The 113,451-nt window shown below is 71.4% G+C and carries 99 protein-coding genes, 2 tRNA genes and 2 pseudogenes (2 of these 103 running past the window's edge); 58 read left to right on the top strand and 45 right to left on the bottom strand.

The genetic code is table 11. From position 1 onward, the window contains the following. Both Aiant_RS17180 and Aiant_RS17175 read right to left on the bottom strand, forming a co-directional pair. A protein-coding gene (locus Aiant_RS17180; protein WP_189328944.1) for a DNA polymerase III subunit beta family protein crosses the window boundary here: on the bottom strand, positions 1–475 show its 5' end (the start). 584 nt of this gene lie to the left of the window's left edge; the window shows 475 of its 1,059 coding nt (coding positions 1–475); its start codon is at positions 473–475; the stop codon falls past the left edge of the window. Between the two features lie 53 nt (positions 476–528). Further along, positions 529–1,131, bottom strand: coding sequence for a LysE/ArgO family amino acid transporter (locus Aiant_RS17175; RefSeq protein ID WP_189328546.1), 603 nt, complete (start codon positions 1,129–1,131; stop codon positions 529–531). Between the two features lie 69 nt (positions 1,132–1,200). Here Aiant_RS17175 and Aiant_RS17170 point away from each other — a divergent pair, with 69 nt between their 5' ends. Continuing rightward, positions 1,201–2,022: a LysR family transcriptional regulator ArgP gene (locus Aiant_RS17170; RefSeq protein ID WP_189328945.1), complete on the top strand. Its 822-nt coding sequence runs from the start codon at positions 1,201–1,203 to the stop codon at positions 2,020–2,022. A 1-nt stretch (position 2,023) separates the two neighbouring features. Here Aiant_RS17170 and dapD read toward each other — a convergent pair whose 3' ends face one another. Further along, complete coding sequence (gene dapD / locus Aiant_RS17165) at positions 2,024–2,971, bottom strand: 2,3,4,5-tetrahydropyridine-2,6-dicarboxylate N-succinyltransferase (protein WP_189328547.1); 948 nt, start codon at positions 2,969–2,971, stop codon at positions 2,024–2,026. Between the two features lie 76 nt (positions 2,972–3,047). On the opposite strand from dapD, the gene dapE reads away from it, so the two are divergent. Then, positions 3,048–4,118: a succinyl-diaminopimelate desuccinylase gene (dapE, locus tag Aiant_RS17160; RefSeq protein WP_189328548.1), complete on the top strand. Its 1,071-nt coding sequence runs from the start codon at positions 3,048–3,050 to the stop codon at positions 4,116–4,118. 7 nt (positions 4,119–4,125) lie between these two features. Here the strand turns inward: dapE and Aiant_RS17155 are convergent, their stop codons facing one another. Continuing rightward, complete coding sequence (locus Aiant_RS17155; protein WP_189328549.1) at positions 4,126–4,332, bottom strand: hypothetical protein; 207 nt, start codon at positions 4,330–4,332, stop codon at positions 4,126–4,128. A gap of 197 nt (positions 4,333–4,529) precedes the next feature. On the opposite strand from Aiant_RS17155, the gene Aiant_RS17150 reads away from it, so the two are divergent. Genes Aiant_RS17150 through Aiant_RS17135 form a run of 4 tightly spaced genes read left to right on the top strand, consistent with a single transcriptional unit; the run spans position 4,530 to position 13,507 of the window. Beyond that, positions 4,530–5,297, top strand: coding sequence for an LOG family protein (locus tag Aiant_RS17150; RefSeq protein WP_189328550.1), 768 nt, complete (start codon positions 4,530–4,532; stop codon positions 5,295–5,297). Continuing rightward, positions 5,297–5,845 (top strand): LOG family protein, encoded by a 549-nt coding sequence (locus Aiant_RS17145; RefSeq protein ID WP_189328551.1) that lies wholly within the window; start codon positions 5,297–5,299, stop codon positions 5,843–5,845. Before Aiant_RS17150 ends, Aiant_RS17145 begins: the two co-directional genes overlap by 1 nt. Positions 5,846–5,885: 40 nt before the next feature. Next, entirely contained in the window at positions 5,886–9,884 is a 3,999-nt protein-coding gene (locus Aiant_RS17140; RefSeq protein ID WP_189328552.1) for an ATP-dependent helicase, read from the top strand. Next, positions 9,881–13,507: a UvrD-helicase domain-containing protein gene (locus tag Aiant_RS17135; RefSeq protein WP_189328553.1), complete on the top strand. Its 3,627-nt coding sequence runs from the start codon at positions 9,881–9,883 to the stop codon at positions 13,505–13,507. Before Aiant_RS17140 ends, Aiant_RS17135 begins: the two co-directional genes overlap by 4 nt. A gap of 40 nt (positions 13,508–13,547) precedes the next feature. Here Aiant_RS17135 and Aiant_RS17130 read toward each other — a convergent pair whose 3' ends face one another. Beyond that, positions 13,548–13,970, bottom strand: coding sequence for a pilus assembly protein CpaE (locus Aiant_RS17130; protein WP_229829816.1), 423 nt, complete (start codon positions 13,968–13,970; stop codon positions 13,548–13,550). 234 nt (positions 13,971–14,204) lie between these two features. Between Aiant_RS17130 and cspE the strand changes: the two genes are divergently transcribed. Next, complete coding sequence (cspE, locus tag Aiant_RS17125; protein WP_014447450.1) at positions 14,205–14,408, top strand: transcription antiterminator/RNA stability regulator CspE; 204 nt, start codon at positions 14,205–14,207, stop codon at positions 14,406–14,408. 172 nt (positions 14,409–14,580) lie between these two features. Here cspE and Aiant_RS17120 read toward each other — a convergent pair whose 3' ends face one another. After that, positions 14,581–15,297 carry a lysophospholipid acyltransferase family protein gene (locus Aiant_RS17120; RefSeq protein ID WP_189328555.1) on the bottom strand — a complete coding sequence of 239 codons (717 nt, stop codon included), beginning with the start codon at positions 15,295–15,297 and terminating at the stop codon, positions 14,581–14,583. Positions 15,298–15,397: 100 nt separating this feature from the next. On the opposite strand from Aiant_RS17120, the gene Aiant_RS17115 reads away from it, so the two are divergent. Continuing rightward, positions 15,398–16,291 (top strand): hypothetical protein, encoded by an 894-nt coding sequence (locus Aiant_RS17115; protein WP_189328556.1) that lies wholly within the window; start codon positions 15,398–15,400, stop codon positions 16,289–16,291. A 70-nt stretch (positions 16,292–16,361) separates the two neighbouring features. Here the strand turns inward: Aiant_RS17115 and Aiant_RS17110 are convergent, their stop codons facing one another. The 4 genes from Aiant_RS17110 to Aiant_RS17095 are packed head-to-tail and all read right to left on the bottom strand — an operon-like array spanning position 16,362 to position 19,616. Next, positions 16,362–17,315, bottom strand: a complete 954-nt coding sequence (locus Aiant_RS17110; protein ID WP_229829817.1) for an ABC transporter permease — start codon at positions 17,313–17,315, stop codon at positions 16,362–16,364. Next, the gene (locus Aiant_RS17105; RefSeq protein WP_189328557.1) at positions 17,305–18,081 is read right to left on the bottom strand and encodes an ABC transporter ATP-binding protein; all 777 of its coding nucleotides are present in this window, start codon (positions 18,079–18,081) and stop codon (positions 17,305–17,307) included. The genes Aiant_RS17110 and Aiant_RS17105 overlap by 11 nt, the downstream gene beginning before the upstream one ends. Positions 18,082–18,108: 27 nt before the next feature. Then, a complete protein-coding gene (locus Aiant_RS17100) occupies positions 18,109–19,191 on the bottom strand; it encodes an ABC transporter substrate-binding protein (protein ID WP_189328558.1) in 1,083 nt (360 codons plus the stop codon). Between the two features lie 11 nt (positions 19,192–19,202). Next, on the bottom strand, positions 19,203–19,616 hold the full coding sequence (locus Aiant_RS17095) for an RrF2 family transcriptional regulator (RefSeq protein ID WP_122981176.1): 414 nt from the start codon (positions 19,614–19,616) through the stop codon (positions 19,203–19,205). Positions 19,617–19,781: 165 nt separating this feature from the next. On the opposite strand from Aiant_RS17095, the gene Aiant_RS17090 reads away from it, so the two are divergent. The 4 genes from Aiant_RS17090 (at position 19,782) to Aiant_RS17075 (ending at position 24,362) form a co-directional block, all read left to right on the top strand. After that, entirely contained in the window at positions 19,782–21,089 is a 1,308-nt protein-coding gene (locus tag Aiant_RS17090) for a M16 family metallopeptidase (RefSeq protein ID WP_189328559.1), read from the top strand. Next, positions 21,083–22,402 carry a M16 family metallopeptidase gene (locus Aiant_RS17085; RefSeq protein ID WP_189328947.1) on the top strand — a complete coding sequence of 440 codons (1,320 nt, stop codon included), beginning with the start codon at positions 21,083–21,085 and terminating at the stop codon, positions 22,400–22,402. Before Aiant_RS17090 ends, Aiant_RS17085 begins: the two co-directional genes overlap by 7 nt. Then, positions 22,399–23,394 carry an NAD(+) diphosphatase gene (nudC, locus tag Aiant_RS17080; RefSeq protein WP_189328560.1) on the top strand — a complete coding sequence of 332 codons (996 nt, stop codon included), beginning with the start codon at positions 22,399–22,401 and terminating at the stop codon, positions 23,392–23,394. The genes Aiant_RS17085 and nudC overlap by 4 nt, the downstream gene beginning before the upstream one ends. Positions 23,395–23,480: 86 nt before the next feature. Next, complete coding sequence (locus Aiant_RS17075; protein WP_189328561.1) at positions 23,481–24,362, top strand: phytanoyl-CoA dioxygenase family protein; 882 nt, start codon at positions 23,481–23,483, stop codon at positions 24,360–24,362. A 61-nt stretch (positions 24,363–24,423) separates the two neighbouring features. Here the strand turns inward: Aiant_RS17075 and Aiant_RS17070 are convergent, their stop codons facing one another. Then, positions 24,424–24,666: a mycoredoxin gene (locus Aiant_RS17070; protein ID WP_189328562.1), complete on the bottom strand. Its 243-nt coding sequence runs from the start codon at positions 24,664–24,666 to the stop codon at positions 24,424–24,426. 83 nt (positions 24,667–24,749) lie between these two features. On the opposite strand from Aiant_RS17070, the gene Aiant_RS17065 reads away from it, so the two are divergent. The 3 genes from Aiant_RS17065 (at position 24,750) to Aiant_RS17055 (ending at position 27,828) form a co-directional block, all read left to right on the top strand. After that, complete coding sequence (locus tag Aiant_RS17065) at positions 24,750–26,891, top strand: ATP-dependent DNA helicase UvrD2 (RefSeq protein ID WP_189328563.1); 2,142 nt, start codon at positions 24,750–24,752, stop codon at positions 26,889–26,891. Between the two features lie 119 nt (positions 26,892–27,010). Next, positions 27,011–27,319 (top strand): hypothetical protein, encoded by a 309-nt coding sequence (locus Aiant_RS17060; protein ID WP_189328564.1) that lies wholly within the window; start codon positions 27,011–27,013, stop codon positions 27,317–27,319. 146 nt (positions 27,320–27,465) lie between these two features. After that, positions 27,466–27,828 (top strand): WhiB family transcriptional regulator, encoded by a 363-nt coding sequence (locus Aiant_RS17055; RefSeq protein ID WP_189328565.1) that lies wholly within the window; start codon positions 27,466–27,468, stop codon positions 27,826–27,828. A gap of 299 nt (positions 27,829–28,127) precedes the next feature. Here the strand turns inward: Aiant_RS17055 and Aiant_RS17050 are convergent, their stop codons facing one another. From Aiant_RS17050 to Aiant_RS17040, 3 genes are all read right to left on the bottom strand, one after another. Further along, positions 28,128–29,474 carry an ABC1 kinase family protein gene (locus tag Aiant_RS17050; RefSeq protein WP_189328566.1) on the bottom strand — a complete coding sequence of 449 codons (1,347 nt, stop codon included), beginning with the start codon at positions 29,472–29,474 and terminating at the stop codon, positions 28,128–28,130. Between the two features lie 79 nt (positions 29,475–29,553). Then, positions 29,554–30,633 (bottom strand): ThiF family adenylyltransferase, encoded by a 1,080-nt coding sequence (locus tag Aiant_RS17045; RefSeq protein WP_189328567.1) that lies wholly within the window; start codon positions 30,631–30,633, stop codon positions 29,554–29,556. 204 nt (positions 30,634–30,837) lie between these two features. Then, positions 30,838–31,005, bottom strand: a complete 168-nt coding sequence (locus Aiant_RS17040; RefSeq protein WP_189328568.1) for a DUF5679 domain-containing protein — start codon at positions 31,003–31,005, stop codon at positions 30,838–30,840. Positions 31,006–31,477: 472 nt separating this feature from the next. Here Aiant_RS17040 and Aiant_RS17035 point away from each other — a divergent pair, with 472 nt between their 5' ends. Further along, a complete protein-coding gene (locus Aiant_RS17035) occupies positions 31,478–32,008 on the top strand; it encodes a M48 metallopeptidase family protein (RefSeq protein WP_189328569.1) in 531 nt (176 codons plus the stop codon). 195 nt (positions 32,009–32,203) lie between these two features. Further along, complete coding sequence (locus Aiant_RS17030) at positions 32,204–32,776, top strand: hypothetical protein (protein ID WP_425322700.1); 573 nt, start codon at positions 32,204–32,206, stop codon at positions 32,774–32,776. 54 nt (positions 32,777–32,830) lie between these two features. Here the strand turns inward: Aiant_RS17030 and Aiant_RS17025 are convergent, their stop codons facing one another. Beyond that, positions 32,831–34,084 (bottom strand): zinc-dependent metalloprotease, encoded by a 1,254-nt coding sequence (locus tag Aiant_RS17025; protein ID WP_189328571.1) that lies wholly within the window; start codon positions 34,082–34,084, stop codon positions 32,831–32,833. Between the two features lie 90 nt (positions 34,085–34,174). On the opposite strand from Aiant_RS17025, the gene Aiant_RS17020 reads away from it, so the two are divergent. From Aiant_RS17020 to Aiant_RS17010, 3 genes are all read left to right on the top strand, one after another. After that, positions 34,175–35,203, top strand: a complete 1,029-nt coding sequence (locus Aiant_RS17020; RefSeq protein ID WP_189328572.1) for a YlbL family protein — start codon at positions 34,175–34,177, stop codon at positions 35,201–35,203. A gap of 126 nt (positions 35,204–35,329) precedes the next feature. Next, positions 35,330–38,281 carry a UPF0182 family membrane protein gene (locus Aiant_RS17015; protein WP_189328573.1) on the top strand — a complete coding sequence of 984 codons (2,952 nt, stop codon included), beginning with the start codon at positions 35,330–35,332 and terminating at the stop codon, positions 38,279–38,281. A gap of 71 nt (positions 38,282–38,352) precedes the next feature. Continuing rightward, positions 38,353–38,426 (top strand) — tRNA-Met (locus tag Aiant_RS17010). 577 nt (positions 38,427–39,003) lie between these two features. On the opposite strand, the gene Aiant_RS17005 is transcribed toward Aiant_RS17010, so the two are convergent. Beyond that, positions 39,004–39,603: a helix-turn-helix domain-containing protein gene (locus Aiant_RS17005; RefSeq protein WP_189328574.1), complete on the bottom strand. Its 600-nt coding sequence runs from the start codon at positions 39,601–39,603 to the stop codon at positions 39,004–39,006. A 69-nt stretch (positions 39,604–39,672) separates the two neighbouring features. Here Aiant_RS17005 and Aiant_RS17000 point away from each other — a divergent pair, with 69 nt between their 5' ends. Then, complete coding sequence (locus Aiant_RS17000) at positions 39,673–41,064, top strand: MFS transporter (RefSeq protein ID WP_189328948.1); 1,392 nt, start codon at positions 39,673–39,675, stop codon at positions 41,062–41,064. 45 nt (positions 41,065–41,109) lie between these two features. On the opposite strand, the gene Aiant_RS16995 is transcribed toward Aiant_RS17000, so the two are convergent. Further along, a complete protein-coding gene (locus Aiant_RS16995; RefSeq protein ID WP_189328575.1) occupies positions 41,110–41,493 on the bottom strand; it encodes a MarR family winged helix-turn-helix transcriptional regulator in 384 nt (127 codons plus the stop codon). Positions 41,494–41,595: 102 nt separating this feature from the next. On the opposite strand from Aiant_RS16995, the gene Aiant_RS16990 reads away from it, so the two are divergent. The 3 genes from Aiant_RS16990 (at position 41,596) to Aiant_RS16980 (ending at position 44,745) form a co-directional block, all read left to right on the top strand. Next, positions 41,596–43,068 (top strand): MFS transporter, encoded by a 1,473-nt coding sequence (locus Aiant_RS16990; RefSeq protein WP_189328576.1) that lies wholly within the window; start codon positions 41,596–41,598, stop codon positions 43,066–43,068. Between the two features lie 126 nt (positions 43,069–43,194). Then, positions 43,195–43,268, top strand: a tRNA-Met gene (locus Aiant_RS16985). A 238-nt stretch (positions 43,269–43,506) separates the two neighbouring features. Then, complete coding sequence (locus tag Aiant_RS16980; RefSeq protein ID WP_189328577.1) at positions 43,507–44,745, top strand: acyltransferase family protein; 1,239 nt, start codon at positions 43,507–43,509, stop codon at positions 44,743–44,745. A 60-nt stretch (positions 44,746–44,805) separates the two neighbouring features. On the opposite strand, the gene Aiant_RS16975 is transcribed toward Aiant_RS16980, so the two are convergent. From Aiant_RS16975 to Aiant_RS16955, 5 genes are all read right to left on the bottom strand, one after another. Beyond that, on the bottom strand, positions 44,806–46,812 hold the full coding sequence (locus Aiant_RS16975) for a PIG-L family deacetylase (RefSeq protein ID WP_189328578.1): 2,007 nt from the start codon (positions 46,810–46,812) through the stop codon (positions 44,806–44,808). Between the two features lie 88 nt (positions 46,813–46,900). After that, positions 46,901–48,976 (bottom strand): glycosyltransferase family 4 protein, encoded by a 2,076-nt coding sequence (locus tag Aiant_RS16970; protein ID WP_189328579.1) that lies wholly within the window; start codon positions 48,974–48,976, stop codon positions 46,901–46,903. 1 nt (position 48,977) lies between these two features. Then, entirely contained in the window at positions 48,978–50,504 is a 1,527-nt protein-coding gene (locus Aiant_RS16965) for a stealth family protein (protein ID WP_189328580.1), read from the bottom strand. A 182-nt stretch (positions 50,505–50,686) separates the two neighbouring features. After that, positions 50,687–52,513, bottom strand: coding sequence for a stealth family protein (locus tag Aiant_RS16960; protein ID WP_189328581.1), 1,827 nt, complete (start codon positions 52,511–52,513; stop codon positions 50,687–50,689). A 479-nt stretch (positions 52,514–52,992) separates the two neighbouring features. Then, positions 52,993–54,369 carry an extracellular solute-binding protein gene (locus Aiant_RS16955; RefSeq protein ID WP_189328582.1) on the bottom strand — a complete coding sequence of 459 codons (1,377 nt, stop codon included), beginning with the start codon at positions 54,367–54,369 and terminating at the stop codon, positions 52,993–52,995. Between the two features lie 90 nt (positions 54,370–54,459). On the opposite strand from Aiant_RS16955, the gene Aiant_RS46535 reads away from it, so the two are divergent. Beyond that, a complete protein-coding gene (locus tag Aiant_RS46535; protein WP_280528268.1) occupies positions 54,460–55,587 on the top strand; it encodes a GGDEF domain-containing protein in 1,128 nt (375 codons plus the stop codon). Positions 55,588–55,825: 238 nt separating this feature from the next. Beyond that, positions 55,826–57,943, top strand: coding sequence for a galactose oxidase-like domain-containing protein (locus tag Aiant_RS16945; protein WP_189328584.1), 2,118 nt, complete (start codon positions 55,826–55,828; stop codon positions 57,941–57,943). Here Aiant_RS16945 and Aiant_RS16940 read toward each other — a convergent pair whose 3' ends face one another. Then, a complete protein-coding gene (locus Aiant_RS16940) occupies positions 57,944–58,732 on the bottom strand; it encodes an alpha/beta fold hydrolase (RefSeq protein ID WP_189328585.1) in 789 nt (262 codons plus the stop codon). A 138-nt stretch (positions 58,733–58,870) separates the two neighbouring features. Here Aiant_RS16940 and Aiant_RS16935 point away from each other — a divergent pair, with 138 nt between their 5' ends. Further along, positions 58,871–60,082, top strand: coding sequence for an acyltransferase family protein (locus tag Aiant_RS16935; protein ID WP_189328586.1), 1,212 nt, complete (start codon positions 58,871–58,873; stop codon positions 60,080–60,082). Between the two features lie 41 nt (positions 60,083–60,123). Here Aiant_RS16935 and Aiant_RS16930 read toward each other — a convergent pair whose 3' ends face one another. Then, complete coding sequence (locus Aiant_RS16930) at positions 60,124–61,320, bottom strand: lamin tail domain-containing protein (RefSeq protein ID WP_229829819.1); 1,197 nt, start codon at positions 61,318–61,320, stop codon at positions 60,124–60,126. An 85-nt stretch (positions 61,321–61,405) separates the two neighbouring features. Here Aiant_RS16930 and Aiant_RS16925 point away from each other — a divergent pair, with 85 nt between their 5' ends. Both Aiant_RS16925 and Aiant_RS16920 read left to right on the top strand, forming a co-directional pair. After that, entirely contained in the window at positions 61,406–62,176 is a 771-nt protein-coding gene (locus Aiant_RS16925; protein ID WP_189328587.1) for a pentapeptide repeat-containing protein, read from the top strand. 9 nt (positions 62,177–62,185) lie between these two features. Then, positions 62,186–63,166 (top strand): annotated as a pseudogene (locus Aiant_RS16920) (TerC family protein); the annotation flags it as partial. Here the strand turns inward: Aiant_RS16920 and Aiant_RS46530 are convergent. Both Aiant_RS46530 and Aiant_RS16910 read right to left on the bottom strand, forming a co-directional pair. Then, positions 63,135–64,124, bottom strand: coding sequence for a pentapeptide repeat-containing protein (locus Aiant_RS46530; protein ID WP_368857282.1), 990 nt, complete (start codon positions 64,122–64,124; stop codon positions 63,135–63,137). The pseudogene Aiant_RS16920 and the gene Aiant_RS46530 sit on opposite strands and share 32 nt — an antisense overlap. Positions 64,125–64,517: 393 nt before the next feature. Then, complete coding sequence (locus tag Aiant_RS16910) at positions 64,518–65,369, bottom strand: spermidine synthase (RefSeq protein WP_189328589.1); 852 nt, start codon at positions 65,367–65,369, stop codon at positions 64,518–64,520. 81 nt (positions 65,370–65,450) lie between these two features. Here Aiant_RS16910 and Aiant_RS16905 point away from each other — a divergent pair, with 81 nt between their 5' ends. The 3 genes from Aiant_RS16905 (at position 65,451) to Aiant_RS16895 (ending at position 68,744) form a co-directional block, all read left to right on the top strand. After that, complete coding sequence (locus Aiant_RS16905; protein WP_229829820.1) at positions 65,451–67,040, top strand: DUF1800 domain-containing protein; 1,590 nt, start codon at positions 65,451–65,453, stop codon at positions 67,038–67,040. A 20-nt stretch (positions 67,041–67,060) separates the two neighbouring features. Further along, positions 67,061–68,284: a DUF1501 domain-containing protein gene (locus Aiant_RS16900; protein ID WP_189328591.1), complete on the top strand. Its 1,224-nt coding sequence runs from the start codon at positions 67,061–67,063 to the stop codon at positions 68,282–68,284. A gap of 85 nt (positions 68,285–68,369) precedes the next feature. After that, complete coding sequence (locus tag Aiant_RS16895) at positions 68,370–68,744, top strand: hypothetical protein (RefSeq protein ID WP_189328592.1); 375 nt, start codon at positions 68,370–68,372, stop codon at positions 68,742–68,744. Between the two features lie 752 nt (positions 68,745–69,496). Here the strand turns inward: Aiant_RS16895 and Aiant_RS16890 are convergent. Then, entirely contained in the window at positions 69,497–69,676 is a 180-nt protein-coding gene (locus Aiant_RS16890; protein ID WP_189328593.1) for an antitoxin, read from the bottom strand. Further along, on the bottom strand, positions 69,673–71,574 hold the full coding sequence (gene malQ, locus Aiant_RS16885) for a 4-alpha-glucanotransferase (RefSeq protein WP_189328594.1): 1,902 nt from the start codon (positions 71,572–71,574) through the stop codon (positions 69,673–69,675). Before malQ ends, Aiant_RS16890 begins: the two co-directional genes overlap by 4 nt. Before the next feature lie 93 nt (positions 71,575–71,667). On the opposite strand from malQ, the gene Aiant_RS16880 reads away from it, so the two are divergent. Further along, positions 71,668–71,922 carry a hypothetical protein gene (locus Aiant_RS16880; protein ID WP_189328595.1) on the top strand — a complete coding sequence of 85 codons (255 nt, stop codon included), beginning with the start codon at positions 71,668–71,670 and terminating at the stop codon, positions 71,920–71,922. Between the two features lie 24 nt (positions 71,923–71,946). Continuing rightward, positions 71,947–73,197 carry a chitosanase gene (locus Aiant_RS46525; RefSeq protein WP_280528267.1) on the top strand — a complete coding sequence of 417 codons (1,251 nt, stop codon included), beginning with the start codon at positions 71,947–71,949 and terminating at the stop codon, positions 73,195–73,197. A gap of 21 nt (positions 73,198–73,218) precedes the next feature. Here Aiant_RS46525 and Aiant_RS16870 read toward each other — a convergent pair whose 3' ends face one another. From Aiant_RS16870 to aroA, 7 genes are all read right to left on the bottom strand, one after another. Next, a complete protein-coding gene (locus tag Aiant_RS16870) occupies positions 73,219–74,454 on the bottom strand; it encodes a glycoside hydrolase family 16 protein (RefSeq protein ID WP_189328596.1) in 1,236 nt (411 codons plus the stop codon). A gap of 122 nt (positions 74,455–74,576) precedes the next feature. Next, positions 74,577–75,299, bottom strand: coding sequence for a carbohydrate-binding protein (locus Aiant_RS16865; RefSeq protein WP_189328597.1), 723 nt, complete (start codon positions 75,297–75,299; stop codon positions 74,577–74,579). 95 nt (positions 75,300–75,394) lie between these two features. After that, complete coding sequence (locus Aiant_RS16860) at positions 75,395–75,952, bottom strand: DUF5709 domain-containing protein (protein WP_189328598.1); 558 nt, start codon at positions 75,950–75,952, stop codon at positions 75,395–75,397. A 43-nt stretch (positions 75,953–75,995) separates the two neighbouring features. Beyond that, entirely contained in the window at positions 75,996–76,721 is a 726-nt protein-coding gene (locus Aiant_RS16855) for an ATP-binding protein (RefSeq protein ID WP_229829821.1), read from the bottom strand. A 136-nt stretch (positions 76,722–76,857) separates the two neighbouring features. After that, entirely contained in the window at positions 76,858–77,658 is an 801-nt protein-coding gene (gene hisN, locus Aiant_RS16850; RefSeq protein WP_189328600.1) for a histidinol-phosphatase, read from the bottom strand. 34 nt (positions 77,659–77,692) lie between these two features. Beyond that, entirely contained in the window at positions 77,693–78,829 is a 1,137-nt protein-coding gene (gene rsgA, locus Aiant_RS16845) for a ribosome small subunit-dependent GTPase A (RefSeq protein ID WP_425322674.1), read from the bottom strand. Then, positions 78,766–80,058 carry a 3-phosphoshikimate 1-carboxyvinyltransferase gene (aroA, locus tag Aiant_RS16840; RefSeq protein WP_189328952.1) on the bottom strand — a complete coding sequence of 431 codons (1,293 nt, stop codon included), beginning with the start codon at positions 80,056–80,058 and terminating at the stop codon, positions 78,766–78,768. Before aroA ends, rsgA begins: the two co-directional genes overlap by 64 nt. Before the next feature lie 148 nt (positions 80,059–80,206). Between aroA and Aiant_RS16835 the strand changes: the two genes are divergently transcribed. From Aiant_RS16835 to rsrA, 5 genes are all read left to right on the top strand, one after another. Continuing rightward, positions 80,207–80,884, top strand: coding sequence for an SOS response-associated peptidase (locus Aiant_RS16835; protein WP_189328601.1), 678 nt, complete (start codon positions 80,207–80,209; stop codon positions 80,882–80,884). Positions 80,885–81,076: 192 nt separating this feature from the next. Then, a complete protein-coding gene (locus tag Aiant_RS16830; RefSeq protein WP_189328602.1) occupies positions 81,077–81,475 on the top strand; it encodes a WhiB family transcriptional regulator in 399 nt (132 codons plus the stop codon). A 13-nt stretch (positions 81,476–81,488) separates the two neighbouring features. After that, entirely contained in the window at positions 81,489–82,103 is a 615-nt protein-coding gene (locus tag Aiant_RS16825) for an alpha/beta hydrolase family protein (protein WP_189328603.1), read from the top strand. 56 nt (positions 82,104–82,159) lie between these two features. Continuing rightward, entirely contained in the window at positions 82,160–82,957 is a 798-nt protein-coding gene (locus Aiant_RS16820) for a sigma-70 family RNA polymerase sigma factor (protein ID WP_189328604.1), read from the top strand. Between the two features lie 5 nt (positions 82,958–82,962). Continuing rightward, the gene (rsrA, locus tag Aiant_RS16815; RefSeq protein WP_189328605.1) at positions 82,963–83,247 is read left to right on the top strand and encodes a mycothiol system anti-sigma-R factor; all 285 of its coding nucleotides are present in this window, start codon (positions 82,963–82,965) and stop codon (positions 83,245–83,247) included. Positions 83,248–83,295: 48 nt separating this feature from the next. On the opposite strand, the gene Aiant_RS47020 is transcribed toward rsrA, so the two are convergent. Continuing rightward, positions 83,296–83,370 carry a 50S ribosomal protein bL37 gene (locus Aiant_RS47020; protein WP_369752275.1) on the bottom strand — a complete coding sequence of 25 codons (75 nt, stop codon included), beginning with the start codon at positions 83,368–83,370 and terminating at the stop codon, positions 83,296–83,298. A 131-nt stretch (positions 83,371–83,501) separates the two neighbouring features. Here Aiant_RS47020 and Aiant_RS16810 point away from each other — a divergent pair, with 131 nt between their 5' ends. After that, complete coding sequence (locus Aiant_RS16810) at positions 83,502–83,717, top strand: biotin/lipoyl-binding carrier protein (protein ID WP_189328606.1); 216 nt, start codon at positions 83,502–83,504, stop codon at positions 83,715–83,717. A gap of 4 nt (positions 83,718–83,721) precedes the next feature. On the opposite strand, the gene Aiant_RS46520 is transcribed toward Aiant_RS16810, so the two are convergent. Next, positions 83,722–85,263 (bottom strand): tetratricopeptide repeat protein, encoded by a 1,542-nt coding sequence (locus Aiant_RS46520; protein ID WP_189328607.1) that lies wholly within the window; start codon positions 85,261–85,263, stop codon positions 83,722–83,724. A 161-nt stretch (positions 85,264–85,424) separates the two neighbouring features. Here Aiant_RS46520 and Aiant_RS16800 point away from each other — a divergent pair, with 161 nt between their 5' ends. The 6 genes from Aiant_RS16800 to Aiant_RS16780 all read left to right on the top strand — a co-directional run bounded on the left by Aiant_RS16800 (position 85,425) and on the right by Aiant_RS16780 (position 92,412). Next, positions 85,425–86,441 (top strand): SIS domain-containing protein, encoded by a 1,017-nt coding sequence (locus Aiant_RS16800; RefSeq protein WP_189328953.1) that lies wholly within the window; start codon positions 85,425–85,427, stop codon positions 86,439–86,441. Positions 86,442–86,470: 29 nt separating this feature from the next. Further along, positions 86,471–88,018 (top strand): sensor histidine kinase, encoded by a 1,548-nt coding sequence (locus Aiant_RS16795; protein ID WP_189328608.1) that lies wholly within the window; start codon positions 86,471–86,473, stop codon positions 88,016–88,018. 1,006 nt (positions 88,019–89,024) lie between these two features. Continuing rightward, the gene (locus Aiant_RS16790) at positions 89,025–90,716 is read left to right on the top strand and encodes a nitrite/sulfite reductase (protein WP_189328609.1); all 1,692 of its coding nucleotides are present in this window, start codon (positions 89,025–89,027) and stop codon (positions 90,714–90,716) included. Continuing rightward, on the top strand, positions 90,713–90,904 hold the full coding sequence (locus Aiant_RS45725; protein WP_229829823.1) for a hypothetical protein: 192 nt from the start codon (positions 90,713–90,715) through the stop codon (positions 90,902–90,904). Before Aiant_RS16790 ends, Aiant_RS45725 begins: the two co-directional genes overlap by 4 nt. Next, complete coding sequence (locus tag Aiant_RS16785; RefSeq protein ID WP_189328610.1) at positions 90,905–91,672, top strand: phosphoadenylyl-sulfate reductase; 768 nt, start codon at positions 90,905–90,907, stop codon at positions 91,670–91,672. It begins immediately after the preceding gene. Then, entirely contained in the window at positions 91,654–92,412 is a 759-nt protein-coding gene (locus Aiant_RS16780) for a sirohydrochlorin chelatase (protein WP_189328611.1), read from the top strand. The genes Aiant_RS16785 and Aiant_RS16780 overlap by 19 nt, the downstream gene beginning before the upstream one ends. A gap of 1,019 nt (positions 92,413–93,431) precedes the next feature. Here Aiant_RS16780 and Aiant_RS16775 read toward each other — a convergent pair. Both Aiant_RS16775 and Aiant_RS16770 read right to left on the bottom strand, forming a co-directional pair. Beyond that, positions 93,432–93,686, bottom strand: a complete 255-nt coding sequence (locus tag Aiant_RS16775; protein ID WP_089291486.1) for a WhiB family transcriptional regulator — start codon at positions 93,684–93,686, stop codon at positions 93,432–93,434. Between the two features lie 412 nt (positions 93,687–94,098). Next, entirely contained in the window at positions 94,099–95,049 is a 951-nt protein-coding gene (locus tag Aiant_RS16770; protein WP_189328612.1) for a diacylglycerol/lipid kinase family protein, read from the bottom strand. Positions 95,050–95,118: 69 nt separating this feature from the next. Here Aiant_RS16770 and Aiant_RS16765 point away from each other — a divergent pair, with 69 nt between their 5' ends. Together Aiant_RS16765 and Aiant_RS16760 are read left to right on the top strand one after the other, a co-directional pair. After that, a complete protein-coding gene (locus tag Aiant_RS16765) occupies positions 95,119–95,496 on the top strand; it encodes a hypothetical protein (RefSeq protein WP_189328613.1) in 378 nt (125 codons plus the stop codon). A gap of 38 nt (positions 95,497–95,534) precedes the next feature. Then, positions 95,535–96,233 (top strand): FadR/GntR family transcriptional regulator, encoded by a 699-nt coding sequence (locus Aiant_RS16760; protein ID WP_189328614.1) that lies wholly within the window; start codon positions 95,535–95,537, stop codon positions 96,231–96,233. Positions 96,234–96,240: 7 nt separating this feature from the next. Here Aiant_RS16760 and Aiant_RS16755 read toward each other — a convergent pair whose 3' ends face one another. Together Aiant_RS16755 and sodN are read right to left on the bottom strand one after the other, a co-directional pair. Continuing rightward, positions 96,241–96,648, bottom strand: coding sequence for an ATP-binding protein (locus Aiant_RS16755; RefSeq protein WP_185037707.1), 408 nt, complete (start codon positions 96,646–96,648; stop codon positions 96,241–96,243). 98 nt (positions 96,649–96,746) lie between these two features. After that, positions 96,747–97,151 (bottom strand): superoxide dismutase, Ni, encoded by a 405-nt coding sequence (gene sodN / locus Aiant_RS16750; protein ID WP_189328615.1) that lies wholly within the window; start codon positions 97,149–97,151, stop codon positions 96,747–96,749. A 133-nt stretch (positions 97,152–97,284) separates the two neighbouring features. Here sodN and Aiant_RS16745 point away from each other — a divergent pair, with 133 nt between their 5' ends. The 5 genes and pseudogenes from Aiant_RS16745 to Aiant_RS16725 all read left to right on the top strand — a co-directional run bounded on the left by Aiant_RS16745 (position 97,285) and on the right by Aiant_RS16725 (position 104,077). Further along, the gene (locus Aiant_RS16745; protein ID WP_229829860.1) at positions 97,285–97,545 is read left to right on the top strand and encodes a S26 family signal peptidase; all 261 of its coding nucleotides are present in this window, start codon (positions 97,285–97,287) and stop codon (positions 97,543–97,545) included. 214 nt (positions 97,546–97,759) lie between these two features. Continuing rightward, the gene (locus Aiant_RS16740) at positions 97,760–98,917 is read left to right on the top strand and encodes an NAD(P)-dependent malic enzyme (RefSeq protein WP_189328954.1); all 1,158 of its coding nucleotides are present in this window, start codon (positions 97,760–97,762) and stop codon (positions 98,915–98,917) included. A gap of 715 nt (positions 98,918–99,632) precedes the next feature. After that, a pseudogene (locus Aiant_RS16735) lies at positions 99,633–100,572 on the top strand (zinc-binding dehydrogenase). Between the two features lie 332 nt (positions 100,573–100,904). After that, positions 100,905–102,965, top strand: coding sequence for a phosphate acetyltransferase (gene pta / locus Aiant_RS16730; protein WP_189328618.1), 2,061 nt, complete (start codon positions 100,905–100,907; stop codon positions 102,963–102,965). Next, positions 102,962–104,077, top strand: coding sequence for an acetate/propionate family kinase (locus tag Aiant_RS16725; protein WP_189328619.1), 1,116 nt, complete (start codon positions 102,962–102,964; stop codon positions 104,075–104,077). Before pta ends, Aiant_RS16725 begins: the two co-directional genes overlap by 4 nt. A gap of 21 nt (positions 104,078–104,098) precedes the next feature. On the opposite strand, the gene Aiant_RS16720 is transcribed toward Aiant_RS16725, so the two are convergent. From Aiant_RS16720 to Aiant_RS16705, 4 genes are all read right to left on the bottom strand, one after another. Beyond that, positions 104,099–104,257, bottom strand: coding sequence for a hypothetical protein (locus Aiant_RS16720; RefSeq protein ID WP_189328620.1), 159 nt, complete (start codon positions 104,255–104,257; stop codon positions 104,099–104,101). Between the two features lie 70 nt (positions 104,258–104,327). Beyond that, the gene (locus tag Aiant_RS16715) at positions 104,328–104,504 is read right to left on the bottom strand and encodes a DUF6104 family protein (RefSeq protein ID WP_164466205.1); all 177 of its coding nucleotides are present in this window, start codon (positions 104,502–104,504) and stop codon (positions 104,328–104,330) included. A 58-nt stretch (positions 104,505–104,562) separates the two neighbouring features. After that, positions 104,563–108,294, bottom strand: a complete 3,732-nt coding sequence (locus Aiant_RS16710; protein ID WP_425322673.1) for a multifunctional oxoglutarate decarboxylase/oxoglutarate dehydrogenase thiamine pyrophosphate-binding subunit/dihydrolipoyllysine-residue succinyltransferase subunit — start codon at positions 108,292–108,294, stop codon at positions 104,563–104,565. A gap of 124 nt (positions 108,295–108,418) precedes the next feature. Continuing rightward, a complete protein-coding gene (locus Aiant_RS16705) occupies positions 108,419–109,057 on the bottom strand; it encodes a hotdog family protein (RefSeq protein ID WP_189328621.1) in 639 nt (212 codons plus the stop codon). Between the two features lie 93 nt (positions 109,058–109,150). On the opposite strand from Aiant_RS16705, the gene Aiant_RS16700 reads away from it, so the two are divergent. The 5 genes from Aiant_RS16700 to Aiant_RS16680 form a co-directional block, all read left to right on the top strand. Beyond that, entirely contained in the window at positions 109,151–109,912 is a 762-nt protein-coding gene (locus Aiant_RS16700; RefSeq protein ID WP_189328622.1) for a GNAT family N-acetyltransferase, read from the top strand. Next, the gene (locus tag Aiant_RS16695; RefSeq protein WP_189328623.1) at positions 109,909–110,673 is read left to right on the top strand and encodes a lysophospholipid acyltransferase family protein; all 765 of its coding nucleotides are present in this window, start codon (positions 109,909–109,911) and stop codon (positions 110,671–110,673) included. The genes Aiant_RS16700 and Aiant_RS16695 overlap by 4 nt, the downstream gene beginning before the upstream one ends. Before the next feature lie 103 nt (positions 110,674–110,776). Further along, complete coding sequence (locus Aiant_RS16690; protein WP_189328624.1) at positions 110,777–111,490, top strand: response regulator transcription factor; 714 nt, start codon at positions 110,777–110,779, stop codon at positions 111,488–111,490. Between the two features lie 9 nt (positions 111,491–111,499). Beyond that, positions 111,500–113,053: a sensor histidine kinase gene (locus Aiant_RS16685; protein WP_189328625.1), complete on the top strand. Its 1,554-nt coding sequence runs from the start codon at positions 111,500–111,502 to the stop codon at positions 113,051–113,053. Positions 113,054–113,092: 39 nt separating this feature from the next. After that, positions 113,093–113,451: the beginning of a S1C family serine protease gene (locus Aiant_RS16680; protein ID WP_189328626.1), read on the top strand. It continues 1,219 nt past the right edge of the window; the window shows 359 of its 1,578 coding nt (coding positions 1–359); the start codon lies at positions 113,093–113,095; its stop codon lies off the right edge, out of view.

Genomic DNA, 113,451 nt, shown 5'->3' with positions numbered 1-113,451 from the left:
GGGTCAGCGTGCCGTCGCCGGTCTCGAACAGCACGCCGCCGGGGAAGGGCGAACCGGGGATCGGGTCGGTCGTCGCGAACCGGACCGCGGCGAGCGCGGCCGTCAACTCGGCGGCGGGCAGGGTGACTCGGGTCATCGGGCTCTCCTCCAGATCGAGCAGCGTGTGCAGGCGGAGGAGCTCGCGGCGGGCATCGGCGAGGCCGGACTCCAACCGAGCCCAATGCTCATCGAGCCTTTTGCGCACGGCATGCGGCTGCCCGAGATCACGCACGGCCTCCGCGATCTCGGCGACCGGCATGCCCACCCGGCGCAGCCCGGCGATCAACCGGGCCGCCCTGATCTGGTCGGCCGAATATCGCCGATAGCCGGTCACCGGGTCGACCACGGCCGGGACCAGCACGCCGGCGCCGTCGTAATAACGCAGCGCGCTGACCGTCAGGCCACTCGCCCGAGCAGCCTCGCCGATGTTCCGCATCTCGCTCCTCACGCCCATGACCCTGGTGCCTCGACCAACTGGAGGGTCAAGTGTCAGCCGCCCAGCAGGAGTGTCGCGGCCACCACAGCCATCACCACCGCGATCAGACCGTCCAGGATCCGCCAGGCGCCGGGCCGGGCGAGCAGCGGGCCGAGCCGGCGCGCACCCAGGCCGAGCAGGGCGAACCAGGAGAGGCTGGCGGCGGCCGCCCCCAGGCCGAACAGCCAGCGGTGCGGCTGCTGCTGGGCGACCGAGCCGAGCAGCAGCACGGTGTCCAGGTAGACGTGCGGGTTGAGGTAGGTCAGCGCCAGGGTGGTGAGCAGGGTGGCGCGCAGCGTGGCGGGCGCCTTGCCGGTCGGGTCCAGGCTGCCGGTGGGGTGCAGCGCGCGGCGGGCGGCGAGCAGGGCGTACCCGATCAGGAAGGCGGCCCCGATCCAGCGGATCGTGGTGACCAGGCCGGGCTGCGCCGCGATGATCGCGCCGAGGCCGGCGATACCCGCCGAGATCAGCACCAGGTCGGAGAACGCGCAGGTCAGGACGACTGGCAGGACGTGTTCGCGGCGCAGGCCCTGGCGGAGGACGAAGGCGTTCTGAGCGCCGATGGCGATGATCAACACGGCGGAGGCGACGAAGCCGGCGACGGCGGAGGTGAGCACGTCCCGACGCTAAGGTCCACTCCACGGTGAATCCAGCTAAAGATTTTCAGGATGAATTAGCGATACTTAATCGTGGACCAGGTGCAGCTGGAGACCTTCCAGGCCGTCGTGGAGCAGGGCAGTTTCGAGGGTGCGGCCCGGGTGCTGCACGTCACCCCGTCGGCGGTCAGCCAGCGGATCAAGGCACTGGAACGGGCGATCGGGCAGGTGCTGGTCCGCCGGGCCAAGCCGTGCACCGCGACGGTGGCGGGGGAGGCGCTGATCCGGTTCGCCGGGCAGGTCGCGCTCCTGGAGAAGGAGGCGCTCGACCAGGCGCGAGGTGGCACCCGGGTCTCGATCGTGGTGAACGCGGACTCGCTGAACACCTGGTTCCTGCCGGTGCTGACGCAAGTCCCGGCGGCCACCTTCGAGATACACACCGACGACCAGGACTACACCGCCGACCTGCTGCGGTCCGGGACCGCGATGGCGGCGGTGACCGCGGAGAACGTGGCGGTCCAGGGCTGCCGGGTCGAGCGGCTCGGCGCGATGCGCTACCTGGCGATCGCCGCACCGGGCCTGTCCTTCGAGTCGGCGCCGATGATCGTCTACAACCGCAAGGACCAGTTGCAGCATCGCTTCCTGGCGATGGTCGGCCGCCGTCCGCCGGAGCGGATCCACTACGTGCCGGCGGCCGCGGCCTTCAACGAGGCGATCCGGATCGGCCTGGGGTGGGGGACGGTGCCGGAGCAGAACGCGGAACCGCTGCTGGCCTCCGGGCAGTATGTCCAGATATTCCCGGGCGAGCATCTGGACATCCCGCTCTACTGGCAGTACTGGCGGATCGAGTCCGCTCTGCTGAACGAGCTGACGGCCGCCGTACGCACGGCGGCCGTCACCGCTTTGCGCTAGATCAGTCGTTGGCGTGCAGGGCGCTGTTCAGCTCGATGCCGGTGCCCTTGCGCGGGCGGGCCTCCAGGGCGCCGCTCACCGAGTTCCGCCAGAACAGGAGATTGTTCACACCGGACAGCTCGATGGCCTTCACCACACGGCCGTCGGGCAGCGCGATCTTCGACGCGGCGGTGATGTAGGTGCCGGCCTCGACCACGCAGTCGTCGCCGAGCGAGATGCCGACACCGGCGTTGGCGCCCAGCAGGCTGCGCTCGCCGATCCGCACCTTCTCCTTGCCCCCGCCGGAGAGGGTGCCCATGATCGACGAACCACCGCCGATGTCCGAGCCGTCGCCGACCACCACGCCCTGCACGATCCGGCCCTCGACCATCGAGGTGCCCAGCGTGCCGGCGTTGAAGTTGACGAATCCCTCCTGCATGATCGTCGTCCCCGGGGCCAGGTGGGCGCCGAGCCGGACCCGGTCCGCGTCGGCGATCCGGACGCCGCTGGGCGCGACGTAATCGGTCATCCGCGGGAACTTGTCGATGCCGTAGACGGCCAGGTGCCGGCCCGCGGCGCGCTCCAGGAAGCGCAGCTCGTCGACCCGATCCGGCGGGCAGGGGCCGGCCGAGGTCCAGGCCACGTTGGCCAGCAGGCCGAAGATGCCGTCCAGGTTCAGCTCGTTGGGCCGGACCAGGCGGTGCGAGAGCAGGTGCAGCCGCAGATACGCCTCGGCGGTGTCGGCGATCGGCTCGGCCAGCGACTTGGTCGTGGCGCGCACCTCGACGGTGGAGAGGCCGGGCAGCAGTTTCGGGCCGGTCAGGCCGGCCGGCAGCGCCGGCGCCTCGGCCGGCTCGTCGCCCAGGCCGAGGAATCCGGCCGGGAACCAGGCGTCGAGCACCTGCCCCTCGGCGGTGACGGTGGCGAGGCCGATGCCCCAGGCGGGCGAGGTCGAGATCGCGGTATCCACGAGAGGAACCCTACTAAAGCTCAGGGGTCCGGATCGGGTGCGTCCGGTGCTCGGGACGGCCTTGTATGGTGCGGTCATGGCCAACCCGCTGACCCCGGACGTGTTGGTCGACCCGGTCGAGCTGACTCGTGCCCTGGTCGACATCGAGTCCGTCTCCCGCGACGAGAAGGTGATCGCCGACTGTGTCGAGGACGTGCTGCGCCGGGCCGGGCACCTGACCGTCGAGCGCGTCGGCCACACCGTGATGGCGCGGACCGACCTGGGCCGTGGGCAGCGCGTGGTGCTGGCCGGTCACCTGGACACCGTGCCGATCAACGACAACTGGCCGTCCACCGTCGTCGACGATCTCATCTACGGCTGCGGGACGTCGGACATGAAGTCCGGGGTCGCGGTCGCGCTGCACCTGGCCGCCACGCTGCCCGAGCCGGCGTACGACGTGACCTACCTGTTCTACGAGGCCGAGGAGATCGAGTCCGAGTACAACGGGCTGAACCTGGTCTCGGCGTCGCACCCGGAGTGGCTCCGGGCCGACTTCGCGGTGCTGCTCGAACCGACGTACGGGGTGGTCGAGGCCGGCTGCCAGGGGACCATGCGGGCGTCGGTGCGGACCCGCGGGCGCCGCGCGCACACGGCCCGGGCCTGGCGCGGGGTGAACGCGATCCACGCCGCCGGCGAGGTGCTGCGCCGGCTGGAGGACTACCACCCGCGGACCGTGACGATCGACGGGTGTACGTACCGGGAGGGGCTGAACGCCGTACGGATCTCCGGCGGCGTGGCCGGCAACGTCGTCCCGGACGAGTGCGCGGTCGAGGTCAACCTGCGGTTCGCCCCGGACCGCTCGGAGCAGCAGGCGCTGGAGCACCTGCACGAGGTGTTCGACGGCTTCGACCTGGAGATCACCGACTCGGCTCCGGGCGCGCTGCCGGGGCTGTCCGCCCCGGCCGCCCGGGAGTTCCTCACCGCGGTCGGCGTGGCCCCGGCCGCGAAACTGGGCTGGACCGACGTGGCCCGGTTCGCGGCGCTGGGCATCCCGGCGCTCAATTACGGGCCGGGTGACCCGGCGCTGGCGCACGCCCCGGACGAGCACGTGGAGATCGGGCAGATCCGGGACGGCGCGGCCACGCTGCACCGCTGGCTGGCGGGGTAGCCCCCGGTCAGGCCTGCGGGACGGCCACCCGGCCGATGGCCCGTTGCGGGACCACGATCGGCAGGTCGGGGGGCGGGATCTCCATCGTCGTCTCCAGGTCGGCGACCGGTTCGTCGTGGCGGGCCGCGAACGCCATCCGGCGTTCCTCCACCACCAGCTGGATCCGCCGCTGCATGCGACGGTGCATCTTGAGGCGTTCGTAGCGATTCGTCACGGTGGCCGCCCTTTCACCGGGACACCCCGACTCGGGTGCCGTGCCTGCCGTGTGGACGCGGTTCGGTAACTGTATAGACGCGCCAGAGCTACCGTCCGTTGCTTCAATCTGGCAAAAAGGTCTCCGAGTCGCAATCCTCTTGCCGAAACGCAGCCCGTTATTCACCTCGTACTGACCGTCCGCACTACCTTGGACGCATGACGGAGAGCACCAACGGGCGACCGCCGGCCACGCCACAACGTCATCGAGGTGCGGTCACGCTGCGTCGAGAGGCAGTACCCCCCAGCACCGCTGATGAGAAGCTCCTCGATTCCCACCATCGCGGTGAGTGGAAGACCAAGGACGCCTGGCGCGCCCTGCGGATACTCTCCGAGTTCGTCGAGGGGTTCGACACCCTGGCCGACCTGCCGCCCGCGGTCAGCGTCTTCGGCTCGGCCCGCAGCGCGCTGGACAGCCCGGAGTGCGAGCTGGCCGCCGGCCTGGGCGCCGCGCTCGCCGAGGCGGGCTACGCGGTGATCACCGGTGGCGGGCCGGGCGTGATGGAGGCGGCGAACCGGGGCGCCACCGAGGCCGGCGGGATGTCCGTCGGGCTCGGCATCGAGCTCCCGTTCGAGCAGGGTCTCAACGACTGGGTCGACATCGGCATCGACTTCCGGTACTTCTTCGTCCGCAAGACCATGTTCGTCAAGTACGCGCAGGCGTTCGTGGTGCTGCCCGGCGGCTTCGGCACGCTGGACGAGCTGTTCGAGGCGATCACCCTGGTACAGACCCGGAAGGTGACCCGGTTCCCGGTGATCCTGATGGGCGTCGACTACTGGAGCGGCCTGCTCGACTGGATCAAACGGCGGATGCTCGACGACGGCAAGATCAGCGAGGCGGACCTGGAGCTGATCCAGACCACCGACGACGTCGCCGAGGCGGTCCGGATCATCGTGGACGCCGGGGCGGCGCAGGTGGCCTCCTGATGGCCGCGATCTGCGTGTTCTGCGCCTCGTCGGACACCCTGGAACAGCGCTGGCTCGACCTGGCCGAGGCGACCGGCCGGGCGCTCGGCGAGCGCGGGCACACCCTGGTCTCCGGCGGTGGCTGTGTCGGCATGATGGGCACCGTCGCCGACGGCGCCCGGGCCGGTGGCGCGCACACCCTCGGGATCATCCCGCAGTGCCTGGTCGACTGGGAGGTGGCCGACACCGCCTCGGACGAGCTGGTCGTCACCGCCGACATGGGCGCCCGGAAAAACGTGATGATCGAGCGGTCGGACGCCTTCCTCACCCTGCCCGGCGGCCTGGGCACGCTCGACGAGCTCTTCGAGGTGTGGACCACGGCGACGCTCGGCGTGCACCGCAAGCCGATCGTGCTGCTCGACCCGGACGGCTTCTACGACGGCCTGCTCACCTGGCTGAACAGCCTGGTCGGCACGAAGTTCGTCCGCGCCGGGGCGATGGAGACGGTGCTGGTGGCCCGCTCGATCCCGGACGCGCTGGACGCGATCGAGGCCGCGCTGGCGGGGTGACCTCCCGGAATCGTCGTACCGGCGTGCTCTCATAGATGCCGTGAGCACGCCGGCCCCCCTCTCCCCGGTGCGCCGGCCGGCCTATCGCCTGGTCCGGCGTCCGCGCCCGGCCGCGCCCGAGCTGCGCGCCGACCCGGTGCAGGCCCGGGTGGTGGCGCACACCACCGGACCGCTGCTGGTGCTCGGGGGGCCCGGCACCGGCAAGACCACGGCGCTGGTCGAGGCGGTCGCCGCCCGGATCGCCGAGGGTGTCGACCCGGAGCGGATCCTGGTGCTCACCTTCGGCCGCCGCGGCGCCGCCGCGCTCCGCGACCGGATCGAGGCGCGGGTCGCCGACGACCCCGGTCGGATCGTGCACGAGCCGCTGGTGCGGACCTTCCATGCGTACGCGTTCGGGTTGCTCCGCCGGGCCGCCGCCGAGCGCGGCGAGCCCGCTCCCCGCCTACTCACCGGTCCCGAGCAGGACCTGATCATCCGCGAGCTGCTCGCCGTGGTGGAGGACCCGGAGGCCGCCGACACCATCGGCTGGCCGGAGTCGCTGCGCCCGGCCCTGCCCACCCGCGCCTTCGCCCAGCAGCTGCGCGACCTGATGCAGCGTGCCGCCGAGCGCGGCGTCGGCGCGATCGAGCTGGCGCGCTACGCGGCCCGGCTGGGCCGCGACGACTGGGCCGCCGCCGCCCGCTTCCTCGACGAATATGTGGCGGTCCTCTCCCTCCGCGACGCCACCACCCGTGGCTCGGTGGCCTACGACCCGGCCGAGCTGGTCCGGGCCGCCTCCGGCCTGCTCGCCGACGAGCCGGACCTGCTCGCCGCCGAGCGCCGCCGCCTGGCCCATGTGTTCGTCGACGAGCTGGCCGAGACCGACCCGGCCCAGGTCGACCTGCTCGCCCAGGTCGCCGGCGGCGGCAAGCCGCTGGTCGCCTTCGCCGACCCGGACTCGTCGATCTTCGGCTTCCGCGGTGCCGACCCGGAGGTGGTGACCGGCTTCCCGGCTCGCTTCCGCACCCCGGCCGGCGCCCCCGCCGAGACGATCACCCTGCACACCAACTACCGGGCCGCCCCGGCCCTGCTCACCGCGACGTCCGGGGTGGCCCGCCGGATGCGCGGCCCGTTCGCCCACCGCCCGATGTTCCCCCCGCCCCCGCCGGACGCCGAGCCGACCCCGGGCGCCGAGCCCGCCCCGGCCGCCGTGCCCGAACAAGCTGCCGGGCCGAGCGCTGGTGCCGGGCCGGCCACGGCTGCCGGGCCCGCGTCAGCCGCCGGGTCTGTCCCGGAGGCCGCGCCCTCCGAGACGGTGACCGGGGACGAGATCTCGCCGTTCGGGCCGGTCGCCGAGGCGGTGGTGCGCACCTTCCGGTCGCCCGCCGCCGAGACCGCGTTCATCGCGCACGCCCTTCGCGAGGCGCACCTGCTCTTCGGCGTGCCCTGGTCGCGGATGGCGGTGCTGATGCGGTCCGCCACGCTTCAGCAGCCCTCGGTGCAGCGGGCGCTGACCGCCGCCGGCGTGCCGACCGTGATCCACGCCGAGGACCTGCCGCTGCACCTGCAACCCGCGGTCGCCCCGTTCCTGTTGCTGCTGCGCTGTGCGCTGGAGCCGGAGGTGCTCGACGAGGAGGCGGCCGTCGCGCTGCTGCACTCGCCGCTGGGCGGCGCCGACCCGCTCGCCGAGCGCCGGCTGCGCCAGGGCCTGCGGGCGCTCGCGGTGGCCGCCGGCGACCGGCGACCCTCCGGCGAGCTGTTGGTCGACGCGGTCCGCGACCCGGCCGGCCTGGACCTGGTGGAGCGCCGCTGGGCCCGCCCGGCACAGACCATCGCCCGCCTGCTCACCGTGGCCCGCACCGCCGCGTCCGAGCCCGGCGCCTCCGCCGAGGAGGTGCTCTGGACGGTCTGGCGAGCGAGCGGCCTGGCCGACCGGTGGTATGCGATGAGCACCGGAAACCTCCGGATCACCGACCCCGCGCAGGCCGCCCGCGCCCGCCAGTGGCGCGCCGAGGCCGCCGACCGGGACCTGGACGCCATGGTGGTGCTCTTCGACGCGGCCGCGCGGTTCGTCGACCGGCTGCCCGGCGCCGGTGTCCGCGTCTTCCTCGACCATGTGCTCGGCCAGGATCTCCCGGCCGACACCATCGCCCCGAGCGCCGACCGCGGCGAGGCGGTCCGCCTGCTCACCGTCCATGCGGCGAAAGGCCTGGAGTGGGACGTCGTGGTCCTCGCCGGCGTACAGGAGGGCATCTGGCCCGACCTGCGCCTGCGCGGCAGCCTGCTCGGTTCGGAACGCCTGGTCGACGCCGTCGCCGGTCGCCCCGCGTCCGGCTCGGAGGCGATCGTGGCCGAGACGTCCGCCCTGCTCGACGAGGAGCGCCGCCTCTTCTACGTGGCCACCACGCGCGCCCGCCGCCGCCTGGTGGTCACCGCGGTCGCCTCCGCCAGCGCCGGCGGCGCGGCGATCGAGGAGCAACCCAGCCGCTTCCTGACCGAGCTGGCCGCCGCCCGCCCCCAGCCGGGCCCGCCCGGCGACGACCCGGACGCCGGCACCCCGCCCCCGCCGGAGCCCCCGAGCCCGGACGACGACGGTCCCGACGGCGGCATCCCGCTGCCACCCGAGCTGACCGACCCCTACGACCCCGGTCCTGCCGGCGCCCCCGGTCCTGCCGGCGCCCCCGGTCCCGCCGGCGACCCCGGCCCTGCCGGCGACCCCGGTCCCGCCGGCGATTCGGGCGATGCCGCCGACTCGGGCCACACCGTCAACGCGGCCTCCACCGTCAAACCCGGCCAAACGGACACCACTCACGGCCTCGGCCCCGCGGATCCGGCCCCGCCCGCCGACGACGCCGGCCACGCCGCCTACGACGCTGGCCACGCCTACGACGCCGGCCACGCCTACGACGCCGGCCACGCCTACGACGCCGGCCACGCCTACGACGCCGGCCACGCCGCCGACGACCCCGGCCCCGCTGGCCCCGCCGACGCCGACCCCGGCCCCGCCGACCCCGGGCACGGCGACGACCAGCCGGACGACGAGCCCGCCCCCGACGAGGAACTCCCCGTCGGCCGGGCGCCCCGAGCCCTCACCCTGGCCGCACTGGTCGCCGAGTTGCGTACCGTAGTCGTCTCCGCCGCGGAAACCCCCGCCCGCCGCCGCGCCGCGGCCGCCGAACTCGCCCGCCTCGCGTCCGCCGGCGTGCCCGGCGCCCATCCGGACGAGTGGTGGGGCCTGCGCCCGCTCTCCGACGACCGCCCGCTGGTCGACGACGGCGACCCGGTCAAGGTCACCCCGTCCGCGATGGAGAGCGCCCTCCGATGCAGCCTGCGCTGGCTGCTCGAACGCCACGGCGGCGCGGCCCCGGCCGGACCCGCGCAGGGCATCGGCAACCTGGTGCACGCCGCCGCCATGCTCGCCGAGGACGCCCACGCCGACCGGGAGAAACTGGTCGAGTACGTCTCCGCCCGCTTCGACTCGATCGAGCTGGCCGCCCGCTGGATGGCCGGTCCCGAGCAGGAGCGCGCCCAGGCCATGGTGGACAAGCTGCTGCGCTGGCTGGCGGCGAACCCGCGGCGGCTGCTGGCGATCGAGCACGAGTTCACCGTCCGGCTGGAGGACGAGCAGCGCCCGATCCAGCTCACCGGCCGGGTCGACCGGCTGGAGATCGACGAGGCCGGCCGGCTCGTGGTGATCGACCTCAAGACCGGCAAGTCCACCGCGCTCTCCGCCGACGTGGCGGAGAATCCGCAGCTCGCCGGCTATCAGGCGGCGGTCGACGCGGGCGCGTTCGGTGACTTCGGCACGGACAGCGGCGGCGCCGCCCTGGTCCAGCTCGGCCCGGGCAAGGACGCCCGCGAGCAGATGCAGGTGCCGATCACCGAGGCCACCGACCCGCAGTGGGCCTACCAGATGGTCCGTCGCACCGCCGACACGATGGCCGCCGCCACCTTCTCCGCGGTGGCGAACAGCCGTTGCCGGGTCTGCCCGGTCCGCACCAGCTGCCCGATCTCCGGAAAGGGCCGGCAGGTCGTGGAACCACCGAAGGATCAGCCATGAGAGCAGACGCCGGCCCCCGCTTCACGCCGGTCGAGCTGGCCCGCCTGCTGCGCCTCCCGCCGCCCACCGACGAGCAGGCCGCGATCATCGCGCACCCGGTGAAACCGCTGCTGGTGGTGGCCGGGGCGGGCTCCGGCAAGACCGAGACCATGGCGTCGAGGGTGGTCTGGCTGGTCGCCAACGGGTACGCCCACCCCGGCGAGATCCTCGGCCTCACCTTCACCCGCAAGGCGGCCGGCGAGCTGGCCCACCGGGTCCGCACCCGGCTCGGCCAGCTGACCCGCCGCCTGGGTCGGGACGAGGCCCTGGCCGGCGAGGCCACCATCTCCACCTACCACTCGTACGCGGCCCGGGTGGTCACCGAGCACGGCCTGCGCGGCGGTTTCGAGCCGTCCGCCCGGCTGCTCACCGAGGCGGCCCGCTGGCAGATCGTGGATTCGCTGGTCCGGGCGTACACCGGGGAGATGACCGGGCTGAACCGGGCGCCCGGCACGGTCACCGACGACGTCCTCGCGCTCTCCGCCGAGCTCGCCGAGCACCTGAAGTCGCCGGACGACCTGGCCGCCTGGACCGGCCGGTTCTTCGCCGAGGTGCAGTCCTTCCCCGGGCGGATGTACAGGGATGTCACCGAAATGCTCCGCCGGCAGCAGCACCGGCTCACCTTGCTGCCCCTGGTCCGCCTCTACGAGAAACGCAAACTCGACCTGGAGGCGATGGACTTCGGCGACCAGATGGCCCGCGCCGCGCTGGTCGCCCGGGACCATCCCGAGGTGGGCCGGATCGAGCGGGGCCGGTTCAAGGTGGTCCTGCTCGACGAGTACCAGGACACCAGCCACGCCCAGGTCACGATGCTGAACAACCTGTTCGGCGGCGGGCACCCGGTGACCGCGGTGGGCGACCCGTGCCAGTCGATCTACGGCTGGCGGGGCGCGTCGGCGGGCACGCTGGAACGGTTCCCCGGCGAGTTCCCGGACGCCGCGGGCCGCCCGGCCTGGGTGCAGAGCCTGACCCGGAGCTGGCGCAACCGCCCGGAGATCCTCCAGGTGGCGAACGTGCTGTCCGCCCCGCTGCGAGCCCAGGTCGGGACGCTGCAACCGGCGGATCGGGTGGCCGAGGCGGTGGGCGGGCGGACGGTCAGTTGTGCGCTGCTCACGACGTACGCCGAAGAGGCCTCGTGGATCGCGGACTCGATGCTGACCGCCTGGCGCCTGGTCGCCGGCATGCCGAAGGCATTGCCGGAGGAGATTCCCCTGGACCTGCGCCCGACCAGCGCGGTCCTGGTCCGGGTGCGCAGCCAGATCCCGGTGATCGAGGAGGCGCTGCGCGCCCGCGGCCTGCCGGTCGAGGTGGTCGGGCTGGGCGGCCTGCTGGACACCCCCGAGGTCCGGGACGTGGTGTGCACGCTGCGGGTGCTCGCCGACCCGACCGACGGCGCGGCCCTGCTGCGGCTGCTCACCGGCGCCCGCTGGCGGATCGGCCCGCGTGACCTGGTCGCCCTGCACCGCCGGGCCCGCGCGCTGGCGGCCGACCGGGCGGCGCGGCACGCCGAGACGGCCGGGGACCCGGACGAGGTGATGGCCGACCGGCTCGACGACGCCACGCTGATCGAGGCGATGGCCGACCTGGGCAGCCCCCATCAGTATTCGGTCGAGGGCTTCGCCCGGCTGGCCGCCTACAGCCGGGAGCTGGGCGCCCTCCGGCAGCGTCTGGACCAGCCGCTGCCGGACCTGCTGGCGGACATCGAGCGGACCGTCGGGCTGGACGTCGAGGTCGCGATCCGCGGCTGGGCGGCCGGTGACGCCGGTCTGGCCCGCGGCCACCTGGACGCGCTCGGCGAGGCCGCCACCCGTTACGTCAGTGAGAACGAGACCAGCACGCTCGGCGGTTTCCTCGCCTTCCTGGCCGCCGCCGAGGAGGAGGAGCGCGGACTCGAGCCGGGCCAGGTCGAGGTGGCCGAGGGCGCCGTGCAGATTCTCACCGCGCACGCCGCCAAGGGTCTGGAGTGGGACGTCGTCTCGGTCGCCGGCCTGTGCCGCGGCGTCTGGCCGGGCCTGGTCCGCGGCTCCGACCACTATCTCGGCGGCATCGGCGTGCTGCCGTTCCCGCTGCGTGGCGACGCGTCCGGGCTGCCCGAGCTGGATCTCGACGACGCGGTCGACCAGAAGGACGTGAACAACGCGCTCGGCGAGTTCGCCCGCGCCTGGCGGGAGCACGACGAGCGCGAGGAGCGCCGCCTGGCCTACGTCGCGGTGACCCGCCCGCGCCGCCTCTTGCTCTGCTCCGGCTACTGGTGGGGCGACGGCGTGAAACGCCCGCGCGGCCCGTCGGTCTTCCTCGACGAGATCCGCGCGACCTGCGACGCGGGCGCCGGCGTGGTGACCACCTGGGCCCCCGAGCCGGCCCCGGGCGAGACCAACCCGAGCGAGGAGCTGGTGGCCACCGCCGAGTGGCCGGCCGATCCGCTGGGCCTGCGCCGCCCGGCGATGGCCGCGGCCGCCGACCTGATCCGCCGCATGATCGCCAACCCGGACGCCTCCGCGGCCGAGGCCTTCGCCGACCTCGCGACGGCCCATCCCGAGGTCGCGGCCCGTGCCGGCCTGGCGGCCGACCTGGCCGGTCTGGCACCCTCCGGTTCGCTCCCGGCCGCTTCCTCCCCGGACCGCCCTCTTTCGGTACGCCCAGAGCCCGCCCTCGAAGCCGCCCCCTCGGCGCCCTCCGGGCCCGAAGCCACACCCCGGGCGCCCGAAGTCGCGCCTGGACCTGGGCCCGGAGCCGCGCCGGAGGCCGCGCCTGGACTCGAGCCCGGAGCCGTGCCCGGAGTTCCGCCGGAAGCCACACCTGGAGCCGCCCCGGAAGCCGTGCCCGCGTTCGACCGGGACTCCCTGCTGGCCGCCGCGATCGCCGCCGACCGGGTCACCGCCGTCGTCGACCCGGACATCGCCCGCTGGCGCCGCGAGGCCCAGCTCCTGCTCGCCGAGCGCGCCGAACGCACCCGCCGGGACGGCCCGATCGAGGTCGCCCTGCCCCCGCACCTCTCGGTCTCCCAGCTGGTCGTCCTCCGCCGCGACCCGCAGTCCCTGGCCCGCTCGCTGCGCCGCCCGCTCCCGCAGCGCCCGGCCCCGCACGCCCGCCGCGGCACCGCCTTCCACGTCTGGCTGGAGCAGCGGTTCGGCGCGGCCCGCCTGATCGACATCGACGAGCTGCCCGGCGCCGCCGACGACCAGGCGGTCGGCGACGAGGAGCTGGCCGCGTTGCAGGAGGCGTTCCTGACCGGCGAGTGGGCCGATCGCACCCCGATCGACGTGGAGGTCCCGTTCGCCACCACGGTCGGCGGCGTGGTGATCCGCGGCCGGATGGACGCGGTCTTCGCCGACCCGGGCGACCGCTTCGACGTGATCGACTGGAAGACCGGCCGCCGCCCCACCGGCGCCGCCGCCGAGGCCGCCGCCGTGCAGCTCTCCGCTTATCGGATCGCCTGGGCCACCCTGGCCGGCGTCCCGATCACCCGGGTCCGTGCCGGCTTCCACTATGTCCGCGAGCAGGTCACCGTCCGCCCCACCGACCTGATGGACACGGCGTCGCTGACCGCCCTGATCACCGAGATCCCGGAAGAGGCCCTTTAGGCCGCGCTGCGTAACGGCGATCCTGGCGCCGGTTTCCCGATCAGACGGGACGGGCCGGCTCGCCCTGGGCCCCGGCGGCGCCGAGCAGGTGCAGCAACGCTGCCGCGTAAGCCTCCTCCGCCGAGTCACCCGGAAAATCCAGCGTCTCCCCGAGCAGCTCGATCCGCGCCCGGAAACCGGTGGCGTCCCGATCGAGTGACCGGAACGTCCCGCCGAGCAACTCCCGCAGCTGGTCCTCCCGCGGCAGCCAGATGGTCTCCTCGATCTCCACGTCGTCGAGGGCCCACTCGGTGGTCCCGTTGAAGCCGATGATCCGGCCCTCCGGCCGGTCGTGCACCTGGATCGTCATGTTGCTGAGCACGAACATCTCGTCGTCGAGGTCCCGGTCGGGGATGGCGAACCGGTCGCCGAGCCGGGGCTTCCAGATCAGTCCGGCCGCCTTGAGCTGCCGCGCCTTCTGCATGCCGAGCACTTTTTGACCTCCGTACCCGTGATAGGCTCACCAGCGTTGTCAGTTTGGTTCCCAAGTACTCAGGAGCGCCTGTGGGGAAGTCTGCCCCAGGCGCTCTTTGTCGTAACCCGGGTTTCTCCGGTACGGGCGATCAGTACGGCGACACGAGCCCCGCAGAATGCGGGTCTTATTACCTCGTTCTCGTCCAGAATGGGCGGAGAACGATCGACCGTCGAGGAGACGATCATGGTTACCGGCGTAGTGAAGTGGTTCAACGCGGACAAGGGCTTCGGATTCATCACCCCTGACGACGGCGGCGCCGACGTCTTCGCCCACTTCTCCGCGATCCAGATGTCGGGCTACCGCAGCCTGGAGGAGAACCAGCGGGTTGAGTTCGAGGTGACCCAGGGCCAGAAGGGCCCGCAGGCCGCGAACATCCGTTCCGTCTGATTCACGCCCTCGTCAGCGGCCGCCGCACGGCGGCTGCCGGCAGCGCGTGACAAAGTGCCGTACCCGATGGGTGCGGCACTTTGCTGTTTCCGGGCCGGGAGCAACGGACCCGCGATCGGCGGCACGACGAAAGGCTCCGGGCACGCCCGGAGCCTTCAGCGATCTTTTTCGGTCAGACAGCCGCGGCCGGGCGGGGAAGCGGCGCGGTGCCGCCGAGGTGCGCGGGGAGCCACCAGCGGTCGTCCTCGGACGCCGGCTTCTCCGGGTAGGCCCGCTGGACCGCGTCGAGCAGCGAGCTCAGCCGCTGCTTGAGCGTCGCGGTGACCGCCTCGGCGGTCGCGCCCTCGGGGAACGGGATCGCCTCGCCGATCTTGATGAGGACCGGCACGTGGCGCTTGGTCAGCTCCTTCTTGCGCCCCTTGGTCCAGAGCCGGTGCGGGCCCCACACCGCCATCGGGATCAGCGGGACGCCGGCCTCCTGCGCCATCCGCGCGGCGCCGGTCTTGAGCTCCTTGACGGTGAACGACTCGCTGATCGTCGCCTCCGGGAAGACGCCGACCACCTCGCCGCGCTCCAGCGCCGTGGTGGCCTCGCGGAACGCGCCGGTGCCCGCCTTGCGGTCGACCGGGATGTGCCGCATGCCGCGCATCAGCGGGCCACTGATCTTGTGGTCGAAGACCGATTTCTTCGCCATGAAGCGCACCAGCCGCTTGGCGGGCTGGGCGCCCAGGCCGCAGAAGATGAAGTCGAGGTAACTCGAGTGGTTGCTGGCGAGGACCGCCCCGCCGGTGCTCGGGATGTGCTCGCCGCCCTCGACCTCGATCTTGAGGTCGAGCACGCGGAACATCGTCTTGGCCAAGGCGACGACCGGGGGATACACCAGTTCCATGGCAGCACGGTAGCGGACATTTCTGGGAAACGACTGGGTCGGGGGCACTTTCGCAGGTGCGTTTCGGCGCTTGCCGGAGCCGTGGTGTTCACTGGTGGGCATGTCCGAGCCGCAGCAGCCGCCGCCTGTCTGGTCCCGGCCGGGCGGGACGTGGTCGTCGGGCACGGTGACCGCTTCCGGCGTGCCGTCGCTGGTGCCGCCTCCGCCCCCGCCGGACCCGCCGGTGGCGCCCGCGCGGACCGGTCCCGAGCAGCGCCGCCGGCAGTTGCTGATCTTCGGCGGGATCGCCGGCCTGATCCTGGCGGGCGGCCTGGTCGTGCTGCTGGTGCTGACCTTCAGCGGGACCGCCAACCCGTTCCGGGACAGGGCGTCCGCGCCCACCGACGTCCGCCCGCCGCTGGCCCAGGCCTGCCCGGCGCCGACGTCGTCACCGAGCGAGCAGGCCACCCGTCCGCCGGCCGCGCTGCCCCCGGTCACCGGCCCGCGGACCGTCGACAAGGACGCCGGCATCTCCTACCGCAAATACGGCGCACCCTGGATCACCTGGGACGAGGTGTGGCGGGCCGGCACCCTCGAGGTGCCCTACAAGGTGGGCCAGCACTTCGTCACCGAGACCTACAGCGGCGGGCAGTACCACGCCTCGATCCTGTCCGCGGCGGTTCCGGCCGCCGACAACGACGCGGTGACGCTGGACCTCGAGTGCGTGGGCCGGCAGGTCGCCGCCGACGTCCGCGCCGAGTACTACCCGCAGCCGAACACGCTGGACCAGATCCGCGACGAGCTGACCACGCTGGGCGGCCGCCCGGCCTACGTGAGCGAGTTCCGCCTGCACTTCAAGGCCGACGGGCTGAGCGCCACCGAGGAGTTCTCCGGCGTCGCGGTCATCGACGTCGGCAAGACCACGGCCGCCGTCCTCTACGTCTCGATCCCCGGCACCCACAAGCAGTTCGACTACGTCGTCGAGGACGTTCTGAACTCCGTTCGCCCCCTGTGAGCAAGAAACGCCATTTTCGGTACGCGCTGGGCGTACCGAAAATGGCGAATCTCAGGATGAAGCGGACCCGTCAGCTGCCGGTCAGGCCCCAGCGCCTGCGCAGGGCGTTGTCGGCGAAGTTGAAGAGCTGGTCGATCAGGATGCCGATGACCAGCACCACCAGGATGTAACTGATCACCAGCTGGGTGTCGGTCAGGTCGCGGGCGTTCTGCATGCGCACGCCGATCGAGACCGTGCCGGGCACGATGACCAGCAGCTCACCGGCCATCAGGCTGCGCCAGGAGAACGCCCAGCCCTGCTTGAGCCCGGAGACGAAGCTGGGCAGCGACGCCGGCAGGATCAGGTGCCGGTACCGGGAGAGGCCCTTCATGCCCATCACCTGGCCCACCCGCAGCCAGGTACGCGGCACGTAGTCGATGCCGCTGATCAGGCCGTTGGCCACCGACGGCGCGGCGCCGATGACGACCACGAACATGATCGCCTGCTCGCCGAGCTGGAACAGCAGGATGGCGAGCGGGAACCACATGATCGACGGCATCGTCTGGAGGCCGGTGATCAGCGAGCCGATCGCGGCCCGCAGCGGCGCGAACCGGGACACCGCCGCGCCGACGACCGTGCCGATCGCCACCGCCAGCGCGAACCCGGTGATCGCCCGGGTCATGGTCAGCCGCACGCCGCCCCAGAAGTCCGCCGTGGTGACCAGGTCCTTGAGCGTGGTGAAGACGTCGAGGGGGGACGGGAAGACGTAGGCCGGCTTCCACTCGGCCAGGTAGACCGCCTGCCACACGACGATCACGATGGCGATCGCCAGCAGTTTCGGCCAGGCGCTGTTCCAGACCCGCAGGCCGAGCCGGCCCTTGTCCGGTTTCGGGTCGCGCTCGAGCGCGTCCAGACCCCGGACCTCCTCGTCACTCAACGTCTTGATCTTCTGCGGAACCGGGCCGATGCCCTCGTCCCCGGCCAGGCCGTCCAGGCCGGCGCGGGCGCCCGCGTACTTCATCGGGGCGGGTGGTTCAGCTGGCATGACGGGCAACCTCCGCGCGGAGCCGGTCGGTGATCTCGCCGGCCTGGGCGGAGACCTCGGGGGAATCGATGCGCCGCGGGCGCGGATGCTTGATCGGGAAGTCCTCGATCACCCGGCCGGGCCGGCTGCTCAGCAGGATCACCCGGTCGCCGAGGCGGACCGCCTCGCGCACGTTGTGGGTCACGAAGAGCACGGTCAGCTCCTGCTCGCGCCAGATCCGCTCCAGCTCGTCGTGCAGGATGTCCCGGGTCATCGCGTCGAGCGCGCCGAACGGCTCGTCCATCAGCAGGATGTCGGCGTCCTGGGCGAGTGCCCGGGCCAGCGCCACGCGCTGGCGCATGCCGCCGGAGAGCTCGTGCGGCCGCTTGTCGCCGAAGCCGCCCAGCCGGACGATCTCCAGCAGCTCGCTCGCCCGCTTCTTGCGCTCGGCCTTGCCGACGCCCTCGAGCCGCAGCGGCAGCTCGACGTTGCCGGAGACGGAGAGCCAGGGGAAGAGCGCGGCCTCCTGGAACATCAGCGCGACCTTGCGCCCGCCGGTGTCCAGGGTGCCGCCGCTGATCCGGTCGAGGCCGGCCACCAGCGAGAGCAGCGTGCTCTTGCCGCAGCCGGACGCGCCCAGCAGGCAGACGAACTCGCCCTGCCGGACGTCCAGGGACACGCGGTCGAGGGCGAGCAGAGCATTGCTCCCCGAACCGTACGTCTTGGAGACGTTCTCGATGCGTACCACCGACTCGGTGGTGACATTGGTGGTGTCGAGGATGCTCATGCTCGTACTCGCCCTCCCGTCAGTCCGTCAGGATGCCGCGGCGTCGCTGACCGCGGTCTGCCCGCTCGCCTGGAGCAGCTCGTTCAGCGGGCCGAGGTCGTAGATGCCCTTCAGGTCGACCGGCTTGAGCAGGCCGACCTCCTCCGCGTGCTTGGCGCTGGTGTACAGCGACGACGCGATCGGGTCGTTGGTGAACTTGAGGTTCTTGAACGCCGAGGCGAGGATCTCGGGCTTGAGCGCCTTGCCGGTCAGCTTCTCGATCTGGGCGTTCGCTGCGGTCTGTGCGTCGGCGTTGTTGTCGTTGATGTACTTGACCGCCGCGAGGTGCCCCTGGAGCAGCTTCTTGACCGTGCCGGGGTACTCCTTGAGGAACTTCTGGCTGACGATCAGGTGCGTGGTGACGAACTGCTCGTTCGGCCACAGGGTCTTCTCGTCGACCAGCAGCTTGCCCTTGGACTCCAGCAGCATCTTGCTCAGGTTCGGCTCCGGCACCCAGGCGCCGTCGATCGCGCCCTGGGCGAACGCCTGCACCGCGGTCGCGTTGTCCTGCGGCAGGATCGAGACGTCGCCGCCGCCGTTGGTGTCGGCGTTGAGGCCGTTCTCCTTCAGCCAGGCGCGCAGCGCGACGTCCTGGGTGTTGCCCAGCTGCGGGGTGGCGATCTTCTTGCCCTTGAGGTCGGCCGGGCTGTTGATGCCCTCCTTGACCACCAGGCCGGCGCCGCCGGAGGTGCTGCCCGCGATGATCTTCAGGGCCTGGCCGTTGGACTTGGCCCAGCCGTTGATCGCCGGGTTCGGGCCGATGTAGGTGGCGTCGATCGCGCCGGAGAGCAGCGCCTCGAGCGCGGCCGGGCCGGCGTTGAAGGTCTGGGTGGTCAGCTCGGTGCCGGTCAGGGCGTCCTTGAACAGGCCCTTGTTGACGCCGACCAGGGCCGGGGCGTGGGTGATGTTCGGGAAGTAACCCAGCTTCAGGGTCTTCGACTCGGCCGCCGCACCCGCCGGGGTGTCGGCCTTCTTGCTGTCGTCGTCGGATGATCCGCAGGCGGCCAGCGCGGTCGTCGCCGCAACGGCGGCGGTGGCAAGGGCGAACGCACGAAGGGTGCGGGAGCGCATGCTCAGGACTCCTAGTTCTGCTTTATGGAGGTGGTGGAGAGTTCGGCCAGGGTCCGGTGATCGACCACGCCCTCGATGGCCGCTTCGACGGCGATCCACACGTCGTGCAGTGCGGTCGCCGCGCCGTGATAGGTCGCGGTGGCGGTGGGGAGGCCGCGGACCGTGGTGAGCGCGCCGCCGACGGCGCGGACCACGTCCCCGACGGTGATCTCCTCGGCCGCGCGGGCCAGGGCGTACCCGCCGTCCACGCCACGGTGGCTGTGCAGCAGCCCCGCCCGGCGCAGGTCGAGCAGGATGCCCTGCAAGAAGCTCAGCGGGATGTCCTGCGCGGCCGCCAGCCCGGCGGCCTTGACCAGACGCGGATGCGCCGCGGTGACGGCGAGCATGGCGCGGACGGCATAGTCCGTGCGTGCCGAGACGTACACGGCGGGCACCCTCCCCACGGATCAAACTTCGTTAAATCTATCTGTTGGATGGGAATACTGGATCAGATGGGTTTGGTGCGTCAAGTGGACGACCGGATGACGGGACTCGGCCGGACCGCCACACGTAGTCGCGCGGGTGGTCACGCAGCGCGCTAATGTCACCTGGTGGCGTCCAGAATCCAGATCCCCGCGACGAAATATCCGGTTGAACGGTTCACCCTCGCCAACGGTCTGCGGGTGGTCCTGTCACCCGATCGCAGCGCCCCGGTCGTCGGTGTCGCCGTCGTCTACGACGTGGGGATCCGCAGCGAACCGGAGGGCCGGACCGGCTTCGCGCACCTCTTCGAGCACCTGATGTTCCAGGGCTCGGAAAATCTGGAGAAACTCGCCCATTTCCGGCACGTGCAGGGCGCCGGCGGCAGCTTCAACGGCTCCACCCACCTGGACTACACCGACTACTTCGAGGTGCTGCCGGCCGGCGCGCTGGAGCGGGCGCTGTTCCTCGAGGCCGACCGGATGCGCGGCCCCCGCCTCACCGAGGAGAACCTGCGCAACCAGGTCGACGTGGTCAAGGAGGAGATCCGGGTCAACGTGCTGAACCGGCCGTACGGTGGCTTCCCCTGGCTGAAGCTCCCGCCGGTGATGTTCAAGACGTTCCCGAACGCCCACGACGGCTACGGCTCGTTCGAGGACCTGGAGAGCGCCACCGTCGAGGACGCGCAGGGCTTCTTCGACCGCTACTACGCCTGCGGCAACGCGGTGCTCTCGGTGGCCGGTGACTTCGACGTGGCGGAGGCGACCGCGCTGATCGAGCGGCACTTCGGCGACGTGCCGGCCCGGCCCGCCCCGGTGCTGCCCGCGTTCGACGAGCCCGGGCTGGACGGCGAGCGCCGGGAGTCGTACACCGACCGCATCGCCCCGCTGCCGGCGGTCGCCGCGGGTTACCGGGTGCCCGACCCGATCGGCGCCTTCGACGCGTACCTCCCGTTCTCGGTCCTGGCCGAGGTGCTCACCGACGGCGACGCGTCCCGCCTGGTGGAGCGCCTGGTCCAGCGCGACCGCACGGTCACCAACATCGGTGGCTACCTGGGCTTCATGGGCGACGAGTATCAGGTGCGCAACCCGACGGCGCTGCTGCTCCAGGCGCACATGCCGCCCGGCGGCGACGCCGGCAAGGTGCTGCGCACCGTCGACGAGGAGCTGGACCGCCTGGTCGCCGACGGCCTCAAGCCCGGCGAGCTGGAGCGCACCCAGGCACGGATGGCCGCCCGCCTGTTGCAGGGCACCGACGAGGTGCTCGGCCGGGCCCTGCCGATGGCCGTGCTGGAGCTCCAGCGTGGCCGTCCGGGCCTGCTCAACGAGCTGCCCAAACTGATCAGCGAGGTCACCGCGGAGCAGATCGTGACCGCCGCCGCCACCCTGCGGCCCGAGAGCCGTGCCGTCGTCGAAGTTCTCCCCGGAGCCGGATCGTGACCAAGACCCTGCCGGACCTCATTCCGGACACCGAGCTGACCCTTCCCCCGCAGGCCGAGCGCAAGCTGGCGAACGGGCTGACCGTGATCGCCATCCGCCGCGCCGCGGTGCCGCTGGTCGAGGTGCGCCTGCGCATCCCGTTCGGCCGGGCCCCGCTGGCCCCGGCCACCCTGCTCTCCCAGGCGCTGTTCACCGGCACCGGCACGATGTCGATGCTCGACATCGCCGCCGAGCTCCAAGCGGTCGGCGGCAGCCTGGCCGCCGGGCTCGACCCGGACCGGCTCCAGATCAGCGGCAACGCGCTCGCCGACGGCCTGTCCCGCACGCTGGAGATCCTGGCCGGGGTGCTGACCGGCGCCGCCTACCCGGGCGAGGAGGTGGTCACCGAGCGGGAGCGCCTGGTCGACAACATCCAGGTCGCCCTCAGCCAGCCGTCGCACCTGGCCCGGGTCGCGCTGCTCAAGCGGATGTACGCGACCCACCCGTACGCGGTGCAGACCCCGGCTCCCCAGGACGTCCGCGCGGTCGAGCCGGAGGCCCTGCGCGAGCTGCACGCCGACCGGGTCCGCCCGGGCGGCGCCATCCTGGTCCTGGTCGGCGACATCGACCCGGAGCAGGCCATCGACGTGGCGGAGAAAACCCTCGGCGGCTGGACCGGCGAGGCCCGGGACGGCGACATCCCGCCCACCCCGGCCTTGCAGACCGGCCCGCTGCTGCTCGTCGACCGGCCCGGCTCGGTGCAGTCCTCGCTGCGGATCGCGCTGCCCGCGCTGACCCGCACCGACCCGGACTACGCCGCGCTCACCCTGGGCAACCTGGTCTTCGGCGGTTACTTCTCGTCCCGCTGGGTGGAGAACATCCGGGAGGACAAGGGTTACACCTACGGCTCCCACTCGGTCGTCGAGCACTTCGCGGCCGGCTCGGCCCTGCTCGCCGCGGCCGACGTGGCCACCGAGGTGACCGGCCCGTCGCTGCTCGAGACGACCTATGAGCTGGGTCGCATCGCCAGCCTCCCGCCCGGCGAGGAGGAGCTGGAGCAGGCCCGGCGGTACGCCCTCGGCACCCTCCGGCTGGGCATGTCCACCCAGGCCGGGCTGGCCGGGCTGGCCAGTGTCTACGCCGGGTTCGGCCTGCGCCTCGACCACCTGCGTGAGCACTCGGCCGCACTGGCCGCCGCCACTCGCGAGCAGGTCGCCGAGGTCGCCGCCAGGCACCTGGCCCCGTCCCGGGCGGTGACCGTGGTGCTCGGCGACGCGGACAAGATCGAGGCCCAGCTGACCGCCCTGACCGCGGTGGAGCGCAGCGCGCAGTGACCAGCACCGAGCAGCCCGAGCAGCCCGACCTCGGCGGCGAGCAGCCCGGCACCCCGCCGCTGGCCCGCACCACCCTGGACCGCGCGGCCGAGCACCGCAAGGACGAGGCCTGGCTGGCCGCGGCCTGGACCCGCGGGCAGGTGCTCGTGGTGGACCTGGCCACGGGCGGCCGGGCGCTGGTCACCGACCGGGCCGACGGCGGCGCCGCGCTGGTCCTGGTGCCCGCCGCCGAGGCGCCCGACGCGGAGCGCTGGTTCCTCGGCGTGGACCCCGACGGCACCCCGCTCTGGACCATGGACGCCGCCCTGCCGGAGACCACGGGGGCCCGGGCGGTGACCCTGCGGGACATCGGTCACCTGCTCGACGACCGGGACGCCGGCCTGTTCACCGCGGCCGCCGCGCTGGCCAACTGGCACGCCAGCCACCAGTTCTCACCGCGTACCGGCAAGCCGACGGTCGCGGTGGAGGCCGGCTGGGCGCGCGCCGACCCGGACGGCCGGCTGATGTGGCCGCGGACCGACCCGGCGATGATCGTGGTGGTGCACGACGGCGTCGCCGGCCCGGCCGGTCGCTGCCTGCTCGGGCACAACGCGGCCTGGGGACGCGGGGCGGACGGGCTGACCCGCTTCTCCTGCCTGGCAGGTTACGTCGAGCCCGGCGAGTCCGCCGAGGCCGCGGTGGCCCGCGAGGTGCGCGAGGAGGTGGGCATCCGCCTCCGCTCGCTGACCTACCAGGGCAGCCAGTCCTGGCCCTACCCCGGCTCGCTGATGCTGGGCTTCCTGGCCACCGCCGACGCGACCCAGCCGCTGCGGCTCGATCCGGAGGAGATCGACGAGGCGCACTGGTTTTCCCGGGACGACATCGCCAAGATGATTGCCGGCGGTTTCGTGCACCCGGAGACCGGTGTCCCGATGAGCCTGCCGATGCGTTCCTCGATCGCTTTCTACCTGATCGAGAAGTGGCTCGGCGGTAGTGTTCAAGATCACGTTTAAACAGCTGATCAGAGAATTTCTCGTTTAGCAGGCAACCTGGATACCGTCCCGGTGCGTCAAGACTTACAAAGACGAGAGGGGATCCGATGACCCAGGTGGAAGCGCCGGCGTGGACGCCGATGTCCGCGGAGGAGCGGGAGGCGTTCGACCGCGACGGTTACATCGTCGTGCCGTCGGTGCTGAGTGAGAGCGAGATCGAGGTCGGGCGGGCCGCGATCCTGGGGTATTACGAGAAGGCCAAGAGCACGGGCGAGCTCAGCGCGACCGGTGCCCTGCACCGCCTGTCGCCGGTGAACTACGTGCCCGAGCTGGCCTTCCTGCTCGACCACCCCAAGGCTTTCAAATACATCTGGTCGCTGCTCGGGTGGAACGTTCACGTCTACCACTCGCACATCGACGTCCACCCGCAGCTGCACGAGCAGCAGAAGCAGTGGTGGCACTGGCACCAGGACGGCGGCCGGCAGAACCGGGAGATCGAGACCGACCCGCGCCCGATGCTCTCGGTGAAGCTGGCGTACTGGTTCTCCGACGTCAGCGAGACCGGCCGGGGCAACTTCACCGTGCTGCCCGGCAGCCACAAGACCAACTGGCTGCCCGGCCCGCCGAGCCGTGGCGTTCCGTGGCCGCAGCCCGAGGGCGCCGTCCAGATCACCGCGAACCCGGGTGACCTGGTCGTCTTCGACCGCCGCATTTGGCACGCCCGGTCGGACAACTACTCCGACATCACCCGCGTCGGCGCGTTCTTCGGATACACCCCGCGCTGGATCGCCATCCGCGACGAGGTCGCCGACCTGCCGGGCAAGCCCGAGTGGGCGTCCATGACCGAGGTGCAGAAGCAGCTCCTCGGTGGGTTCGGCAAGGGTGACGGTGACCACCAGTGGGGCCACTACCCGGAGACCACGCCGCTCTACGGCGCGCTCAAGGAGCGGGGCCTGCTCGATTCGAGCATCCCGGCCCTGATCCCGTGACGATCTGAGCACCGAAAAAAGGGCCGTCCGGGAGGACGGCCCTTTTTCGTGCTTGCGGGGATCAGGCGGAGATCGCGGCCAGGTGCTGCTTGACCTGGACGATCGACGGGTTGGTCAGCGCCGAGCCGTCGTCGAACTTGAGCGTGGGCACCGTCTGGTTGCCGCCGTTCACGCTGCGGACGAACGCGGCCGAGGCCTCGTCCTGCTCGATGTCCACGACGTCGTAGGCGATGCCCTCGCGGTCGAGCTGGCTCTTGAGCCGGTGGCAATACCCACACCAGGACGTCGAGTACATGGTCAGCATCGGTCAAGGCTCCTTCGAGACAGGTCACACGGTGGTGCGGCTGAAAAGCACAACACCTCGCGGGGGTGTCATGATTCCCTACCGTGCGGACTGAATCGGTGCTGGCCGGGCTCGACCCGGATCAGCGTACGGCGGTGACGGCCCCGGCCGGTCCGGTCTGCATCCTGGCCGGCGCCGGGACCGGCAAGACCAGGGCGATCACCCACCGGATCGCGCACCGGACCCTCTCCGGCGAGATCAACCCGCGGCACGTGCTCGCGGTCACCTTCACCGCCCGGGCCGCCGCCGAGATGCGCGCCCGGCTCACCGCGCTCGGCGCCGGCGCGGTGCAGGCCCGCACCTTCCACGCCGCCGCCCTGCGCCAGGTGCGCTACTTCTCGGCCCGCCTGCTCGAGGGCCGGGGCATGCCGGAGCTGATGGAGAGCAAGATCCGGGTGGTCGGCCTGGCCGCCGCCCGGGCCGGGGTGCGCGCCGACCGGGCGATCGCCCGCGACCTGGCCAGTGAGATCGAGTGGGCCAAGTCGTCCCTCGTCGAGCCGTCCGAGTACGCCGTCGCCGCCGCCAAGGCGCTCCGTGAGCCCCCGTTCGAGCCGGCCCGGGTGGCCGAGGTGTTCGCCGCCTACGAGTCGCTCAAACGCCGTCAGGGCGTGATCGACTTCGAGGACCTGCTGCGCGCCGCGGTCTGGGGCATCGAGGAGCACGGCGACGTCGCCGACCAGATCCGGGCGCAGTACCGGCACTTCGTGGTCGACGAGTACCAGGACGTCAACCCGCTCCAGCAGCGCCTGCTGGAGGCCTGGCTGGGCGACCGGGACGACCTCACCGTGGTCGGCGACGCCAGCCAGACGATCTATTCGTTCACCGGCGCCACCTCGTCGTACCTGATCGACTTCCCGCGCCGCTGGCGGGGCGCCGTGGTGGTCCGCCTGGTCCGTGACTACCGCTCCACCCCGCAGGTGGTCGGCCTGGCCAACGCGGTGATCCGGCAGGCCCGCGGCACCGAGGCGAAACTGCGGCTGGAGCTGGAGGGGCAGCGCCCGTCCGGGCCGGAGCCGACGCTCAAGGTCTTCCCGGACGAGCCGGGCGAGGCGAACGCGGTGGCCCGCCGGTGCCGGGAGCTGATCGCGTCCGGCACGCCGGCCAGCGAGATCGCGGTGCTCTTCCGGACGAACGCGCAGTCCGAGTCGTACGAGGAGGCGCTCGCCGAGGCCCAGGTGCCGTACGTGGTCCGCGGCGCCGAACGGTTCTTCGAGCGCGCCGAGGTACGCCAGGCCATGGTCGCCCTGCGCGCCGCCGTGCGGTCCATCCCCGGCGAGACCCCGCTGGTCGAGGCGGTCGTCGAGGGGCTGTCCGCGACCGGCTGGAACCGTTCGGCCCCACCGGCCGGCGGTGCCGCCCGGGAGCAGTGGGAGGCGCTCGCCGCCCTGGTCACCCTCGCCGAGGAGTACGCCGCGGAGCCGGAGATCCTGCCGATCGGCGACGCCGGCCGGGTGCAGCGGGCGGTCACCCTCGCCGCGTTCAACGAGGAGCTCGCCCGTCGCGCTGAGCAGCAGCACGCGCCGACGGTGGCCGGTGTCACCCTGGCCTCGCTGCACTCCGCCAAGGGCCTGGAGTGGGACGCCGTGTTCCTGGTCGGGCTCGCGGACGGGACGCTGCCCACGACGTACGCGAAAACCGCCGACCAGCTGGAGGAGGAGCGCCGCCTGCTGTACGTCGGGGTGACCCGGGCCCGCCAGCTGCTCTGGCTCTCCCTCGGGCAGTCCCGGGCGCCGGGCGGCCGGGCCCGCCGGCCGTGCCGTTTCCTGCCGCAGCTGGACCGGGCCGGCGCGGGTGCCGTCCGGCCGACCGGCGAGCGGAGTCAGAAAACCGACCGTCGCCCGCCGAAGGTGTCCTCCTGCCGGGTCTGCGGGGCGACCCTGCTGGCCGGCGCCGACCGGAAACTGGGCCGCTGCCCGACCTGCCCCTCGGACATGGACGAGGACCTTTTCCAGCGTTTGCAGCAGTGGCGGGCGAGCACCGCCGCGGAGCTGAAAGTTCCTGCTTACGTGGTGTTCACCGATGCCACCCTGGTCGCCGTCGCGGAACGCCGCCCGACCGATCCTGCCCAGTTGCTGGCGATCGCCGGAATAGGCGCGCGGAAGCTGGGCCAGTACGGCGACGCCGTCTTCGCGTTGGTGGGCGGCGCGAGCCCCGATGATCTTGGCCGAAAAAACTTTGAAAACTAGTCCGTTAATTCGTTTGCCCTCCCGTGTAGGGCAGGCATAGCCTCAGGACACACCTTGCCGGGGGACCGTCCCGGGCGAGATCAAACTACGAGCGCAGTTTTACGGAGGAGGTGGCACCGATGAGGATCAACACCATGCTGATGCGTTCGGCGCTGCTGCCGTCTGTCTGCGCTCCGTCCGCTTCGCTGCCTGCCACCGCCGCTCCGTCGGCGCTGCTGGCCGCTGAGCGGGTCCTGGCTCCGCAGGCGCACCAGGTCGTCGTCCCGTCCCAGGCCGAGCTGGGCAAATGGGCGGTCGAGCAGGTGCTCGCGGGCGGCATCAAGGGCAGCACTGGCACCAATGGCACCACTGGGTTCACGGGCAACGACATCTCCAGCAAGCGTTACACGGATGGTGACGGCGCCCCGCCTCGAGGACGGCCGGTCTGACAGACCAGACCTCCGGCTCACCTCGAGGCCGCGGAACCCGTAACCGGGATCCGCGGCCTTAATTTTTTGCCGGCTCACCAAGCCGGTGCACGACCCCGGAAACACGATCCATGAGATCGAAGAGAAGAGAGAGGTGACCGGGCTTTATGAGTCTGGCGCTGGCCCCGATCGACATCACCGTCGAGCTCGAGGCAAACCTGCCCTGTCGGAAGTTCGACCCGGACCTGTGGTTCTCCGACTCCCCGGCCCAGCTGGAGCTGGCCAAGTCGCTCTGCGGGGACTGCCCGCTGCGCGTCGAGTGCCTCGCCGGCGCGGTGGAGCGGAGCGAGCCCTGGGGCGTCTGGGGCGGCGAGATCTTTGAGCGCGGCGCCGTGGTTCCGCGCAAGCGGCCCCGTGGCCGTCCGCGTAAGGCCGACGTCGCTCGCGACGCCGAGCTGGCCGTCGAGGTCGAGGAGCGGCTCGCCGCCAACGGTCTCGACTCGCGCAGCAGCGTTCGGCTGGCGGCCTGAGATGACCGACGTGACCCTCCCCACCGAAGTGCGAAAGCCGAGCACCGAAACCGTGCGTCCGAATGGAGCCATCAAAGTGAGACTCATCCAAGAAGCGTTGTCGAGGGCTCGAATGCGTCGGCCTCAGAGTGACCGTGCACCTGAGGCTTACCGTTCCGCCCGTCGCATTGCCATGGAAGGCCGCAAGCAGGCCGCCCGTGAGCTCGGCGTCGGCGGTTACTGATCCCCGATTGAGACCCGCTACCAGGGAATGACGAAAGCCCGGTCGCTTCTGCGGCCGGGCTTTCGTCCGTCGTTCCTCAGTCGACCGGGGCGAAGCCCGGCAGCCACTCCTCCAGGATCTCCCGGTACGCCGCCTCGGCCTCCAACTGGCAGAGCACCCCGATCGAGCCCAGCGTGACCCGGTGGATCAGCAGGTAGGACGGTGGCAGGTTGAGTTTGCGCCCGAGCTGGTAGGCCGGCGATCGCGGGTTGGCGAGCCGGGCCGCCTCGCCGCGCAGCCAGCTGCGGGTGAAGCGGAACCGCTCGACCGCGACCGGCTCGATCATCGGCCGGAGGAAGGCCAGCACCGCCGCCGCGTCGATCTGCTCGTCCCGCTTGATGAAGCCCTCGTCGCGCAGCCCGTCGGCGACCGCGTCGGCGTCGCCGTCCAGGGCCAGCCGGACCAGCCGCCCGATCGGCTCGGGATGCCCCTCGGGCAGCCGGGCCACCGCGCCGAAGTCGATCACGCCGAGCCGGCCGTCCGGCAGGATCCGGAAGTTGCCCGGGTGCGGGTCGGCGTGCAGCAGGCCGGCCATGGCGGGCGCGGAGAAGTGCAGGATCGCCATCAGCCGGCCGGCCTCGTCCCGCTCCTCCGTGCTGCCGTCGGCGATCACGCTCGCCAGCGGGGTGCCGTCGACCCACTCGGTGACCAGCACCCGCGGCGCGGAGGCCACCACCCGCGGCACGAAGATGTCCTCGTCGTCGGTGTACGCCTCGGCGAACGCCCGCTGGGTGGCCGCCTCCATCTCGTAGTCCAGCTCCTCGACGACCCGCTCGTGCAGCTCGGCGAGGAGCGGCTTGACGTCGATCCCGGGCTGAATGATCTTGAACATCCCGGCCAGCCGGGAGAGCTGCTTCAGATCGGCGACCAGGGCCTCGCCGGCGCCCGGGTACTGCACCTTGACCGCGACGGGCAGCAGCTTGGGCTTCCCGTTCCTCCGGGCCGGCGGCAGTTTCCAGACCGCTCGGTGCACCTGGCCGATGCTGGCCGCCGCGGCGGGGCTGTCGTCGAACTCGGCGAAATTCTCCCGCCAGTCCGGCCCGAGCTGCTCGGCGAGGGCCTTGTGCACGCTGGCCACCGGCATCGGCGGCGCGGCCTCTTGCAGCTTGACCAGGGCCTGCCGATAGGGCCCGGCCATCTCCTCGGGCAGCGCGGCCTCGAAGACCGACAGGGCCTGGCCGAACTTCATCGCCCCGCCCTTGAGCTGCCCCAGCACGCTGAACAGCTGCTCGGCGGTGCGCTGCTGGATGTCCGCGGAGATGACGTCGGCGGCGATTCCGACGGCCCGCTTGCCCAGGCCCAGCGCGGTCCGGCCGGCGAAGCCGAGGGGAAGAGCCGCGAGCTTGGCCGTCCGGGAAGCCGCGCGGCGCGGTATGTCCGTCACCAGATCATTGTGACCGACGTCCGGCTCTTCCTCTGCCCGTCGAACGTGGGTTTGCAGTGTTATGCGACAAAGGTTCGGATCAGGGATCCGGAATTCGGCGCGTCCGCCGACGGCAGTCGCACGCCGGATGCGGTGACCAGCTCCGCCGGCGGGACCGGCCGGGCGCGCTGATCTCGACAGCCGCGCCGAGGGTGTCCGGGGTGCCGCCGTCCAGGAAGGTCAGCACCTCGGCGGTGGCGAGTCCGGTGGCGGTCAGCACGGTGGCCACCGTGCACGGCTCGCCCGCGGCCGGGCCGGGTGGCGCGGGGGCGCCGGGCCAGTCCGGGTCGCGCTCCCGCCGGTGCAGCTCCAGGCAGTGGAGACAGGGCCGCCCGGTGGCCGGGACGAACGGGCCGACGATCGCCGCGCCGTCCCGGATCCGGACCGCGAGGTGCGGCTGGCGCCGGGCGGTGTGCCCGGCGGCGATCAGGGCGACCGGCTGGTCGTGGGCGAGCTGGACGACCAGGTCGACGGTCGCGCGGCGGGTCTCGCGCACCTCGGTGTCGGGCGCCGCCCGGCGTACCGCGGCGGCCACCGCGGTGTGCAGCGGGTTGCCCAGGTCGGCCGCGGTGAGCGGGCTGCCGGCCAGGTCACCCGTGCCGACCATGCCGGCGAGGTCCGGATGCACGTGGCCCACCCCGGCCTCGGCCAGGGCGACCGCGATGGTCGCGCCGAGCCGGCCCCGCCCGGCCACCACCACCCGGGCCGCCTGCCGGCGGCGCAGGATGCGGGCCGGCGAGGAGAACGGGGTGCCGAGGGCCAGGGCGGCGGCCTCGCCGGTCAGCCGCCGTCGCTGCGCGCTGGGCAGCCCGGCCGGCAGCAGTGCCGCCGAGGGCAGCACCAGGCCGGCTCGGTGCAGCAGGTCGAGCAGCTGCCGGGCCTCCTCCGGAGGCACCCCGAGCTCGGCGGCGTGCTCCAGGACCTGCCGCTCCGGACGGTTGCCGTCGAGCAGGTCGAGGACCCGTGCCAGGCGCGGGTCGGGCATCTCCAGACGCACGGCGCGCGCCGGGTCCAGCCCGAGCTGCAACTCCACCGGCCCGCGCCAGACCCGGGTGAGACCCGGGATCAGGGTGGGGCGGGACAGCGGGGTGCGTGACGGTGATCGGGGCGGCTGGGTCATGAGTGACAGCGTGTCACTGTGGGGCTGCGGAGAGAGTTGGTTATCCACAGCCCTGCGGTCCGCCCCGCAGCGTTATCCACAAGCCGAGCCGAGTTATCCACAGGTGGATGCACCGGCTCCGGATAACTCAACGTGCTGGCTCGGACACGGTTACGGGTCCGAGGGGGAGGGCGGCCGGCGTGACCGGCCTCCCCAGGACGCGCGTCAGCTGGCCGGCTTGGCCTTTCCCAGGATCCGGTTCATCGTCGTCCCGCAGACCGGGCACTTGCCCTTGGCCATGTTCATGCCGGTCTTGGAGACCTCCACGTTGCCCTGGAAGTCACGCTTCTCCTTGCACTTCACGCAGTAGCCGTTGTACGTGGTGTCGGCCACGGTTCCTCCTCGTTCGTGTCGTCGGCCGCTGGGCCCCGTGCCTGTTTCGCGGCGACGGGCGCGAACCTGTCTGCGGCGCTGACCGCCAGGCGGCCACGTGGATGTGGCCATCCGTCCGGGGCGTGGACTTACCCAGGTCAGGCCGGTTCCATGTCAGCGCGGCGTCGGCGGTGTCGCCGACGACGTGAGTGTGCCGGGAGGAAGTGCCCTTTTCGTACAGATTTGCCGGGACACGCCGGTGATTACCTTCATATCGGCACGAAAGGGAGTTGCGCCCCGAGTAGCCCACTGAGTCGACGATGGTCTAGGTTGACGGCTGTCTCCGATGTTGCGGCTGGGGAAAATTTTTTCGGGTATATGCGGACGTAACAGTCGTATTCCGTGACAGTCATTGGGCGTACTCTTGCGGTGACCAGGGTCTCGCGGATTAGCGTCTCAACGTGAACCCGAATCTGGGCCGCGCGAGCCGGTAATGGCCCGCGCGCGCAAACCTGTCGTGGAAGTGCGGCGCAGTCAGCGTCGCCGCAGGACGGTGTCCGCCTATCGCGACGGCGAGCGCGTGGTCGTGCTCATCCCGGACCGGTTCTCGCGCGCCGAGGAGACCGAGTGGGTCGAGCGCATGCTCGCCCGGCTCGCCGCTCGTGAGGAGCGCCTCCGGCACACCGACGCCGAGCTGTTCGCCCGCGCCGGCCGGCTCACCGCGCGCTACCTGGACGACTACGCCGACCTGGTCACCCCGGCCAGCGTCCGCTGGGTGACCAACCAGAACGGCCGCTGGGGCTCCTGCACCCCGGACGACGCCACCATCCGCATCTCCCACCGCATCCAGGAGATGCCGGACTGGGTGATCGACTACGTGCTCCTGCACGAGCTGGCCCACCTGGTCGTGCCCAGCCACAACGCGCGCTTCTGGGAGCTGGTCAACCGCTTCCCGAAAGCGGAGCGGGCCCGCGGCTACCTGGAGGGCGTCGCCGCCGCCGGCTCCCTGGTCATGGCCGAGTAACGCACGGTCCGCTCGGTCACGGTCCGTGCTCAGGTCGCGGTCCGCCGGACTCGCCGCGGTCCGAGTTTTCGGTACGCCATGAAGCGCGCCCACCGCCATCACCGACCAATCGGCAGGATTCCGGCGGCGCCACGCGGGCAGGAGACCTAGGTGCCTGAGTAGGGTGCTCCTGTGACGCGGCGTGTGGTGGTGGCGATGCTGGTCCCGGTGCCGTGGAGTCCGCCAGGGGTGGACCTGCACGCCTGGCGTGCCGCCCTCGCCGAGGACGTCGTCGACCTGCTCGCCCGGCTGGCCCAGGCCGAAGCCGCCATCGCGGCCGCTCCCCAGGACCGCGAGCTGGCCGAGGAGATCGCCTGGCCGGGCATGCGGATCTACGAGATCTCGCAGGCCACCGTGCTGCCGGCCCTGGCGGCGGCCGCCGCGGACGGGTTCGACCAGGCGGCCGTGATCGCTGCCGACGCGCCGGACGTACCGGGAATGATTTTGGGCAAACTCCTGCGGCCGCTGGACAGCAAGGCTGTCGCGGTCGCGCCCGGCGGGCCGTCGGGGGGTCTGCTGGGCGTGGCCACCAGCCTGCCCGCCCCGGCCTGGCTGGCCGACCACGACCTGGACACCGGCTCGGCGCAGCTGCTGCGCCGGACCGCCCCGGCGCCCGGCGATGTCACCTCGACCCCACCCTGGCGCCGCCTGCGCGGCCCCGCCGACCTGGCCACCCTGGACGTAGCCCTGGAGGGCTGGGACAACACCCGCGTCCTCCTGGGCGGCTGACCGGCCCGATGGAGCTCGGCCGGGGCGATGTGACCGCCCCGGCCGGGCCACGGATTACTTCTCCGGCTCCTCAGGGCCGGGCTCCGGGTTGCTCTCCAGGCCCTCCAGCTCGCTGATGTCCCAGTCGGACTGGCTGCGAGCGAAGACGTCCGGGTGAGCGAAGTCCTCGTCGGTGGGGAGCAGGTCGGGGTGGTCCCAGAGCGAGTCACGGCCCTGGAAGCCGCGGTGCTCGGTGACCGCCGTCCACAACGCTCCCGCCTCGCGCAGGCGCCGGGGCCGCAGCTCCAGGCCGACCAGGGCGGCGAACGTCTGCTCGGCCGGACCACCGGCGGCCCGGCGGCGGCGGAACGCCTCGCCGAGCGCGGCCACCGACGGCAGCCGGTCACCGGCCGCGTCGTCGACCACGTGTCCGACCCAGCCCTCGATCAGCGCCAGCGCCGTCTCCAGACGGGCCAGGCTGGCCTTCTGCTGCGGGGTGTCCTCCGGGGTGAAGATGCCCTCCAGGGCCATCGCCTGCATCGACTCCGGATCGGTCGGATCGACGCGGCTCATCGCCTCCTCGATCGCGTCCCGGTTCACCGTGATGCCGGTGGCGTAGGTCTCGACGGCGCTCAGCACGTGCGCCCGCAGCCACGGGACGTGCCCGAAGAGCCGCTGGTGGGCCGCCTCGCGCAGGGCCACGTAGAGCCGGACCTGGTCCTCCGGCAGCTCCAGGCCCTCGCCGTAGGCCTTGATGTTGGCCGGGATCAGCGCGGCGGTGCCGGCCGGTCCGAGCGGGAGGCCGATGTCGCCGGCCGAGAGCACCTCGGCCGCGAGCTGGCCGAACGCCTGCCCGAGCTGGCCGCCGAAGAGCGCCCCGCCGAGCGTGGCGACCATCGACTGCATCGGCCCGAGCTGGGCCCGGGCCTCCTCGGGCACCAGGTCGCCCATGGCGCCCACCATGCGGCCGGCGATCGGCTCGCACAGTTTCTTCCACACGTCGAGGGTGTTGTAGATCCACTCGTTGCGGTTCCACGCCACGGCTTTGTGAATGCCGGTCGGGAGCGCGCAGACCGGGTCGAGCCACAGGTCGGCGAGCCGCAGCGCCTCCTCGACCTGGTGGCGTTCGTGCATGTTCACCGCGGGGTCGCCGCTGGCCGAGAGCTGGCTGGCGGCGACCTGCCGGGCCAGGTCCCAATTGACCGGGCCACTGCCGGGGGCAGCGAACATCTGCTGCAACTGCGCCATGAACTGCTGCATCTGCTGCGGGTCGGACGGGTCGGGCGGTTGTGCGCCCGGCAGGGAGAAGCCGAACGGGATATCAGGCACGACCCCAACGGTACGCGCGAAAAGCGCCCCGCGGACTGATGGAGGTGTCAGCTCAGAGAGAACTCAGACAGGGTCGGTAGTCTCACGCGCATGAGACGACGCGGTGTCACCGTCATCCTGGGCGCCCTGATAACCGCCCTGCTGGCCGCCGGTGTCATGATCGCCCCGTTGCCGTACGTGGTGCTCAAGCCCGGCCCGACGGTGAACACCCTCGGCTCCTCCCAGGGCACCGAGGTGATCCAGGTGACCGGGGCGAAGACCTCGGCCTCGACCGGCGAGTTGCGCCTCACCACGGTGAACGTGCAGTCCCAGGTGGAGCTGGTGGCGGCGGTGCAGGGCTGGCTGAGCCACCAGGACGCGGTCGTCCCGCGCGAGCTCATCTACCCGCCGGACCGCAGTGAGAAGCAGGTCCAGGAGCAGAACGCGCAGGAGTGGAAGCAGTCGCAGACCAGCGCCGAGACGGTGGCGCTGCGCGAGCTGGGTTACCCGGTGCAGACCTACGTGCGTAAGGTCACTCCGGGCAGCGCCGCGGTCGGCCTGCTCCAGGAGGGTGACGTGCTCACCTCGGTGGACGGCGCCGCGGTGAGCGAGCCGGCCCAGCTCACCGCCCTTGTGCGGGCCAAGCCGGTGGGCACCGCGCTGCGCGTGGGTTACACGCGGGACGGCAAGCCGGGCACCGTCGTGGTCACCACCAAGGCGGGCGAGGACGGCAAGACCCCGCGCCTGGGCATCGAGATCGACATCAAGCAGCCGCACCCGTTCGACATCAAGATCGACTTGGACAAGATCGGTGGTCCGAGCGCCGGCCTGATGTTCACCCTGGGCATCATCGACAAGCTCCGCGACGAGGACCTGACCGGCGGCAAGGTCATCGCGGGCACCGGCACCATGAGCGACGACGGCACCGTCGGCCCGATCGGTGGCATCCCGCAGAAACTGGTCGGCGCGCACGACGCCGGCGCGAAACTCTTCCTGGTTCCGAAAGACAACTGCGCGGAAGCGCTGCGTAACGCGGTGGACGGCCTGCCGATGGCGAGGGTGGCCACCGTGGACGACGCGCTCACCGCGCTCAAGACGTTCACGTCCGGTGGCACCCCGGCGCCTTGCACGGCGCAGTGACGCCACCGGCCGTAATCGACCACGTACCGCCGCGTATCGAAGCTGGATACGACAATCTAAGGTGAAACACCGGCCCGACGAAGTGTGGAGCCAACGTTGGTAATGCGAAACAGTCCGCTACCGAGGATGAGCCGGCGCGGTCGCGTCACCGTCGGCGTCCTGGTGGGGGTCTTCATTCTCTTCACGCTGCTCGGCTGGGGCATCGACGCGTACACCGACTATCTGTGGTTCTCCGAGGTCGCCAAGACGAGCGTCTACTCCGGGGTGCTGCTCACCAGGCTGACGCTGTTCCTGGTGATCGGTGCGGTGATGGCCCTGATCGTGGGTGGCAACCTCTATCTGGCGTACCGATTGCGGCCGCTGCTGCGACCGCACTCCGCGGAACAGGCCACGCTCGAGCGCTACCGGATGGTCCTGGCCCCGCGCCTGGGCCTGTGGATCACGGTGCTCAGCGTGATCATCGGCTTCTTCGCGGGTCTCTCCGCGCAGGGCCGGTGGAGCGACTGGATGCTGTTCCGCAACGCGCAGTCCTTCGGCCAGAAGGACCCGCAGTTCAACGTGGACATCGGGTTCTACATCTTCGACTACCCGCTGCTGCGGTACCTGCTCGGTGTCGGCTTCACCGCGGTGGTGCTGTCGGTGCTCGGCGCGCTCGCCGTGCACTACATCTTCGGCGGCGTGCGCCTCCAGGGCGTCGGCGACCGGATGACCACCGCCGCCCGCGCTCACCTGACCTCCCTGGTCGCCGTGTTCGTGCTGCTCAAAGCGGTGGCGTACGTGCTCGACCAGCGCGCCCTGCTGCTCGAGCAGCACGTCTCCCCGGGGCTGTACGGCGCCGGTTACACCGACGTGCACGCGCTGCTGCCGGCCAAGGAGATCCTGGCGTACATCTCGATCGTGGTCGCGGTGGCGATCATCGTCTTCTCCAACGCGGTGATGCGGAACCTGGTCTGGCCGGGCGTCTCGCTGGCGCTGCTGGCCATCTCGGCCGTGGCGATCGGCGGCATCTACCCGCTCGCGGTGCAGAACTTCCAGGTGAAGCCGAGCCTGTCGGACAAGGAACGCCCCTACATCGAGCGATCCATCCTCGCCACCAGAGCGGCGTTCGGGCTGACCGACACCGAGGTCAGCGAGTACAAACCGACCAACACCAACCCGCCGGCCGACCTGGCCGAGGACACCAGCGCGCAGAACGTGCGGCTGATCGACCCGCAGCTGGTCTCCCAGGCGTTCACCCAGTCGCAGCAGTCCCGCGGCTTCTACGACTTCGGCGAGAAACTCGACGTCGACCGCTACACGATCGACGGCAAGACCCAGGACTACGTGGTCGGCGCCCGGGAGATCAACGACGAGAAACTCTCCGCCCAGCAGCGGAACTGGCTCAACCGGCACACCGTCTACACCCACGGGTACGGCCTGGTCGCCGCCCCGGCCAACAAGGTGTGCGGCGGCACCGGCCTGCCGTACTTCGTCTCCGGCTTCCTCGGTGACAGCCAGACCAACACCTGCTCGGCGCCGAGTGACGAGCTCGAGGCCGACCAGCCCCGGATCTACTTCGGCGAGCAGTCCACCGAGTACGCCATCGTCGGGGCGCCCGACAAGAGCACGAACGTCGAGTTCGACCGCCCGCAGGAAGAGAACAAAGACGCCTCGGTGAACTACACCTACGAGGGCAAGGGCGGCGTCCCGATCGGCTCGTTCTTCCGCCGGCTGGTGTTCGCGATCAAGAACACCGAGAGCAACTTCCTGCTCTCCGACCGGGTGAACGAGAACTCCCGGCTGATGTACATCCGCACCCCGCGCGAGCGGGTGGAGAAGGTCGCGCCGTTCCTCACCATCGACGGCGACCCGTACCCGGCGGTGATCGGCGGCCGGATCGTCTGGATCCTCGACGGCTACACGACGGCGCAGACCTATCCGTACTCGCAGAAGATCAACCTCGCCACCGAGACCCGCGACGAACTGACCGGGACCGGCTCGTTCGCGCTGGCCCGGGACGACGTCAACTACATGCGCAACTCGGTGAAGGCGACCGTCGACGCGTATGACGGGACGGTCAAGCTCTACCAGTTCGACGACCAGGACCCGGTGCTGAAGGCGTGGAACCAGGCCTTCGGCGGCGACCTGGTGATCCCCAAGGGGCAGATCCCGCCCGAGTTGGCCGCGCACTTCCGGTACCCGGCCGACATGTTCAAGGTGCAGCGCAACCTGCTGACCAAGTTCCACGTCACCAACCCGCAGACGTTCTTCAACGGTGACGACTTCTGGCAGGTGCCGAACGCGCCCGACCAGCCGCAGACCGGGGTCAAGCAGCCGCCGTTCTATCTGAACGTAAAACTGCCCGACCAGAGCGCCACCACGTTCCAGCTCACCTCCGGTGTCACCCCGGCCAACCGGGAGAACATGGCCGCGTTGATCTCCGCCTCCTACCAGGACGGCGGCAAGCCGAAAATCGAGGTGCTGGAGCTACCCGACCAATCGGTCTCGGCCGGCCCGATCCAGGTACACCGGCTGATGGTCAACAACGCGAGCATCTCGCAACAGTTGTTCGGGTTGAACCGCAACGGCCAGGCCACCGTGCTCTACGGCAACCTCATCTCACTGCCGCTCAAGAACGACATCCTGTACGTCGAGCCGGTCTACGTGAAGAGCACCCAGGCCAACGCGCCGCCGCTGCTCCAGAAGGTGCTGATGTCGTACGGTGACGGCTCCGACGTGGTGTTGGAGAACAACCTCACCGACGGCCTGAAAGCGCTGGCCGCCCTCGGCAAGAGCGGCAACAACAACTCCGGCACCACTACCACGCCACCGACGACGACCCAGCCGGGCGCACCGACCGGGCAGCTCAGCCCGAGCCTGGCAGCGGCCGCCGCCGACGTGGACAAGGCGATCGAGGACCTGCGGAACGCCCAGAAAGCCGGCGACTTCGCGGCACAGGGTCAGGCGCTGAAGGCCCTCGACGAGGCGATGACCCGCTTCCAGCAGGCCCAGGGGGCCGGTGGCGGCCCGACCGCGGGGCCCAGCACCGCGCCGTCGGCGGCGCCGTCTGCCGCACCGTCCGCGACCGCGGGCGGCTGACCAGCACGAACTCCGACTCCGGGGGCTGTTTTGCAGCCCCCGGAGTGGGTGCGCTAGGCTTTACCTACCGACGCGGGGTGGAGCAGCTCGGTAGCTCGCTGGGCTCATAACCCAGAGGTCGCAGGTTCAAATCCTGTCCCCGCTACGAGTGGTGAGGGGTCCTTGTCCGCGGAAAGCGCGGACGGGGGCCCCTCTTCGCATATCTGCTCAGGGGGCCGAGCCCCCTGAAACCCCGCGTTACGGCGGTGACTGTTCGCTCGTCGGTGACGGGTTGGGGCGGTCGGGGGTCTTCGGGAATTCCGCGTTACGGCAGTGGCTGGTTGCTTCGTGCGTGACGCGGCTGGGGCGGCCGGGAGTCTTTGGGAATTCGGGCGTTATCGCGGTGACGGTTCGCTCGTCGGTGACGGGCTGGAGCGGTTGGGCGTTGCGGTGGTGGCTGGTTGCTTGTGGATGGCGGGTTGGGGCGGCTGGGAGTCTTCGGGGGTTCCGTTGCTGCGGCGGTGGCTTCTCGCTCGTGGGTGACGGGCTGGAGCGGTTGGGCGTTGCGGTGGTGGCTGGTTGCTCGTGGGTGACGGGTTGGGGCGGCCGGGAGTCTTCGGGAACTGCATGTTGTGGCGGTGCCTGGCTGCTCGTCGGTGACGGGCTGGGGCGGTTGGGCTTGTGGCGGTGGCTGGCTGCTTGTGGATGGCGGGCTGGGGGCGCTTGGCTTTGGGTCTTGCGGGTTAGGGCGGGGGCTGGTCGTTGGTGGGTGGGTGGCGGGGGCGGTCGCCGTGGGGGCCGTAGAGGTGGAGGACTTCGGCTGGGGTGGGGGTGGCGGGGCCGAACCAGTGGGGTTCGGTGGTGTCGAAGTCGGCGGTGTCGCCCGGGGAGAGCAGGCGTTCGGTGGGGCCGAGGCGTAGGCGGACGGTGCCGGACAGGACGTAGAACCAGGCGTGGCCGGGGTGGGCCACCAGGTCGTGGGGGCCCGGGGTGGGTCCGAGGATCTGTTTGAAGGCTTGCAGGCGGGCGGGGTAGGTCGTCAGCGGGACTATCACGCTGGCGTTGCGGGTTCTCGGGGCGGTTCGGTGTGGGGTCAGGTGGGCTCTCGGGTCGCCGGTGGGTGGGGCGCCGATCAGATGGTCCAGGGCGAGGCGGTGGGTTCGCGCCAGCGGGATCAGCAGGTCCAGGGTGGGGCGGCGTTTGCCGGACTCCAGGCGGGACAGGGTGCTGACCGAGAGGCCGGTGGCGGTGGCCAGGGCCTCCAGGGTGAGGCCGCGTTCCTGCCGGATGTGGCGCAGGCGCGGGCCTATGCCGTTGATCAGGTCCTCCAGCTCGCGGTCCATGGGAGCAGTTTGCGGTCTTCGCAAGTTTGCTGGGAAGGGCGGGGTGCTGCCGGGAGCATCTCTCGCGTGATGGAGAGAAATCGGCGGTGGGTGGTGTTGGCGGTTTGCTGCGTCAGCATCTTTGTGGTCGGGCTGGACACGACCGCGGTGAACGTGGCGTTGCCGGCTGTCGGGCGGGACCTCGGGCTGGACGTTCGGCAGCTGGAGTGGGCTGTCGACGCGTACACCATGGTGGTGGCCGCGTTGTTGATCTCGTCGGGGGCCTTGGCGGATCGGGTGGGGCGGCGGCGGGTCTTCCGGGCCGGGCTGGTGCTGTTCGCGATCGGCTCGGTGGGATGTGCGATGGCGCCCGGGCTGGGGACGTTGGTCGCCGCCCGGGTGGTGCAGGGTGTCGGCGGGTCGATGTTGAGCCCGGTGGCGCTGGCGATCGTGGTCGGGGTGATCACCGAGCCTCGGGAGCGGGCACAGGCCATCGGGATCTGGGCCGCGGTCTTCGGGCTCAGCATGGCCGCGGGACCGGTGCTCGGCGGGGTGTTGATCAGCGGCGGCGGCTGGCGGCCGGTGTTCTGGGCCAATCTGCCGATCATCGCGGTGGTGCTGGTGCTGACGGCGGTCTACGTGCCCGAGTCGCGGGCGCCCCGGCCGCGCCGGCTCGACCTGCCGGGGCAGGGCTTGCTGATCGTGCTGGTCGGCGCGGTGGTCGCGGTTCTCATCGAAGGGCCGCGGGTCGGCTTCGGGTCCGGGTGGGCCCTGCTGGGGTACGCCGTGATCACCGTCACCGCGGTTGCCTTCGGGCGGGTGGAGAGCCGCCGGGGCGAACCGCTGATGGAGATGGGGCTGTTTCGCCGGCTCCCGTTCGCGGCGGCCGTGGGTGGCGCGGTGGTGATGTTCGTCGCGCTGAACGTGACGTTGCTGCTCGGCACGCTGTACCTGCAGCGGGTGCGGGGTCTGAGCCCGATCGCGGCGGGTGCGGTGACGCTGCCGATGGCGCTGGCCGCCACCGTCTGTGCACCGCTCTCCGGGCGGCTGGTCGGGCGGCTGGGTCCGCGGCTGCCGTTGCGGCTGGCCGGGGCGAGCACCGTGCTGGGCGGACTGCTGCTCATCGGCTTGAGCGACCGGACCTCGATGGCGGTGCTCCTGGCGGCATATCTGTGTGCCGGGGCCGGAATCGGCTTCGCGAACGCGCCGATCACCAACACCGCGGTGAGCGGGCTGCCGCCGGAGCGGGCCGGGGTAGCCGGAGGCATCGCCTCGACCGCTCGCCAGGTCGGTGCGGCGCTCGGCATCGCGCTGGCCGGTGGGCTGGTCGCGGACGCCGCCCCGGCCGGGTTGGCCGTGGCCAGCCGGCCGGGCTGGATCCTGGTCGCGGGCTGTGGCGCGCTGGTGCTGCTGATCGCCCAGACCGCCCCGGCCAGCCGGGTGGCGGCCGCCGCGCGAACACCGGAGCCGGTCGGTCGTTAGCCCAGGCCACCTGCGGTGTTCAGCACCGGGACAGGGTGGTCACGGTCAGGCGGTCGCCGGGGTCAGGTGTTCGGCGAGCACGGAGAGGTGGGTCTTGCGGGCCTCGGCCCAGCGTTCCCGGCCGGCCGGGGTGATCTCCACGAAGACGCCCCGGCGGTCGGCCTCGCAGTGGGTGCGCTCGGCCAGACCCTCCTTGACCAGGCGGCTCACCGTACGGGACAGGGCGCTCTGGCTCAGGTACATGGTGTCCGCAAGGTCCTGCATGCGTCGCTTGTCACACTCTTGGGTGGTGAGACGGTCGAGTGTCTCGTACTCACTCAGGGTGAGGCCGTGACCGTCGTGCAATGCCCGCTCCAGGTGGCATGCGACCTGGTTGTAGCAGCTCAGGAGCGATTGCCAGCGCTCGACGAGGACTACTTCCGGCTCCATGCGGGGCATCCTACCCCGTACCGGGCAGTTGATGCATCTGAAATAAATGCAGCGACATCGAATGCGTGGACATTAGATGCGCACGCATCTAATGTCTCCACCGTGACTATCACCGAATCCCAGACCCAGTCCGCGGGCGGTGCGCCGGAGGCGCGCGCCGCCGCGGAGCAGCGCTGGACACCCCGGCTCTGGGGCGTGCTCGCGGTGTTGTGCGCGGTGCTCTTCCTCGACGGCCTGGACGTCTCGATGGTCGGGGTGGCGCTCCCCTCGATCGGCGCCGAGCTCGGCCTCTCCACCACGTCCCTTCAGTGGATCGTCAACGGCTACGTGCTCGGCTACGGCGGTCTATTGCTGCTCGGCGGGCGCACCGCCGACCTGCTCGGCCGGCGCCGGGTGTTCCTGGTCGCGCTCGGCGTCTTCACCGTCGCCTCGCTGATCGGCGGGCTGGTCGACGACGGCGGGCTGCTGATCGCCACCCGGTTCGTCAAGGGCCTGGCCGCCGCGTTCACCGCACCGACCGCGATGAGCATCCTGACCACCACGTTCGCCGAGGGTCCGGCCCGCAACCGGGCGCTATCGATCTTCACGGTCTTCGGCGCCAGCGGGTACTCCTCCGGCCTGATCCTCGGCGGCCTGCTGACCAGCCTCGGCTGGCGGTGGACGTTCCTGGTCCCGGTGCCGCTCGCGCTCGGCGCTCTGATCGCCGGGATCTACCTGATCCCGCGGGACAAGCCGGCCGCTGAGGGCGGCCACGACCTGATCGGCGCGGTCACCCTGGTCGGCGGCATGCTGCTCGCGGTGTACGCGGTGGTCACCGCCCCGCAGCGGGGCCTCGACGCGGTCACGATCACCGCGGCCGTGCTCGCGGTGCTGCTGCTGATCGGTTTCGTGGTGGCGGAGAGCCGGGTCAAGCACCCGCTGGTGCGGCTGAGCATCTTCCGGGTCGGCTCGATCGTGCGGGCCAACGCCAGCATGGTCGCGCTGATGGGCTCCTACGTCAGCTTCCAGTTCATGATGACGCTCTACCTCCAGGACGTGCTGCACTGGCCGCCGCTGCGGATGGCGCTGGCGCTGCTGCCGGCCGGTCTGCTGGTCGCGTTCAGCTCGCCGTTCATGGGCCGGCTGATCGACCGGCACGGCACCGCGCCGCTGATCGTGGCCGCGATGACCTCGCTCAGCGCCGGGTACGTGTGGTTCCTGGCCACCGCCGGCACCCGCCCCGACTACCTGGTCACCGTGCTGCCGACGATGCTGCTGCTGGGCGGCGGGTTCGCGTTCGGCTTCAGCTCGATCATGGCCCAGGCGACGGACGGCATCGACGACTCCGAACAGGGACTGGCTTCCGGGCTGGTCCAGTCGTCCGGCCAGGTCGGTACCGCGCTGGTGCTGGCCGTGGTGACCGCCCTGGTGGCCTCGGCGACCACCGCGGCCTCGGCCGACTTCGCCCCGTTCCGCCCCGGCGTCAACCTGGTCACCGGAGTGGCCCTGGCCGGCCTGCTGCTGAACGTGGCGGCGATGGTCTCGGCCCGCTCCCGCGGCCGGCACCGGCTCGCGGCCGAGGCGACGGCCAGCTGACCCACCCCGCCCGCCTCCCGGCCGCTCGTTTCCGCTGGTCAACCCCCATGGTGACCGACGGAACACGGCCGGGGGCGGACCCGGGTGCAGCCGGTGCGGGCAGACGAGCTAAGCTAGTTCTACCGACGCGGGGTGGAGCAGCTCGGTAGCTCGCTGGGCTCATAACCCAGAGGTCGCAGGTTCAAATCCTGTCCCCGCTACGAATGAAGAGGTCCGGTCCACCGAAAAGGTGGGCCGGACCTTTCTCGGTTCGGGCTTCGGCACGCGGCTCGCTCCGGTGGCGTGCTGTGCCCACCACCGCTCAGATCTCCGACAGGCACGGCGTGAGCGGTGCCTTTCAGGCGGTTCCCGAGAATCCCTCTCTTCTGGTTAAGATGCCGTTCTCCGCGCCGGTGCTGCGCTTCCGGAGATCTTCCCCGCCGACGCGAAGGACGTTGCATGACGACTGCCCCTGCGACCATGCGTGACAACCCGTCGACGGCGGCACGTCTCGACTCACTGACCGGCTTGCGCTGGATCGCGGCTCTGATGATCTTCTGCCTGCACATCCAGAGCGAGAGCAACTACTTCGTCGCGGACAGCCGTGCGCAGCACTTCCTCGACGTGGTGCTCGCAGCGGGGCGGTCCGGGGTGTCGTTCTTCTACATCCTTTCCGGGTTCGTGCTGGCATGGTCGGTGCGACCGGCCGACACGACTCGGCGTTTCCTGTGGCGCCGCTTCGCCAAGATCTATCCGAATCACTTCGTGACGTTCCTGGTCGCCGTGCTCCTGCTCTCCTGGCGGGGTATGGAGGTGTTCAACCCGGAGCGGATCTTCTACAACCTCACCCTGCTGCACTCCTGGGTGCCCCAACGCGACGACATCTGGTACTCGTTCAACGGCCCGTCCTGGTCGCTGAGCTGCGAGGCGTTCTTCTACCTCTGCTTTCCCCTGATCTACGCCGGGCTGAAGCGGCTGCGGCCGGCCGCGTGGTGGGCGATCACGGCGGGCTCGGTGGTCTTCATCGCGGTCCTGCCGTTCGCCATCAAGCTGCTGCACGAGCCGTTCGGCTGGTCGGAGCACTTCATCGTGTACCACCTGCCGCCGATCCGGATCGCCGAGTTCCTGCTCGGCATGTGCCTGGCCCTGCTGGTCCGGGACGGCCGCTGGCGTGGGCCCGGCATGTGGGTCAGCTTCGTGGTCATCATCGCCGGGATGGCGGTCGCTGCGACGCTGCCCGAGCAGTACGGACTCGCCCGGGACGCGGCCTGCACGGTCGTCGGCTTCACCCTGCTCATCCCGGCGGCCGCGCTGGCGGACGTCCGCCGGACCCGGTCCATCTGGCGTGCGCCGCGCCTCGTCTGGCTCGGCGAGGTGTCGTTCGCCTTCTACATGGTCCACGAGATCTGCCTGTACGCCGTCCGGCACACCTTCGGCGACGACGAGCCGCACCGGCCGACGGTGGCGGCGGGCGTGCTGGTTCTGGCCACCTTCTGCCTGGCCCTGGTCGCCGCGGTGATCCTGTACGAGGGTGTGGAGAAGCCGATGATGCGGCTGCTGACCGGCCGCAGCAAACGACCGGTGACCGGTGGCCGGGGAGCGACCTCGGCCCCGGCCGGCGACGGGCTCCCGGCACCGGCGCATGAGCCGCTGGTGGCGGCCGCCGCCGGCGACCGGATCACCGCGCCGACGGCATAGCCGTTCGCGGGAACGAGAAAAGGCTGGTCCGGAGTGCCGGACCAGCCTTTTTCGTGTCGATCAGACGGTAGTCCAGGCCCCGAAGGCCGCGGCTGCTTCGGGCTTGTCCTGCCGGCAGACGTGGAGGCGGCCGTCCTGGCCGAGGACCGCGAGGACCGCCCGCCCGGTCTGGTCGGTGGCGAGGGACGGGCCGCCGCAGAGCGGTCCGGGCAACCGGCGCCACCGCGATCCCTTGGCGGGCGTGGGGTGCACGGACACGCTGACGGTCGCGAAACGGTTCCGCTGGGCCAGCAGCAGGTCGCCGGCGCCTCGCTGGGGGTTGTCGATCGCCGCGATCGGGCCGAGCCCGTCGTAGCCACCGAACTCCGCGGGTTTGCCGGGCCAGGTGCCCGGTTCCTCGTGTTCCCGGTAGGCCAGCACCGTTCCGGTCCCCGCCTGCCGGAAGAGCAGGCAGGGGCGATCTCCGGCGGTGCGTGCCACGTGGAGGCCGCCGCTGGCCACGGGAGTGGAGCGCAACGTGTGGAAGGGCACGAGCGGGCCACCCTTCTCGGTCTGCCGCCAGTGGGCGACATTCCGCTTGGCCGGGACGAACACCTGCACGAGGCCGGCGCCGCTGACCGTCGCCACCGGCCCGTCCTGCAACGGTCCGCCACCGAGTGACTCCCACGGTTGCCAGCCGTCGGACGTCTGCCGGCGCACGCTCAGCCCACCGGTGAAGTCACGCAGGAAGACCCACAGGTAGCCGTCGGGGTCGACGACGGCCCCCGGCACACCGATCTCCCGCTGCTTACGGCGGTCCGGGTCGGCCCGGTCCGGGCCGTCCAGGGACTGCCAGCCGGAGAAGTCTCCGTGCTGGCCGACGGTGAAGTAACCGGCTTCGACGTCGATCTTGCCGAGTGCATCGGTGCGCCGGAGCGCCACGACCCGCACCGGGCCGGAGCCGTTCGCGGCCACCGCCAGGGTCGGCATCAGCCCGTCGCCGGTCAGCACCGGACCCTGCCACTTGCCGGAGCCCGGCTTCTGCTCCGACCACATCGCGAGCCGGTCGCCGAGCACCGCGAACGCGGCGAGCGCGCCGGACGGGAGCCGGGTGAGCCAGGTGGACGTCGACACGTACCGCTGTGCCGTGCTGTAGATGTGGGTGCTGCGGTACGGGTTCGTGCCGAGCTGGTAGTCGCCGTGCCCGTAGGGGAATCCGGGGTTCTCGGCCCCGTCCGCGCCGGCGTACGTGCTCAGGAAGTCGGCCTTCTCCTGGTGGATCCGCTTGCTGAGGTTGTACGGCCAGTAGCGGTTGGCGTAGGCCCGGTAGTACTCGACCACCGGCGGCCTCGGGTTGTCGCGGCTGACCCGATGCACCGCCTCGATCGTGAGGCGGGCGGTCGCGGTGTGCTCCGGATGGTCCGAGTTGTGGTAATCGCTCCGACCCCAGTCGTGTTCCGGGTCCGGGTCCAGCGTGCGGATCACCGTGGGCCGGTACTTCTCGATGAGCTCCACCACCGCGGAGAGCAGCGTCTCCCGGGCGACCTTCTGCTCCGGGGTCGCAAGGTCCAGTGCGGACAGGGTCGGCGCCTGCTCGATCTCGCCGTCGAGCAGCGGCGGGAACGTGTGATACGAGCGCGTCTCGCCCTGCCGGTGCGCGAGGTTGAAGAAGTAGAGGACCACGTGCGGCGCGGCCTTCAGGGTGTCCCGCTCGACAACCAGGCCACCGGCCAGCGTGACCGCCTCCTGCACCCACTCGCTGTCCGCGGGAAGCTCGGCCATCCGGGCGTACGCCCGGCGCAGCCCCACGTGCCGAGCGGTGGAGTAGGCGGCGTGGTCCACCGGCGCCGACTGGCGGTCCTGGTCGTTGGTGTCGACGTTCCGCCCGTCCCCCTCGGCGGCGGTGAGCACCACGCCGACCGTCGGCACGTCGGCCGCGATCGCCATCCGGACGCCGGGATTGATGAAGTACAGGTCGTCGTCCGGGTGCGCCACCACGGTCATGGCCGGCCCCGGCTGCCAGGCGCCCGGCGTCTCGCCCCGGCGGTTCGAGCCGCCGAGCAGCGAGCGCAGCCAGGCGGTCACCATGGCTGCCGCGCGTTGTCGTGTTCCGCCGTGCCTCGCACCTCGATAACCTCCATCAGTTGCATTTTCCCTCGTGCGGCACAGGCCGTGGTCAGACGGGGCGATCGGTGACGACGAACGCCAGGCCGCTCTGGATCGTCAGGTACGGGGTGATCCGGACCTCGGCTACCGGAGTCTCCTCGAAGAGCTCGGGCGGCTGCTCGTCATCCACGCGGACCGACGGGTAGACGTAGGTGCGTTTGCGCTCGACGACGTCGTCCATCAGCCGGGCGATCGTGATCCCCGTCCCGTCCGGCCCCCGGGAGACGGCGGCATCCCAGTCCTCGTACCGCCGCAGCCGGCTGGCAGCCAGCCGGGCGACCGGGACGTCGAAGCTGAAATGTCCGGCGCCCTCGTCGGCGCCGTCGACGGTCAAGGTCTCTTCGCGTTCCCGGGCGGTGAGAACCAGCGTCGGGGTCGTGCCCCCGAAATCGCCGGCGATCAGCCGTCCGGTGACCGTGATCGTCTCCAGCCCGTACCGGATCTCCCCGAGCTCGGCGTGCTCGGCGCGACTCCACGCGGCCACCGCGACGAATTTGTCCTTGGTCGGGTAGGGCACGTTGCGGGTGAACGGGGCGGTCTCATCGCCACCGATGAAGTCCCGCACGTCCAGCACGCCGGCCCTCAGCCGGTACAGGCGGCTCCGGCGGTCGGACAGGTACAAGTCCCAGCGGCCCTCGGCGAACACCTCGGACCGGGCGGGGAAAGCGGCCGACCACTGTGCCGGGTCACCGGCAAGCGGAATCTTGACGGCTTTCCGGACGCCCTCGATCCGGCGGGGCCGGCAGACCAGGTGGGTCAGGTGGCGCGGGAGGCCGTCACCCGGGACGGTGACGATCACCTGCCCGTTCTCCAGGTGGCAGGAGGCGACCGGTGAGACGTCCTTGCGGACCTTGAAATCGGGCAGGACACGGATCAGCGCCCGGCCGCTGGAGCGCAGCGTGCGGGCGGGCGTCCGGAGACGTGCGGCGACCGAGCGCAGCGGCCGGCCGGCCGCGAGGTGCTCCTGGAAGAGCCTCTCGTACCGGCCGGCGATCAGCGCCGGGTCGTAGCGGCGCGAGTTCTCCCGGGCTGCGACGCCGAACCGGACCCGCAACTCGTCGTCGTTCATGAGGCGCAGCAGAGCCGTCGCGATGGCATCGACGTCACCGGTCGGGACGAGCAGGCCGTCCTCCCCGTCGCGGATGATCTCGGCCGGGCCGACCGGGCACGCCGTGCTCACCACCGGCAGGCCGCATCGCATCGCCTCGACGATGGTCATCCCGAAGGACTCCTTGTCCGAGGTGACGGCGGCGATCGAGCCCTTCACCCACTCCGCGTCGAGAGGGGAGTAACCGCCCATCCGGAAAACGTGGTTCTGCAGGCCCAGATCGGCGATCAGAGTGCCGAGCCGGCGCGACTCGCCGCCGTCGCCGTAGATGCGCAGCGTCCAGTCCGGCCGCTCGGTGATGACCTTGGCAAATGCTCGGACCAGCAGGTCGTACCGCTTGATCGGGTGCAGGCGGCCGGCGGCCACCACGATCTTGCGGTCGCCGCGGGTGGGCGTGACGGACGGCTCCGGCACGCTGTTCGGGATGGCCGACACCGGCGGCGCGTCCGGGCCCAGCAGCTCGCGCACCGCGGTGGCGTCGGCCTCGGTGACCGTGGTGACCGCGGAGAGCCGGGGGTAGTGCAGGCGCATCGCCTCATGGACGGATCCGGGAATCATGTCCTGGGTCATGTGCTCCTGGGCGATCCGGACACTGCCCGGACGACCCAGCCGGGCCACGTACAGGTTGAGCGCCGACCGGGTGCCCACCACCACGTCGTACGGCGTGCGTCGCAGGTAGTCGGCGACGCGGTCGTCGGTCAGCCGGCTGTAGAACCGGTAGAACTCCTCCTCGACCGGCACCATCTGCGACATCTCGCGGTTGCGCGGGTCCTTGCTGTCCGCCGAGTTGCGTCGCAGGTCGACGAGGCCGACGACGGAGACCTTCGCGGGGATCTCCATCATCGGCCGGTCGAGGCGGCGCAGGATCGACACGATCTCGACGTCGTGCCGCTCGGAGAGCTCGGCGGCCAGGTTGATGACGGTGCGGTTGGTGCCACCGACGCCGTAGATGTTGTGGATGAGGATGGCGATCCGCATGTCAGCCCTGCTTCTCGTACGGGCTGGGCACCGGGAAATAACCGTCCAGGAACGGGCGGAGCACCGCGTCCTGAGCCGCCAGCTGATCCTCGGTGGAGTAGGCGTCGTTGATGCAGTACGCCTCCCAGTCGCGCCGCTCCAGCGCACGAGCGAGCCGGGCGGCGAGGTCCGGCACGGCCAGCTGGACGTAGCCGTACTTCACCGAGCCGGGCAAAGCCCGGCCGCTGAGGAACGCGTAGTGGTGGTAGAGGTTCGAGACCGGGGAGAGGTCCTCGGTGTGCCGGAATCGCGACGCCATGGTCAGGGCGTAGTCCGCCGCGAACTCGGACTCGATCTCGGTCATCACGCTGCGCCGCAGGGCGTACGGGACGTGCTGGAAGACCTGGGTCGTCACCGGGCCGAACTTCGCCTCCAGCAGCCGGCGGTTGTTCTTGTGCGCGGCGTCGACCGGGGTGTCGTCCTCCCGGATCGGCCCGACCGGCACTCGTCCCTGCGACAGGAAGAACTTCGACAATCCGTTGGCCAGGAAGAACGTCTGCGGAGCCATCGGCCGGCCGAAGAACATGTCGTCGTTGAGGTAGAGGAAGTGCTCGGCCAGGCCGTCGATGTGGTGCAGCTGGCTCTCGATCGCGTGCGAGTTGAACACCGGCAGCACGGAGGCGTCGCTGAAGATCTCCTTGTGGCTGACCACCCGGATGTTGCTCCGGCTGTCGTCCAGCCACCGGGGCGTCTGGTCGTCGGTGACGATGTAGATGTTGCGCACCCACGGCGCGTTCGCGTGGATCGACCGCAGGGAGTACCGCAGCTCGTCCCGGCTGAGGAAGCGGGCGGCGCTGGCCGACTCGGCGTGGTACGTCTCGCCGGTGACCTGGGCGCGCCGCTGCTGCCAGGCGGGGTCGGTGCCGTCGACCCAGGTGTAGACGACGTCGATCGGGAAGGTGATGTCGTCCGGCAGCGTGACGGTCATCTCCGGGCGGGTGCGCACCGGAGGCAGGTCCTGTCCGACGCCGGCCAGCCGGGTGAACTTCTCCATCGGCGCCTCGACGGGGTTGCTCTCCCCGGGCAGCACCCGCCCCACCCGGTTGTGCCGGGGACCCCACAGCCGGCCGTCCCGCGCGGTACCCCAGAACTCGATCTCACAGCCGTATTCGCGGCCGTACACCAGGCTCCGCGTGGGATCTGTGCGGAACCACACCATGCGCAGCACCTTGGCGTCGGCGACCTTGGCCCAGGCGGTGTCCTCGGAGCCGTCCATCAGCACGTCGCGCACGGCGGGCTTCGGCAGGATCGGCGCCAGGTAGGCCTGGGTCTCCCGGGCCAGATCGACGAGTGCGGCGACGACCGCGGACCGCTGGTCGGCACGGACACCGATCACCGGGACGCGATCGTCCAGGCCGCGCACGGCGAAGTACTCCACCCCCGACCTCGCCAGCACCTGCTCGACGGCGACGTGGTTGCGGGTGCGCACCTGCAACGGAGTCAGACCGGAGTGGATGTGCACGGTCCGCGGCATCATCTGAATGGACATCTCCACTCGGTCCGCGCTGGTCAGATCAAACATGCTGATATCCCGTCGGGGTCGGTGCGCCGGAGGGGGCCTGCCGGGGAACCGGAGGACGGCCGTCGCGGGCGGCGAGGGCGAGCGGCGGCCACAGGCGCGAGAGCCGGGCCGGGACCCGGCGCCCGCGGTGGGTGGTCATTGCTGCACGCTTACGGAGTCGTGCGGCTGCGGTAGCCGACCACGGCACCGGAGTCACCGGCCCCGGCTCCGATGGAGGTACCGCCCTGCCGGGGGATCTTCACGGTCGCGCCCGGGTCGGAGCGGCCCAGCGTGGTGGCGCTGTACCGGGCTCGCTCCGCGGTGACCTCGTCGGGCAGCTCGTACGGCGAGCGGAACGGGAAGTACTGCGGGAGGAAGTCGGCCATCATCGAGGCCTGTTCGCTGAGCGCCACGACCGCGGAGTCGGTGTCGTTGAGGCAGAACACGTCGCAGTGCCGGCGGGCGAGCAGGAAGGCGAGCTGCACCGGCGTCGACGGATGGGCCAGGTCGGCGTAGGTGTACTTGATCGACCCCGGAACCGCGCGCTTGGTCAGGAACGCCCAGTAGTGCTGCAACGACGAGGGGATCGACAGGTCACCGGGGTGCCGGAACGGGTGCTCGGCGGTCGCGCGGACCTGGTCCGGCAGGGTCCGCTCGATCTCCTCCAGCACGCTTTTCTGCAGCGGGTACGGCACGTGCTGCATCTTCTGCGTGATGCTGCGGTCGAACCTCTCGGCGATGTGCGACCGGTTGTTCTTGCCCGCCGCGGTGACCGGCGCGTCGAAGACGGTCGCCGGGCCGGCCTCGAGCTGAGCCTTCGACTGGAAGAACTTGGCGATGCCGTTGCCGTGGAAGAACGCGGTCGGCGGCACCGGACGGCCCAGGAACATGTCGTCGTTGAAGTAGATGAAGTGCTCGGCCAGCCCTGGGATCCGGTGCAGGCGCGACTCGATGGCGTGCGAGTTGAAGGTGGGCAGCACACCGGTGTCGCCGAACAGCTTCCGGTGGCTGACGACCGTGAGACCGGGGTGCGAGTCGTCCAGCCACGGGGGCAGCTGGTCGTCGGTGACCAGGAAGATCCGGCGGACCCACGGGGCGTACGTGGCGATCGACCGCAGCGAGTACTTCAACTCGTCCCGGCTGATGAACCGGGAGGCGTTCGTGGCGATCGTGTTGATCTGTTCCTTGCCGAGCGCGCTCAGCGAGGCGTTCTTGCGCTCCAGCCAGTCCGGGTCGTTGCCGTCGACCCAGGTGTAGACGACGTCGATCGGGAAGCGGACGTCCTCGGCCGGCACGGCCGCGAACTCCGAGCGGGTCCGGTAACGGGGCCGGCTGTCGGCCGGCGGCATCGACGGGTTCAGGGCGATCGGCGCCACCGTCTCGTGCTCGCTCTGAGCCGGCAGGGTGCTCGCGACCGCGTTGCGGCGCGGCCCGGTGATCGTGTCGGGTGCGCCGTCCACGCCCTTCGTGGTGTGCCAGAACTCGATCTCGCACGCCGAGCCGCTGCCCAGCACGGTGGTCCCGTACGGGCTGGTGAACGGGAAGTAGACCTGAACCGCGTTCTTGCCCTTCCCGGCCCGGAAACCGTCGTCACCCACCGACCCGGTCCGGATCTGGGCGTCCTTGAGCCGCTCGTCGGCGTTCAGGGCGGTCAGGGTCCGCTCGCGGTCCCGCTTGTGCACCGCCACCGCGCTGTGCCGTTCGCTCGCCGGGCGCAGGCAGAAGTACTCGATGCCGGCCCGGTCGAGCGCGGCGGTCACGCCGTCCAGGTTGAGCTGCCATGCCGTCGCCGGGGTCATGTCCGGCACCACGCGGGCCTGGATGCTCCGGCCCGCGTCACGGGTCTTGACCAGGGTCCCGGGCGCCGCCGGCGCGGGCAGGCGGGGCTGCCGGGTGAGCCGCCGGACCAGCCACAACTGGCGGTGCGGCGGCAGCAGCTCCACCAGCCGGAGGCGATAGTCCTTGGGGAGCAGGCGGTAGAAGCGCAGCGCGATCATGCCGCACCCGTCCACGAGCGCGCAGCACACCACTGCCGCCGGCCATCCTGGCCGACGCGAATGACAATCCGCACCAGAGTTCCCCCGAGCCCTCTGCTGCTCACCGGTTCTGGAGTCGTTACTCCTGCTGATCCCGTCGCAGCGGCTTGTGAGGTTAAGGCAGGTGTACAACTCCAGACAAGAACGTGAACAGAGACAAAACGAACACGCGCGGTAACTTGCGGGTGGCGATCAAGCGGATACGCCCGACTATGCCTCAATCGACCGGCTTGAACAGGTGCGCGCTCAGGAACGCCTGCTCAGCGGTCGTCTCGGGGGTGCCAGCGCGGAGGTCTGCGGCCCGGAGACCTCCAGCGACCTTCGATTCACGATGTGACGAATATCCCTGCCAGAAGGGCTGGCCCGTAGCTCGTCGCAGCAAGTTCGGAACCGGCGGGACACCCCGCTGAAACGGGAGTGTGCCCGAGGGCACAGCCGGCCTATTTGATTCCGGTCTGGGTGGGGTCCTTCAGGGAGGCGTCTATGTCGGCTGAGGTCTTGGTGAGGATGGCCTGGATCTCGGAGCGGGGGAGAGGGGCGTTGGCGTGCCACAACTCGGCGAGGTCCTTGGCGATGATGCTCTCCACCACGATCCAGGCGGGGATGGAGGGGTACATGCGGCCGGCGGCGATCATGGTCTGGAAGGCGGCGTAGGCCGGGTCGGATTCGAGGCGGGTGCCCTTCACCGCGGCGGAGCGGGCGGGCCACAGGCCGGAGGAGACGCTGTATCGGCGCTGACTCTCTTCGCTGGTGAGGTACCTGACCCACTCGAAGGCGGCGTCGGGGTGTTTGGCGGCCTTGAGGATGGCCAGGCCGGAGCCGCCGAAGAAACCGAAACGGCCGGCCTTCCCGGCGGGTAGCGGGGCGGTGCCCCAACCGTTACGGAGGCCGGGGCGGTGCGGGTCGGCCAGGTAGTCCCCGACCGACTGGGAATTGTCGACGGTGATGGCGCCGATGCCGTTGGCGAAAGCGGCGGGGACGGCGTCGGACTCCAGTTTCATCGCCCTCGGGTCATCGTAGGCGCCGACCAGCTGCTGGTAATAGGTGACGCCGTCGACGGCGGCGGGGGAGGCCAGCCGCGACTGGTCGCCCGTGTCGTTCAGGAGGTTGCCGCCGGCGCCCCAGATGAACGGGGCCACGTTGTGGATGATGCCGAAATTGTTGGCGTTGCCGATCGCCAGCGGCCAGACGCCGGTGTTCGCTGCCTTGATCTTCTTCAGGGTGGCGGCGAACGCGGTCCAGTCGGTGAACGCGGTGGCCGGGTCGACGCCGGCCTTGGCCAGCACGTCCTTGCGATAGAACAGCGCCCGCACGTCGGTCAGCCAGGGGAGCGCGGTGATCTGGTCGGAGCCGAGCAGGTGGCTCGCGCTCCAGCTGGCCGTGGCGAACACGTCCGGGCCGCCGACGGCCGCGATCTCGGCGGCGGTGTACGGCCGCAGCGCGTCCAGTGCGCTGAACCCGCCCACCCAGGTCGTCCCCAGCACCGTGACGTCCGGTCCCTGGCCGCTGGTCGTCGCGGTGCTCAGCCGGGTCAGCGCGTCGCTCCATTGGATGCGTACCGGATTGATGGTGATGTTCGGGTGCGCCCGGTGGAAGTTCTCGGCCTCCTGGACGACGGCCCGGTCCTGGATCGGGCCGCCGTACGGCATGTACCAGAAATCGAGCGTCACCGGTGGCTGGTCCGCGGCGTAACCGACCGTCTCGGCCGTGCCACCGGCGCTGCTGTCCGCCTTGTCCCCGCAGGCGGCCAGGGCCAGGGGCAGGCCCGCGGCGGCGGCGAGCAGGGCACGGCGGCGGACGGGAGTGTCCCTGGTCATATCGGACCTATCGGCACCGGGCCGAGATGAATGAACCGAAGTCCTGAAATCGGGCGGAAGTTTGACGATAGGCAGTTCATGCATGCTGGCGTGGCATCGGTGCTCTCGTGGCGGTGGCCCCGGGTGCTCGCCCTGACGCTGCTGCTGCTCAGCGGCGTGACCGGCGCCAACATCATGCTGCACGGGCGGAGCGCCGAGCACTCCGGCAGCGCGTATCGGCTCAACGAGCTGGACACGCTGCTGCACGAGGAGAGCGCGGTGCAGTGGAAGACGCTCGCCAAGGGCAACTCGCCGATGAAGGTCGCCCGGGAGCTGGGCAAGCTGCGCAAGCAGGAGGCGGACATCCTCGCCCTGCCGCAGTTCGCCAAGTCGTCGCTGATCGACCAGGTCGAGGGCTATCACGCGGTGCTCGACGTGGAGCTCGGCCTGCTCGGCGTCGGCAAGACCGCCGAGGCGCTGGCGATCGAGCAGAAGCAGACCGACCCGCGGTTCAGCGCGCTCGCCGGTGATCTGGCCCGCCGGGAGAAGGAGGAGAGGGACGCGGCCGGCGTCAGCAAGAACATCGCCGACGTCACCCTGATCGCCGCCATGTCCGCCGCCCTGGTGATGATCGGCCTGCTGCTCTTCCGCTTCGAGCGGGAGCACCGCGCGTCCCGGCGGGCCGCCGACGAGCTCCTGCACCAGCAGCGGACCGCGTTCGCGGCGCTGGCCGAGCACGAGGCACTGGTCCGTCACCAGGCGCTGCACGATCCGCTCACCGGCCTGCCCAACCGGCGGGCCCTCAGCGAGCTGCTCGCCACCGAGGGCCGGCGCGCCCTGCTCCTGGTCGACCTGGACAACTTCAAGCCGGTGAACGACACGCTCGGCCACGCGGCCGGCGACGAGCTGCTGGTCGGGGTGGCCGACCGGTTGCGGGCGGCGGTACGCGCCGACGACACGGTCGCCCGCCTCGGTGGCGACGAGTTCGCCATCTTCCTGCCGGACGGTGACGAGCAGACCGCGGGCCAGATCGCCGCCCGGATCGTCGCCGAGTGCGGCCGGACGTTCGACCTCGCGGCCGGCCCGGTGACCATCGGCGCGAGCGTCGGCGTGGCCGTCGCCGACGACGCGGACGGCGACCGGCTGCTGCGCGAGGCGGACGAGGCGATGTACCGGATCAAGCAGGGCGGCAAGGGCGACTACGTGGTGGTCTCGCCCGGCTCCCCGATCAGCGCCTGACCTGTTGGTGACAGAGGCGTTCGTTCGGTACCTATTACCCGGATTTCCCGGGAGGACGCCCGGACCTGGGCCGTTCGGGCATTGAAGGCGGCCTTCATGAGGGTCTAAGGTTGCCGGACCAGCCACAGGAGGCGGGCGTCCACAGGTGATGGTCCGGTAGTCCATTTCGGAGCGCGAAATGGGTCCGTGCGCCGCCCGGCGGCTTCCGCCGTCCGCATTCGGCGAAGGGACCTTCGGCATGCGCAGGCGTAGCGGTCATCTCGCGTCCGGAGCACTGTCCGCGCTGCTCCTCTTCGGATTCGGCGCCTCGGCCGCCGATCCGGCCACCGCGGTCGCCGGTCCCGCGCCCGCCGCCGCGGAGCAGCCGGAGGCACACGTCCACGCCGAGGGGCCGGGCGACGATCGCCGGCACATGGCCGACGACCTGGTCGGCACGCCGATCTCGGAGATCGAGAAGCAGACCGCGGCGAACGCCAACCGGATCCAGAAGGCCACCGGGCAGCGCCCCGGAACAGCACGCCAGCAGGCGAAACTGGCGGCCGACCCGGCGCAGACCGGCGCCTGGGGCGCGGTCGTCGACACCCCGGTCGTCCCGGTGTTCGAGGCGCTGCTGCCGAACGGCAAGGTGCTGATCTGGGACTCGGTCGGCGACAACGCGGCCGAGTCGTACCCGGATCACGACTTCACCCGGGCGATGGTCTGGAACCCGGCCGACAACACCTCCAAGCGGGTGGACCTGCAGGGCACCAACATCTTCTGCGCCGGGTTCGCCCACCTGGCCAACGGCAACATCCTGGTGGCCGGCGGGAACGCGAACCAGGCGCTGGACGGCAGCGTGCACACGCACGTCTTCAACTGGCAGACCGAGACGTGGACCCGCGGCAACGACATGGCCGGCGCGCGCTGGTACCCGTCGGTGGCGGAGACGGCCAACGGCGAGGAGGTCATCATCGGCGGTGGCCCGGCGACCGCCGAGGTCTACCAGGCGAACGGCGCGCTGCGTCCGCTGAAGAATTTCACCAAGTACGACGCGCGGATCTATCCGTTCCTCGGCTCGCGCCCGGATGCCCAGCTCGGGCTCTTCGGGCCGTACCCGGCCGCGTACACGATCACCACGGTGGGGGACGGGCTGATCACGGCGACCGCCACCCGGGACGCGTGGAGCCGGGAGTACGGCAGCTTCTCCACGTACGACATCGGCAAGACGCTGGTGGTCGGCGGTGGCAACCAGACCGAGGGCGGCGTGCCGAACGTGCCCACCAAGACCGCGGTGGTGATGAACAGCTCGGCCGGCCTGGCGCCCACGGTCACCACCACCGGATCGCTGTCGACCGGTCGCCGGCACCTCAACGCGACCCTGCTGGCCGACGGCACGGTGCTGGCGACCGGTGGTCTGACCAGCGCGGCCACCTCGCCGCTCGTCGACCTGAACAACGCCGCGACGGCGGCCGAGCTGTGGAACCCGGCGACCGGCCAGTGGTCCCTGCTGGCCGGTGCGAGCCGGATCCGGCAGTACCACTCGACGGCCATCCTGCTGCCGGACGGCCGGGTGATGACCGGTGGCGGCGGGGTCTGCGCGCGGTGCATGACGGTCGGGTACCTGGAGAAGAACGTCGAGTACTTCACGCCGCCGTATCTGTACAAAAAGGACGGCAGCGGCGACCTGGCGACCCGGCCGACGATCGCCACCGCCCCGGCCGGGGTGGGGATCAACACGACCTTCACCGTCACCTCGCCGGACGCGGCCGGGATCAAGAAGGTCGCCCTGGTCGGCCTCGGCGACGTGACCCACGCCGTGGACCAGGGCCAGCGGTACGTCCCGCTGAAGTTCACCACCTCCGGCACGACGCTGACCGTCACCGGCCCGCCGAACGGCGGGGTGGCTCCGCCCGGCTACTACATGCTCTTCGTCGTCGACGCGAACGGCGTCCCGTCCATCGCCAAGATGGTGCAGGTCGCCAAGGGGCCGAACCCGCTGCTCACCCCGGTGAAGAACAACAGCGCGGCCAAGTGCGTGGACGTCCCGTCGTCCAAGACCGCGCCGGGCACCTACCTCCAGTCGTACACCTGCAACGGCACCAAGGCGCAGGCGCTGGTCCGGCTGCCCGGCGACAACACGCTGCGGGTGATCGGCAACTGCCTCGACGTGCCGTCCCGCAAGTTCGTGAACGGGCAGAGGATCTGGGCGTACACCTGCAACAACACGGTGGCCCAGACCTGGCAGTTCGGCGCCGACGGGACCATCCGGCCGATCGGCGGGACGACGATGTGCCTGGCCCCGGCGTCGACCGCGAACAACGCGGCGCTGCAGCTGAGCACCTGCAACGGCAGCACGCTGCAGAAGTGGACGTACTGATCAGGCGGCGGCGAGGGCCCGCACCACCTGTTTGAGCGCGGCCGGGTGGTGCAGGATGCCGAGGTGGCCGACCACGGCCCGGCGGGCGTGCTGCTGGAGCACCACCGGGGTGGCCACGGGCAGCGCGGTCAGCGACGCGGTGTACGGCGTCACCATCTGGTCGTACCGGGTGACGATCGTGGTGAACCGGGTGCCGGCGGCCGGCGGAGCGTCCCGGATGGCGGTCAGCACCGCCGAGCCGGGCAGCTGCTCCCGCCAGGTCGGGATCTTCGCGTCCAGCCAGTGCCGCAGCTTCGCCGGGAGCCGGTGCGGGCGCCGGAGCAGCCCGTGCAGGGTGGTCCCGCCGTAGGTGGGCGCCAGCCCGACCAGGGACCGGACCGCGCCGGCCGCCGGCTCGCCGGGCAGGCAGCGGACCAGGTAGTGGGCGAGCACCGCGCCCCACGAGTGGCCGACCACGTCGACGTGGGCAGCGCCGGTCGACGCGATGAAGGCGGCCAGCTCCTCGGCGTGCCGGTGGGTGGCGCTGGCGTCCGCGGCCGGCCGGGCCCGCCGCCAGTCGAACGGGTAGACCGTCCGGCCCTGGTTGGCCAGCAGGGGCGCGAGGGTGAACCAGTCGCTGGCGGACCGGCCGTTGGTGCCGTGCACCAGGATCACCGGGACGGTCGCCGGGTCCGGGGTGGCGCCGGGCTCCGGACGGCGGGCGCCGGGCGGCAGGCCGCGCGGGTCGGCGGCGCTGTGCCGGAGCGCCTCGCGGCGGCTGTAGTGCACGGGCAGTGGCCGGGGTTGCATCGGTCACTCCTCACGGTCGGTGACGGCACATTCGGCGTGGATCTTAAACGGGACCGCTCCGGCCGTACGGTAAACATTGATTTCTTTAAAATTCGCCCGGGTATTTGATATTGACCTCGGCGGCTATCCTCCGCACCGATGACGAACGTGAGCCTGGCCAACGGTGTGCGAACCTGGTCGAAGACCCAGAAGAACGTGCGGCTCGGCACGCTCGACGCGCTGCGGCTGGTCGCGGCGCTCTCGGTGGCGGCCTACCACCTGACCGTCTCGTGGCGGATCGACGGGCACAGCCAGCCGGAGCACTTCCTGCCGCACGGCTCCCACCTGACCATCTACGGTTTTCTCGGGGTCGAGCTGTTCTTCCTGATCAGCGGCTTCGTGATCTGCATGAGCAGCTGGAACCGCAGCCTGGGCGACTTCTTCACCTCGCGGGTGAGCCGGCTCTACCCGGCCTACTGGGTCTGCCTGCTGATCACCGCGACGGTGGTCACCCTGGCGCCGATCACCGGCGGCGTCCCGGTCACCGGCGCGCCCGGCCTCAGCGACATCGCGGTCAACCTGACCATGCTCCAGGAGCCGCTCGGTGTCGGTTCGGTCGACACCGTGTACTGGACCCTCTTCGTGGAGCTGCGGTTCTACCTGCTGTTCGCGGCGCTGGCCGCGTTCGGGCTGACCTACCGCCGGGTGGTGCTGTTCTGCGCGATCTGGATGACCGTGGCGGTGATCGGCCCGATGCTCGGCAGCAAGGCGGTCGAGGTGCTCGCCATCCCGGACTACGCGCCGTACTTCATCGCCGGGGTGGCCGCGTTCCTGATCCACCGGTTCGGGCGGTCGCCGCTGCTGTTCGGCATCATCGGGTTCGCCTGGCTGATCAGCATCCCGCGGGTGATCGGCCGGGTCAGTCACGTGAACCCGGGCTTCCCGGTGCCCACCTGGCCGGGTCCGGTGATCATCACGCTGGCCTTCGGCGCGCTGCTGGCGATCGCGCTGGGCTGGACCGACCGGATCCGCTGGCGCTGGCTGACCACCGCGGGCGCCCTCACCTACCCGTTCTACCTGCTGCACCAGCGGATCGGGTACACGTTCATCCGGCACGCCTACGAGGCCACCCGGCTGCCCGCCGAGGTGCTGGTGTCCAGCGCGATCCTGCTGGCCCTGGGCCTGGCCTGGCTGGTCTACCGGCTGGTCGAGAGACCGCTGGCCCGACGGATGCGCGACAGCCTGCGGAAGGCGTTCGCCGAGGTGCGCACGGCCTCGGCCCGGGACGCGGAGGCGGCCGCGATCCCGGCCCAGCTGGGCGTCGGGCACCGGGTGGTGCGTCCGGCCAAGGTCCGCGTCGGCGAGCGGTGAGCGCCGCTTACGGTACGCGCTGAGCACTCACCCCCCGACGCTCAGCAGGTGGTGTACCCCTTGCCGGCCGAGCTCCACGAGCACGAGTCGATCGTCGTGCCGCCGGCCCGCAGGGTCGCGCTGTCCCCGCCGTTGTTCCACACGTGATACGTCTTGCCCCAGTACCGGGTGGAGGTGCTGTTCGTGCCCTTGCCGGTCCGGACGGTCACGCTCTTGCCGGCGCCCAGCGAGTAGCTGCCGAACGTGTACGTGTTCCCGGCCCGGTCCCGCACCGTCCAGCCGGTCAGCGCGACCGTCTTCGAGGTCTTGCCGGTCAGCCGGAAGTACTCGCCGTCGATGCTGGCGTTGGTCCGCCTGTCCCGGCCCGGGGCGTTGTACTGGATCCGGGTGAACCGGACCGAGCCGGCCGCCGGGGTGCCCGGCGCCGGGGTGGGTGTCGACGCGCTGTCCGGGTCCGTCCAGGCCGGGTTCGGCACCGGGTTGGCCGCGGCCGGCGCCGGCGTGGGACCGGCCGTGCCCGGCACGGTCACCGTGACGTTCGCCGAGTAGTTGGCGATCACGAAGTTGTCCGGGTCGGCCCAGTCCGGGTGCGCGCTGTCGCTGACGAAGGCCCGGTAGGCCGGGGTGCCGCCGGGCTGGCCGGTGGCGCTGCCGCGGTACTGGATCGGATCCTCGCCGACCGTGCCGGAGGTGACCCTGGTCCAGCCGCCGCTGGTGTAGCGCTGGATGGTCACCGGCAGGGTGGGCTCGCCCGGGTTGACCGTCACCGTGAAAGCGACCGCGTTGTCGCCGGTCGCCGAGGCGGACAGCTCCGGCTGCACCCGGACCGCGGCGAACCGCCGGTTGGACCAGCCGTCGTCGGTGCCGACCATCATCACGTGCCCGGAGTCGAGCGGCCGCTTGATGCTCCAGTGCCCGCTGCTGTCCGCCTTGGTGGTCAGCGGCGGCCACACGCCCGGCGAGGTCTCCGCCTTGCTGTAGTCGTTCGCCGGATGCTGGGCCAGCTCGGTCTTGCTGTGCTTGGCACCGTAGATGTACGCCTCCTCGTAGAGCGTGACGGTGTCACCGGGCTGCGCGGTCCCGGACAGCGTGATCGGGTGCTGGTCGTCGAAGCCGTTGGCCACCGGGATCCGGTTGAAGGTCGGCAGCTGCGCCGCGAACACCGGCGCGGGCAGCGTCGCCCCGAGCAGTCCGGCGGCGCCGCCCAGCCCGATGATTACTTTCCGTAGTTGGAACATCAACCGATCGTACGTACCGGTCCGGGTCGTTTCCGCGGGATCCGATTTCCGCGCGGCCGGGCCGGTGCGGGAGACTTGCCGGCCTATGGAGAAGCAAGAACTGCCGGTACTGGAAGCGGACTGCGCACGGTGCGCGGGACTCTGCTGTGTGGCCCCGGCCTTCGCCAAGTCGTCGGATTTCGCGATCGACAAGCCGGCCGGCCAGGCGTGCCGGAACCTGGGCGGGGACTTCCGCTGCCGGATCCACGAGCAGCTGCCCGAGCGCGGTTTCCGCGGGTGCGTGGTGTTCGACTGCTTCGGGGCCGGGCAGCGGATCACCCAGGAGACGTTCGGCGGGCGGGACTGGCGCAGCGCCCCGGAGATCGCCGGACCGATGTTCGCCACCCTGCCGGTCATGCGTCAGCTGCACGAGCTGCTCTGGCTGCTCGACGAGGCGCTGAGGCTGGACGAGGCCCGGCGGTTGCACCCGAAACTGCGGGCGGCCCGGGACGAGATCGACACGGCGGCCGGCGGGGCGCCGGAGACGCTGCGCGGGCTGGACGTCGGGGCGTACCGGAAAGCGGTGGTGCCGTTGTTGCGCAAGGCCAGCGAGCTGGCCCGGGCCGGGACCCGCCGCCCGGACCACAGCGGCGCGGATCTGATCGGCCGCCGGTTCCGCGGGGCCGACCTGCGTGGCGCCAGTTTCCGTGGGGCGTTGCTGATCGGTGCCGACCTGAGCGGCGCTGACCTGCGGCGGGCCGACTTCACCGGTGCGGATCTGCGCGGCGCGGACCTGCGCGGCGCCGACCTGACCGGGGCGCTGTTCCTCACGAGATCACAGCTGCGCGCCGCAGTGACCGACACCGATCGGCCGTAAGCTGAAGCGATGCAGCAAGTGTCCGGTGTGGTGTGGCTGCTGACCGTTCTGGGCATCGTCGGTCTGCTGCTCTTCGACTTCTTCGTCCACGTCCGCCGCGCGCACGTGCCGCGGCTGCGCGAGGCGGCACTGTGGACTTCGATCTACGTGTCGATCGCGATCCTGTTCGGCGCCGGGGTCTGGGTGTTCGGCGGGTCCGAGATGGGCACCGAGTACTTCGCGGGATATGTCACCGAGGAGGCGCTCTCGGTCGACAACCTGTTCGTCTTCCTGCTGCTGCTCGGCAGCTTCAAGGTGCCCCGCGCCGACCAGCAGAAGGTGCTGCTGGTCGGGATCGCGGTGTCGCTGGTGGCCCGGACCGCGTTCATCTTCCTGGGCGCCGCGCTGATCAACTCGTTCGCGTGGATCTTCTACCTGTTCGGGGCGATCCTGCTGATCACCGCGGGCAACCTGGTCCGCGGCCACGGCGACGAGAGCGACGAGGCGCCGGACAACATCGTGATCCGGCTGGCCCGGCGGGTGCTGCGCACCTCGGACACCTACGACGGGGACAAGCTGGTCACCTACCGCGACGGCAAGCGGGTGCTGACCCCGATGCTGCTGGTCATGGTGGCGATCGGCGGCACCGACATCCTGTTCGCGCTGGACTCGATCCCGGCCATCTTCGGCCTCACGCAGAACGTCTATCTGGTCTTCACCGCGACCGCGTTCTCGCTGCTCGGCCTCCGGCAGCTGTACTTCCTGATCGACGGCCTGCTGGACCGGCTGGTCTACCTGTCCTACGGCCTGGCCGCGATCCTCGCGCTGATCGGCGTCAAGCTGGTGCTGCACGCCATGCACCAGAACAACGTGCCGTTCATCAACGACGGCGAGCCGATCGGGGTGACCGAGATCCCGACCCTGGCCTCGCTCGGGATCATCGTGGCGGTGCTGCTGATCACCGTGGTGGCGTCGCTGCTCAGCCCGAAAGGGCGGGCCCGCACCTACGTGGCCGGGGCCCGTCGCCGGGCCGTCGACTTCCTCGAGGTGGAGACCGATCCGGAGTACTGCGACGAGCTGTACCACCAGCTGCTGGCGGACGAGGCGCACCTGAACGGGCTGCCGGAGCGGTACCAGGACCGGGTCCAGCGGCACACCGACCTGCGGGAGCTGCTGGACCGGGCGCACCGGGCGCACACCGAACGGGTCGCGGCCGGCCGCTGTTTCGTGCGGCCGGAGCGATCAGCGGCGTGAGTGCGGTTCGTCGTTCAGGTACGCGGACAGGTTGGTGAACCGGCCGTCGCCCCGGTCGTCGTCGGTGCCGGCGGAGACCAGGCTGGCGACCCGGGCGGCCAGGCTCGACGCGCGGGAGGCCAGGTCCGGCTCGGCGTACCGGGAGTCCTGCTCGGCGCGCAGGGCCTGCTCGGCGCGCTCGGCGTCGGCGTCGCGGCCGGGACGGTCCGCATAGGCGCGAGAGCCCGAGATCGGGACGGCCTCGTAGACGGGCTCCTCGTAGACAGGCTCCGCGTAGACGGGCTCGTCGTAAACAGGCTCCGCGTAAACGGACTCCTCGTGAGCGGGCGCGTCGTAGGAGGCCTCGGCGTAGACCGGCTCGTCGTAAGCGGGCTCCGGGGCGGGCACCGGGACCGCCCCCAGCAGCGTCACCGTCTGCCCCTCGCCGCCCTGGTAGTTGGTGAACTCGGGGCCGATCACCAGCTTGGCCAGCATCCGCGCGTGGGCCGGCGCCACCCCGATCTCGGTGGCGTTCTCCACCCGGAACCGGGCGATCGCCTGGCGCAGCACGTTCGCCAGCTTGTCGGCGTCCCCGACCGTCGCCAGGTCGCCGCCGGCGAACACCAGGGCCGGGTAACTGCCCGCGGGACCCGTGCAGACCAGCTGGATCTGGGTGACCGTCGCGTTCCGGCCGACGTCCCGGTTGCCCGGCTGCACGCGCAGGTGCTGCGGCCACAACCAGAACAACTCGCCGTTACTCAGCGTGTTTTCGTCCGCGTACGTATAGCGAACCCGGCGGTCGGTGACCAGGACCTCGGCGCCTTCCGGCAGGGTCCATCGCGGCAGCGACGACGCCTCGTCGAACGCATACTCCGCCACGGCGCAGCGGCCGTGCCACAGGACCCGCTCGCCGCTGTCCAGCGGTCCGAGGTCGGTGCCCGGTGCGGACAGGAAGTGCTGGTGGAACATGGTTGCCTTCCCCGTTCACGCCGCGGAGTAGGAATGCGCGGCCGAAACGATTACAGCCTTCTCCTACCAGTGTTGCCAGTCGTCCGACGCGAATCACACCGGGACTGGCGAAAGTGACACCGGACAGTGATGACCGGTGCACCATCGGCCGATTAAACCACTACTTTCGGTTACCGAAAAGGGTATCCGGTGGCGGTGGGGAGGCGACTGCCACGGCATCCGGGACCGGGGCCGCGCCGGCCGCGAAACGATCAAGATCGATCTCCACCCTCCCCGGGAACCAGTCGCCGGCCGCGCGCCTGGTCAGCTCGGCCACCGGAGGCGGGGTCCGGCCGGCGAGCACTACAAGATTGCCGAACCGGCGGCCGCGCAGCACCGCCGCGTCGGCAACCAGACAGGCCTGCGGCAGCACCGCGCGGATCGTGGCGACCTGAGCACGGGCGTGCCGGAGCGGCGGGCCGTCGGCGATGTTGGCGACCAGCCAGCCGTCCGGGGCGAGCACCCGGGCCACCTGCTCGATGAACTCGACCGAGGCGAGGTGCGCCGGGGTACGGGCGCCGGCGAAGACGTCGAGGACGATCACGTCGTACCCCGCGTCGCGCATGCCGGTCACCGCCTCGCGCGCGTCACCCACCCGGACCCGGATGTTCGCCCGCTCCGGCAGCGGCAGCTCGCGGCGGACCAGCTCGACCAGCGGACCGTCGATCTCCACCACCCGTTGCGCCGAACCGGGCCGGGTCACCGCCAGGTAGCGCGGCAGGGTCAGCGCACCGCCGCCCAGGTGCAGCGCCCGCAGCGGCCGGCCGGGCGCGGCGGCCAGGTCGATCGCCGCGGCGATCCGCCGGACGTACTCGAACTGGAGGTGCGTCGGGTCGGCCAGGTCCACGTGTGACTGCGGGGCGCCGTCCAGGAGCAGGGTGAACGCGGTGTCCCGGTCCGGGTCCGGGACCAGCTCGGCGACGCCCGAGGCGACCGTCTCCACCCGTCCCCGCGACGCCTTGCGCTGTGCCATCCGGCCATTGTCCCGGGAGCAGCTCGGTAGCACCGCGGCGGGAAGCCGATGCCGCCGCGGAAAACTTCCGACGTTTGGCATGTGAGTGTTTTCGAGCAGCTTCTGCAGCGGCGGACCGCGCTCGGCGGCGCGGCCGCGGCCGGTGTCGCCACCGTGCTGGCCACCGGAACGCCCGCGCACGCCGACACCGAGTTCCACGCCACGGTCGAGCCCGGTGTCGAGTTCCCTTCGGACCCGGCCGCCGATCTCCTGCCCGCCGACCCGCTGCTGCACCTGCTGCGCCGGGCCACCTACGGACCCAGCCCGGCGTCGATCGCCGAGATCCGCAAGCTCGGTCCGGCCGCCTGGCTGGACCGGCAGCTGAACCCGGCCACGATCGCCGACCCGGTCGCCGACGAGCTGCTCGCCCGGCTGCCGCTGGCCGGCCTGAGCATCGCCGAGATCCGTGCCAGGGTCGCGGCCGGGCAGCTCAAGCAGTACGACTGGACCCCGATGTGGCAGCTCAGCTTCGCCGCCCCGGCCCGGGCGATCTGGAGCGAGCGCCAGCTGTACGAGGTGATGGTCGACTTCTGGGCCAACCACCTCAACGTCACCTGCCCGTACGGCGACGTGTGGGACAGCCGCACCGACTACGACCGGGCCGTGCTGCGCAAGCACGCCCTGGGCACCTTCGCCGACCTGCTCAAGGCCTCGGCCCGGCACCCGGCGATGCTCACCTACCTGGACAACCGGTTCTCCACCCGGCTGGCGCCGAACGAGAACTACGGCCGGGAGCTGATGGAGCTGCACACCGTCGGCCTGGAATACGGCGAGGCGGACGTCAAGGATGCGGCGAAGCTGCTCACCGGACTGACCGTGGACACCGCGACCGGGGCGTACCGGTACGACGCGGCCGGCCACGTGGCCGGCGCGGTCACGATCCTCGGCTTCAGCCACGACAACGCGACCACCACCGGCGGCGAGGCGGCCGCCCTGGCGTTCCTCGACTACCTGGCCCTGCACCCGTCGACCGCCCGCCGGATCGTCACCAAGCTGTGCGTCCGGTTCGTCGCCGACGAGCCCCCGGCGAGCCTGGTCACCAAGCTGGTCAAGGTCTACCTGGACAACCGCTCGGCGATCGTCCCGGTGCTGCGCGCGCTGTTCACCTCCGACGAGTTCGCCGGGTCGGCCGGGGCCAAGACCCGGACGCCGCTGGAGGACCTGGCGGCCACCGTCCGGATCCTCGGCTACGGCCCGCCGCCCAGCGGGACCAAGACGTTCGAGAGCCTGTACTGGATGGCCCGCAACGCCGGGCAGGCGCCGATGTACTGGGGCCCGCCGAACGGCTACCCGGACGTGGCGGCCGCCTGGGCGTCGCCGTCCGGGCTGCTGGTCCGGTGGAACTTCCACCTGTCGGTCGCCGCCGGGTACTGGCCGGCCGACCTGGTCAAACCGGCCGATCTGCTGACCGGGATGATCGGCGCCCGGCCGGCGACGTACGCCGCGCTGATCGACGCGACCGCCGAGCGGCTGCTCGGGGTCCGGCTCGGGCCGGCGCAGACCGCGGCGCTGGCCGGTTTCTACGGCAAGACACCGGCGTCGCCACTGAAATCCAACGATCCGGCGGTTGGCTGGTTGTACCCGTACCTGATCGGCATGCTGCTGAACTCCCCGAACTTCGCGCTGAGGTGAAGACTGTGACCTGTTGTGAGATGAGCCGGCGCCGCCTTCTCCGGACGACGGCGCTGGGCGCGTTCGCCGGACTGGCCGGTTCGCAGCTCGACACCCAGCTGGCGTTCGCGGCCGACCCGGCGTACTCCGGCGACGTGCTGGTGCTGCTCTCGCTGCGCGGCGGGTTCGACGGGCTGTCCGCGGTGGTGCCAGCCGGTGACCCGGCGTACTACGCCGCCCGGCCGACCATCGGGGTGCCGAAGGCGCAGCTGATCGGTGGCGGGACGTTCTTCGGACTGCACCCGGCGCTGGCGCCGCTGCTGCCGTACTGGACCGCGGGCTCGCTGGCCGCGGTGCACGCGGTCGGGCAGCCGGCCCCGAACCGGTCGCACTTCTCCGCGATGGAGGAGCTGGAGCGGGCCGCGCCCGGCACCTCCATCCGCACCGGCTGGCTGAGCCGGATGCTCGGCTCGCTCGGCGCGAACGACCCGTTCGACGCGATCGCGATGGGCACCGCCCGGCCGGCCCGGCTGCTCGGTGGGCCGGCGCCCTACCTGAGCCTCACCTCGATCGACGGGCTCGCGCTGACCGGCGACGACGCGGCCAAGCCGGTGGCGGCCACGATGGCGGCGCTCTACCAGGGCGCGCCGGCGGCCCTGGCCCAGACGGCCGGGCAGCTGACCGGGGCGCTGGAGCGGGGCAGGGAGCTGCGGACGGCGGGGTACACCCCGGCCAACGGCGCGGCGTACCCGGCCACCGAGCTGGGTGCGGCGCTGCGCGACGTGGCCCGGCTGATCAAGGCGGACGCCGGGCTGATGACCGCGACGGTGGACTCCGGCGACTGGGACATGCACGAGAACCTGGGTATCGCGGCGCCCGGCCGGCGGATGCACGACCAGCTGAGCAAGCTGGCCGCCGCGATCGCCGCGTTCGCCACCGACCTCGGGAGCGAGGGGCTGCGGCGGGTCACCCTGGTCACGATCAGCGAGTTCGGGCGGCGGGTGACGCAGAACGGGTCGGCCGGGCTCGACCACGGGTACGGCAACGCGATGTTCGTGCTCGGGGGCGGGGTGCGCGGCGGTCAGGTCTACGGGACCTGGCCCGGGCTGGGCGCGGCGCAGCTGCGCGACGGCGATCTGGCGGTGACCACGGACTACCGCGCGGTGATCGGGGAGATCCTGCGCGCCCGCTGCGAGGTCGGCGACCTGTCCACGGTCTTCCCGGGCGTCGCGGCGTCGTCGCTGGGCCTGGTCACGGCTCGCTAGAAACGGTCTTAATTTCACAAAACCCATATAGGGCGCAAGGCCGCTGTTTCACACTGTCACCGACATCTTACGTACGGAGGTGACGGTGACCAGCAACGTGTTGGCCGAGCTCATCGGGGGGCAGCGGCGCCCGCCCGGCCCACCGCCGGCCCTGGAGATGCCGGCGATCCTGCACGCGGCCCGGCATCGCGCCGGGCCGCCGCTGAAGATCCGCCGGCACACCTCGGAGGAGGGCCTGCCGTTCTGGCGGTGGGACTGCGAGAGCTGCGGGGAATACGGCGGTGGCCGCCACCATCCGGACGCGATCCTCCGGGCGACGCGGCACTGCCACGAGCACCCGGAGCACCGGTCGTCGCTGCTGCCGCCGGCGTCCTGCCGTCAGCCGGACACGTACCTGCCGTTGCATCCGATGCTCTACGCGCTGGACGACGACCCGCCGCCGGAGCCGCTCAACGTGTGACCGGAGCCTGCCGCTGCCGCGATGTCGCCGCATACCCTCGCGGATCCTTTTCGGTACGACTCGGAGTCGCGTGGCAGCCGGCCCGCGAGGCCCGGCCCGCTCCGGACCGTAGCGCGTGTCGTGCGGGCTCGCTCACCCATCGCCGTCCCGCCCCGAGCAGGCTGGGCAGCGCGAGCCGAACCGGGCTGGCGCCCATGGCCCTGTCCCGTGCCTGGACAGGGCCACCAGGTCCAGCCGTGATTGCCGGGCTGGCGCTCATGGCCCTGTCCCGTGCCCTGATAGGGCCACCGGGTCCAGCCGCGATTGCCGGGCTGGCGCTCATGGCCCTGTCCCGTGCCCTGATAGGGCCACCGGGTCCAGCCGCGATGGCCGGGCTGGCGTCCATGGCCCTGTCCCGTGCCCTGATAGGGCCACCGGGTCCAGCCGCGATGGCCGGGCTGGCGTCCATGGCCCTGTCCCGTGCCCTGATAGGGCCACCAGGTCCAGCCGCGATTGCCGGGCTGGCGCTCATGGCCCTGTCCCGTGCCCTGATAGGGCCACCAGGTCCAGCCGCGATTGCCGGGCTGGCGCTCATGGCCCTGTCCCGTGCCCCGATAGGGCCACCAGGTCCAGCCGCGATTGCCGGGCTGGCGCTCATGCCCCTGTCCCGTGCCCCGATAGGGCCACCAGGACCAGCCGCGATGGCGCGGTGGCCCGGTGCGCCGAAACCGCGACCGGCCACCAGCCCGGCCGTGACCGGGGAGAGGGTGGGCTCAGGGCTGGGTGTCGCCGGCCCCGGTCCGCTTCTGCGCCTCGTCCACACCCCGGTCGACCTGCTCGGAGTACTTGTTGCCGGTCCGCTGGTCCACCTGGTCGCCGGCCTTCTCCAGCCCCTGGTCCACCTGCTCGTCGTGCTCGTCGGCGAAGTCCTTGGCCTTGTCGAGGAAGCTCATCGTGCGGTTCCCTTCGCTGGTTCGTCCACTTCGCTGTTCCGCTTACCCAGAATTCCGGCAACCTTGCGGAACAGCGGGTCGTCGACCACGGCGTCCAGGTCGGGACGCAGCGGGATCCGCCAGTTCGGATACTCCTCGAAGGTGCCGGGCAGGTTCGGCTGCCGCGTCTCCAGCAGCACGTCGTAAAGCGAGGCGGTGACCAGCCGGCACGGTGTGCGGGCGAGGAACTCGTGCATCGCCACGACGACGTCCTCGGTCCGTTCCGAGTCGAGCAGGCCCTCGGAGCGGAGCAGTTCCAGCAGGGCGGCCTTCTCCGCCTGCCAGGTGGCCCGTTCCTGTTCGACCGTGCCGGCCAGCTGGCCCAGCCTGGCGCGGACCTCGACCTGTTCGCCGGCCAGGAAGCCGGCGGCGGTCGGCAGGTCGTGAGTGGAGATGCTGGCCAGCGCGTTGCGGCGGTAATCGGCGGACGGGCGGAACTCGCCGGTGTCCCAGTCCCGGGTGAACCAGAGCACGGACGAGCCGAGCATGTTCATCCGTTCCAGCGTGTCGGTCATCTCCGGCAGCACGGTGCCCAGGTCCTCGCCGATCACCACGGCGCCGGCCCGCTGCGCCTCCAGGGCCAGGATGCCGAGCATCGCCTCCGGGTCGTAGTGCACGTAGGTGCCCTCGGCCGGGCCCATTCCCGGCGGCACCCACCAGAGCCGCCACAGTCCGGCGACGTGGTCCACCCGCAGGCCGCCGGCGTGCCGGAAGATCCGGCGCAGCATGTCCCGGTAGGCGGCGTACCCGGTGGCGATCAGCGTGTCCGGGCGCCAGGCGGCCAGTCCCCAGTCCTGGCCGAGCTGGTTGAACGCGTCCGGCGGGGCGCCGGCCCGGACGCCGGGGGCGAGCGAGTCCTGCAACAGCCACCCGTCGGCGCCGGACGGGTCGATGCCGACGGCGAGGTCGAGCACGATGCCGACCGGCATGCCGGCGGCCGCCTCCCGGGCCGCGTCCAGCTGCTGCTCGATGAGGTGCTGGATCCAGGCGTGGAAGGCGATCCGGTCGCTGTGGAACGCGCGGACCTGCGGGGAGTCCGGGTGGCGCAGCTCGGCGGGCCACTTCTGCCAGTCCGGGCCGTGTATCTCGGCGAGCGCGCAGAACCGGGCGAAGTCGGTGAGGCCGGGGTCGGCGTCCAGGTCGACCGGCTCGGCGAGGGGCCAGAGCAGTTCCAGGGCGGCGAGCTTGGCGGCCCAGACGGCGGTGTAGTCGATCAGCTCGGACGGCGGCGGCTTGAGGCCGGTAATCCGCTCCTGGAGGGACGCGTCCGCGCGAGAGAACTCCGGGATGTCGGAGATCCGCAGGTAGAGCGGGTTGGCGAAGCGGCGGCTGGACGGCGAGTAGGGCGAGGCCGGCACCGGCGGCACCGGCGTGATCGCGTGCAGCGGGTTGAGCAGCACCAGCCCGGCGTCGCCGCACTGCTGGACGAAGGTCCGCAGGTCGCCCAGGTCACCGATGCCCCACGAGTCGGCCGAGTGCAGGGCGTAGAGCTGGACCATCCAGCCCCAGGTCTCCGGCGGTTTCGGCAGTTCCTCGGGCACCACGACGACGGTGGTGCCGTCGCCGAGCCGGTGCCAGCCCAGGGGGAGGTCCGCCAGCGTGTCGACGGTCCGGGTGGTGCCGTCCTCGAGGGTCAGCTCGGCCGGTCCGGGCAGGGTGTGGCGCTGCCCGAGGCGCAGGACGATGGTTCCCTCGGGCTTCTTCACCGCGGCGGGCGGCGGCGCGGACGCGTCCACGCCGAGCAGGCCGAGCACCCCGATCACCGACTCCGGGGCCACCTCGGTCCGGCGGCGCTGGTAGTTCTCGTACCAGGTGGCCACCCCGTGCGCGGCGGCCAGCGCCTCGAGTCGCGCGTCCATCCGTACCCCTCCCGTCGGTGCCGGGTCATTACCCGGGTTGATCGGTGGTTACTCGCTGTGCGTTCGTTGCTTCCATCGGCCAGCATGGTGCACATGGCTGACGTGGTGAAGTGGTGGTCCCGGCTGACCGCCGTGCTGACCGGCGCGGTGCTGGCCCTGGTGGTCCCGGCGCACGCCTGGGCGGCGAGCCGGGGAGTGGACGACGTGATGATCGAGGCGGCCAAGCGCCGCAGCCGCAGCCGTGGTGGTTTCGGGTTCTTCTTCGTCGGCGGGCTCTGCTGCCTGTTCGTGGTCGCGGCCGTGGTTCTGGCGATCGTGTTGATTTCCCGTAATCGCAAGCGGCGCTGACGACTCCCTGCCTAGCTTGGGAGCATGCGGACGCGGAGCAGGCGATCGATGGCGCTCGGTGGCGGGATCGCCGTGCTGCTCGGCATCCCGCCCGCCGTCGCGGTGGCCGCGAACGCGTCGGCCGACGTGCTGCTCAGCCGGGGCCGCCCGGCGCTCGCCTCGTCGACGCTGAGCGTGGCCTGGCTCGCCTCGGCGGCGGTGGACGGTGGCGCCGGCACCCGGTGGGCCAGCGGCGCCGGGCCGGGCACCCAGTGGCTGCGGATCGACCTGGGCGCGGCGCAGCAGGTCAGCCGGGTGCGGTTGCACTGGGCCTCGGCGTACGCCAAGGGCTATCGGGTGCAGCTCTCCGACAACGGGGCGACCTGGACGGACACGTACCGGACCACGACCGGCAACGGCGGGGTGGACGACCTGCGCAACCTGACCGGCCACGGGCGGTACCTGCGGGTGCTGGCCACCCAGCGGGCGACCCCGGGTGGGTACTCGCTGTGGGACGTGCGGGCGTACGGGCCGGGGCCGGCGGCCCGGGTGCCCGAGTCCGGCGCGGCGCCGAGCGCGGCGACCCCCGCGGTGGCGGCCGGGCTGACCGTGAGCGGCAAGAAGGAGACCGCGTTCGAGCTGGTCTCCAGCGCGGAGAACTCCACGCTGAACTGGCGCGGCGAGTTCGACTACATCGAGGATCTGGGCGACGGGCGGGGCTACACCGCCGGGATCGTCGGGTTCTGTTCCGGCACCGGCGACATGCTCGACCTGGTCACCGACTACACCCGCCGGTCGCCGTCGAACAAGCTGGCGACCTACCTGCCGGCGCTGCGGGCGGTGGACGGCACCGACTCGCATCGGGGACTCGACCCGGGCTTCGTGCCGGCCTGGCGGGCGGCCGCCAAGGACCCCGTCTTCCAGCAGGCGCAGCAGGACGCCCGGGACCGGATGTACTTCACGCCGGCGGTCCGGCTCGCGCAGGCGGACGGGCTGCGGGCGCTGGGGCAGTTCGCGTACTACGACGCGGCGGTCATGCACGGCGTCTCCGGGCTGCGGGCCGTCCGCGAACGGGCGGTCCGGGCCCGGAAGACGCCGTCCCAGGGTGGGGACGAGATCGCGTACCTGGGCGCCTTCCTGGACGCCCGGGACGCCGAGATGCGGCGCGAGGCGGCCCACAGCGACACCACCCGGGTCGACACCGCGCAGCGGGTGTTCCTGCGCGGCAGCAATCTCGACCTGGTGGCGCCGCTGACCTGGCACGTCTACGGCGACAAATACACGATCAAACGCTGAAGACCAGTTTTCGGTACGCCCTCAGCTCTTGGTCCATTTCTGGTTGGCCGTGCCGGCGCAGTCCCAGAGCTGGAGCTGGGCGCCGTTGGCCGCGTTGTTGTCCTTGATGTCGACGCACCGGTTCGCCGAGACGTTGACCAGGTCGCCGGCGCCGGACAGGGTGAACCGCTGCACCGGGTTGCCGTTGCAGGTGACCAGCTGGATCGGGGTGCCGTTGGCCAGCGCGCCGCCGGCCGGGTCCATGCACTTGCCGAGCGCCCGCAGGGTGCCGTCGCTGTTGAAGGTCCACTTCTGGGCGCCGCTGCCGTTGCAGTCCCACATCTGGAGCCGGGCGCCGTCGACCGCGTTGCCGCCCGGGATGTCGATGCAGCGGCTGTTCAGGTTGCTCTTCAGCGCGTTGCCGGTGGACGGCGGCGTGGTGCTGGTCGTCGAGGTGCTGACGTGCACGTAGTCGATCAGCATCTTGCTCTCGGCCGGCAGGCTCGCCGGGTTGCCCTGGCCGAAGTTACCGCCGACCGCCAGGTTGAGGATGATGAAGAACGGGTGCTCGTAGACCCAGTTCACGTTGCCCTTGGCGGCGCGCAGCGAGTCCGGCGTGGCCCGGAAGTACTCCTGGCCGTCCACGGTCCAGACGATCAGGTTCGGCGACCAGTCCACCGCGTAGTTGTGGAAGGCCTGGTACCACGGCGAGCCGGCGACCAGCTGGCCGCCGTACGAGCTGCCGCCCGAGTAGCCCGGGCCGTGCAGGGTGCCGAACAGCCGGTTGGGGTCCCGGCCGACGACCTCCATGATGTCGATCTCGCCGTCGGTCGGCCAGTTGCCGCCGCCGAGCATCCAGAACGCCGGCCAGAGGCCGGAGCCGTTGGGCACCTGGATCCGGGCCTCGATGTGCCCGTACTGCTGGGTGAACTTGCCGGCGGTCTGGATCCGGCCGGAGGTGAACTGGCAGGTGCCGTTCCAGCAGTCGTTGTGTCCGCCGCTGCCCTTGCGTGCCGTGATGACCAGGTGTCCCTGGCCGTCCATGGCGATGTTGCTGGTGCCGCTGGTGTAGTACTGCAACTCCTGGTTGCCGAAGCCGCTGCCGCCGGTGTCGAAGTTCCACCGGGAGGTGTCGACGCCGGTGCCGGCCGCGCCGTTGAAGTCCTCGTTCCAGACGACGGCCGCTTCCGCCTGGTCACTGCGGGAGGCGACGGTGAGACCGGCGCCCAGGGTCAGGACGACGACGGCCGCCGCCAGGAGAAATCTGGACTTGCGCATGGGGGAGACCTCCGGGGGGAGAGGATGCCGTTACTCCAAACAGTCTTTAAAGACAGACTGTTCTCGGTCAATGGAGACGGGTTCCGGAACCACCGGATAACAGAGATTGCGCGGAGATTTCGTCAGAGTTTCTCGAACAGGGCCGGCACCAGGCCCGGCTGCCAGCCCGGCAGGGCCGTGTGCATCGCCTTCACTTGATACGTGGCGCCGCGATAGGTGACGTGATCGCCGACCTGATACGTGGTGTACCTCTTCCACGGCTTGGCCACGATGACCTTGGCCGTGACGTTCACCGAGTCGATGAGGATCCCGCTCGAGTAGCGCCCGCCGCCGCCCAGGTTCAGCGCGAGCCGGAACGGCTGACCGGCCGTGTCCGGGGTCAGCCGCAGCACCTGCCGGCCGTCCACCGACCAGACGAACGAGGTACGCGTCCAGTCGATCGCATAGGTGTGGAAGTCGTAGTCGTCCACGCCGTCGTCGCCCAGCGTCTCGACCGAGCCGCTGACGTACTGCCCCTGGTCGCCGAGGATGCCGAAGGTGGCCCAGGCGCCGTTCGCCCGGCCGGCCCGGACCCGCGCCGAGGCGTGCCCGGTGGCCTGGGTGAACGTGGTCGCGGTGTACAGCCAGGAGTCGAGGACCAGGTGCCCGTCCCCGTCCAGCCACGGGCCGCCGGTGTCACCGGCCCACGCGGTGGTGTTCACCCCGGTGCCGCGCTCGCCGCCGAAGTCGTCGTTGAAGACGGTCTTGCTGACCGTCTCGGCGTGCGCGACGCCGGACATGGTCAGCCCGGCGGCCGCGACCGCGGCCGCCAGCAACGACCGCACCCATCGTGCGCCGTGCCCCATCCCCACACCCCCACCTCGCGTTCTGCGCACCGACTCTGCACAGGGAGGGGTGGTCCGGGCAAGGGCGCTGCGGACTCGTTATTGATCCCTTACCGTCACTCGTAGTCCGGAGCGCGGGTCTCGTGCATGGCGAGCTCCTCGGCGCTCGCGCCGCCACCGGCCGCGCCGGCGTCCCAGGCCACGCTCTCCGCCTCGTCGTCGAGGCCCGACCCGCCGTCCGGCGCGACCAGCCGGCCGACCCGGCCCGGGCTGTCCTCGTCGAGCTGGCCGTCGTCGTAGAGCGAGACCGGTGAGTCCGGGTCGGAGGTCGGGCCGTCGCCCCACACGTCCCGGTCGAACCGCTCCCGCTCGGAGTCGTCGACCGTCTCGTCGAACGGGTCGCGGCGCGGCGGGTTCGGGTTCTCGGCGCCGAAATCCGGTTCCTCCTGGCGCAGTCGCCGGTCGAGCCCTTCGCCCTGGCGCGCTTCCTCCGCGGTGTCGCCGAACCGGTTCGACCCGCCCGGACCGGTCCCGGCCAGCGCGGCCGGGTCCGGGCCGTCGGCCCAGCGGCCGCTGTCCACCTCGTCGTACGCGGTGGAGTCGTCATCGGCGGTGTCCGGCAGCCCGGCGGACTCCGGGTCGGTCACCTCGGTGGGGTAGTCGTTGTCTCGCATGCCCGCCATGTACCCCCGTGCCGGGCCGGTCATACGTGATCGGTCACGGCTTCAGCCGGGCCCAGACGACCTTGCCGCCGGTCAGCGCCAACCGGCCCCAGCGTTCCGACACCGCGTCGATCAGCAGCAGGCCGCGGCCGCCGTACGCGGTCGGCGCCACCGGGCCGGTGAAGTCGGGCAGCACCGGCGAGCCGTCCCGCACCGCCACGCTCACCGTGTCGCCGTGCCGGGCCAGCAGCAGCCGCATCGCGGTGTGCGCGTGTGCCACCACGTTGTTGACCATCTCGGTGGCCACGATGCAGGCGTCCCCGGCCACCTCGGCCAGCTCCCAGCGCAGGCAGGTCTCGGTGATCAGCTCCCGGGCCCGGCGGGCCGCGCCGACGAACGGCTCCAGCTCCAGGCTGACCCGGCGTCCCGAGTCGGCCGGGCCCAGCGCGGCGAACGCGCTGGCCTGGTCCGCCCAGATCGGCCAGCCGGTGGCCGTCCAGGCCGCGCCGTTGCCGTCGGCGTCGCCGATGCAGCAGAGCGCGAGCCGCGCTGCCGGCCAGTCCCGGGTCTCGTCGAGCACCTCACGCAGCACCGAGAGCGCGTCGCCCTGCCTCACCCGCAGGCCGGCGACGTCGACCACCACCGCCTCCGGCTGGCCGGCCAGCACGTCGAGAAGCGTGGCGCGGACCGGGGCGGCGGTTTCCGTGTCGAGCACTCCGGTCAGCCGGACCAGGGGAAAGCTCTGGTCGCGGTCCACCAGGTGTCGAACCTCGCTCGGCATGATCGCTCCATTGTGCATAACGCGTCCCCGCCGCGCACCTCGGCGAGCAGCGGGCCGGACCCTCGGGAACCGGACATATGCCCTTCGCGGGTATGCAGTGGGAGTACCCCATCCGGGTGCTCTCATGCCAAGGCGATCACCCGCGCGGGGTCAGAGCGGTGAGCACGCTTTCGTGGAGCAGGCCGTTGGTGGCGATCACCGACGACTTGTCGGCACAGGTGCGGCCGTCCAGGTCGGTCACCTTGCCGCCGGCCTCGGTGATGATCGGGATCAGTGCGGCCATGTCCCACAGCGACAGCTCGGGCTCGACCATCGCGTCCAGCGCGCCCTCGGCCAGCAGCATGTAGCCGTAGAAGTCGCCGTAGGCCCGGCTGCGCCACGTCCCGAGCAGGATGTCCAGCATCTGCGGCAGGCGGCCGTTGTCCTGCCAGCCGTTCAGGCTCGCGTAACAGAAACTCGCGTCGGCGAGCCGGCGGACGCTGGAGACCTCGATCCGGGTCGCCGCGTGCTGGTGCCGGCCGGCGAACGCGCCCAGCCCGCGCCCGGCCCACCAGCGCCGGCCCAGCGCCGGGGCGGAGACCAGCCCGACCACCGGGGTGTCGCCCTCCATCAGCGCGATCAGGGTGGCCCAGATCGGCACGCCGCGGACGTAGTTCTTGGTGCCGTCGATCGGGTCGATCACCCAGTGCCGGCTGCCCGGACCGGCCGCCGCCTCGGACCGGCCGAACTCCTCGCCCAGCACGCTGTCGCGTGGCCGGGCCCGGGCCAGGGTGGCGCGGATCGCCCTCTCCACCGCGGTGTCCGCGTCGGACACCGGGGTCAGGTCGGGCTTGGCCTCCACCTTCAGGTCCAGCGAGCGGAACCGGGCCATCGCGATGGCGTCGGCCGAGTCGGCGAGGGTGTGGGCGAGAGCGAGATCGTCGGCATATCCGGCCATGCGAAAACTGTACTGATGGACTCGCTGACGCGAGTCAGGCGCTCGGTCCGCCGTCCGCCTGTTGATCACGCGGGTCCAGCTCGCCGGCCCGTGAGGAGAGCAGCCTTCGGTACGACTCCAGCCGGCGCCGGTCGGCGTGTCCCTCGGCCACCCACGCCTCCAGCTTGCAGTCCCCGTCGGCCGCCGTGTGCCCGCAGTTCGGCTGGTCGTCGAGGGTGCCCTCGACGAGGTCGGGGAACCCGTGCAGCAGGCTCTCCGCACTGACGTGGGCCAGCCCGAAGCTCCGGATGCCCGGGGTGTCGATGATCCACCCGGGATCCTTGCGCGATTTCTTGACGGGGGGAAGCCGCAGGGCGACCGCGCTCGTCGAGGTGTGCCGCCCCTTGCCCACCGCGCTGACCGCCCCGACCGCCCGCAGCGCGTCCGGCACCAGCCGGTTGACCAGCGTCGACTTGCCCACCCCGGAGTGCCCGACGAGCACCGAGATGCGGCCGGCCAGCCGCTCGCGCAGCTCGGTCAGGTCGCTGCCCGGGCGGATCAGCACGTGCGGCAGGTCCAGCTCGGCGTAGTAGTCGAGCACCTGCTCGGGGCCGGCCAGGTCCGCCTTGGTCAGGCAGAGCAGCGGCTCGATGTCGGCGTCGTACGCCGCGACCAGGCAGCGGTCGATGAAACCGGTGCGCGGCGGCGGGTCGGACAGCGCGCTGACGATCACCAGCTGGTCCGCGTTCGCCACCACGACCCGCTCGAGCCGGCCCTCGGGGGTGGTGTCGTCGTCGTCCGCGGTGCGGCGCAGCACCGAGGTGCGCTCGCCGATCCGGACGATCCGGGCCAGCGAGCCGGCGTCCCCGGACACGTCACCGACCAGCGCCACCCGGTCGCCCACCACCACCGACTTGCGGCCCAGCTCCCGGGCCCGCATCGCGGTGATCACCTCGACGTCGGGGTCGTCCTCCCGGACGCAGCCGTACCGCCCGCGGTCGACGGTGATCACCAGCGCGTCGACCGCGTCGTCGTGTTTCGGGCGCGTCCGGGTGCGTGGGCGGGACGACCGCCCCGGCCGGACCCGGACGTCGTCCTCGTCGTACTCCCGCTTGCGGCCTGGCAGAACTAACTCCTCGTGGTGAGCTCCGCCCAGAGTTCCGGGAACTCGGGCAACGTCTTCGACGTACAACCTACGTCGGTGAGCTGAACGCCCGGGACGGAGAGTCCGATCACCGCGGCGGCGTGCGCCATCCGATGATCCGCGTAGGTCTCGAAGGAGGCGCCGTGCAGCGGGCCCGGCTCGATCCGCAGCCCGTCCGGGAACTCGGTGATGCCGGCGCCCACCTTGCCCAGCTCGGTGGCGAGGGCCGCGATCCGGTCGGTCTCGTGACCCCGGATGTGCTCGACGCCGCGCAGCTCGGACGGCCCGTCGGCGAGCGCGGCCAGCGCCGAGATCACCGGGGTCATCTCGCTCACCTCGGACAGGTCGGCGGTGATCCCGCGCAGCGTGCCGGTGCCGCGCACGGTGAGCCCGGCGGCCGAGCGGGTGACCTCGCCGCCGAGCGCGGTGAGCAGCTCAGCGAGCTGCTCGACCGGCTGCCAGCTCGCGGCCGGCCAGCCGGCCAGGGTGACCTCGCCACCGGTGACCATGGCGGCGGCGAAGAACGGCAGCGCGCCGGAGAGGTCCGGCTCGATCACCCAGGTGCGGCCGTGCAGCGGGCCGGGCTCGACCACCCAGACGTCCGGCGTGCTCTCGTCGACCGCGGCGCCGGCGGCGCGCAGCATGTGCGTGGTCATCCGCAGGTGCGGGGCGGACGGGACCGGCGGGCCCTCGTGCCGCAGGGTCAGGCCCTTGGTGAACCGGGCCGCGGAGAGCAGCAGGCCGGAGACGAACTGGCTGGAACCGGAGGCGTCGACCACCGCCTCGCCGCCCTCGACCAGGCCGGCGCCGTGCACGGTGAGCGGCAGCCCGCCGGTCGGCGAGGCCTCCAGGCGCACCCCGAGCGAGCGCAGCGCGCCGAGGATCGGGCCCATCGGCCGCTTGCGGGCGTGCGGGTCGCCGTCGAACTCGACGGTGCCGTCGGCCAGCGCGGCGGCCGGCGGCAGGAACCGCATGATGGTGCCGGCCAGCCCGACGTCGATCCGGGCCGGGCCGCGCAGCGGGCCGGGCTCGATCACCCAGCGGTCGTCGGCCGCGGTGTCCACCGTGACGCCGAGCGCGCGCAGGCCGGCCGCCATCAGCGTGGTGTCCCGCGCCCGCAGCGGCGCCTCGATCACCGACCGGCCGTCGGCGAGCGCGGCGAGCACCATGGCCCGGGCGGTCATCGACTTCGAGCCGGGCAGGCGCACGGTCGTGGTGACCGGGCCGGTGGCGGACGGGGCGAGCCAGGGGCGTAGTTCAGCAGCCATGGTCGCCATTCTGCCGCCGCGCACCGACATTTCCGCCGCGCGTTCCCGGGTCCCGAGACGCGGCGACTGATTCTTGATCTGTGCTCGTTCCACGACCCGCTTTTCCTCGGCGTTCCGTGCCCCCTGCCATTGTTTCCGTTGGCGTACGCTGCACCCCATGTGCGGGCGGTACGCGACCACGCGGAGCAACGCGGATCTCAGCCAGTTCTTCGAGGCGGTCGACCTGACCGAGGAGCTGCCGCCGAGCTGGAACGTCGCGCCCACCGACCCGGTCCCGCTGATCCGCGAGTCGCAGTCGCACGCCGCCCGGGTGCTGGACACCGCCCGCTGGGGCCTGGTCCCGCCGTGGGCGGCCGACCCGCGGCAGGGCGCCCGCATGATCAACGCGCGGTCCGAGACGGTCGCCACGTCGCGGGCGTTCGCACCGTCCTTCGCCCGCCGCCGTTGCCTGATCCCGGCCGACGGCTGGTTCGAGTGGGTCCGGGACGGCAAGCACAAGCAGGCGTTTTACATGACGCCGGCGGACGGCGCCCCGCTCGCGTTCGCCGGGATCTGGTCGGCCTGGGGCCCCGAGTCGATGCTCACGTGCAGCGTGCTGACCACCGCGGCGCTCGGCGGGCTGGCCCGGATCCACGACCGGATGCCGCTGATCCTGCCGCCCGAGCGCTGGGCCGGCTGGCTGGCCGGCGGCGGCGATCCGGAGCCGTTGCTGCGCCCGCTCGACGAGGCCGCGCTGGCATCGATCGAGGTGTGTCCGGTCGGCCCGGCGGTGGGCAATGTCCGCAACAACGGACCCGAGTTACTGACTCCTCCCGCCGAGGTGACGCTTTTCTGAACTGACGAAGATCAACGAAGTTCTTTGTCGGAGTATGCGCGGATTCTGAATCGAAAACTTTGCTTCAAGATAGATCAACCCCTTGTTCTGATCTTGTACCGTGCGGTACAAACCAGCGCCGGAGTGGTGTCGATCCGCAAGGTGCGGGAACGACCGCCGCAGCAGTTCCGGTCCCACGGGGGAGGTGGGCTGATGACACGAGCACGCATGCCGCGTCCGCACGAGGTGGCCATCGCGCGACGCGACCCGCGGTTGCTCGAGGCAATTGCGCAACGCCGGACCGACGAGGCTTGGCGGACCAGGGGGTCCTGCCGGACGGTCGACCCGGAGACGTTCTTTCCCGCGCCGAACGAGCCATCCGGTGGTGCGGTCGCGCTCTGCGGCACCTGCCCGGTGCAGGGCCCGTGCCTGGCCTGGGCGCTCCAGGTCGGTGACTGTCACGGGGTCTGGGGCGGCACCACGCCACGGGAGCGGCGGGCCATGCTGGTGGCGTGGCGCGAGCGGGTCCAGCCCAACGGCGACCCGGTCGAGGACGAGTCCACCGACGACGAGGACCGGCGGTTCCTGACGCTCACCCCGGTGAGCCGCTGATACAACGGAGCCTGTGCCCAGCTCCGAGACGACCGTCGAGACGCCCCGCGGGCCGGCCCTGGTCCGGGTGACCGCACCGGCCGGCCCCGCGCGCAGTCAGCTCTTCCTCGGCCACGGCGCCGGTGGCGGTGTGGACGCCCCGGACCTGGCCGCCGTGCACGACGCCGCGGTGGCCGCCGGGGTCAGGGTGGTGCTCGTCACCCAGCCCTATCGGGTGGCCGGGCGACGGGCGCCCGGCCCGGCCGGCCAGCTCGACGAGGCATGGTCCGCCGTCGTGCAGGCTCAGGCCGTACCCGAACTGCCGTTGATCCTCGGAGGGCGCAGCAGCGGCGCGCGGGTCGCGGCGCGGACCGCGCCCGTGCTGGGCGCCGCGGGGGTGCTGGCGCTGGCGTTTCCGCTGCACCCGCCGGATAAGCCGGAGAAGAGCCGGGCCGGCGAGCTGCCCGCCGGGATCCCCACGCTGGTGCTGAACGGCGACCGTGACCCGTTCGGCGTCCCGGCCGCGGGCGGGACGGTCGAGGTGATCGTCCGGCCGGGGGCGGTGCACGATCTGAAGAAGAACCTTCCCGACACAGTGGATCTCACGATCGGGTGGTTGCGGCGGCACGGCTGGGCGGCGGAATTCTGACGGCGGGCCGGGCGTTACAGCCCTCGGAGACTTGTCCGGCGGAAGGGGTATCTGTAGTGGTTGCCGGTACCGAGAGCAGGAAGAACGGGCGCCGGGAGGCGACCCGGGTGCGGGAGCTTCTGGATTCCCCGGCCTGGCCGGCCGCCGAGCCGGCGCCGGTCACCTCCGCGGTGAGCGTGAGCACACCGGTTTTCGAGAGCGTGACTGGGGCACTACCCGTATCCTCGGCGGGGCGGTCGAGGGGAGAGTCCAGGGTGGCGCAGAAAGAGCGGACCGACGAGCGTCGTGCACGTTTCGAGCGTGACGCGCTGCCGTTCGTGGATCAGTTGTATGCCGCCGGCCTGCGGATGACCCGTAACCCGGCCGATGCCGAGGACCTGGTGCAGGAGACGTTCCTCAAGGCGTTCTCCGCGTTCCATCAGTTCGAGGAGGGCACCAACCTCAAGGCGTGGCTCTACCGGATCCTCACGAACACCTACATCAACTCGTATCGGCGCAAGCAGCGGCAGCCCGTGCAGGCCCCGACCGAGGAGATCACCGACTGGCAGCTGGCCTCCAGCGAGTCGCACACCTCGTCGGGGCTGCGCTCGGCCGAGACCGAGGCGCTGGACCGGCTTCCGGACAGCGACATCAAGCAGGCCCTCCAGTCCCTGCCGGAGGACTTCCGGCTCGCCGTCTACCTCGCCGATGTCGAGGGTTTCTCGTACAAGGAGATCGCCGACATCATGGGCACGCCGATCGGCACCGTCATGTCCCGCCTGCACCGCGGCCGCCGCAACCTGCGCAACCTCCTCGAGGGGTACGCCGCCGACCGGGGCATCACCCGGACCGCGTCCGAGCCGCAGGAGGCGTGAGGCCGATGTCGACCTCCGAGAACGACCACGAGACCGATTGCGCCGCCGTGCTCGACGAGGTGTATCTCTACCTCGATCTGGAGTGCAGCGAGGACCGCCGGCGGCTGATCCAGAAACACCTCGACGAGTGCGCCGGGTGCCTGCGCGAGTTCGGCATCGAGCACGACGTGAAAGCGCTGGTCAGCCGCTGCTGCGGGGACGAGCGGGCACCGTCCGAGCTGCGTGAGCGGCTGCGGCACAAGCTCGACCAGCTCGAGGTGCAGGCCGAGACCCGGGAGTACCTCCCGTAACGACGAACGGAGAAGGGCCGGCGCGAGCGCCGGCCCTTCTCCGTATCTTCAGCTGTTGGGGCGCTTGCCGTGGTTCGCGCTGCTCTTCTTACGGGCCTTCTTCTTGCGAGCCTTCTTGGCCATAAGGGGCCTCCTTCCTCACGCTTGCTCAGTCGCCGATCGTAGTCGGCCCTTCTCCGCGGCCTGGACCTACCCGCGCGGGATCCGTGATTTGATGACGTTCCCAAAAGGGTGACGAAGGAGGGCGATCAGGAATGGCCGACGAGATCCGGGCCGAGATGGTGGCCAACGTGTGGAAGGTCGTGGCCGGCGTGGGGGACACCGTCGCCGAGGGCGACACGCTGGTGATCCTGGAGTCCATGAAGATGGAGATCCCGGTGCTGGCCGAGTCCGACGGCACGGTCGATCAGCTGGCCGTGAACGAGGGCGACGTCGTCAATGAGGGCGACCTGATCGCCGTCATCAACTAGCCGCTCACTTCCGCAGCCAGCGCAGCAGGTAGGACCGGCGGCGCTGGCGCGGGACCACCGGCACCCGGATCGTCGCGGCGGCCAGCTCCCGGGTGGCCCGGTCCAGTTCCGGGGTGATCAGGGCCAGCTCGGCCACCGCCCGGGCGAACGGGCCGCCGGCCGTCTCGGCGAACCGTCCGGCCACCACCGCGGCCACGTCCGCCCGTGCGCCCGGATCCACCCAGGCGTACGTGATCAGCGCGAACAGCGCCGCCTGGCTGACCCGGTCCACGTCCGCGTCGAGCAGCCCGAGCAGCAACCGCCGCCGGCCGGAGTCCAGCCACGGCTCCTGGCTCCCGTGGTGCAGCAGGCCCAGGCAGGCCCAGATCTCCGGGGCGCCCGGCTGCTCGGCCTCGGTGATCGCCGGGTCCCCGAGCAGGGCGAGCAGCTCCCACGGCTCGACCAGGACCAGGCCGAGGGCGCGGTCGTACGCGGCCGGCGGGTGTGCCCAGGCGCCCGAGGCGACCCGGAGCAGCCGGTCCGGCGCGTCCGCCGACGGCTCGGCGTTGACCGGGGCGCGGCCCGGGCGCAGCCGCGCCAGGCCGGGCGGGACGCCGTTCAGCCAGGGCGTGTTGCGGCAGCAGTCGGCCAGGTCGGTGTGCTCGTGGGTGTCGTCCGGGTGGTCGCGGATGTAGTCGGCGAGCGAGATCAGGTGCGCCACGTCGCCGTCCGCGCGGTACCGCAGGCGGTGGGCGGTGTGCACCACGCAGTCGTACATCGGGTCGCGCTCCATCGCGCGGTCGGTCCAGTCCAGCGCCTCCTCGAGGCGGCCCAGGTCGGCCAGGGTGGCCGCGACGTCGGCGTAGACCGAGAGGTCGTCCGGGTCGTAGGTGACCGCGCGGCGCAGGGCGGCTAGTGCCTCCGGGATGCGGCCGGCGCTGCGGTACGCGTACCCCAGCCAGATCTCGCCGAGCTTGGACGGCCGGGACCGGGCGCCCCGGGTGGCCCAGTCGACGGCCAGCCGCGCCTCGCCGAGCCGGCGGGCCAGGGCCGAGCCGGCGCCGAGCAGCATCGCGTGCTCGCCGTGCGCGGCCACGGTGTGCCGGACCACGGTCAGGTAGGGGCGCAGCGGGGTGGCGGCGGTCTCCGGCGCCGGGTCGCCGACCGCGGTGCACAGCCGCATCACGGTGCGGGCCAGCGCGTCGGGGTCGATCCGGTCACCGAGCACCGGGTCGCTGACCCAGGGGACGCCGGCCCAGTCGACCCCGGGTGTGTGCCCACTGGCCGCGGCGAGCAGCGGCAGGCCCTCCTCCGGGCGCCCGGCCGCGGCGAGCAGGTGGGCGTGCGCCGCCACCCGGCCGGCCGGGGCGTGCGGCTCCAGCGGGAACAGGTCGAGGGCGCCGTCCGCGCGTGCCGCCAAACGGCTGAGCAACTCGTGGATCTCCGGCAGGGTTGGTGCGTGTGGCAGCGCTCCGGCCAGGTGCCGGGCAGCCTGGCTCATCTCCCCGCGGTCGAGGGCGGCGCGGGCGAGGGTGAGGTCGTGGGAGACCTGGGGCCGGTGGTCCACGAGTGAAGACAGTACGGGCAGCGAGACGATCTGTCAGTCCTCGGCTTTGCGCAGTAGTGCGCGAAAGATTGACGTACTAAGCTTTTTCTTGCAAGACTGCGCATCGATTGCGCGAGAACTGCTCATCTGGGGAGGATGACGTGACACAGCGAGGCCATGGGATGGCGGCGGACATCGCGGAGCAACCGGGCGGTTTCGCCCGGCTGCTGGAGGGTTCGCACGCGACCGCGATCGCCGGGGTGGCGGCCGAGATCGCGGCCCGACGTCCGCGCAACGTGCTCTTCGTCGGCCGTGGCACCTCCGACCACGCCGCGCTGTACGGCGCGTACCTCACCGAGATCCGCCTGGGCCTGCCGGTGGCCAGCGCCTCGCCGAGCGCGATCACGCTGTACGGCGCCCGCCCCGACTTCACCGGCACCCTGGTCATCGGGGTCAGCCAGAGCGGCGGCTCGCCGGACCTGACCGGGGTGCTCTCCGCCGCCCGGGAGACCGGCGCGCTCACCCTCGCGGTCACCAACAACCCGGAGTCGCCGCTGGCCCGGGCCGCCGAGCTGTCGGTGGACGTGGCGGCCGGGCACGAGCGGGCGGTGGCGGCGACCAAGACGTACACGGCCGAGCTGCTCGCGCTGCTGCTGCTGGTCGAGGGGATCCGGGCCGGCGACGGGCGGCTGCCGGACGAGGAGCGGGCCGCGCTGGCCAAGCTGCCGGAGCTGGCCGAGGCCACGCTCGCCGACCGGACCGCCGAGGAGATCGCGCAGCGCTACCGGTTCGCCCCGCACATGGTCACCACCGGCCGCGGTTACGCGTACCCGACCGCCCGGGAGGCCGCGCTCAAGCTGATGGAGACGTCGTACGTGCCGACCCTGGCGTTCTCCGGCGCCGACCTGCTGCACGGCCCGCTCGCCATGACCGACACCGACGTGCCGGTGCTGGCCGTGGTCGGCGACGGCCCGGGCGGTAGGTCGATGGGCGACGTGCTCGCCCGGCTCCAGGAGCGCAAGGCCGACGTGCTGACCATCGGCCCGGCCGGCCGGCTGGTGGTGCCCTCCGTCGACGAGCGCTACAGCCCGCTGCTGGACATCCTGCCGCTCCAGAAGCTGGCGCTCGCCCTCGCGCTGGCCAAGGGCGAGGACCCGGACGCGCCGCGCGGTCTGAAGAAGGTGACCAGCACGCTTTAGCCGAAACATCGGCGTGGCAGGCTTGGTCCGTGTCCACCCTGCGCGATCTCGTCGAGGAACACACCAGCCTGGGTTCCGCCGACATCGACCACCTGCACCGGCTCGCCGGCGACTGGCAGCTGCTCTCCGACCTCTCCTTCGCCGATCTGCTCCTCTGGGTGCCGATCAAGGGAGAGGCCCGGAAGCCGCGTGACTTCCTCTGCGTCGCCCAGGTGCGCCCGAGCACCGCGCCCACGGCGTACCAGGAGGACCAGGTCGGCAAGATCTTCGGCGGTCCCGAGGTGGCGCACCTGGATGTGGCCTTCACGCAGGAGCGGATCTGGCGGGAGGGCGACCCGGTCTGGTACGGCGACACCCCGGCCCGCCACGAGGCCATCCCGGTGCGCCGCCGCGACGAGAACGATCACGAGGAGGGCTACAGCGAGGTGATCGCGGTGATCGGCCGCGACACCAACCTGAGCACCGCCCGCACCCCCAGCCAGCTGGAGCTGAACTATCTGACCACCGCCGACGACCTGGCCCAGATGGTCGCCGACGGCACGTTCCCGCCGGCCCGGCAGCCCGGGGAGATGACCACCTCGGCGCCCCGGGTCGGCGACGGCCTGATCCGGCTGGACGCCTCCGGCAAGGTCACCTACGCCAGTCCGAACGCGCAGTCGGCGTACCGCCGGCTCGGTTTCAACGCGCACCTGGTCGGTGAGGAGCTCGCCCACCTCTCCACCCGGCTGGCCGCCGACCCGCTGGAGGGCAACGACGTCGCCGAACGGATCCGCGCCTCGCTGCGCGGCGAGTTCCCGCCCCGGATGGAGTTCGAGGCGCGCGGCGCGACCGTGCTCACCCGCTCGCTGCCGCTGCTGCCGGCCGGCGTGCCGATCGGCGCCCTGGTGCTGGTCCGCGACGTCACCGAGGTGCGCCGCCGGGACCGCGCCCTGATGACCAAGGACGCCACCATCCGGGAGATCCACCACCGGGTGAAGAACAACTTGCAGACCGTGGCCGCGCTGCTGCGCCTCCAGGCCCGCCGGGTGGACGCCCCGGAGGCCCGGATGGCCCTGGAGGAGTCGGTCCGCCGGGTCGCCTCGATCGCCCTGGTCCACGAGACGCTCTCGATGTCCAGCGACGAGGCGGTCGAGTTCGACGGGATCGTCGACCGGGTGGCGACCGCCGCCACCGAGGTCGCCTCGACCAGTCTGTCGGTGCACATGCGCCGGGAGGGCACGTTCGGCATCCTGCCCGCCGAGATCGCCACCTCGCTGGTCATGGTCCTCAACGAGCTGCTGATCAACGCGGTCGAGCACGGCTTCCCGGCGGGCGAGGACGACGAGCCGGCGCCCGCGCCGGAGCAGCCCGCCGAGGTGGTGGTCTCGGCGCACCGGTTCCGCAAGCAGTTGCACGTCACGGTCGCCGACAACGGGCAGGGCCTGCCGGAGGGCTTCCGGCCGGACGCCGGCGGCCGGCTCGGCCTGCAGATCGTCCGCGCGCTGGCGACCGGTGAGCTGCGCGGCAGCATCGAGTTGCGCAACCGGGCGGGCGGCGGCACGGAGGCGGTCCTGGTCGTCCCGCTGGGCAAACGCTGATCCCGGCACGCCACAACGCCGATCGTCCGGTGACGCAAAGGCTGACGCCGCGTTTCCGGTGACCACCCACGGGCCGTGAAGGCATCCCATGTGTCAGGAGTCTCAAGCGCCTTGGCCGATCCCGCGCCTGTCTAGGACGCCAGCCCCAGCCGGGAGTGTCCGGCTGGTCCTGGTGGCCCTTTCCGGGCATGGGTTAGGGCGCTGGGGGCCAGCCGAGCAGTGTCGGGCTGGTGCTGGTGGCCCTATCCGGGGGTGGGTTAGGGCGCTGGGGGCCAGCCGAGCAGTGTCGGGCTGGTGCTGGTGGCCCTTTCCGGGCATGGGATAGGGCGCTGGGGGCCAGCCGAGCAGTGTCGGGCTGGTGCTGGTGGCCCTATCCGGGCAGCGGATAGGGCGCTGGGGGCCAGCTGGGGAGTGTCGGGCTGGTCCTGGTCGCCCTTTCCGGGCAGCGGATAGGGCGCTGGGGGCCAGCTCGGGGTTTGATCTCCGGAACCAGCCACGGGCAATGAAGAGGGCGGCGATTGGTTTGGACGCGTCAGCGGCCAGATCGCCGGCCTCGGCCCGCGCGGGAGCGTGCGATCCGTACCCCGGCGGACGCGCGTAAATGAAGATCTTGATTGTGTGTGTCCTGAGGGCCCGGGGCAGGAAATGTGGACCATCGTCGATGGCTGTCGGCGTCCCACCTGGCACGTAACGACTTCGTAACGGCAGTAGGATTACTCCGCCAAGTGCCGTGAACCACACTCCCGGATTCTGGACCTCACTGGCCCACATTCGGTTTGCGTGAGAGGCTTACCCGCATGACCGCTGCAATCGACCGCCGCTTCGTGGCTCGCCGCCACGTCGACTACGGGCGTGTCTTCAGCGCGATGTGTCCGGCTTCCTGACGCCGCCCCCCTTTATTTCGGGCGCGGACGACAAGCCGGCCCTCTCCCGACGCTGACGTCGCGGAGCCTCACCAAGGCCGCGATTGTCCTCCGGTGCCCACGAAACCCGGAGGACCGCCGCCATGGCGCCCAGCAACACTCCCGCAACGCCGACCGCTCGCCCCCGCAAGGCGCGCGGCGAGGGTCAGTGGGCGCTCGGACACCGCGAGCCGCTCAACCCCAATGAGCGCAGCAAGAAGGACGACAACCCGCTCAACGTCCGGGCGCGTATCGAGAACATCTACGCTCACCGCGGCTTCGCCTCGATCGACCCGGCCGACCTGCGCGGCCGGTTCCGCTGGTGGGGGCTCTACACCCAGCGCAAGGCCGGGATCGACGGCGGCCGCACCGCGGTGCTGGAGCCCGAGGAGCTCGAGGACGAGTACTTCATGCTCCGCGTCCGGATCGACGGCGGCGCGCTGAGCCTGGCCCAGCTGCGCGTGATCGGCCAGATCGCCACCGAGTTCGCCCGCGACAGCGCCGACATCACCGACCGGCAGAACATCCAGATGCACTGGATCCGGGTCGAGGACATGCCGGAGATCTGGCGCCGGCTGGAGTCGGTCGGCCTGCAGACCACCGAGGCGTGCGGCGACTGCCCGCGCGTGGTGCTCGGCAGCCCGGTCGCCGGCATCTCGACCGACGAGGTCATCGACGCCACCCCGGCGATCGACGAGATCATCAAGCGGTACGTCGGCGACCCGGCGTATTCGAACCTGCCGCGCAAGTTCAAGTCGGTCATCTCCTGGCTGCCCGACGGGCCGTACCAGGCGAACGACATCGCGTTCGTCGGGGTGGAGCACCCCGAGCACGGCCCCGGCTTCGACCTCTGGGTCGGCGGCGGCCTCTCCACCAACCCGCGGCTGGCCGAGCGTCTCGGCGTCTGGGTCCCGCTCGCCGAGATCCCGGACGTCTGGGAGGGCGTGGTCGCGATCTTCCGGGACTACGGCTACCGCCGGCTGCGGCACCGCGCCCGGCTGAAGTTCCTGCTCGCCGACTGGGGTGTGGCGAAGTTCCGCGAGATCCTGGAGAAGGAGTACCTGGGCCGCGCACTGATCGACGGGCCCGCCCCGGACCTGCCGGAGAAGCCGATCGACCACATCGGCGTGCACAAGCAGCGCGACGGGCGGAACTACGTCGGCGCCGCCCCGGTCGTCGGCCGCTCCTCCGGCAAGCAGCTGCTCGCGCTGGCCGACCTGGTCGAGGCTCACGGGTCCGAGCGGGTGCGGCTCACCGCGTACCAGAAACTGCTCGTTCTCGATGTCGCCGACGACCGGGTGGAATCGCTGATCAGCGGACTCCGGGGAATCGGGCTGGAGGCGCGTCCGTCGGCCTGGCGGCGCGGCACGATGGCCTGCACCGGGATCGAGTACTGCAAGCTCGCCATCGTCGAGACCAAGGCGCGCGGCGAGGAGCTGGTGGCCCGGCTCGAGGAGCGGCTCGGCGACTTCGACGCGGACATCTCGGTGCACATCAACGGCTGTCCGAACGCGTGCGCCCGCACCCAGGTCGCCGACATCGGCCTCAAGGGCCAGCTGGTGTTGAACGCGCACGGCGAGCAGGTGGAGGGCTTCCAGATCCACCTCGGTGGCGCGCTCGGCATGGCCAAGGGCGAGACCGCCGGGTTCGGGCGCAAGCTGCGGGGGCTCAAGGCCACCGCGGAGGAGCTTCCGGAGTACGTCGAGCGGGTCGCCCGGAACTACCTGGGCGGCCGGTCCTCGGGGGAGACGTTCGCCAACTGGGTGATGCGGGCCGAAGAGGAGCTCTTGAAATGAGCGACGCCAGATCCGCCCCGCTCTACTGCCCCTACTGCGGTGACGAGGACCTCCGCCCCAACGAGTCCTCGCACGGCGCGTGGGAGTGCCACTCCTGCGCCCGCGTGTTTTCGGTCAAGTTCATCGGGTTGTTGTCTGTGCCGTCTGGGTTGAAAACCGGACAAATCGCGGATAAGGGAGCCAAGTAAATGAGCATCCTGAACGCCTCCGGCCTGGGCCTGATCAACCTGGGCGGCGCTCCTGCCGCCCCCGCTGACCCCGCCCGCCGCAGTGCTGACGAACTGCGCGAGCTCGCCACCCAGGCCGCACGTGACCTGGAGGGCAAGTCCGCCGAGGAGATCGCCAAGTGGGCGACCGACACCTTCGGCGCGCGGTTCTGTGTCACCAGCTCGATGGCCGACGCGGTGGTCGCGCACCTCTTCTCCCGGGTCTCGCCCGGCGTGGACGTGGTGTTCCTGGACACCGGCCTGCACTTCCCGGAGACCCTCAAGGTCCGGGACACGGTGGCCCGCACGATGAACGTGAACGTCCGCTCGATCCGCCCGCGGATGACGGTCGGCCAGCAGGACGGCGAGTACGGCCCCCGGCTGTTCGCCCGGAGCCCGGACGAGTGCTGCTTCCTGCGCAAGGTGGAGCCGCTGGAGCGGGCGCTGTCCGACTACGACTCCTGGGCCACCGGCCTGCGCCGCGACGAGTCGCCGACCCGCGCCAACACGCCGGTCGTCGCCTTCGACGCCAAGAAGGGCAAGGTCAAGGTCAACCCGATCGCGGCCTGGACCCAGGCCGACGTGGACCGCTACATCAGCCGGTGGAACGTGCCGGTCAACGAGCTGTTCAAGAAGGGCTACGGCTCGATCGGCTGCTGGCCGTGCACCCGGCGGACCAAGGCCGGCGAGGACCCGCGCGCCGGCCGCTGGGCGATGTTCGAGAAGACCGAATGCGGTCTGCACGTCTGATCACCTCACCGCGGCCGGCCGTGGTGCTCGTCGCCCACGGCAGCCGTGACCCCCGGGCCGCCGCGTCGACCGAGGCGCTGGCCCGGGCAGTGCGCCGGGCCCGGCCGGAGTGGCTGGTCCGGGCCGCCTATCTGGACCACGCCGGGCCGCGGCCGCTGGAGGTGCTGGGGTCGCTCGGCAGCCGGCGGGCGGTGCTGGTGCCGTTGCTGTTGACGTCGGCGTATCACGGGCGGGTCGACCTGCCGGCGGTGCTGGCGTCGGCGGCCGATCTGCCGGTCGAGGTGACGCTGGCCGGGGTGCTCGGGCCGGTCGCCGAGGGACCGGGCCGGATGTCGCGGCTTCTCGTGGAGGCGCTGGTGCGGCGGCTTCCGATGGAGGGCTTCGACGGGGTCGTGCTGGCTGCTGCCGGGACTCGGGATCCGGTCGCCCGGGGGACGGTGGAGTACGCGGCGGCGGTCCTCGGGGCGCGGCTGGGGGTGCCGTCTCGGGTGTCCTACTCCTCGGGGGTGGGGCCGCGGGCGGGGGAGGCGGTGCGGGCGTTGCGGGCCGCTGGGTCTGCGCGGGTCGCGGTCGCTGGATACTTCCTGGCTCCCGGTCTTCTCTATGACCAGGCGGCAGCGTCGGCCTGGGAGGCCGGGGCGGTGGCGGTGGCGGAGCCGCTCGGGGATGCGCCGGAGTTGGTGGGGTTGATCGGTGAGCGGGTGGCTGCGGCTGGGGTGCGGAGGCTTGCGGCGGCCTGAGGGCCGTGGGAGCGGTCTTGGTGGCCGGGTTTGCCATGTCGCCGCTCTTTGGCCGGTGGGCCGTGCCGCTCTTGATGGCTGGGTCGTGCCGCTCTCTTGATGGCTGGGCAGTGCCGTGCTCTTGATGGCTGGGCCGCGTCGTGCTCTTGATCGCCGGCCACGCCCTGCCGGGTCGCGGTTGCGGCCGCCGGATGCCGGTTCGTGGGTGGTTGCGGTGTGGTTGCCAGGCCATGGGGCGGTTGGTCGCGGTTGCGGCCGCCGGTCGCGGCGGCCGGATGAAGCGGCCGATTCAGGTGCGCGATCGGTTGCGGCCCGCGTGCTTCCCTCGGCCGTGGGCGATTCTTTCGGTACGCCGGTAGCACCCCGATCGGGTGACGCGCCCACCCGCGCCATCCGCCCGGCTGTGATCGTGGCTCGGTGCGGGAGGCTCGGCGCTCTCTCGGCTGGCTCTGGAGGGCGCGTTCCGAGCGCGGGCACCCGCTGAAGCCGGGCGGGGTCCTGGTGGTGCTGTGTTCCAAGCTCGGGCACCCGCTGAAGCCCGGGCGAGCCCTGGTGGTGCTGTGTTCCGAGCTTGGGCACCCGCTGAAGCCCGGCGGGGTCCTGGCGGTGGTTGTGTCCCGAGCGCGGAGGCACCCACTGGAGTCGGCCGGGGTCTGCCGGGCCGGTCTGGTGGTCCTGTCTCGGGCTCAGAGGCTCGCTTAAAGCGGCCTGAGGGGCTGGACGCTGTCTTCCGGGAGCGCGAGCGGTCGATGATTACGGATGGTGACGATCACTCTGCGCTATGCGATGATGCGGCGCCCGGAACGGCAGTCCGGATTGGAGGGTCCACAGCGGAGTGTGCCGGAGTCGCGACGGAAACCGATCAGCGACCCATTTCGAGATCATTTCGGGAGTACGGGTAAACGTACGGTGATCGAATTAGCGCACTGCGGAATGGGGACCGTGGGTAAGCGACCCGAAACAGCAAGACGCCCCGGTGCCGGTGGGCCCGGGGCGCAAATGCTGTGTGGGGGATTGAATCAGGCGGTGGGGGCGGAGACCCGAAGGCCGCCACGACGCTTGACCGCGCGCCGCTCGTCCTCGCTCATCCCGCCCCATACGCCGGCGTCCTGGCCGGACTCGAGCGCCCAAGAAAGGCACGACTCGGTCACAGGGCACCGCCGGCACACGGCCTTGGCCTGCTCGACCTGCAGGAGCGCGGGGCCGGACGTCCCGATCGGGAAGAACAGCTCCGGGTCCTCGTCGCGGCAGATCGCATCGTGACGCCAGTCCATGGCGGCAAACTCCTTGTTTCGGATGGGGTAATGAAAACAGTGCTGTTTACCTATATGCATGCGCCCGCAGTGCCGACGGGTTGTACCCGTACACTCACCGGAGCGTCAGCAAGCTTTGGTGTTTGGTAGCTGTTCTGCGCTTCTGGATTAGGAACGCGCACAAGTGGCTACCGGTTACTTCTTATCGCTTGTGAATGCTTTCACGAACTCTCGCGATGTCAAGGGTAGCGCTGGAAGTTTCTTCCAGCGGGTGAGCTGCCTCACGCACCCTTATGTCCGGTTCCGCTGCTGCTGCCAGAGCCGGTTGACGAACGCTCCCATCAATGTAGTACGGTCCGCGCCACTTCGCCGACCTTTTGCCCGTGTTTCTGTAACGGATCGTGAGCACGTACGGAAACGATGTACCCCGCCGTCAGCAGATCACACGCAGCGCTGACGGGACGGACACGAAGTGCACCTTCTGCCGCTCGCCGAGATAGTCACCGTCCAGCTGGAATGCCTGGGGCCGGGACGACATCACGGTGAAATCCGCAAGGTCATGAAGCCGTAACACCTGTTTACCGTGCGGTTCGCCGGAGCGCCACGCGAGCTGTGTCACGGTCCTCGTGGTGCCGGAAACACTAAGGCGGCGCAGGGCGAGGACGTCCAGCCCGAGATCGAACGAAGCGTCCGGATTGGGGTCCACCGGACGGTCACCGGCGTACGTCCAGGGAGCCGTGTTCTGCACGATGATCGTGCCGAGGCCGGTCTCGGTCGTCTCACCCGGACGTTCCATGGTCATCGGCGGGTCGGCGCGGTCGATGCCGGTGAAGAACTGGCCGAGTGTCGCCCGCAGGTAGAGACCCGGCGTCGACGTACGGCCGCGCAGCCGGGCCTGCTCCACCCGGCGGATCACGGCGGCGTCCAGACCGAGGCCGGCCGTGAAGGTGAAGTAGCGATCGTCGGCGCGACCGAGATTGATCACCCGATGGCGGCCGTCGCGCAGGCCGTCCAGGATCACGCTGGTCCCGTCCGCCCAGTCGCGGGGGAGGCCGAGCGCGCGGGCGAAGACGTTGGTCGAGCCGCCCGGGACCACGGCCAGCGCCGGCAGCCGGTACGCCGCCGGACCGGCCAGCTCGGCGAGCGCGGCGGGGGCGGTCATCAATCCGTTGACCGCCTCGTTGACGGTGCCGTCGCCGCCCAGCGTGACCACCACGTCGACGCCGCTCTCGGCCGCTGCCCGGGCCAGGGTGGTGGCGTGCCCCCGCCGCTCGGTGTATCGCACGGTCAGGTCGGCGGCACTCTCCAGCGCCCGGACCAGGACGTCACGGCTGCGCTCGGTGGTCGCCGTCGCCCGGGGGTTGACCACCAGCAACGCACGCATGGCGGCACCTTACCCGCCGGAACCGGTTCTGGCTGTCGGTATGGTGCACCAGTGACCGGTGAGAATCCCGTGACTACCGCTGCCGCGTCCCTCGACTGGGGCGTCCGGCTGCTCTACCTGGAGAGCGTGGGGCTGGCCGGGCTCACCGCGTACCTCGTCGTCCTCGATCTGACCAGCGCCGGAGCCGATGTCGGCGTGGCGGCCTCGCTCACCGTCATGGCGGCGCTCGCCGCCGTGGTGGTCTTCCTGATCGCCCGGGCGCTCGGGCGGCGCCGGGTGCGGGCCCGCGGGCCGGCCGTGGTGGTGCAGTTGTTCTTGCTGGCCACCGGCGGTTTCCTGGTCCAGGTCGGACCGCTCTGGCTGGGTGTCGTGCTGCTCGCGCTGGCCGCGATCACCGCTTTGCTGGTGCTCCTGCCGGCAAGCAGTCGAGCGTTGGGTGTCGATTAGCGGGTTCCCCGGAGCCGATCAGGGCCTAACCTGGATGGGTGACCGGCTCAACGGTGCGCCCGCCCGCATATCAGCAACTCGCGGATGATCTACGGGCGGATATCACTTCAGGACGACTCCAGCCGGGTGAGCGACTGCCACCCGAGCCCGAGCTGTGCGTGAAGATCGGCGTCAGCCGCAGTACGGTGCGCGAGGCGTTACGCCTGCTCGCCAGCCAGCACCTGATCGTCACGACCCGCGGGGTGACCGGCGGGAGCTTCGTGGCGCATCCGGACGCCGGGCAGCTGGCGGAGGGTCTCTCCACCGGGTTCGCGCTGCTCGCGCACTCGGCCGGGGTGGGCCTCGCCGACCTGCTCGAGTTGCGCCGGGCGCTGGAGGTGCCGGCCGCCGGGCTGGCCGCGGTCCGGCGCAGCGAGGCGCATCTCGTGGAGCTGCGCGGCACGCTCTTCGACCCGGCGCTGGACGACTTCGACACCATGCTGACCGCGCACGCGGCGTTCCATCGGGTGCTCGCCAAAGCCACCGGCAATCCGCTGTTCGAGCTGGTGGGGCGTCCGCTGTACCAGGCGTCGTACGGCGAGGAGGTGGTCGCCGACCTGCCGGAGGGTTACTGGGCGCGGATCGACGCGGACCACCGGGACCTGCTGGAGCACCTGACCACCCGGGATGCCGAGGCGGCCACCCGGGCGGCGTCGCAGCACCTGGATTACATCGCGCTGACCGTGGCCGTCCGGTAAGGACCGCTCAGTACTCCGTGCGGCGGGTGAGCAGGCGGATCGTCGCGTGCTGCCCGTTCGCCTCGGCGGCGGCCGAGGTGGTGAGCGCGGTCAGCACCTTCCACGCGAACGAGGACTCGGAGGGCAGCCGGGCGCCACGCACCGTCGCGACGGTCACCTCGACGGTGAGCGCGTCGTCGGTGACCGCGAACCGGCACTCCAGCTCGGCGCCGCGGGTGGCGATGGCCAGCAGCATGGCGCAGGCCTCATCGACGGCGATGCGCAGGTCCTCGATCTCGTCGAGGGCGAAGTGCAGACGGGCCGCGAGACCGGCCGTGGCGGTGCGGAGCACGCCGAGATAACCACCGTCGGCGGGAACCGTCAGGAGAACGACGTCGTCTCCGATCTCCGGCTCCGCGTGGGTCAGCTGGGACACCCGCGACCACCTCCTGTCGGTGGAGACTCTAATCGGTTACAGCCGGTTATGGCAGAGGCCGGCACACCCCGGGGGGTGAGCCGGCCTCCGAACAGGCCTCAGGCCTGCTTGGTCTCCCAGAAGATCTTGGAGATCTCCTCGATCTTGCCGAGCAGCTGGTCGGCGATCGCGACGTCCACCGAGCCCTTGGCGCCGGCCGCGCCGGCCAGCTTGGTGGCCTCGTTGAAGAGCTGGTGCAGGTGCGGGTACTTCTCGAAGTGCGGGGCCTTGAAGTAGTCGGTCCACAGCACCCACAGGTGGTGCTTGACCAGCTCGGAGCGCTGCTCCTTGATCAGGATGGCCCGGGTGCGGAACTCGGGGTCCGTGTTCGCCGCGTACTTCTCGGCGATGGCCTTGATCGACTCGGCCTCGATCCGGGCCTGGGCCGGGTCGTAGACGCCACACGGCAGGTCGCAGTGGGCGCTGACCACGGTGCGAGGCATGAGGAAACGCGGAAGTCGCATCAGGACTCCTCCATAGAGTTTGCGATGATCCGGGACTGACACTACCCCTTACATCCCGCGACTAACGCGACGGAGGCTTGATGCCTTGAGGTGGCAATTACCACTGTTCGCCGTCCTGGTGAACGGACCGTCCATGGTCCCGGCCCTGCGCCACGGGGACGCCCTGATCGTCCGTCGCGGCGCGCGGGTAAGGACCGGCGACGTGGTCGTCGCCCGGTTCCGTTCCCGGCCCGGGCTGCTCGTCGTTAAACGGGCAGTGCGGGAACAGGACGGCGGGTGGTGGGTCGAGGGGGACAACGCGTTCGTCCAGGACGACTCCCGGGCTTACGGGGTGGCGGATGTCATCGGACGCGTGTCGTTTCGCTACTACCCCAGGCCAGGGCGGTTACGTTAGTCTCCAGTATCCCCAGCGCACACCCGCGCTGCGGTCGCTTTCCCGGGTGACCCCCGCATGCACCGCCGCCTGGCGCATACTCGCGACCAGGTCAGTGTCAGGTGCCACGTATCAATGTCGATGCTGTGTGGAGTTCACCGTGTCATTCTTCAGTTTCGAGCTCGATCCCGCCCTCGCCGCCGACCCCGTCTTCGACCTGCACCGCCGGGGCAAGATGACGATGAGCGCGACGGTCCCGCTGGCCAGCCGCGACGACCTCTCCCTGGCGTACACGCCGGGCGTCGCCCGGGTCTGCGAGGCCATCGCGGCCGACGAGTCGCTCTACCCCGACTACACCTGGACGTCGAACACGGTCGCGGTCGTCACCGACGGTTCCGCGGTGCTCGGCCTGGGCAACATCGGCCCGAAGGCCGCGATGCCCGTCATGGAGGGCAAGTCGGTGCTGTTCAAGCAGTTCGGCGGGGTCGACTCGATCCCGATCTGCCTGGACACCCAGGACGTCGAGGGCATCATCGCGGCGGTCAAGGCGATGGCCCCGTCGTTCGGCGGGATCAACCTGGAGGACATCAGCGCGCCGCGCTGCTTCGAGATCGAGCGTCGCCTCGACGCCGAGCTCGACATCCCGGTCTTCCACGACGACCAGCACGGCACCGCGGTCGTCACGCTCGCCGCCCTGCGCAACGCGGCCAAGCTGCTCGGCCGCGACTTCGCCGACCTGCGCGTGGTCATCAGCGGGGCCGGCGCGGCCGGTGTCGCGATCACCAACACGCTGATCGCGGCCGGCGTCCAGGGCGCCAACGTGATCGTCGTCGACTCGCGGGGCATCATCCACGCCGAGCGCGGCGACCTCAGCGGGATGAAGGCCGAGCTCGGCGCGGCCACCAACATCTCCGGCCGCACCGGCGGCATCGCCGAGGCGCTGATCGGGGCGGACGTGCTGGTCGGTGTCTCCGGCGGCAACATCCCGGAGGAGGCGCTGGCCGGGATGGCGCCGGGCGCGATCATCTTCGCGCTGGCCAACCCCACCCCGGAGGTCCCGCCGGCGACCGCGCACAAATACGCCGCGATCGTCGCCACCGGCCGCAGCGACTTCCCCAACCAGATCAACAACGTCCTCGCGTTCCCGGGCATCTTCCGCGGCGCGCTGGACGTCCGGGCCACCACGATCACCGACGCGATGAAGGTGGCCGCGGCCGACGCCATCGCGGCGATCGTCGCGGACGAGCTGCGCCCGGACGCGATCGTCCCGTCACCCCTCGACCCGCGGGTCGCTCCGGCGGTCGCGGCGGCCGTGGCCGCGGCGGCGGTCCGTGACGGCGTCGCCCGGCGCACCCCGGCGGCCGCCCCGGTCCAGACCCGCCAGACCGTCTGAGCCCAGCTTTCTGACCGGTCGCGCGCCGCTTCACCCACCGGTGAGGCGGCGCGCGCCGTTTTCGCACCGCCACGACCCGCCAAGATCCAGGTCCGCGCCCACCTCGGCCCGCAGCCCGCTGTCCGACCATGGCCCAACATTTCCGGTACGCCCGAAGCCCTCGAACCCGTGCAGCACCACCCCGATCCCCTCGCAGTTCCGAGCTGGTCGTGGTGGCCCTATCCGATCCGGGGATAGGGCGGTGAGTGCCAGCTCGACGGTTACGGGCTGGTCGTGGTGGCCCTATCCGATCCGGGGATAGGGCGGTGAGTGCCAGCTCGACGGTTACGGGCTGGTCGTGGTGGCCCTATCCGATCCGGGGATAGGGCGGTGAGTGCCAGCTCGACGGTTACGGGCTGGTCGTGGTGGCCCTATCCGACCCGGGGATAGGGCCGTGAGCGCCAGCTCGACGGTTACGGGCTGGTCCTGGTGGCCCTATCCGACCCGGGGATAGGGCCGTGAGCGCCAGCTCGGCGGTTGCGGGCTGGTGCTGGTGGTCCTGTTCGGGTGTGGGGTAGGGCGGTGAGTGCCGGCTTGGCGGTTGCGGGCTGGTCGTGGTGGCCCTATTCGGGTGCGGGATAGGGCGGTGAGGGCCAGCCGGGGTTGGGCTTGTGCTCAGGGCGTACGGGGAGGGGTTTCGGGTTGATCGATGTTTTGGTGGGGCTAGGGTCGGGTGATGCGTGCCGCCTATGTGTCTTCGTTGCAGCCTGACGCGCCGTTGAGTGGCCTGAGCGTCGGTGAGCTGCCGTTCTCCGTTCCGGACGGGTGGGTGCCGGTTACCGTCCGGGCCAGCTCGCTCAATCAACATGACATCTGGTCATTGCGGGGGTCGGGCTGCCCGCCGACCGGCTGCCGATGATTCTCGGGTGTGACGCGGCCGGGGTGGATCCGGACGGGCGGCCGGTTCTGGTCTATCCGGTGGTCGAGGACAAGGGTGATCCGCGGGGGTATTCGCTCTTCTCCGAGCGGTATCCGGGGACGCTGGCCGAGCAGGTGGCCGCGCCGCGGGAGAATCTGTTGCCGATTCCGGACGGGGTGTCGTTCGCCGATGCGGCGTGTCTGCCGACGGCCTGGCTGACGGCCTATCACATGCTGGTGACGCGGGGCGGGTCGCCGACGCGGGAGCGATCCTGGTGCAGGGCGCGGGCGGCGGGGTGGCGACGGCCGCGGTGGCGCTCGGCGTGGCGCTCGGGAAGCGGGTCTATGCCACCAGCCGTGAGCAGTGGAAACGGGACCGGGTGAGTGAGCTGGGCGCGGTCGCGGTGGCGCCCGGGGGCCGGCTGCCGGAGCGGGTCGACGTGGTGATCGAGTCGGTGGGGGAGCCGACCTTCGAGCATTCGATGAAGTGCGCGGCGCCCGGGGCGCGGATCGTGGTGTGCGGGGCGACCGGTGGGCACCTGGCGCGGGTCGACCTGCGGCGGGTCTTCGCGATGCAGCTGGAGATCCTGGGGAGCAGCATGGGCACCCCGGCCGAGCTGGGTGAGCTCCTCGGGATGTGCGCGAGCGGGACGATCGGGCCGGTGATCGACTCGAGCTTCGCGTTCGAGCAGGCGCCGGACGCCTTCGCCCGGCTGTTGTCCGGCGAGTTGTTCGGCAAGGTGGTGCTGGAGCACTGACCGCGGACGGCTGGCGCGCTGGACAGCGGCGGGGTCACGGCGCGGCTGAGCGCCGGCGGCGTGGGTGTGGGAAGGCGATGGGTCGGGGCGCGGCTGAGCGCCGGCGGCCGGGGGTGCCGGACGGCGATGGGCCGGGGGCGCGGCTGAGCGCCGGCGGCCGGGGGTGCCGGATGGCGACGGGTCGGGGCGGGACGGAGCGCCAGTGGTTGGGCGTACCGGAAAGCGGCGGGCCGGGAGGGAAGCGGACCGGGACCGGTGGATGTGACCTGAGGGTGGTCTGTTGGAGGACTTTCGGCCCGGCGCTGGTCATCGAGTGCCGGTAGTTTGAGTCCGTGGCGCGCAGTGTCTATGTAGCGGGCTTGGGCCCGAGTGTCGGCAAGGGCACGGTGGCCCTGGGGATCGTGGAGCTGCTGTCCCGGCGGGTCGCCGGGGTGTCGGTGTTCCGGCCGCTCGTCCAGGACGCCGACCATGATCCGTTGCTGACCAGCTTCCGGGAGCGGTATCCCGGTCCGGTGCCGGTGGCGGAGTCCTCCGGTGTCACCCTCGCCGAGGCGTCCGCGCTGGTCGCGGACGGCCGGCGGGAGGAGCTGATCGGCCGGATCGTGGAGCGTTACCGGGCGGTCGAGCGGCGGAGCGCCGCCGTGGTGATCATCGGCAGCGACTTCGCCGACAAGACCGACGAGAACCACGACGGGCTGCCCCGGGAGTTGGCCTTCAACGCCCGGCTGGCGACCGAGTTCGGCAGCGTGGTGATCCCGGTGGTCCGCGGCGGGGAGTCCCTGGCGGCGGCCGCGCGGAGCGCCTACCACTCGCTCGCCGACCTCGGCGCCACGGTCGCCGCGGTGATCGCGAACCGGGTGCCGCCGTCCGCCGTCGGCGGCCCGGCGCCGGACCTGCCGGTGCCGTTCTGGGCGATCCCCGAGGTGCCGGTGATCGCCGCGCCGACGGTGGGCGAGGTCGCCGAGGCGCTCGACGCCACCGTGCTGTCCGGCGCGCCCGGCGCCCTCGACCGGGACGTGCTGGACTACGTGGTCGGCGCCGCGCACGTGCCGACCGTGCTGGAGCACCTGACCGACGGGGCCCTCATGATCACCCCGGGCGACCGGGCCGACCTGCTGGTCGCCGCGAGCGCCGCGCACGCGGCCGGCACGGTCACCCTGGCCGGCCTGGTGCTCACCCTGGGCGAGCCGCCCGACCCGCGAGTCGTCCGGGTCATCGAGCGGCTCAACACCGGCCTGGCGATGCTGGTCACCAAGTCGGACAGCTTCCACACCATCGCGCTGTCCGACCGGATCCAGGCGCAGCTCGGCACGCCGCGCAAGGTGCAGGCGGCGCTCGGCGCGTTCGAGGCGCACGTGGACACCGGGGCGCTCTCCACGGTGCTCGACGTGGCCCGCTCGGCCCGGGTCACCCCGCTGATGTTCGAGAACGATCTGATCGACCGGGCCCGCGCCGACCGCCGGCACCTGGTGCTGCCGGAGGGCACCGAGGAGCGGATCCTGCGGGCCACCGAGACGCTGCTGCGGCGCGGGGTGGCCGATCTGACCCTGCTCGGCGACCCGGCCGAGATCACCCGGCGGGCCCGGGAGCTGGGTGTGGAGATCGGTGACGCCCGGCTGATCGACCCGGCCGCCAGCCAGTGGCGCGACGACTTCGCCGCCCGGTACGCCGAGCTGCGCAAGGGGCGGGCGGTCACCCTGGATCTGGCGTACGACGTGGTCCGTGACGTCAACTACTTCGGCACCATGATGGTCGCCGCCGGGCTGGCCGACGGGATGGTCTCCGGCTCGGTGCACACCACGGCGGCGACCATCCGGCCGGCCTTCGAGATCATCAAGACGGTGCCCGAGGTGTCGGTGGCGTCCAGTGTGTTCTTCATGCTGCTGGCCGACCGGGTGCTGGTCTACGGCGACTGCGCGGTCAACCCCGACCCGGACGCCGCCCAGCTCGCCGACATCGCGCTCTCCTCGGCGAAGACCGCGGCCGCGTTCGGCATCGAGCCGCGGGTGGCGATGCTCTCCTACTCGACCGGCAAGTCCGGGGCGGGCGCCGACGTGGAGAAGGTCGCGGCGGCCACCGCCCTGGTCCGGGAACGCCGCCCGGACCTGCCGGTGGAGGGCCCGATCCAGTACGACGCGGCGGTCGACCCGGCGGTGGCGGCCGCCAAGCTGCCCGGCAGCACCGTGGCCGGGCAGGCGACGGTGTTCGTCTTCCCCGACCTGAACACCGGCAACAACACGTACAAGGCCGTGCAGCGGTCGGCGAACGCGGTCGCGGTCGGCCCGGTCATGCAGGGCCTGCGCCGTCCGGTGAACGACCTGTCCCGGGGCGCGACGGTCAAGGACATCATCAACACCGTGGCCATCACGGCGATCCAGGCGGGAGCGAAATGACCCGGGTGCTGGTGCTCAACTGCGGCTCCTCGTCGGTGCGCTACAAGCTGTTCGACGGCGACGACGTCACCGCGAAGGGCCACGTGGAGCGGATCGGGGAGGACGGCGGCGAGGCGGCCGACCACCTCTCGGCGCTGCGGGACCTGCTGGACCGGCTGGACCTGAGCGGGCTGGCCGCGGTCGGGCACCGGGTGGTGCACGGCGGCGAGCGGTTCACCGCGTCGACGGTGATCACCGACGAGGTGGTGGCCGCGGTCGAGGAGCTGATCCCGCTGGCGCCGCTGCACAACCCGGGCGCGCTGACCGGCATCCGGGTGGCCCGCAAACTGCTGCCGGACGTGCCGCAGGTGGCGGTCTTCGACACGGCGTTCCACGCGACGATCCCGCCGGAGGGGGTGCTCTGGGCGGTCGACCGGGAGCTGGCGCGACGGTACGGGCTGCGGCGGTACGGGTTCCACGGGACGTCGCACGCGTACGTCTCGCGGGAGACCGCCCGGATCCTCGGCAAGCCGGTGGCCGGCACCAATGTGATCACGCTGCATCTGGGGAACGGGGCGAGCGCGGCCGCGGTGCGCGGTGGCCGGTGCGAGGCCACCTCGATGGGGATGACCCCGCTGCCCGGCCTGGTGATGGGCACCCGGTCCGGGGACGTCGACCCGAGCCTGATCTTCCACCTGCACCGGGTGGGCGGGCTGGGACTGGACGAGATCGAGGAGTCGCTGACCCGCCGCGGCGGCCTGCTCGGGCTGACCGGGGACAACGACATGCGATCGGTGCTCGACCGGCGCGCGGCCGGGGACGAGGAGGCCGCGCTGGCCTTCGCGATCTACGCCCGGCGGCTGCGTGAGTACGTCGGGTCCTACCTCGCGGTGCTGGGGCGGGTGGACGCGATCACCTTCACCGCCGGGGTGGGCGAGCGCTCCGCGGTGGTCCGGGCCGCCGCGCTGGAGGGGCTGGAACCGCTCGGGATCAGCGTCGACCCGGCGCGCAACGAGGCGGGGGAGCTGATCATCTCGCCGGACGGGGCGCCGATCGCGGTGTGCGTGGTCCCGACCGACGAGGAGCGGGAGATCGCGAACGAGTCCCGCCGGGCGCTGTCCCTGGAGGGTTGAGCGCGCCGGCGGGGACTTCGATCAGGAGAAGGCGAGCCAGGCGATCAGAGCGATGAGGGCGACGGCGACCACACCGCCGATCACGTAGGGCGCCTTGGACGGCGCGGGGGTTTCCGGCGTGCGGGTGAAGGCCCGGAACGCCTCGGTGTTGCCACCCGGGTCGACGCGGTTATCAGACATGCGCCCGACCCTAGCCAAGCCGTGCACGCTCCCGCCAAGGCCGGACCCGCGACGACGGACAAGCGGTCCGTCAGTCCTCGTCCTCGTCGTCGCGGGCGAGCCAGGTGGCGAGCCGCTCGATCGGCGTCTCGAACTCCGGGTGCAGGTCGACGAAGGTGCGCAGCTGCTCGCCGAGCCACTCCAGGGTCACGGTCTCCTCGCCGCGCCGCTGGACCAGCTCCTCGATGCCCCGATCAGTGAAGTACATCCTCGAATCGTAAAAGGGGCCGCCCCGCGCGAGCGGAGCGGCCCCTTTCCGGGAACCCTTACGGGCGCGGCAGCGACGCCTCGATCAGCGCCTGCTGCTCGGCCTCGTGCATCTTGGCCGAGCCGACCGCCGGAGCGGCCGCGGCCGGGCGGGAGATCCGGCGCAGCCGGACGCCCTCCAGGTGCTCCAGCAGGTTGAGCGCCACGAACGACCAGGCGCCCTGGTTGGCCGGCTCCTCCTGGACCCAGGCGAAGTCCTCGGCGTTCGGGTACTGCGCCAGGATCGCCTTGAGCTCCTCGACGGGCAGCGGGTAGATCTGCTCCATCCGGATGATCGCGGTGTCGGTGTTGCCCCGCTCGGCCCGGGCCTGGAACAGGTCGTAGTAGACCTTGCCGGAGCAGAGCAGCACCCGCTTCACCGAGCCGGCGTCCAGCGGCTGGCCGTTGATCCCGGCGTCACCGAGGACCGGCTGGAACGTGCCGGTGGTGAAGTCGGCCACCGGCGACACGGCGAGCTTGTGCCGCAGCAGCGATTTCGGCGAGAAGACCACCAGCGGCTTGCGCTTGCTGGACAGGGCCTGGCGGCGCAGCAGGTGGAAGTAGTTCGCCGGGGTGGTCGGGTTCGCCACCCGCATGTTGTCCTGGGCGCAGAGCTGGAGGAAGCGCTCCGGCCGGCCGGACGAGTGGTCCGGGCCCTGGCCCTCCATGCCGTGCGGGAGCAGCAGCACCAGCGACGACTGCTGGCCCCACTTCACCTCGCCGGAGGAGAGGAACTCGTCCACGATCGACTGGGCGCCGTTGACGAAGTCACCGAACTGGGCCTCCCAGAGGACCAGCGCGTCCGGGTTCTCCACCGAGTAGCCGTACTCGAAGCCCATCGCGGCGTACTCGGAGAGCAGCGAGTCGTGCACGAAGAACCGGGCGTTGCCGGTGGCCAGGGTGCTGATCGGCAGGAAGTCCTTGCCGGTCTGCGAGTCCACGATCGCGGCGTGCCGCGAGGTGAACGTGCCCCGGCGCGAGTCCTGCCCGGCGAGCCGGACGGTGACGCCCTGGGCGAGCAGCGAGCCGAACGCGATCAGCTCACCGAAGCCCCAGTCGATGCCGCCGTCGCTGGACATCTTGGCGCGCCGGTCGAGCAGCTGCTGCACCCGCTTGTGCGGGGTGAAGCCGTCCGGCAGCTCGATGTGCGCCTGGCCGACCGCGCGCACCGTGTCGGCGTCGACCTTGGTCTCCACCTCGGGCTCCGGCTCCTCGGCGATGATGTGCGGCCGCGGCGGGTTCTTGACCGTGTCCCGGGTGGCCTTGAAGACCTCCTCGAGCCGGGACTGGTAGTCGCGCAGCTGCTCCTCGGCGTCCTGCACCGTGATGTCGCCGCGGCCGATCAGCTCCTCGGTGTAGAGCTTCCGCACGCTGCGCTTGGTGTCGATGATCTGGTACATCCGCGGGTTGGTCATCGACGGGTCGTCGCCCTCGTTGTGCCCGCGGCGGCGGTAGCAGATCATGTCGATCACGACGTCCTTGTTGAACGCCTGGCGGTACTCGAAGGCCAGTTTCGCGACCCGGACCACGGCCTCGGGGTCGTCGCCGTTCACGTGGAAGATCGGGGCCTGGATCATCCGGGCCACGTCGGTCGAGTACATCGACGAGCGGCTGTACTCCGGCGCGGTGGTGAAGCCGACCTGGTTGTTCACGATCACGTGGACCGTGCCACCGGTGCGGTAACCGCGCAGCTGGGAGAGGTTGAGCGTCTCGGCGACCACGCCCTGGCCGGCGAACGCGGCGTCGCCGTGCACCAGCACCGGCAGCACCGTGTAGCCGTGCAGGCCCAGGTCCAGGCGGTCCTGCTTGGCCCGGACGATGCCCTCCAGCACCGGGTCGACGGCCTCCAGGTGCGACGGGTTGGCCACCACGCTGACCGTGGTCGAGTGCTCGCCGTCCGGCGTGGTGTATTTCCCGGTCTGACCCAGGTGGTATTTCACGTCGCCGGAGCCGTGCGCCGACTTCGGGTCCATCCAGCCTTCGAATTCATTGAAGAGCTTTTCGTACGGCTTGCCGACGATGTTGGTGAGCACGTTCAGCCGGCCCCGGTGGGCCATGCCGATCACCATCTCGTCCAGCCCCGCCTCGGCGGAGGACTGCAGCACCGCGTCGAGCAGCGGGATCAGCGACTCGCCGCCCTCCAGCGAGAACCGTTTCTGCCCCACGTACTTCGTCTGCAGGAACGTCTCGAAGGCCTCGGCCCGGTTGAGCCGGAGCAGGATGTGCTTCTGCTCGTCGGTGTCCGGCTTGGTGTACTTGACCTCGATGCGCTCCTGGATCCAGCGGCGCTCCTCCGGGTCCTGGATGTGCATGTACTCGATGCCGACCCGGCGGCAGTAGGTGTCGCGCAGCACGCCGAGCACGTCGCGCAGCTTCATCTTCTGCTTGCCGGCGAAGCCGCCGACCGGGAAGGTGCGGTCCAGGTCCCACAGGGTCAGCCCGTGCTGGAGCACGTCCAGGTCGGGGTGCTTGCGGATGATGAACTCGAGCGGGTCGGTGTCGGCCATCAGGTGCCCGCGCACCCGGTACGCGTGGATCAGCTCGATCACCCGCGCGGCCTTGTCGATCTGCCCCTCGGAGGTCCGGGCCACGTCGCGCACCCAGCGCACCGGCTCGTACGGAATCCGCAGCGAGGTGAAGATGTCGTCGTAGAAGTCGTGCCCGCCGAGCAGCAGCTCGTGCATCACCTTGAGGAACTCGCCGGACTGCGCGCCCTGGATGACCCGGTGGTCGTACGTGCTGGTCAGCGTGGTGACCTTGCTGACGCCGTGGTCGGTCAGGGTCTCGTCGCTCATCCCGGAGTAGGGCGCCGGGTACTCCAGGGCGCCGACGCCGATGATCGCGCTCTGCCCGGTCATCAGGCGGGGGATGGAGTGGACCGTGCCGATGCCGCCCGGGTTGGTCAGCGAGATCGTGGTCCCGGAGTAGTCGTCCATGGTCAGCTCGTTGCGCCGGGCGCGGCGGACCACGTCCTCGTACGCCTGGTGGAACTGCCGGAAGTCCATCTCCTCGCAGTTCTTGATGGACGGCACCACCAGGGTGCGGGAACCGTCCTTCTTGGCCAGGTCGATCGCGATGCCGAGGTTGATGTGCTCCGGCTGCACCAGGGTGGGCTTGCCGTCGATCTCGGCGTAGATGTTGTTCATCTCCGGGTGCGCGACGACCGCGCGAACCAGGGCCCAGCCGATCAGGTGGGTGAAGCTGACCTTGCCGCCCCGCCCGCGGGAGAGGTGGTTGTTGATCACGATGCGGTTGTCGATCATCAGCTTCGCCGGCACCGCGCGCACCGAGGTGGCGGTGGGGACCTGGAGCGAGGCCTCCATGTTCTGCACGATCTTGGCGGCCACGCCGCGCAGCACCGTGGTCTTGGCGCCGGCCGGCGCCGCCTGGGCCGCGGGCTTGGGCGCGGCCTTGGCCGGCTCCGCCTTTTTCGCCGGGGTGGGCGGGGTGACCGGCTTGGCCGGCGCCACCGTGGCCGCGGCGGGCGCGTCGGTGCCGGCCGCGGCGGCCGACTTCGTCGCGTTGGCCGCGGTCGCCTCGTCCGGCGTCACGATCGAGCCCGAGGCCATCGCCGGCTTGTAGTCCGCGAAGAAATCGTGCCAAGCGGGGTCGACGCTGGTCGGATCGGCCAGGTATCGCTGGTACATCTCGTCGACGATCCACTCGTTGGGACCGAAATCCGCGAGTGGATTGTCCTGCGAAGTCTGCTGCGTCGACACTGCCGCGTTCGCCTCTTTCACCGTGTTTGTCATCACGTGACTTCTCCGTCACGCGGGACGGGCTAGGATCCGGTACCAGGCTACGCCGTGCGCGTGCGCCATCCGCCCGGACGTCCGCTCTGTGACCTACCACCTCCCGCGGACCGTGCCCGCGGGACTAGACCTGGATCCACGTCGCACGGGCGGCCGCGAGGCGCTGACCGGCCGCATCGTGCAGCGCCGAGTCGACCAGCGCCTTGCGGCCGGTGAGATGTGCCACCGCGCCGGTGATCACATAGTGGTCGCCCGGGACCGGCAGGGCGTCCACCGTCACCGTGATCCGGCCCAGCACGAACGCCCGGTCCTCGCGGATCGCCGCCCAGCCGCCCGGGCAGTCCAGCGCGGCCCACACCAGCGGCGCCGACACCTCGTCCGGGGCGGTCCACGGCGCCGCCGTCCGGCCGTCCGGCAGCCGGCCCGGGAAGATCCGCAGACCGTCGCCCTCGGCGCGCTCCGGGCCGCAGACGAAACAGGTGGGGAACGGGTGGGCGGTGAAGCCGGGGTAGTGGCGGGAGGCGGCGACCGCGGTGTCCCAGGGGACCGGGTCGACGCCCGGGCCGGGGTCGCCCTCGCCCAGCTCGGCGATCACGCGGCTGTCGGCGTACACAAATCGGTCTTTGATCTCGAGGTCGGTCTCCAGGGGTGGCGGCAGGCGGAGCGTCACCTGGTCCGCACCCGCGGCGGACGCGAAGACGCCCGCGCACCACCCGCCGTTTCCGGTGCCGGGCGGGCCGTTGAACCGTGCCGGGATGCGCATCCCACGACCATCGCACAAGCCGTTCATCCACCGGCCACACATCGCCACCTGAAGCGACACGCCATCGGCAGGTGTCACCCTTACACAGGTCACATGGCAGTTCTGATGACGGCCGCCGCACCCACCGGGACCAGCGGCTACACCCTCCTCATCGCGGACGAGACCGGTCAGGTCGAGGCCGCGCAGCGACTCCGTCACGACGTCTTCGCCGGCGAGCTCGGAGCGACCCTCACGACCGCGGCCGACGGACGCGACGTGGACGAGTTCGACGCCTACTGCGACCACCTCATCGTGCGCGACGACGCGACCGGGGACGTGGTCGGCACCTACCGGATGCTCCCGCCGCGCGCCGCCGAGCTGGCCGGCCGGCGGTACGCCGACACCGAGTTCGACCTGAGCGCCCTGCGCCCGCTGCGCGACCAGCTGGTGGAGATCGGCCGCTCCTGCGTGCACCCGGACCACCGCTCCGGCGCGGTGATGAACCTGATGTGGAGCGGCATCGCCCGCTACCTGCACCTGAACAACCTGCGCTGGCTCGGCGGCTGCGCCTCGGTGCCGCTGGCCGACGGCGGGATCACCGCGGCCGGCGTCCGGGAGCGGATCAACGCCAAGCACCTGGCCCCGCCGGCGCTGCGGATCCGCCCGCGCCACCCGTGGACGGTCCCGGCGGGCCTGACGCCGGACCCCAAGGTGGCGGTGCCCCCGCTGCTCAAGGGCTATCTGCGGCTGGGCAGCTGGATCTGCGGCGAGCCGGCGTACGACCCGGACTTCGACTGCGTGGACTTCTACGTGCTGTTCTCGATGGACCGGCTGGACCCGCGGTACCGTCGGCACTTCCTCGGAGCGACCCGATGACCGCGCTCTGGCAGCCGGTCTCGGCGTGCGGCGACCGGTGCCGGTCGGGCGCCGGGCCGCACGCCACCCGGTGGACGGCCGGCCTGCGGGTGGCCGCGGTGTTCGGCGTGCTGCTGATCGGCCTGCTGCCGGCGATGCTCGGCGGCGTCGTGCTGCGCGCCCTGGCCCGCGCGCTGCTCGCGGTGCTCGGGGTACGGCTGGTGGTGCGCGGCCCGGCGCCGCGCCCGGGCAGCCTGCTGGTCGCCAACCACATCTCCTGGCTGGACATCCTGGCGCTGGTGGCGGTGACGCCGGCACACCTGGTGGCCAAGCACGACGTGCGGGCCTGGCCGGCGGTGGGCGAACTGGCCGGCCGGATCGGCACGATCTTCGTCGACCGTGGGCGGCCGCGGTCGCTGCCGGAGACGGTGGGCGAGGTGACGGCCGCGCTGCGGGCCGGCCGGTCGGTCGCGGTGTTCCCGGAGGGCACGACGTACTGCGGGGCCGAGCGTGGCGACTTCCGCCCCGCGTTCTTCCAGTCGGCGATCGACGCGGGCGCCCCGGTGGTGCCGGCCTCGATCTCCTACGACACCGCCGAGGCGTCGTTCATCGGCGACGACACGCTGCTCGACTCGATCCGCCGGATCGCCCGCACGCGCCGCACGACGATCACCGTGATCACCGCGCCGGCGTTGCGGCCGGCCGCGGGCGCGGACCGGCGGGTCCTGGCCCGGGCGGCGCAGCGCAGCATGGCCGGGCACGGCTACCGATTGGCTGCGTGACGTCTGGCAGTTCGCTGGACCCGCCCGGGTGGGAAATGCTCCTCACAGAAAATTTTCAGCGAGCCCGCAGCAGGGGCGCAGCGGCCGGGGAGAGGATGGCGGCATGGCCGCTCAGACCCAGCCCAAGCAGAGTGAGGCGAAGCTGCTCGTCGTCGAGGACGACGCGAACATCCTCGAGTTGCTCTCCGCCAGCCTGCGCTTCGCCGGGTTCGACGTCACCACCGCGACCAGCGGCAGCGCCGCGGTCAGCGCGGCCCGCAGCGCCTCGCCCGACCTGGTCGTGCTCGACGTCATGCTCCCCGACCTCGACGGCTTCGAGGTCATCCGGCTGATGCGCGAGGGCGGGCAGCGCACCCCGGTGGTCTTCCTGACCGCCCGGGACGGCACTGACGACAAGATCCGTGGGCTCACTCTGGGCGGCGACGACTACGTCACCAAGCCGTTCAGCCTGGAGGAGCTCACCGCCCGGATCCGCGCCGTCCTGCGCCGCACCACGGCCGGTGAGGAGCAGCCGTCCCGGCTGGTCTTCGCCGATCTGGAGCTCGACGAGGAGACCCATGAGGTCTACCGGGCGGGCAGCCGGGTGCAGCTCTCGCCGACCGAGTTCAAGCTCCTGCGTTACCTGATGCTGAACGCGAACCGGGTGCTCTCCAAGGCGCAGATCCTCGATCACGTGTGGAAGTACGACTTCCGTGGTGACGACAACATCGTCGAGTCGTACATCTCCTACCTGCGCCGGAAGGTGGACAATGTGCAGCCGCGCCTGATCCACACGCTCCGCGGGGTGGGTTACGTGCTGCGTAAACCAGCTGTCTAGGCGCCCTCGATGACGATCTCCGAGCGGGTACGCGTTTCGCTCCCGCCGCAGGCGAGCCTGCGCAAAGTCTCCCTCCGGACCAAGCTGGTCGCCTCGGTGCTGGTGCTGGTGTTCGCCGCGCTCACCCTGATCAGCTCGGCCAGCACCATCGCGCTGCACACGTACATGGTGAATCAGCTCGACACCCAGCTGCGGGACACCTACAAGGACCTCGGCGCGCTCGCCCAGGCCGACTTCAAGGTCTACATGCCGATGGACTGGATGATCGGCTTCACCTCGGTCAGCGGCTCCGGGACCTGGGTGAAAGGCTTCCGCACGGTGGAGGACGACCTCCCGCCGGCACTGACCAGCGTGGAGGCCGTCCAGGAACACGCCGACAAGCCGTTCACCGTCAGCTCCCGCAACGGCAAGTACGTGTGGCGCGTCCTGGCCGAGGTCACCGACAGCGGCTCGGTGGTCTACGTCGGCGCCCGGATGACCGGGGTGAACGGGGTGATCGCCCGGCTGATCTGGGCGGACGTGCTGGTCGGCGTCGGCGTGCTGCTGGCGCTGGCGATCGTCGGGGCGGCCCTGGTCCGGCAGAGCCTGGTCCCCCTGTTGCAGATCGAGCGGACCGCCGGCCGGATCGCGGCCGGCGACTACAGCCAGCGGGTGCCCGACCCGGAGGTGGACGGCGGCGAGCCGACCACCGAGCTGGGCCGGCTCTCCAGCGCGCTGAACGCGATGCTGGCCCAGATCGAGGCGGCGTTCCTCGCCCGGGCCGCGTCCGAGCGGCAGGCCATGGAGGCGGCCGCGGCCGCGCAGGCCTCGGAGAGCCGGGCGGTGCGCTCCGAGGAGAAGATGCGGCAGTTCGTCGCGGACGCCTCGCACGAGCTGCGCACGCCGCTGACCAGCATCCGCGGGTTCGCCGAGCTGTACCGCCAGGGCGCGGTCTCCGACCCGGAGGCGGTGGCCCGGCTGGTCCGGCGGATCGAGGACGAGGCCGCTCGGATGGGCCTGCTGGTCGAGGACCTGCTGCTGCTCGCCCGGCTGGACCGGGAGCGCCCGATCAACCTGGCGCCGGTGGAGCTGCCGGTGCTGGCCATGGACGCGGTGCAGGCGGCCCAGGCCACCGCGCCGGACCGGGTCATCGAGCTGGAGGTGCTCGCCGACCACGAGCGGCTGGTGGCGCTCGGCGACGACGCCCGGCTGCGCCAGGTGATCGGCAACCTGATGACGAACGCGCTGGTGCACACCCCACCGGACGCCACGGTGACGCTGCGGTTACGTGCCGAGGGGGAGAATCACGCGGTGGTGGAGGTCTCCGACACCGGCGCCGGCCTGACCCCGGAGCAGCGGGCGCACGTCTTCGAGCGGTTCTACCGGGTGGACGGGGCGCGGACCCGGAACACCGCGCGGGAGGCCACCGGGACCGGCCTGGGGCTGGCGATCGTGGCGGCTCTTGTACGGTCGCACAACGGCACTGTCGACGTCGTGAGCGAGCCCGGCGAGGGCGCCACGTTCCGCGTCACCTTGCCCACCATAAATCCCGATAAAGGGTTCACAGAAAACATCCAGGACTAGCACAGTTCGGTACGAGTCGCACGGGGCAGAGTAAGAAACATGAACGAGAACGAGACCAACCCGCGGCCCGCGGACGCCGGCGCTGAGCACAGCACGGAGCGGGTGGAGTCTGAGCAGCCGACTGCCGCGCAGCCGCCGGTTGCCCCGCACGTCGCCGCTCATCAGTCCGCGGCGCCCACCTCGGGTGCCTCGCACCCCGCCGGCCCGCAGCCGCCGCACAACCCGTGGGCCCAGCCCGCCGGTTACCAGCCCGGCGCCTACCACCCGGCCACCCCGCAGCCGCCCCACACGCCGCCGGCGCCGCAGTCGCCGTGGCAGCAGCAGCCGGTCTCGGCGGTGCCCGCCTCGGCCACCCCGGCCACCGGTGTCCCCGCCTCCGGCCAGCCCTACGGCGCCGG

It is taken from the genome of Actinoplanes ianthinogenes (assembly GCF_018324205.1).
GTDB classification, from domain to species: domain Bacteria; phylum Actinomycetota; class Actinomycetes; order Mycobacteriales; family Micromonosporaceae; genus Actinoplanes; species Actinoplanes ianthinogenes.
This window is presented reverse-complemented; position numbering and strand designations above follow the sequence as displayed.

Excerpts from the sequence above, each read along its gene's own strand:
- dapE (WP_189328548.1), top strand. The coding sequence starts at position 3,048 with ATGGCCAACCCGCTGACCCCGGACGTGTTGGTCGACCCGGTCGAGCTG.
- Aiant_RS17150 (WP_189328550.1), top strand. The coding sequence starts at position 4,530 with ATGACGGAGAGCACCAACGGGCGACCGCCGGCCACGCCACAACGTCAT.
- Aiant_RS17145 (WP_189328551.1), top strand. The coding sequence starts at position 5,297 with ATGGCCGCGATCTGCGTGTTCTGCGCCTCGTCGGACACCCTGGAACAG.
- Aiant_RS17135 (WP_189328553.1), top strand. The coding sequence starts at position 9,881 with ATGAGAGCAGACGCCGGCCCCCGCTTCACGCCGGTCGAGCTGGCCCGC.
- Aiant_RS17130 (WP_229829816.1), bottom strand. The coding sequence starts at position 13,970 with ATGCAGAAGGCGCGGCAGCTCAAGGCGGCCGGACTGATCTGGAAGCCC.
- cspE (WP_014447450.1), top strand. The coding sequence starts at position 14,205 with ATGGTTACCGGCGTAGTGAAGTGGTTCAACGCGGACAAGGGCTTCGGA.
- Aiant_RS17120 (WP_189328555.1), bottom strand. The coding sequence starts at position 15,297 with ATGGAACTGGTGTATCCCCCGGTCGTCGCCTTGGCCAAGACGATGTTC.
- Aiant_RS17115 (WP_189328556.1), top strand. The coding sequence starts at position 15,398 with ATGTCCGAGCCGCAGCAGCCGCCGCCTGTCTGGTCCCGGCCGGGCGGG.
- Aiant_RS17110 (WP_229829817.1), bottom strand. The coding sequence starts at position 17,315 with ATGCCAGCTGAACCACCCGCCCCGATGAAGTACGCGGGCGCCCGCGCC.
- Aiant_RS17105 (WP_189328557.1), bottom strand. The coding sequence starts at position 18,081 with ATGAGCATCCTCGACACCACCAATGTCACCACCGAGTCGGTGGTACGC.
- Aiant_RS17100 (WP_189328558.1), bottom strand. The coding sequence starts at position 19,191 with ATGCGCTCCCGCACCCTTCGTGCGTTCGCCCTTGCCACCGCCGCCGTT.
- Aiant_RS17075 (WP_189328561.1), top strand. The coding sequence starts at position 23,481 with ATGACCCAGGTGGAAGCGCCGGCGTGGACGCCGATGTCCGCGGAGGAG.
- Aiant_RS17070 (WP_189328562.1), bottom strand. The coding sequence starts at position 24,666 with ATGCTGACCATGTACTCGACGTCCTGGTGTGGGTATTGCCACCGGCTC.
- Aiant_RS17060 (WP_189328564.1), top strand. The coding sequence starts at position 27,011 with ATGAGGATCAACACCATGCTGATGCGTTCGGCGCTGCTGCCGTCTGTC.
- Aiant_RS17055 (WP_189328565.1), top strand. The coding sequence starts at position 27,466 with ATGAGTCTGGCGCTGGCCCCGATCGACATCACCGTCGAGCTCGAGGCA.
- Aiant_RS17045 (WP_189328567.1), bottom strand. The coding sequence starts at position 30,633 with ATGACCCAGCCGCCCCGATCACCGTCACGCACCCCGCTGTCCCGCCCC.
- Aiant_RS17035 (WP_189328569.1), top strand. The coding sequence starts at position 31,478 with ATGGCCCGCGCGCGCAAACCTGTCGTGGAAGTGCGGCGCAGTCAGCGT.
- Aiant_RS17030 (WP_425322700.1), top strand. The coding sequence starts at position 32,204 with ATGCTGGTCCCGGTGCCGTGGAGTCCGCCAGGGGTGGACCTGCACGCC.
- Aiant_RS17020 (WP_189328572.1), top strand. The coding sequence starts at position 34,175 with ATGAGACGACGCGGTGTCACCGTCATCCTGGGCGCCCTGATAACCGCC.
- Aiant_RS17015 (WP_189328573.1), top strand. The coding sequence starts at position 35,330 with ATGAGCCGGCGCGGTCGCGTCACCGTCGGCGTCCTGGTGGGGGTCTTC.
- Aiant_RS17005 (WP_189328574.1), bottom strand. The coding sequence starts at position 39,603 with ATGGACCGCGAGCTGGAGGACCTGATCAACGGCATAGGCCCGCGCCTG.
- Aiant_RS17000 (WP_189328948.1), top strand. The coding sequence starts at position 39,673 with ATGGAGAGAAATCGGCGGTGGGTGGTGTTGGCGGTTTGCTGCGTCAGC.
- Aiant_RS16995 (WP_189328575.1), bottom strand. The coding sequence starts at position 41,493 with ATGGAGCCGGAAGTAGTCCTCGTCGAGCGCTGGCAATCGCTCCTGAGC.
- Aiant_RS16980 (WP_189328577.1), top strand. The coding sequence starts at position 43,507 with ATGACGACTGCCCCTGCGACCATGCGTGACAACCCGTCGACGGCGGCA.
- Aiant_RS16975 (WP_189328578.1), bottom strand. The coding sequence starts at position 46,812 with ATGGTGACCGCCTGGCTGCGCTCGCTGCTCGGCGGCTCGAACCGCCGG.
- Aiant_RS16970 (WP_189328579.1), bottom strand. The coding sequence starts at position 48,976 with ATGCGGATCGCCATCCTCATCCACAACATCTACGGCGTCGGTGGCACC.
- Aiant_RS16965 (WP_189328580.1), bottom strand. The coding sequence starts at position 50,504 with ATGTCCATTCAGATGATGCCGCGGACCGTGCACATCCACTCCGGTCTG.
- Aiant_RS16960 (WP_189328581.1), bottom strand. The coding sequence starts at position 52,513 with ATGATCGCGCTGCGCTTCTACCGCCTGCTCCCCAAGGACTATCGCCTC.
- Aiant_RS16955 (WP_189328582.1), bottom strand. The coding sequence starts at position 54,369 with ATGACCAGGGACACTCCCGTCCGCCGCCGTGCCCTGCTCGCCGCCGCC.
- Aiant_RS16945 (WP_189328584.1), top strand. The coding sequence starts at position 55,826 with ATGCGCAGGCGTAGCGGTCATCTCGCGTCCGGAGCACTGTCCGCGCTG.
- Aiant_RS16940 (WP_189328585.1), bottom strand. The coding sequence starts at position 58,732 with ATGCAACCCCGGCCACTGCCCGTGCACTACAGCCGCCGCGAGGCGCTC.
- Aiant_RS16935 (WP_189328586.1), top strand. The coding sequence starts at position 58,871 with ATGACGAACGTGAGCCTGGCCAACGGTGTGCGAACCTGGTCGAAGACC.
- Aiant_RS16930 (WP_229829819.1), bottom strand. The coding sequence starts at position 61,320 with ATGTTCCAACTACGGAAAGTAATCATCGGGCTGGGCGGCGCCGCCGGA.
- Aiant_RS16925 (WP_189328587.1), top strand. The coding sequence starts at position 61,406 with ATGGAGAAGCAAGAACTGCCGGTACTGGAAGCGGACTGCGCACGGTGC.
- Aiant_RS16910 (WP_189328589.1), bottom strand. The coding sequence starts at position 65,369 with ATGGCACAGCGCAAGGCGTCGCGGGGACGGGTGGAGACGGTCGCCTCG.
- Aiant_RS16900 (WP_189328591.1), top strand. The coding sequence starts at position 67,061 with ATGAGCCGGCGCCGCCTTCTCCGGACGACGGCGCTGGGCGCGTTCGCC.
- Aiant_RS16890 (WP_189328593.1), bottom strand. The coding sequence starts at position 69,676 with ATGAGCTTCCTCGACAAGGCCAAGGACTTCGCCGACGAGCACGACGAG.
- malQ (WP_189328594.1), bottom strand. The coding sequence starts at position 71,574 with ATGGACGCGCGACTCGAGGCGCTGGCCGCCGCGCACGGGGTGGCCACC.
- Aiant_RS16880 (WP_189328595.1), top strand. The coding sequence starts at position 71,668 with ATGGCTGACGTGGTGAAGTGGTGGTCCCGGCTGACCGCCGTGCTGACC.
- Aiant_RS46525 (WP_280528267.1), top strand. The coding sequence starts at position 71,947 with ATGCGGACGCGGAGCAGGCGATCGATGGCGCTCGGTGGCGGGATCGCC.
- Aiant_RS16870 (WP_189328596.1), bottom strand. The coding sequence starts at position 74,454 with ATGCGCAAGTCCAGATTTCTCCTGGCGGCGGCCGTCGTCGTCCTGACC.
- Aiant_RS16865 (WP_189328597.1), bottom strand. The coding sequence starts at position 75,299 with ATGGGGCACGGCGCACGATGGGTGCGGTCGTTGCTGGCGGCCGCGGTC.
- Aiant_RS16860 (WP_189328598.1), bottom strand. The coding sequence starts at position 75,952 with ATGCGAGACAACGACTACCCCACCGAGGTGACCGACCCGGAGTCCGCC.
- Aiant_RS16855 (WP_229829821.1), bottom strand. The coding sequence starts at position 76,721 with ATGCCGAGCGAGGTTCGACACCTGGTGGACCGCGACCAGAGCTTTCCC.
- hisN (WP_189328600.1), bottom strand. The coding sequence starts at position 77,658 with ATGGCCGGATATGCCGACGATCTCGCTCTCGCCCACACCCTCGCCGAC.
- aroA (WP_189328952.1), bottom strand. The coding sequence starts at position 80,058 with ATGGCGACCATGGCTGCTGAACTACGCCCCTGGCTCGCCCCGTCCGCC.
- Aiant_RS16835 (WP_189328601.1), top strand. The coding sequence starts at position 80,207 with ATGTGCGGGCGGTACGCGACCACGCGGAGCAACGCGGATCTCAGCCAG.
- Aiant_RS16830 (WP_189328602.1), top strand. The coding sequence starts at position 81,077 with ATGACACGAGCACGCATGCCGCGTCCGCACGAGGTGGCCATCGCGCGA.
- rsrA (WP_189328605.1), top strand. The coding sequence starts at position 82,963 with ATGTCGACCTCCGAGAACGACCACGAGACCGATTGCGCCGCCGTGCTC.
- Aiant_RS16810 (WP_189328606.1), top strand. The coding sequence starts at position 83,502 with ATGGCCGACGAGATCCGGGCCGAGATGGTGGCCAACGTGTGGAAGGTC.
- Aiant_RS16800 (WP_189328953.1), top strand. The coding sequence starts at position 85,425 with ATGGCGGCGGACATCGCGGAGCAACCGGGCGGTTTCGCCCGGCTGCTG.
- Aiant_RS16790 (WP_189328609.1), top strand. The coding sequence starts at position 89,025 with ATGGCGCCCAGCAACACTCCCGCAACGCCGACCGCTCGCCCCCGCAAG.
- Aiant_RS45725 (WP_229829823.1), top strand. The coding sequence starts at position 90,713 with ATGAGCGACGCCAGATCCGCCCCGCTCTACTGCCCCTACTGCGGTGAC.
- Aiant_RS16785 (WP_189328610.1), top strand. The coding sequence starts at position 90,905 with ATGAGCATCCTGAACGCCTCCGGCCTGGGCCTGATCAACCTGGGCGGC.
- Aiant_RS16780 (WP_189328611.1), top strand. The coding sequence starts at position 91,654 with ATGCGGTCTGCACGTCTGATCACCTCACCGCGGCCGGCCGTGGTGCTC.
- Aiant_RS16775 (WP_089291486.1), bottom strand. The coding sequence starts at position 93,686 with ATGGACTGGCGTCACGATGCGATCTGCCGCGACGAGGACCCGGAGCTG.
- Aiant_RS16770 (WP_189328612.1), bottom strand. The coding sequence starts at position 95,049 with ATGCGTGCGTTGCTGGTGGTCAACCCCCGGGCGACGGCGACCACCGAG.
- sodN (WP_189328615.1), bottom strand. The coding sequence starts at position 97,151 with ATGCGACTTCCGCGTTTCCTCATGCCTCGCACCGTGGTCAGCGCCCAC.
- Aiant_RS16745 (WP_229829860.1), top strand. The coding sequence starts at position 97,285 with ATGGTCCCGGCCCTGCGCCACGGGGACGCCCTGATCGTCCGTCGCGGC.
- Aiant_RS16740 (WP_189328954.1), top strand. The coding sequence starts at position 97,760 with ATGACGATGAGCGCGACGGTCCCGCTGGCCAGCCGCGACGACCTCTCC.
- Aiant_RS16725 (WP_189328619.1), top strand. The coding sequence starts at position 102,962 with ATGACCCGGGTGCTGGTGCTCAACTGCGGCTCCTCGTCGGTGCGCTAC.
- Aiant_RS16720 (WP_189328620.1), bottom strand. The coding sequence starts at position 104,257 with ATGTCTGATAACCGCGTCGACCCGGGTGGCAACACCGAGGCGTTCCGG.
- Aiant_RS16715 (WP_164466205.1), bottom strand. The coding sequence starts at position 104,504 with ATGTACTTCACTGATCGGGGCATCGAGGAGCTGGTCCAGCGGCGCGGC.
- Aiant_RS16710 (WP_425322673.1), bottom strand. The coding sequence starts at position 108,294 with ATGACAAACACGGTGAAAGAGGCGAACGCGGCAGTGTCGACGCAGCAG.
- Aiant_RS16705 (WP_189328621.1), bottom strand. The coding sequence starts at position 109,057 with ATGCGCATCCCGGCACGGTTCAACGGCCCGCCCGGCACCGGAAACGGC.
- Aiant_RS16700 (WP_189328622.1), top strand. The coding sequence starts at position 109,151 with ATGGCAGTTCTGATGACGGCCGCCGCACCCACCGGGACCAGCGGCTAC.
- Aiant_RS16695 (WP_189328623.1), top strand. The coding sequence starts at position 109,909 with ATGACCGCGCTCTGGCAGCCGGTCTCGGCGTGCGGCGACCGGTGCCGG.
- Aiant_RS16690 (WP_189328624.1), top strand. The coding sequence starts at position 110,777 with ATGGCCGCTCAGACCCAGCCCAAGCAGAGTGAGGCGAAGCTGCTCGTC.
- Aiant_RS16685 (WP_189328625.1), top strand. The coding sequence starts at position 111,500 with ATGACGATCTCCGAGCGGGTACGCGTTTCGCTCCCGCCGCAGGCGAGC.